Origin of the sequence: Paracoccus sp. 22332, from assembly GCF_052045125.1 — a bacterium.
Lineage (GTDB): Bacteria > Pseudomonadota > Alphaproteobacteria > Rhodobacterales > Rhodobacteraceae > Paracoccus > Paracoccus haematequi_A.
In genome coordinates this window covers 1-109134 of record NZ_JBQEOI010000003.1, presented here as the reverse complement: position 1 = coordinate 109134, position 109134 = coordinate 1, and the positions used below count along the sequence as shown (strand labels likewise).

Below are 109134 nucleotides of genomic sequence, written 5' to 3'. Positions count from 1 at the left end.
CTGGTCCGGGACGAGGGCATGGCCCTGCTGCTGATCACCCACGATCTGGCCGTGGTGGCGGGCATGGCCGACCGGGTGGCGGTGATGCAGGCGGGCCGGGTCGTCGAAAGCGGGCCGACCGGAACAGTGTTCCGTCGCCGCAGCCACCCCTATACCCGGCAGCTTTTCGCGGCATCCCGCCATGCGCCGGAACGCAGCCCCCGCCCCGCCGCCGTTCCGCTGGTGCAGGTGACGGGGGCGGTGCGCGACTATCGCCTGGGGGACGGCAGCCTGCGCGCCTTGGATCGCGTCGGACTGACCATCGGGCGCGGCGAAAGCCTCGGGCTGGTGGGAGAATCGGGGTGCGGGAAATCGACGCTGGCCCGCGCGATTCTGGGGTTGGAGCGGTTGCAGCAAGGGCGCATCACGCTGGAGGGCCGGGACATCGCCGCCGGACAGCGGATGCCGCGTGACCTGCGGGCACGGATGCAGGCGGTGTTCCAGGATCCCTTCGGCAGCTTCGATCCCCGCTGGCGGGTAGAGCGCCTGCTGGCCGAGCCGTTCCACCTGACCGGCCGCCCGCCCGACTGGCGCGACCGCGTGGCTGCCGCCCTGGCCGAGGTGGGGCTGGATCCCCAGGACGCCCGCAAGTTCATCCACGAATTCTCCGGCGGCCAGCGGCAGCGCCTTGCCATCGCCCGCGCCCTGATCATCCGCCCCGCCCTGATCGTCCTGGACGAGGCGGTCAGCGCCCTGGATGTCCGCGTCCGCGCGCAGGTTCTGGACCTTCTGGCCCAACTGCAACAGACGCACGGGCTGTCCTATCTGTTCATCAGCCACGACCTGTCCGTGGTGCGCGGTATCACCGACCGGATCCTGGTGATGGAGGCAGGCCGCATCGTCGAGGAAGGTCCGACACAGCGCGTCATCGACGCCCCCGGCCACGCCCGGACGCAGGCCCTGGTCGCGGCGATCCCGCGCATCCCGGCGGACTGGTCCTAGCTCAGATAGCCGCCGTCGGAATCGTCGCCCGATTCCTCGACCAGGCGGGCGAAGTCGGGCAGGTTGATGGCGCGCTTGCCCACCAGTTCGATCACCCCGTCGCGCTTCAGCGCGCTGATCTGGCGGCTGACGGTTTCCAGCGTCAGGCCCAGGTAATCGGCCATCGCCTCTCGGGTCAGGGGCAACTCGATCCGCATCCGTCCGCCGGGATCGCGCTTCTGCAAGGCAGCCTCGCGCCGGGCGATGATGGCGATGAAGGACGCGATCTTTTCCCGCGCCGTCTTGCGGCCCAGCAGCAGCATCCATTCGCGCGCCGCGTCCAGTTCGTCCAGCGTCATTTCCAGCAGTCGGTGCGCGACATGGGGCGTGGTGCGCATCATGTCCTCGAACGGCTTGCGGCGGAAGCAGCACAGCACGACCTTGGTCGCCGCCACCGCGTTATAGGCGGCGATTTCGCGCTTCGGGCGGCCCAGGAAATCGCTGGGCAGCAGCAGGCCCACCATCTGCGTGCGCCCGTCCTCCAGCGTCTGGGTCAGCGCCGCCACCCCGGTCACGACCGATCCGACGAATTCCATCCGATCACCCTCCCAGACGATCGGCTGACCGGGTTCGAAGCTGCGATAGAATTTCATGTCTTCCAGCAGCGCCAGCTCGTCCGTTTCGCAATGGGCGCAGACGGCGCGATAGCGGATCGGGCAGTCGCCACAGCGTTCGCCGCCATCGTGACTGGCGGATTTTTGGTTGATCTGGGTCAAGGCAATCTCGCGCGTTATCATCTAATTCTACCCATATGAGCAATGTTTCGCAACTGAAGCGGCTGGGCTTGTTCGATTCGCGCGTTCCGCGCTACACGAGCTATCCCCCCGCAACGCAATTCAAAAACGGCGTAAACGCCAATATGGTCGCGGGCTGGCTGGATTCCATCCCCGAGGGCGCGGCGATTTCGCTGTATCTTCATGTGCCGTTTTGCCGCAGGCTCTGCTGGTTCTGCGCCTGCCGCACGCAGGGCACCAAGACGCTGGATCCGGTCATCGCCTATGTGGACACGGTTCTGGCGGAACTGAGCCTTTTGCGCCGCCACCTGCCGCGCGGCGTGCGGCTGTCGCGGCTGCATTGGGGCGGGGGCACCCCCACCCTGCTGCCGCCCGACCAGATGCGGCGCGTGGCCGACGCGATCTTCGCCGTGGTGCCGATGGCCGAGGGGGCCGAATTCTCGGTCGAGATCGACCCGTCGGAAATCGACGCGCCCCGGATGGCGGCGCTGGCGGCGGCGGGGATGAACCGCGCCTCGATCGGGGTGCAGGATTTCGACCCCAAGATCCAGGACGCGATCGGCCGCCAGCAGTCGTTCGAACTGACCGGCGAGGCGGTGGACCTGATCCGCGGCCATGGCATCGCCAGCCTGAATGCCGACATCCTGTACGGCCTGCCGCACCAGGACCGGCACCGCATTTCCGAAACGGTGCAGAAGCTGCTGGCCTTGTCGCCCGACCGGGTGGCGCTGTACGGCTATGCCCATGTGCCCTGGATGTCCAAGCGCCAGGTGATGATCCCCGAGGACGCCTTGCCCGGCAACGAGGATCGGCTGTCGCTGTTCAACACCGCGCGCGACCTGTTCGTGGCGGATGGCTATGCCGAAATCGGCATCGACCATTTCGCGCGCCCCGGCGACGGGCTGGCCCTGGCGCAGAAGGCGGGCCAGTTGCGCCGCAACTTCCAGGGCTATACCGACGACCGGGCCGAGGTTCTGCTGGGCCTGGGCGCATCCTCGATTTCCCGCTTTCCGCAGGGTTACGCCCAGAACGCGCCCGCGACCGGCGCTTATACCGGCCATGTCCGCGAGGGGCGGCTGCCTTACACCAAGGGCCATACCTTCACCCCCGAGGACCATTGGCGCGGCCGCATGATCGAACAGGTGATGTGCGATTTCCGGGTCGACTCGGCCGAGATGACGACGCGTTTCGGCCTGACGCCCGCGCAGTTGCAGAAGATCTTCGACCCGGTGATCGCGCAATTCGGCGGCATGGTGGAAATCGGCCCCTGGGGCCTGCGCATCACGCCCGAGGGGCGCCCCCTGGCGCGCATGGTCGCCAATATGCTGGACGCCTATATGGCGGCCCCGACCAGCCATTCATCGGCGGTGTGACCACCGGGGGCGCGCCTAGGGGTGGTCATGCTCCGCGTGGTCAGCGCAGGCTTCGGGCGGCTCGATCTCGATCGTGGCGTGGGCGATGCCGTGGTCATGGGCCAGCATCTCTTTGGCCGCGCGGGTGATGGCAAAGTGATCGCCCCCGCCCACGACCAGATGCACCGAGGCCGCGCTGCGCTTTTCGTCGATCTGCCAAAGGTGCAGGTGATGGGCGTCGGCCACGCCCGGCATCCCGCGCAGGGCCGACAACACCGCGCCCGGATCACTGCCCGGCGGCGCGGCCAGCATCAGCATCCGAAAGACCGGGCCGATCTCGGTCCCGATATGCCACAGGATCACCACCGAGATCGCCAGCGTCAGGATCGGGTCGGCCAGGTTCCAGCCGAAGGCCCAGATCAGCGCCCCGCCCAGGATCACCGCAACCGAGACCGCGGCATCCGCGACATTGTGCAGGAAGGCCGCGCGGATATTGGCGCTGTCCTTCGAGGCGCGGTACACAAGCGCCGCCGTCGCCAGATCGACGATCAGCGCAAAACCCGCCAGCCCCATCACCAGCCCGCCCGCGACCTGCGGCGGATCGGCCAGGCGGCCCAGGGCCTCGATGGCCAGCCACAGCGACACCGCGATCAGCGCCAGATAGTTGACGAAGGCCGCGACAATTTCGGCCCGCCCCCAGCCAAAGGACCAGTCGGGCGTCGCCGCCCGTCGCGACAGCCGCCGCGCCCCGAAGGCCAGCACCAGGGCCAGGGCGTCGGACAGGTTGTGGATGCCGTCGGCGATCAGCGCGGTCGAATCGGCCGCATAGCCGCCCACGATCTGCGCGGCGGTCAGCGCCAGGTTGACGACGACCGCCCAGCCGATCGCCGCGTCGCCGCCATGATGGTGATGATGGCCGTGCCCATGAGCGTGAGAATGTGCCATCAATGCGCCTCGGCCCAGTTGGCGCCGACGCCCGCGTCGACGACCAGCGGCACCGACAGCCGCACGGCGGGTTCGGCGGCGCCCTCCATCACCGTGCGGGCGGCGGCGATCAGGTCGTCCACGGCATCCTCGCGCACCTCGAAGACCAGTTCGTCATGGACCTGCAACAGCATCCGCGCAGGCAGGCCGGCGATGGCGGCAGGCATTCGGACCATGGCGCGGCGGATGATGTCGGCCGCCGCCCCCTGGATCGGTGCGTTGATCGCCGCGCGCCGGGCGCCGCCCGCAGCCGGGCCGCTGGCGTTGATGCCGGGCGTGTTGATGCGCCGCCCGAACAGCGTGCGGACGCTGCCGTCGGATTTGGCATCCGCGACGGTGCGGTCCATATAGGCGCGGATTTCCGGGAATCGCTGGAAATAGGTGTCGATGAAGTCCTGCGCCTCGGCCCGCGGGATGCGGAGGTTGCGCGACAGGCCAAAGCTGGAGATGCCGTAGATCACCCCGAAATTGATCGCCTTGGCGCGGCGGCGGATCATCGGATCCATCCCTTCCACCGGGACGCCGAACATCTGGCTGGCGGTCATCGCGTGGATGTCGATGCCGTCGCGGAAGGCCTGTTTCAGCGCCGGGATGTCGGCGACATGGGCCAGGATGCGCAGCTCGATCTGGCTGTAATCCAGGCTGACCAGCCGGTGCCCTTCGGCGGCGATGAAGGCTTCGCGGATGCGGCGGCCTTCCTCGGTCCGCACCGGGATGTTTTGCAGGTTCGGATCGGTGGATGCCAGCCGCCCGGTCTGCGCGCCCGCGATGGAATAGCTGGTATGGACGCGCCCCGTTTCCGGGTTCACGAAGGTCGGCAGGGCGTCGGTATAGGTCGATTTCAGCTTGGCGATCTGCCGCCAGTCGAGGATCCGCGACGGCAGGTCATGGCCTTCGGCCGCCAGATCCTCGAGCACGTCGGCGCTTGTGGAAAAGGCGCCGGTCTTGCCGGTCTTGCCGCCCGCAAGGCCCATCTTGTCGAACAGGATTTCGCCCAACTGCTTGGGGCTGCCGACGTTGAACCGCTGGCCTGCAAGGGCGAAGATCTCATCCTCCAGACCCGCCATGGACTGCGCGAAGCTGCCCGACATGCGGCGCAGCACGTCGCTGTCGATGCGGATGCCCGCCATCTCCATCTCGGCCAGGACGGGGACGATGGGGCGTTCGGTCGTCTCGTAGACGGTGGTGACGCGCTCGACCGGCAGAAGCGGCGCGAAATGCCGGTAAAGGCGCAGCGTCACATCGGCATCCTCGGCCGCGTAGGGGGCTGCCTTGTCGATGGGCACCTGGGCGAAATTGATCTGCGCCTTGCCGGTGCCGATCAGATCCTTGATGGGAATGCATTTATGGGCCAGATACCGTTCGGCCAGTTCGTCCATGCCGTGGTTGTGCGTGCCCGCATTCAGCGCGTAGGACATCAGCATCGTATCGGCCAAGGGTGCCATGCGGATGCCGTGGCGGGCCAGGATCTTCCAATCGTATTTCAGGTTCTGGCCGATCTTCAGGATCGCGTCGTCTTCAAGGACGGGCTTCAGCGCCGCCAGCACCTGAGCCAGCGGCAGTTGCCCCGCCACCAGGGCGGACTGGCCGAACAGGTCGTCGCCCCCGCCTGCATCGCCGCCCGCGACATGACCCACGGGGATATAGCAGGCCACGCCCGGCGCCACGGCCAGGCAGATGCCCGCCAGATCGGCCTGCATCTCGTCCAGGCCGGTGGTTTCGGTGTCGATGGCGACATGGCCGGTGTCGCGGATCGACTGCACCCAGCGGTCCAGGGCGGCACGGTCGGTCACGGTCTCGTAGGCGGCGCGGTCGATGGGCGGCAGATCCGGCGCGGCGGGCGCGTCGCGCGGCGGCGCGGACACCACGGCAGGCGCCTCGGCCCCCAGGCGTTCGGCCACGCGGGCGATAAGGGTGCGGAACTCCATTTCCGACAGGAAGGTCAACAGGGCCGGGGCGTCGGGGGCGCGCACTTCCAGGCTTTCCAGGGTGAAGTCCAGCGGCGTGTTGCAATCCAGTTCGACCAGGCGCTTGGAAATGCGGATCTGGTCGGCATGGTCGATCAGGGTCTGGCGGCGCTTGGGCTGCTTGATCTCGCCTGCCCGCGCCAGCAGGGTTTCCAGGTCGCCGTATTCGGTGATCAGCTGCGCGGCGGTCTTGATGCCGATGCCGGGCGCGCCGGGCACATTGTCCACCGCATCGCCCGCAAGAGCCTGCACGTCCACCACGCGGTCGGGCCAGACGCCGAATTTCTCGAACACCTCGTCGCGGTCGATGGGTTTGCCCTTGATCGGATCCAGCATCTGCACGCCATCGCCGACAAGCTGCATCAGATCCTTGTCGCTGCTGACGATGGTCACGCGCCCGCCCGCGTCGCGCGCCTTGCAGGACAGCGCGGCGATGATGTCGTCGGCCTCGTATCCCTCGGTCTCGATGCAGGCGATGTTGAAGGCGCGGGTCGCGTCGCGGGTCAGCGGGAACTGCGGGCGCAGATCCTCGGGCGGTTCGGGGCGGTTGGCCTTGTAGGCGCTGTAAATCTGGTTGCGGAAGGTCTTGGCCGAATGGTCGAAGATCACCGCCGCATGGGTCGGCGCGTCGCTGCCGCGTTCGTCGGTGACGTATTTCCACAGCATGTTGCAGAACCCCGCGACCGCGCCGACCGGCAAGCCGTCGGATTTGCGCGTCAAGGGCGGCAGGGCGTGATAGGCCCGGAAGATGAAGGCCGATCCGTCGATCAGGTGCAGGTGGTGGCCCTTGCCGAATGTCGCACTGATGCTGTCCATGAAGCGGTCCTTTCCGAGTCTCGGGGACCGTTCTGGCAGAAAGCGGCGGGGGGCGCAAAGGGGGCGGTCAGGACCGGGGGCGCTTCGCCCCCCGCTGGGGCCTGCCGGCCCCTTCCCCGCAGAGGATATTTAGACAAAGGTGAAAGAGAAAGCGTGCCTAGTGATCGTCGTGGGCGTGGTCGCGGTCGATCACGAAGCGCTTGTCGCAATAGCCGCAATCGACGAAGCCCGTGATCGGCGAGATCGCCAGCCAGACGCGCGGATGGCCCAGCCCGGCCGCATCGTCGCCGTCGCAGGCGATCTTCCAGCTGGTGACGATCTGGGTTTCCGGCGCGGGCAGCTTCAACTCGGCCAGGCTGGTCTGTTCGGTGGACAGCGAGTTTTCCGGGATCACGTATTGCGTCATGGCTGGCCTTCTTGTGGCGGCGGGCGTCATCTGGTCTAACCCCTGATACCGCAGCGCCGCCTGCCTTCGCAAGCCTGCCAGGGATGCCATCATGCCGAACGCCATCGAGATCGCCGGGCTGCGCAAGACCTATGCCGCCCAGGGAACCGCCCCCGCCAAGGACGCGCTGAAGGGCATCGACCTTGCCATTCCGGCCGGCAGCATCTTCGGGCTGCTGGGACCGAACGGGGCGGGGAAATCGACGCTGATCAACATCCTGGCCGGGCTGGTCAACAAGACGGCGGGCAAGGTGACGATCTGGGGCTTCGACCAGGACGTGAACCCGCGCCAGTCGCGCGCGGCCATCGGGGTGATGCCGCAGGAACTGAACATGGATCCGTTCTTCACCCCCCGCGCCAGCCTCGAGGTTCAGGCGGGCCTCTATGGCGTGCCCAAGCGCGAACGCTGGACGGATGAACTGCTGGAGTTGGTGGGGCTGACCGATCAGGCCAATGCCTATGCCCGCAACCTGTCGGGCGGGATGCGGCGGCGGCTGCTGCTGGCCAAGGCCCTGGTGCATCGCCCGCAGATCCTGGTGCTGGACGAGCCGACGGCGGGCGTGGACATCACCCTGCGCGAAATGCTGTGGCAGAATGTCCGCGCGCTGAACCGGCAGGGCATGACCATCATCCTGACCACGCATTACCTGGAGGAAGCCGAGCAGATGTGCGACGAGATCGCCATCATCAACCACGGCGCCCTGGTGGTGCGGCAGGACACGCGCAGCCTGCTGTCGCGCGCCGATGGCAAGACGCTGGTCCTGGACACGGGCGGGCGCGTTCCGCTGCCGCCGCTGCCGGACGGCGCGCATCCCGAATGGCGTGGCGACGGGCGGCTGGCCATCGGCTATCCCCCGTCGCGAGTCCGCGCCGATCAGGTGCTGGACGCGCTGCGCGGCGCGGGCATCCCCATCCTGGATGTCGCGACCGAACAGCCCGACCTGGAGGACGTGTTCGTGGAGATGACGCGGCCCTAGCTAGGCCCTGCGGGCCAGCATCGGTCCCATGACCCGCCCGCCCAGAATGTGCAGGTGGTAATGGGGAACCTCTTGCACGCCATGCGGGCCGGCATTGGCGATGGCCCGGAAGCCGTCATGGCCGCCCGCCAGATCGACCCCTTCCGAGGTGCAGACCTGGGCACAGAGGCGGGTGAAGCTCAGGATCTCGGCGTCCGAGGCATTGGCCGCGAAATCGTCCAGGCTGACATAGGCGCCCTTGGGGATCACCAGAACATGCACCGGCGCCTGGGGATTGATGTCGCGGAAGGCCAGGGCGTGATCGTTTTCCGCAACCTTGTCGCAGGGAATCTCTCCGCGCAGGATGCGGGCGAAGATGTTGGTGTCGTCGTAAGCAAGGGCCATGGGGCGATCCTGTGGTCAGTCGTTGAACAAATGCGGCGTCCGCGCCAGATCATGCGCGACCTGGGGCGAAACATCCAGAAACCGCGCAAGGGCGTCCGCATTGGCGGCGTCCGGCGCCAAGGGCGACAGGACCGTCAGGCGCGCGGCGGCGAGATCGCGCAGGCGGTCGGCCTCGTCGGCAAGGTCGCTTTCCACGACGGGCAGAAGCTGGCGGATCTGGGCGTCGGGCGTGGCAGGACCGGCCAGCCCCATGCGGCGCATGTGACCGTGCAGGTAATCGGGGGAAAACGGCGTGTCGACGAACAGGATCCGCGTTTCCGCCCGGTCGGCCAGGAAATCGGCGATCAGCGCCAGCGCCGAAGGGTCCAGGCACAGGGCCAGCCTGGTCGAGCCGTAATCGTCCAGCAGCAGCCGGACCAGGGCGCGGCGATGGCGTTCCCGCTTCAGGACGGTCGAGGCGATGCCGCCCAGGTCCGGCAGGCCCGCGTCGCGTTCGTTGAAGATGTAATCCACCGCCGGAATGTCGGTCAGCGCCCGGATCGCCGCCGTCAGCCGCTTGGCGACGTGCCATTTCTTGGCCACGATCAGGCAGATCGCCTGGTTGCGCCCCGCCCCCCGGTCGTCCCAGAAGCGGGGCGCGAAACGCCGCCCCTCCCGGCCCCGTGCGGTCAGGAAGCGAAACAGGCGCGGCGCCTCGTTCGTGATGGAGAACTCCACCCCCCGCGCCTGCCACAGCGCCCCCAGCCGGGCGCGCAGATCCTGGGCATCAGAGCTGATCTTGCGGGCGAACAGGTAATCCTGGCGGATCAGCAGATCGTAATGGTCGTTGTAGAAGGTCACCGGCATCCCGTAATCGGTGAACATCAGGCAGGTGGGGGACCGGCGGCGGATATCCGTCTTGGGGACCAGATGGGCGACAAGGGTCTGGAAGAAGGTCTCGTCCGGGATCCAGGTGGTGCGGAAGAACGCGGTCAGGTCGCGCCGCGCGGCGATCAGCGCCAGCACCGATTCGACCGTCTGGCGGCGCAGGCACCACCATTGCGACCCGATCATCACCTGAAGGCCCTGCGGGATCGCGCGATCCAGCCGCAGCCATTTCTGCGCGGCCATGCTGGCATGGAACAGCCGCTTGCGGCGGCGTTCGTTGAACCAGTGGCGATAGACCAGCCGTTCGGCCTTGATGCCGGTCTTGATCCAGTCGCTGTCGAAGAAATCGAAGGCTTCGATGTAATCGCAATCGTCGCGATCCAGGAAGTCGCGCGCGTATTCCGCCGACTTGATGGGCATGCAGTCGCCCGACAGCATGTAGAAATGGGTGGCCTCGGGGAAGGACCGTTCGGCCTGTCGCAGGGCCGACAGGGTGGCCGCGACCAGCGACCACTCGCCCCAGCCGCAGCGGAACCGCCGGGGCGCGAAAACCACGTTGGGATGGCCCGCCAGAGCCGCGCGGATCAGGCGGTATTCGTCCGCCGGGGCGCGGCGGTCGTAATGGATCGCCACATAATCGCCCGAGGCCGTCAGCCGCCGCGCCTGGTCCACCACGCCCTGCGGATCCTTGTGCGTCAGAAGGATGAAGGCGATGCGGGCCATGGATACGAAAACTTAACGGATACTGCGGTAAACGGATCGGCGATGAAACTTGCGCGGGATCGTGTTTCTGTGTGTAAACGCCTTTCACATGTGCCGGCAAGCCGCGCTGCAATCGAAGGAACTGGGCCACGATGGGCTTTCCCGGCGTCTGGATGACCGAAAGCGAAAGCCTGATCTATCGGGTGGTGCCGAAATGCGCCTGCTCGACCATCGGGCAGATCATGTTCTATTCGGACCATGGCCGCTTTTACGACGGCGACATCCACGATTCGACCGAAGGGCTGCACAAATGGTCGCAGGACCACAGCAAGCCGGTGATCGAAACCGCGGTCGCGCGCCACGCTGCGGTGACCTTCACCTGCGTGCGCAACCCCTATGCGCGGATTCTGTCGTCCTTCTTCGACAAGATCGCGGGCATCCAGCGGAACGGGCGGCGCTATCGCGGCAATCTGGTGCCGCAACTGGCGCAGCGCTATGGAATCGACGTGGGCAGCCCGGAAAACGGCTTCGAGTTCGACCAGATCGCCAACTTCCGCCGCTTCCTGCTGTTCGCGCGCGACACGATCCTGTGGCGCCGCCCGATGGAGCCTGACATCCACTGGTCGTCGATGTCGGGCCATATCGGCACCTTCATCGCCAATGGCGGCCGCTATGACCGGATCCTGTTCACCGAGACCTTCGACGACGGCATGGCCAAGATTCTGGCGGGTGCCGAAACCCCGGTCCCGGTCGATCTGGCGGCCGTGCCCCGCTTCAACGAATCCGAAGGGCACGGGCCGAAGCGGGCGCACAAGGTCGGCGATTACTTCGACGACCTGTCACGCCACCTGATCTGGGAAATCTACAAGGACGACTTCCAGCTGTTCCGGTACGACTTCGACGATCCCGACAACCGGATGCCCCTGTCCGAAATCGACCTGGATCAGGTTCACGCCAGGCTGGGACAATAGCGCTCCATCACTCCAGATGGCTTTCCATGAACCACAGGTCCTTGTCCACGCTGCGCGAGGCGGCGGTGAAGATGTCGGCGGTGTCGGCATCGCCCGCCTCGTCCGTGGCATCGATGGCGGCGCGCAGCTTTTCGCCATGATCGCGATAGCGTTCGCACAGCGCCCTGATGTGGTCCTCGGCCTTGGTCAGGTCGGTCGGATATTCCTTGAGGGTGCTGCCCTGGGCGACCTTTTCGGCCGTCCCGACGGCCACGCCGTCCAGCTGCTGGACGCGTTCGGCGAAGATGTCGATATCGGCGCGCAGGTTGTTGTGGACGGTGTCGAACAGTTCGTGGACGGCGATGAAGTTGCGGCCCTTCACGTTCCAATGCGCCTGCTTGACGGCAAGCGCCAAGGCGATTGAATCCGCCAGACGCGCATTCAGTTCGGAAATCGAGGTCTTGCGGGCGTTGTCGGTCAGCCCCTTCAATGCAACGGCCATGATCGGCTCCTTTCCGGTGGTTCGCCCGGTCAACGGCTGCCTGTCAGGCCCGGTTCCGGGCGCATGGCGGCCATGAAGAAACGGCGCCCCTGCCTGCACAGGGACGCCGTCAGGAAATGCCGTTCGCAGCAGGACTGCGGATCAGACCGCACCCTTGATGAAGGTCACGGCGTCGCCGACCGTCTGAATGGTTTCGGCGGCGTCGTCCGGGATCTCGATCCCGAATTCTTCCTCGAACGCCATGACCAGTTCCACGGTGTCAAGGCTGTCGGCGCCCAGGTCGTCGATGAACGAGGCGGATTCGACCACCTTGTCTTCCTCGACGCCCAGATGCTCGACCACGATCTTCTTCACGCGATCAGCGATATCGCTCATGTCACATCCTCATTCTCGCGGGCATCCGCCCAGTTTTGCACGGACACGACGGCCCGGTTCAGCCCAGGGCGGTTCCCCTGCTGCCAAAGGCGGGGATATAGCACCCGTGAACCCTCTTGCAACCGCTTTCGCTTGAAAGGGTTGCGTCAGACCATCGCCATGCCGCCGTTCACATGCAACGTCGCCCCGGTGACATATCCCGCCTCGGGGCTGGCCAGATACAGGACCGCCGCCGCGATTTCCTGGGGCACGCCCATCCGGCCGGCGGGAATCTGGGACAGGATCTTGCCCTTCTGGTCGTCGGTCAGGCTGTCGGTCATGGCGGTGGCGATAAAGCCCGGCGCCACGCAGTTCACGGTGATCCCGCGCGAGGCGACCTCATAGGCCAGCGACTTCGACATGCCCACCAGACCGGCCTTGGCGGCGGCATAGTTGCCCTGCCCCGGATTGCCCGTGGCCCCCACGACCGAGGTGATGTTGACGATCCGCCCCCAGCGGGCCTTCATCATGCCCCGCAGCGCGGCGCGAGACAGCCGGAAGACGCTGGTCAGGTTCACGTCCAGGACCTGGCTCCATTCCTCGTCCGACATGCGCATGAACAGGTTGTCGCGCGTGATCCCGGCATTGTTGACCAGGATGTCGACCGACCCCATCGCCGCCGCGGCATCCCTGACCAGCCCGGCAGCGGCCTCGGCATCCGACAAGTTCGCGGGCACCACATGCGCCCGTTCGCCCAAGGCCGCCGCCAGATCCTGCAACGGCCCCTCGCGCGTGCCCGACAGCGCCACGGTCGCGCCCGCCGCGTGCAGCGCCTGCGCGATGGCCCCGCCGATGCCGCCCGATGCGCCCGTCACCAGGGCCGTCCTGCCTGTCAGATCGAACATGGCTGATCCTTCTTCTTTGTCCAAATACCCAAGCGACCTCAGCCCCTCAGCGCCACGATATCCGCCGGGGCACCGATATTGCGCACCGCCGCATCCCTGGCGATCCGCTTGATCATCCCCGACAGCGCCTTGCCCGCGCCGATCTCCCAGAACTCGGTCACGCCCGCGCCTGCCAGGTTGGCGATGGATTCGCGCCAGCGGACCGTGCCCGTCACCTGCTCCACCAGCAGCCGCCGGATCGCGCCAGGCTCGGTCACCGCCTCGGCACGGACATTCGCGATCAGCGGTACGGCGGGCGGGTGGATGTCGACCCCCGCCAACGCATCGGCCATCACCGCCGCCGCGGATTGCATCAGCACCGAATGGAACGGGGCCGAGACCGGCAGCATCAGCGCCCGCTTGGCACCCGCCGCCTTCATCGCCTCGGCCGCGCGTTCGACCGCCTCCTTGTGGCCCGAGATCACCACCTGTCCTGGGTCGTTGTCATTGGCGGCCTGCACCACCTCGTCGCCGGCCACCTCGCGCGCGATGTGATCGACGGTGGCGAAATCCAGCCCCAGGATCGCCGCCATCGCTCCCTGGCCGACCGGCACCGCCTCCTGCATGGCCTGCCCGCGCATCCGCAGCAGCCGCGCCGTATCCTCCAGCGTCAGCGACCCCGCCGCGCACAGCGCCGAGTATTCCCCCAGCGAATGCCCGGCCACGAAATTCGCATCCTGGATGGTGAACCCTTCGGCTTCCATCGCCCGAAACGCCGCCATCGAGGCCGCCATCAACGCCGGCTGCGCGTTCTGCGTCAGCGTCAGAGTGTCGATATCCCCGTTCCAGATCAGGTCCGAGAGCTTCTCCCCCAGCGCCTCGTCCACCCGGTCGAACACCTCGCGCGCGGCGGGATAGACTTCGGCCAGCTCACGCCCCATGCCGATGGTCTGTGCCCCCTGGCCTGGAAAGACGAACGCGCGCATGGGGGCCTCCTGTAGGGTATGGGTTCAGAAGGGGATAGCGCGGATGGGGGTGGGGGTGCAATGGTGGTAGCTTCAACCGTAGTTGCCCACTGACTCTCTTCTTACTTAACGGCGCAGTGCTTCAGCCCTATCGCAAGGACAACCATGACTATATTTCTCGATGGGATAGCAACCCGTTTCTATCGCGGCATTGGTCCAGAGGTACAGTATATATCTCCATTCTCAAAACTAAATTTTTTTATAGGGCCTAATAATTCAGGAAAGTCCATTATCTTAAATCTTCTTGCTAATCAAGTGGCGCAAACCTTAACTGGCAAAAAAGTTAACCCTCCAAGCGGACACGAGGAATATAAAGGTAAAGAAACTGGGCAGTTTCTTCTGGCTATCGGAAAAAATATGGAAAATGCCATTAAATTAGTAACCAATGGCCAAAAATTTATCGACCACAACAACACATATCGACATTTTGGCGACATCAACAATGATATCAGCAAAATATGCGGAAAAATTAGCCGCCAAAATCACCTATGGCTGAAAATAGGAGCACATAAAAGCGCAGAAATATTCCCTGCTTTAGATATTCAAAGTGCCAGTAACTGGCTCGACTCAAAAACATGGCAAACGATATGGAATCTCGCAACTCAGCATAAAGGCGGCAGCCTAGTCCAGCATTGGGTCCCTGAAACCATCAACTACATCGCCAACACCTCAGTTCCAACTGTTCCGAATATTCATCTTATACCAGCGAAACGAGTTTTTGGAGAAAAGGGGGAAGCTCTTAACAACCTAAGTGGCCGGGGATTGATAGACCATTTAGCCGCTCTGCAAAATCCATCTTGGAATAAGCAAGAGGATAGAGAAAAATTCGCAAAAATAAATATGTTCATCAAGAAAGTTACTGGAAAGGACGACGCCCAACTCGAAGTTCCCAATGATCGCGAGCACCTACTAGTCCATATAGACAACAAAGTTCTTCCACTTGCCGCACTTGGCACCGGTATCCACGAGGTTATAATCCTAGCAGCCTTTTGCACGATAAACGATAGAAGCATAATGTGCATAGAGGAACCCGAAATTCACCTTCATCCGTTACTTCAGAGGAAGCTAATAAGCTATCTTGTTAGTGAAACTAGCAGCCAGTATTTCATTTCAACTCATTCTTCATCCTTCATGGATACAGCTAACGCCACCATATTTCGGGTCACAAATGATGGCGAACAGACCAGAGTGCAGGCAGTTGTAACTAAAGACCATCAAAGATCTTTGCTTGATGATCTTGGCTATCACGCGTCAGATCTTTTACAAACTAATATGGTCATCTGGGTGGAAGGACCATCAGACAGAATTTACGTTAATCATTGGATCAATGCCATAGATGATCGATTGATAGAGGGTATCCATTACACAATCATGTTCTACGGCGGGGCTTTGATTCGCCATCTAACCGCATCGGATGATGCCCTTAAGGATTTTATAAGCTTGAGAAGCTTAAACAGGAATATGGCGGTTATTTTGGATAGTGACAAAGCAGATGAACACTCTCCTTTGAAGCCCCATGCTCAAAGATTATCGGAAGAAATTTGCAGTAGCAATGGTATGGTGTGGGTGACTGCAGGCAGAGAGATAGAAAATTATGTGGATGGAGCCAAGCTACAAGACGCTCTCAAAAAATTGCACAGCAAGATCTACCGGTCACCGGCAAAAACTGGAATCTTTGATCATGCATTCTACTTTTATCGCGATAATCCCGAAAAAAAAGATAGCCGCCTTCTCTATAAGGATGCCGACAAAGTGGGAGCCGCCAATCTTATTTGCGAAGATGAGGCCAATGTGGAGAAGTTAGATCTTAGGGAGAGGCTCGTTGAGCTAACTCACATGATTTGCCAAGCGAATAGCTTGAATCCACGATAACAGGTCGGCTAAAGAAAAAGGGGCCACCCGGCCCCTCCCCTTCCTTCGCCTAAGCCTCTCAGCCCCTCACCCGACCAATTCCAACCCCGAGAAGAAGAACGCGATCTCCTCCTTCGCCGTCTCGGGCGCGTCCGAACCGTGGACCGAGTTCTCGCCCACGGACAGCGCGAATTCCTTGCGGATCGTGCCTTCGTCGGCCTGGGCGGGGTTGGTCGCGCCCATCACTTCGCGGTTTTTCGCAATCGCACCCTCGCCTTCCAGAACCTGCACGACGACGGGTTCGGATGCCATGAATTCCACCAGCTCGCCATAGAAGGGGCGGTCCTTGTGGACTTCGTAGAACTTGCCCGCCTGCTCGGCCGACAGCTTGATGCGCTTTTGCGCGACGATGCGCAGGCCCGCATCCTCGAACTTGGCGTTGATCTTGCCGGTCAGGTTGCGGCGGGTGGCGTCGGGCTTGATGATGGAAAGCGTGCGTTCGATGGCCATGGGGCGTCCCTTTGCTGTGGCAGGCGGGCCAGCCCCGCCCGATGCTGAAATCCGCGCCCGGTTATCAGGGATGGCATCCGCGGGCAAGGCGGGGGCATGATGGGCGCGAACCACGGAAAGGCGCGCGCATGACCGACATCCCCCTGTCCCCCCGGCCCCGGCTGCGGCCCGGTCCCATCGCGGCCGTCTTTGCCACGGTGCTGCTGCTGGCGGCGGCCTGGCAATGGTCGACCGTGCTGCTGCTGGGCTTCGCCGCGATCCTGATCGCCATCGCCCTGCGCGGCGGCGCGTCGGCGCTGAACCGGCTGATCGGCATCGGCTTCAAGCCGGGGGTGCTGCTGACCGCCGTGGCGGCGGCGCTGGCGGTGGCGGGGGTGGTGGCCTGGGCGGGGCCTGCCATCTCGGAGCAGTTCCGCCAACTGATCGGCAGCCTGCCCTCCGCCTGGGACCAGATCAGCGGCTGGCTGTCGGACAGTTCGGTCGGACAGTTCCTGGAGAGACGGATGGAAAACGCCTCGCAATCGGGCGGGGGGTCGCCGACGGGCAGCCTGCCCACGCTGTTCAGCTATGTCACCGGAACGCTGAACACGGTCATGGGCAGCGTCGCCAACGGGGTGCTGATGCTGACGGTGGCGATCTTCCTGGCGCTGGATGCGCCGATGTATCGCGGCGGCGCGCTGCGGCTGGTGCCGCTGTCCTATCGGGCGCGGGCGCGGGCCATCGCGGATGAACTGGGCCGCGCCCTGGGCCGCTGGATGGGCGGGCAGGCGCTGGACATGGCGGCGGTGGCGCTGGCCACGGGGCTGGGGCTGTGGCTGCTGGGGGTGCCGCTGGCCCTGGTGCTGGGGCTGATCGCGGGGCTGACCAACATCATCCCGGTGGTCGGTCCGTTCCTGTCGGGGATCCCGGCGGTGCTGTTCGCGCTGACCCAGGGCTTCGACATGGCGATCTATGTGGCGCTTCTGTTCGTCGTCGTCCAGCAGGTCGAGGGGAACCTGCTGATGCCCCTGATCCAGCGCTTTGCCGCCGACCTGCCGCCCGCGCTGACGGTGCTTGCGATTCTGGCCTTCGGCAGCCTGTTCGGCTTCGCGGGCATCGTCCTGGCGACGCCCCTGCTGCTGGTGGCGATCATCCTGATCAAGCGCATCTATATCGAGGACGTGCTGGGCGACCGGCAGGAGGACTGAACTTTTCATAGCCCGTTTACGAAGATGCGCTATAAGGCGGTCGTCGCTGATCCGGGGCTGCATCATGACGCCATTCCGCAAGGGCCGCTACCTGGTGCGCCTGGCCGCTTCGCCCGACGACCTGCGCGCGGCGCAGCGGCTGCGGTGGCTGTGCTTCATCGCCCGCAGCGCCGAGGGCGAGGACGGCGCGCAGCTGGAATCCGACGCCCTGGACGCGGATTGCAGCCACATCCTGATTACCGAGGCGGCGACCGGCCGGCTTGTCTGCTGCCTTCGCTTCCTGCCCCTGGCGGGCGGGCACGAGATCGGGCGCAGCTATTCCGCGCAGTTCTACGATCTGGCCGCGCTGGAATCCTTTGACGCGCCCATGATCGAGGTCGGGCGGTTCTGCATCCACCCGTCGGTCCGCGATCCCGACATCGTCCGCCTGGCCTGGGCGGCGCTGACGCGGATCGTCGACGATGGCGGCGCGCAGATGCTGTTCGGCTGTTCCAGCTTCGTCGGGACCGAGCCTGCGGATCACGCCGACGCCTTCGCCATGCTTCAGGCGCGCCACCTGGCCCCGCGCCGCTGGTGGCCGCGCATCAAGGCCCCCCATGTCTTCCGCCTGACCCGCGCCTTGCTGCCCGGCCAGCCCGATCCCCGGCGCGCCATGGCCGCCATGCCGCCGCTGCTGCGCAGCTATCTGGCGCTCGGCGGCTGGGTCAGCGACCACGCGGTCGTGGATTCCGCCCTGCGCACCATGCATGTCTTCACCGGGGTCGAGATCGGGGCGATCCCGCCCGCCCGGCGCCGGTTGCTGCGAACGGCGGCACTTTGATCCCCAAACTGCCCGTCTTTTCGGCGATCCGCCCGCGTCATGGGCAAAACGATCCCTGAAGCGGAATTGCCGGGCCTGACCCGACCGGGCCGCGATTGACCTTTCCGGCGGCGGGCCGCCCCTTCGGATCATGTTCGACGCAACCGCCCCCATGCCGGTCCTTCAGCGCAGCGCAGGCTCCGCGCATGTGGTCATGGGGCCGCGCGGGCTGGTCGATCTGGCGCAATCGGGATCGGCCAAGGCGATGCTGCCCCGCATCACGCAGGGCCTGCCGCAGATCGTGTTCCTGAACACCTCGGGCGGGCTGGCCTCCGGGGACCGCCTGTCCTTCGCAGCGACGCTGCGCGCGGGCACCCGCGCCCTGGCGACGACGCAGACGGCCGAGCGGGCCTATCGCGCCGAAGGCGATCCGGCACAGGCGCGGGTCGGCCTGGCGGTCGGCGAAAACGGCTGGCTGGACTGGCTGCCGCAAGAGACCATCCTGTTCGACGGCGCCCGGCTGCAGCGCGAGACGGTCGTGGATCTGGCCCCCGGCGCGGGCTGCCTGCTGCTGGAGACGGTCGTGCTGGGACGGCTGGCGATGGGCGAACATCCCCGCCGCCTGCACCTGCGCGACCGCCGCATAGTGCGGCAGGCGGGCCGGATCGTCCACCACGACGCGATGGCGCTTGACGATGCGGCGCTGCCCCGGCTGGACGGCCCGGCGCTGCTGGGCGGGGCGCGCGCCCTGGCGACGCTGGCGATGATCGCCCCGCAGGCGCCCGACCTGCTGGCCCCGGCCCGCGCCGCCTTGGACGAACCCAGCGTCACCGGCGCCGCCAGCGCCCCGCCGGGGCGGCTGGTGATCCGGCTCTTGGCGCGGGACAACTGGCCGCTGCGACGCCAGATCCACCGGCTGCTGACCGTCCTTCGCCCCGATCCCCTTCCCCGTGTCTGGCAGGTCTGACGATGAACCTTACCCCGCGAGAGCGCGAAAAGCTGCTGGTCTCGGTCGCCGCGATGGTCGCGCGCAACCGGCTGGCCCGCGGCGTCAAGCTGAACCATCCCGAGGCCATCGCCCTGATCACCGATTTCGTGGTCGAGGGCGCGCGCGACGGCCGCAGCGTCGCCGACCTGATGCAGGCGGGCGCGCATGTTATCACCGCCGACCAATGCCTGTCCGGCGTCCCCGCCATGATCGAATCGGTGCAGGTCGAGGCCACCTTTCCCGATGGCACCAAGCTTGTCACCGTCCACCACCCGATCCGCCACGAGGCCCCCGCATGAAACGACTTGCCCTTGCCGCCCTTCTTCTGCCGCAGGCCGCCCTGGCCCATCCCGGCCATCACGACGACGGCCAGTTCCTGTCGGGCCTGACCCATCCGATCGGCGGCGCCGACCATCTGCTGGCGATGGTGGCCCTTGGCCTGCTGGCCGCGCAGATCGGCGGCCGCGCGCTCTGGGCGCTGCCCTTGGCCTTCGTCGGCAGCATGATCGCGGGCGGGCTGGCCGGTTACGCCGGACTGGCCTTTCCGGGGGTCGAGCCGATGATCCTTGCTTCCGTCATCATCCTGGGCGCGCTTGTCGCGATGGCCGCGCGCCTGCCGCTGGCGGTGCTGCTTCCGGGCGTGGGGGTCTTCGGCTTCGCCCATGGCTGGGCGCATGGCGCCGAAGGCCCGGCGCAGGGCCTGGCCCTTTATGCGGTCGGCTTCGCGGTGGCGACGATGGCGCTGCACCTGGCGGGGATCGCGCTCGGCAAGGCCGCGCAGAACGGCGCGCTGCTGCGCGGCCTGGGCGGCGGCACTGCGGCGGCGGGTCTTGTGCTGGCGATGGTGGGCTGAATGATCCCCGGAGAGATCCTTCCCGTCCCAGGCGAGATCACCCTGAACGAAGGCCGAGATCCGGTCACGATGATGGTCGCCAATACCGGCGACCGCCCAATCCAGGTCGGCAGCCATTATCATTTCGCCGAAACCAACCCGGCCCTGCGCTTCGACCGCGCGGCGGCGCGCGGGATGCGCCTGTCGATCCCCGCAGGCACCGCCGTCCGCTTCGAGCCGGGCCAGTCGCGCGAGATCCGGCTGATCCCCTTCGCGGGCAACCGGGTCGTGCAAGGCTTCCGCAAAGACGTGATGGGCGCGCTATGACCCGGCTGTCCCGTGCCGATTACGCCGCGCTATATGGTCCCACGACCGGCGACCGTATCCGCCTGGCCGATACCGAATTGCTGATCGAGGTCGAGCGCGACCTGACCATTCCCGGCGAGGAGGTGAAGTTCGGCGGCGGCAAGGTCGTGCGCGACGGCATGGGCCAGTCCCAGGTAACGCGCGCGGATGGCGCGATGGATACGGTCATCACCGGCGTCGTGGTGTTCGACCACCAAGGCATCACCAAGGCGGATGTGGGCCTGCGCGACGGGCGCATCGCGGGGGTGGGCAAGGCGGGCAATCCCGACACCCAGCCGGGCGTGACCCTTGTCATCGGTCCCGGCACCGAGATCATCGCGGGCGAAGGGCGGATCCTCACCCCCGGCGGCTTCGACTGCCATATCCACTACATCTGCCCGCAGCAGGTGGACCACGCGCTGCATTCCGGCGTCACCACCTTGTTGGGCGGCGGCACCGGCCCCGCGCATGGCACGCTGGCCACCACCTGCACCCCCGGTCCCTGGCACATCGCCCGGATGATGGAGGCCTGCGCCGACCTGCCCGTCAATATCGGCATCGCGGGCAAGGGCAACGCCTCGGTCGCGGCCCCGCTGGAGGAACAGATCCGCGCGGGCGCCTGCGCGCTGAAGCTGCACGAGGATTGGGGCACCACCCCCGCCGCCATCGATTGCTGCCTGACCGTGGCCGACGCGATGGATGTGCAGGTGATGATCCACACCGACACGCTGAACGAATCGGGCTTTGTCGAGGATACGATGGCCGCCATCGCGGGCCGCACCATCCACGCCTATCATACCGAGGGCGCGGGCGGCGGGCACGCCCCCGACATCATCCGCATGGTCGGCATGGCGAACGTGCTGCCCTCATCGACCAACCCGACGCGCCCCTATACCGGCAACACCATCGAGGAACATCTCGACATGCTGATGGTGTGCCACCACCTCGACCGCCGCGTCCCCGAGGACGTGGCCTTCGCCGAATCCCGCATCCGCCGCGAAACCATCGCGGCCGAGGACATCCTGCACGATCTGGGCGCGTTTTCGGTGATCTCGTCCGACAGCCAGGCGATGGGCCGGATCGGAGAGGTCATCATCCGCACCTGGCAGACCGCCGACAAGATGCGCCGCCAGCGCGGCCGCCTGCCCGAAGAGCAGGGCCAGAACGACAATCTGCGCGCCCGGCGATACATCGCGAAATACACGATCAACCCGGCCATCGCCCATGGCGTCAGCGCCCATATCGGCAGCATCGCCCCCGGCAAGCGCGCCGATCTGGTCCTGTGGTCGCCCGCCTTCTTCGGCGTCAAGCCCGAGATGGTCCTGGTCGGCGGCCAGATCAGCGTGGCGCAGATGGGCGATCCCAACGGCTCCATTCCCGTCCAGCCGATCTTCAGCCGCCCGATGTGGGGCCATACCGGCCGTGCCTCGGCGCTGTTCGTCTCGAAGGCCGGGCTGGAAAACGGGGCGGGGGACGGCCTGCACAAGACCCTGATCGCCGTCGAGAACACGCGGGCCATCGGCAAGGCCGACATGGAACTGAATCGCGCCATGCCCGCGATCGAGGTCGATCCCGAAACCTACGAGGTCCGCGCCGATGGTGTTTTGTTAACTTGCGAGCCAGCGACGGAACTGCCGATGGCCCAACGCTATTTCCTCTTCTAAGAGGGAGGACCAAGTCATGATCACCGCCACCAGCATCATCCGCAACGCCCCCGCGCCGTTCGACGGCGAGGTCTCGCTGGATTACGAAGGCCGCCTGCTGCGGCGCCGCAAGCTGGCCAGCAGCGCCGGCGATTTCCTGGTGGACCTGCCGGAAACCACCAGCCTTGAAGACGGCGACGCGTTCGAACTGTCGGACGGTCGCCAGATCGTGGTCCGCGCCAAGCCCGAACCCGTGATGGTGATTCGCGGCCATCTGGCGCGGCTTGCCTGGCATATCGGCAACCGCCACACCCCCTGCCGGATCGAGGCCGACCGCCTGATCATCCGCCAGGACCATGTGCTGGAGGCGATGCTGCGCAAGCTGGGTGCGGATATCTGCCACAAGGAACTGCCCTTCCGACCGGAAGGCGGCGCCTATGGCCACGGCCGGACCTTCGGCCACGATCACGGGCCAGACCACGGGCACGACCATGACCACGGGCACGGCCACGCCAGCCCCGCGCCCACGCTTGTCGCCAAGAATGACCTGCCCGACAATCACGCCGCCTGAAATCGCGCGGCTGCGGCTGGCGCAATACCTGTCGCCCGCCTTTCCGGTCGGCGGCTTCGCCTGGTCGCAGGGCCTTGAATACGCGATGGACGCGGGCCTCGTCACCCGCGCCGCGCTGCCTCAATGGCTGGCCGACTGGCTGGATCGCGGCGCGGGCTGGACTGACGCGGTGCTGGTGGCCCTGTCCCTGCGCGCCGTCGATCACGCGGCGCTTGACGATCTGGCCCGCGCGGCTTGCCTGACCAGCCAGCGTCTGGCGGAAACGGTGGAACAGGGCACAGCCTTTGCCGCCAATGTCACCGCCCTGACGGGCCGGCCGCAGCCCGCCGCCACGCTGCCGATAGCCTTCGGCCGCGCCTGCGCCGACATGGCCCTGCCGCACCCGGAAATCATCGCGGCCTTCCTGCAAGCCCAGGCCGCCGCCCTGATCAGCGCCGCCGTTCGCTTCCTGCCGCTTGGCCCGGTCGAAGGGCAGCGGATGCTGGCCGCGCTGCAATCCGCTATTCTTGCCGCCGCTGTCCGCGCCGCCAGCGCGACCCAGGACGACCTTGCCAGCAGCGCCGGGGGCGCGGATATCGCCGCCATGCGCCACGAAACCATGCCCGTCAGGATATTCCGATCATGAGCAACCACGGTCCCCTTCGCGTCGGCATCGGCGGCCCTGTCGGCGCGGGCAAGACCACGCTGACCGAACAGCTGGCCCGCGCCCTGGCCCCCCGCCTGTCGATGGCGGTCGTCACCAACGACGTCTATACCCGCGAGGATGCCGAGGCGCTGATGCGCGCCCAGGTCCTGCCCGCCGAGCGCATCCGGGGGGTCGAGACCGGCGGCTGCCCCCATACCGCCATCCGCGAGGACGCCAGCATCAACCTGGCCGCCATCGCCGACCTGAACGAGGCCTTTCCCGACCTGGATCTGGTGCTGATCGAATCGGGCGGCGACAACCTGGCCGCGACCTTTTCGCCGGAACTGGCGGATCTGACGATCTATGTGATCGACACGGCGGCGGGCCAGGACATTCCCCGCAAGCGCGGGCCGGGCCTCGCGCGGTCCGACCTGCTGGTGGTGAACAAGACCGACCTCGCCCCGCATGTCGGCGTGGACGCGGCGCTGCTGGAAAGCGATGCGCGGACCGCGCGCGGTGCCCGCCCGGTGGTCATGGCGCAACTGCGCCACGGCGGGGGCTTGGACCAGATCGTCGATTTCCTGGTCGATCAGGGCGGTTTGCAGCCCCGCCCGGCCTGACTCTGCCCGCGCGGAAGGCAGGTGCCCGGTATCCTGCCCGCGCCGCAGCCACTTTCCGCATCCCCTGCCCCCAACCTGCCCAAAACCTGTTCAGCCCGCCGAAAACCCGGCTTGCTGCACCTGCGAAGGCCCTCTGCCTTCACCGAACAACAGGGACACAGGGCCGAACGGCCGGGGAAGGTGATGATGAAGAAACTCTCGACGCTGCTGGCGCTGACCACCGCCATGGCATTGGCAACGGGCGTGATGGCGCAGGAAGGCGAACCGATCAAGATCGGGGTGCTGCATTCGCTGTCGGGCACCATGGCGATTTCGGAAACCACGCTGAAGGACACGGTCCTGATGATGGTCGAACAGCAGAATGCCAAGGGCGGGCTGCTGGGCCGTCCCATCGAGGCCGTCGTGGTGGACCCGGCCTCCGACTGGCCGCTGTTCGCGGAAAAGGCCCGCGAACTGCTGACCGTCAGCGACGTGGACGCGATCTTCGGCTGCTGGACCTCGGTCAGCCGCAAATCCGTCCTGCCGGTGATCGAGGAACTGAACGGGCTGCTGTTCTATCCGGTGCAGTATGAGGGCGAGGAATCGTCCAAGAACGTGATCTATACCGGCGCCGCGCCGAACCAGCAGGCGATCCCGGCGGTCGATTACATGGCCGAGGAACTGGGCGTCGAGAAATGGGCGCTGCTGGGCACCGACTATGTTTACCCGCGCACCACGAACAACATCCTGGACGCCTATCTGAAAGGCAAGGGCGTGGCGGAAGGCGACATCTTCGTCAACTATACCCCCTTCGGCCATTCGGACTGGTCCAAGATCGTGGCCGACGTGGTGGCGCTTGGCGCGGACGGCAAGAAGGTGGGCGTGGTGTCCACCATCAACGGCGACGCCAATGTCGGCTTCTACAAGGAACTGGCGGCGGCAGGCGTCAGCGCCGACGACATCCCTGTCATGGCCTTTTCGGTGGGCGAGGAGGAACTGGCGGGTCTGGATACGACCAACCTGGTCGGGCATCTGGCCGCCTGGAACTATTTCCAGAGCGCCGAGTCCGACGCCAACACCGCCTTCATCGAGGAATGGAAGACGTTCATCGGCGACGACAAGCGCGTGACCAACGACCCGATGGAGGCCACGATGATCGGCTTCAACGCCTGGGTCGCCGCCGTCGAAAAGGCCGGGACCACCGATGTGGATCCTGTTCTGGACGCCATCGTGGGCGTCGAGGTTCCGAACCTGACCGGCGGCACCGCCACGGTCCTGCCGAACCACCACCTGACCAAGCCGGTCCTGATCGGAGAGATCCGCGAGGACGGACAGTTCGACATCGTCAGCCAGACCGAGCCGGTGCCGGGCGACGCCTGGACCGACTTCCTGCCGGAATCGGCCAAGCTGGACGCCGATTGGCCGGGCAAGGACTGCGGCATGTTCAACACAGAAACCAACAGCTGCGTGCAGGTCCAGTCGAACTATTGACCCTTTCGGGGGCGGTCCGCCGCCCCCTTTTTTTCCGGGAACGCGCCCATGATCCGCCCGCTGATCGCCCTTGTCCTGACCTTGTGCCTGGCGATGCCTGCAAGCGCGAACCCCGCGCTGGAAGCAGTTATTGCCGACAACCTGGATCAGATCGAGAAACCCTCGCGCAAGACGGTGGAACCCCTGGTTGCCGAAATCGCCGCCACCGGACCCGAGGGGCTGGCGCTGCTGTCCGCCTGGGCTGGCCGCGCGCTTGGCGTGACGGATGACGGGCGGCTGCTGATCGTGGACGGCGACAGCGCCCGCGATGCCGTCACCGGCGCGGCGGTGCCCGACGCCGATCCGAAGATGCTGCGCCCCAATTCCGGCGTCCGCGGCGTCATCGAATCCGCCCTTGTCGCGGGCGAGATTTCCAGCCCCGACCCCGCCCGCCGCGCGGCCGCCCTGGCCTCCATCGCCCGCGACGGCACCGCCGAGCATCTGGCCGCCCTGCGCGCAGCCCCCGCCGAATCCGACCCGGCCCTTGCGGCGCAGCGCGAACGGGCGACGAACCTGCTGGCGATCCGCTTCGATCCCGATCCCGCCGCCCGCGTCGCGGCCATCGACAGCATGGCGGGCGATGTGGGCCTCGATTTCCGCGCGGCGCTGAACCCGCTGCTTGCGGTGACGCGCGTCGCCTCGGCCAGCGAACCCCAGGCCAATATCGCCCGCGAACTGACCATCGGCGGCGACTTTCCAAGGGAAGCGGCGATTGCCCTGCTGACCGCGAACGGCACGCTGCAACCGCGCCTGACCCCCGCCGATCACCGAAACGCCTTGGCCGCGAACATCGTGAACGGCACGGTCGGCGGCATCCCGGTCGCCGACCTTTCCGACCCCGCCGCCCGCGACCGCGCCTATGAGGCGCTGGAGGCTGCGGGCGCCGTTCCGCCGGCCGCCACCGATGCCGAGGCCGAGGCCGCGCTTGCCGCCAACCGCTTCTTCGAGGTCTATGCCGAAGCCGACGCCGCCGTGACCGACGCCGCCCGCGCCGCCGAACGGCGCGCGCAGGTGCGGCTGGCGGCGATGACCGGCATCGACTTGGGGCTGGACGCGCTGTCGCTGGCCTCGATCTATTTCCTGGCGGCAATCGGGCTGGCGATCACCTTCGGCGTGATGCGCATCATCAACATGGCGCATGGCGAATTCATCATGATGGGCGCCTATACCGGCTATGTCACCCAGACCCTGATCGCCGACCGCACGCTGTCGCTGGTCGTGGCGCTTCCCGCCGCCTTCGCCGTGACCTTCGGGGCCGGGGTGGCGCTTTATCGCCTTGTCATCCGGCATCTGGCGAATCGCCCGCTGGAAACGCTGCTGGCCACTTTCGGCGTGTCCATCGCGCTGCAACAGCTTGCCAAAAACATCTTCGGCACCCAGGCCCGGCCGCTGACCGCCCCCGCCTGGCTGGAGGGTTCGATCACGATCAACGACGTGATCTCGATTTCGTCGATCCGGGTGGCGATCTTTGTTCTGGCCCTGCTGTTCCTGGGCCTGTTCCTGTTCATCATGAAGCGCACCCGCCTGGGGCTGGAGGTCCGCGCCGTCACCCAGAACCCCGGCATGTCGGCCAGCATGGGCATCAACCCCGACCGCATCGCCATGATGACATTCGGCTTGGGGTCCGGCATCGCGGGCATCGCGGGCGTGGCCATCGGGCTGTTCGCGCAGGTCACGTCGGAACTGGGCCAGCAGTATATCGTGCAAAGCTTCATGACCGTGGTCGTGGGCGGGGTCGGCAATATCTGGGGCACGCTGGCGGGGGCCGCGCTGATCGGCGGGCTGTCCAAGGTGATCGAGTTCTTCAATCCCTCGAACACGCTGGCGGCGCAGACCTTCATGATCCTGTTCATCGTGATCTTCATCCAGTTCCGTCCGCGCGGCATCATCCCGCAGCGCGGCCGCGCAGCCGAGGCGTGACATGACCCGCAAACCCTTCATCCTGCGCAACCCCTCGATCCTGGTCGTGCTGGCGGTGCTGGCCCTGTTCACGGTCGCGGTCACGGCCCTCAGCGCGGCCTACGGCACCGGCGCGATTCCCACATCCATGGTCAAGGTGCTGGGCAAGACGCTGTGCCTGGCGCTTGCCGCCGTGGCCATGGATCTGGTCTGGGGATACCTGGGGATCCTGTCGCTGGGGCAGATGGCGTTCTTCGCGCTTGGCGGCTATCTGATCGGGCAATGGCTGATGTATGCGCGCACCGAAGCCATCGTCGCCGCCAGCATGGCGGGCAACCCGATCCCGCCCACGCCCGCCGAGTTGCAGGAGGGCGTCGCCAACCAGATCTTCGGCGTGGTCGGATCGTCAGACCTGCCGCTGGTCTGGTCCTTCGCCCATTCGCTGCCCCTGCAACTGCTGCTGGTCGTGGCGGTGCCGGGGCTGCTGGCCCTGGTCTTCGGATGGCTGGCCTTCCGCAGCCGCGTGAACGGCGTCTATCTGTCGATCCTGACCCAGGCGATGACCCTGGCCCTGGCGCTGTGGCTGTTCCAGAACGACAGCGGCTTTCGCGGCAATAACGGTCTGTCGGGCTTGCAGAACATTCCCGGCCTGGACGGGATCGATCAGGCCACCCTGTCGGTCTGGTTCCTCTGGGCCTCGGCCGCCGCACTCGGGCTGGCCTATGTGCTGGCCGCCTGGGTGGTCAGCGGCAAGTTCGGCAGCGTGATCCGCGCCATCCGCGACGACGAGACCCGCGTCCGCTTCCTGGGCTACCCGGTCGAGGGCTTCAAGCTGGCGGTCTTCACCCTGGCCGCGATGCTGACCGCCGTCGCCGGGGCGCTGTACTACCCGCAGGCGGGGATCATCAACCCGGCGGAACTGATGCCCATCGCCTCGATCTATCTGGCGGTCTGGGTCGCCATCGGCGGGCGCGGGCGGCTGTATGGCGCGATCATCGGCGCGGTGGTCGTGTCGCTGCTGTCAAGCTGGTTCACCGGCGGGCGGGCGCCCGCGATCCACCTGCCCGGCTATACCGTCAACTGGGTCGACTGGTGGCAGGTGGCGCTTGGCCTGGGTTTCGTGCTGGTCACGCTGTTCGCGCCCAAGGGCATCGCGGGCCTCTTCGACCGCCTGTCCCCGCCGCGCCGCGTCCCCGCCCCCGAACCGCAGGCCAAGGAGGCCCAGGCATGAGCGCGCTGCTTGAGGTGGACAGCATTTCCGTCAGCTTCGACGGCTTCCGGGCCATCAACAACCTGTCCTTCAACATCGGCGATGCGGAACTGCGCGCGGTGATCGGCCCCAACGGCGCGGGCAAGACCACCTTCATGGACATCGTGACCGGCAAGACCCGCCCCGACGCGGGCGACGTGACCTTCGGGACGCCGCCGAAATCCCTGCTGCGCATGAACGAGGCACAGATCGCCCGCGAGGGCATCGGCCGCAAGTTCCAGCGCCCCACCGTCTTCGAGGATCAGACCGTCGCCGACAACCTGACCATGGCGCTGAAGGCCAAGCGAAGCCCCTTCGCGGTGCTGGGCTGGCGGCCCTCGGCAGAGTCGCAGGCCCGCGTGGCCGAACTGGCCTCGGAAGTGGGCCTTGCCCCGCAGATCGCGCGCAAGGCCGGGGAATTGTCGCACGGCCAGAAGCAATGGCTGGAGATCGGGATGCTGCTGGCCCAGGAACCCCGCCTGCTGCTGGTCGACGAACCCGCCGCCGGGATGACGCTGGCGGAACGCGAGCAGACCACGGCGCTGCTGGTCCGGCTGGCGCAGTCCCGCGCGGTGGTGGTGGTGGAACACGACATGGATTTCGTGCGCCGTTTGAACTGCAAGGTGACGGTGCTGCACCAGGGGTCGGTGCTGGCCGAGGGGTCGCTGGACCATGTGACCCGCAATCCCGACGTGATCGAAGTCTATCTGGGGCGCTGAGAAATGCTGGAAGCCACGAACCTGACCCTGCATTACGGCGGAAGCCAGATCCTGCACGGCATCGACATCACCGCCCGCGCCGGCAGCGTGACCTGCGTGATGGGCAACAACGGCGTGGGCAAGACCTCGCTGATAGCGCTGCTGGCCGGGCGGCATCCCCGGTCGGGCGGGACGATCCGGCTGGACGGGCGCGAACTGGGCCGGGTGAGCGCGCAGCAGATGGCCCGGCTTGGCGTGGGCTATGTCCCGCAGGGCCGGGCGATCTTTCCGATGCTGAGCGTGCGCGAGAACATGGAAACCGGCTTCGCCTGCCTGCCCCGCGCCGACCGCCGCATCCCCGACGAGATCTTCGACAGCTTCCCCGTGCTAGCGGAAATGGCGCAGCGGCGCGGCGGCGACCTGTCCGGCGGCCAGCAGCAGCAGCTTGCCATCGCCCGCGCGCTGATTACGAAACCCCGCATCCTGCTGCTGGACGAACCGACCGAGGGGATCCAGCCCAACATCATCGCCCAGATCGGCCGCGTCATCGCCGCGCTGCGCGACCGGGGCGACATGGCCATCGTGCTGGTCGAACAGTATTTCGACTTCGCCTGGGATCTGGGCGACGATTTCCTGGTTCTGGAACGCGGCCGCGCCGTCATGCAGGGCGCCAAGGCCAGCCTGCGCCGCGCCGACCTGCACGCCCGGCTGGCCGGTCACGCGGCGGCATAGCCTTACAACGGTCGCATCGCCCGTCTATAGCCTGCCGAAACAAGATTTTTTCGGAGACGACGATGGAACGCCTGATCGAACGCAGCCTGTTTGCAAGCCGCTGGATGATGGCGCCCATGTATCTGGGCCTGGCGGGCGCCCTGGCGATCCTGGTCTGGGTCTTCCTGGTCGAGTTGTGGAAGTTCCTGCTGATCGTCCCGGTGATGACGGTCAACGACGCCATCCTGGGGGTGCTGGCGCTGATCGACCTCAGCCTGGCGGCGAACCTGCTGATGATCGTGATCTTTTCGGGATACGAGAACTTCGTCAGCCGGATGGATCTGGACCAGGAACGCGACCGCCCTGAATGGCAGGGAGAGGTGGATTTTTCCGGGCTGAAGCTGAAGCTGATCGCCTCGATCGTGGCGATCTCGGGGATCCACCTGCTCAAGGTGTTCATGGATGTGGCGAAATACACCCCGGATCATATCCGTTGGATGGTGGTGATCCACATGGTCTTCGTCGTGTCGGGCGTGTTGCTGGCGGCGATGGACTGGATCGCCAGCAACGCCAAGGGGCGCAAGAAGAAACCCTATCCTGCCGACTGACGGGACGCGGGCCGGGATCGGCCCGCGCCCCATGTCACGCCATCCGCGACCGCAGCAGGTCGATGACGACGAACCCCGCCAGGCTGACGCCCAGCACCGGCAGCGCCCAGCCAAGGCCGACGGCCAGGGCCAGCCACAGCGCGCGTTGCGCAGCGGGCAGGCGGCGCCAGGTGTCGGACAAAGGCTCGCCGGCCGCCGGACGGCGGGTCCACCACATCCGGTAACCGTAAACGATCATCACCATCAGCCCCGCCGCCACCAGGGCCATCAGGATCTGGTTGGGCACCCCGAACAGGATTCCCATATGCGCGTCGATGCCCCAGCGGATCAGCTTGGGGATCAGCGTGAAGGTCGCGAAATCGGCGCGGCTGGTGATCTGCATGGTGTCGGGATGGATCGCGACGGTATCGACCTGGGTGGGCCAGCTTCGGTCGTATTCGCGCACCACCCAGGCCTGTTCGGGCTTGGGAAGGCGGATCTCCATCATCGGGGAATCGATGCCGCCCGCGTGGGCGGCAGAGGCCACGGCATCAAGCTGGTCCAGCCGATCCTCTCGCGCGGCGGGGTCGTGGTGCATATGGGCGCCGTGATCGCCGTGTTCGGACGCAGCGACCACCGGACCGGCCAGGGCCGCACTGGCCGAGGGCGTGTTCCAGCCAAGCTGATCCTGCAGCGCCTGGAACCGCGCGCCGCCCTGCTGCGACCAGGTCAGTCCTGTGGCCGAAATGAACAGCAGCACGACCGACAGCGTGACGCCGATGGTCCCGTGCAGCCAGCGGCGTCGCTGCGGGGCGGGCATCGCGGACAGCGCGCGGCGCTTGCGCGGTCCGGTCGCCCACAGCGCGATGCCGCCCAGCACCGCCACCCACAGCCAGGAGGCCGCAAGCTCGCTGTAATAGCGCCCGGCATTGCCCATCAGCATGTTGCGGTGCAGATAATCCAGCGTGATGCGGAACGGCAGGATGCCGCTGGTGCCATAGGTGGTCAGGTCACCCCGGATCTCCAGCGTGGCGGGATCGACGAACAGCGTGCGGTTTTCCGATTCGCCAAGCGCCGGGTCGGAAAACATGATCCGCGTCGTCATGCCCGGTGCGGGCGCGGGGCGAACGGCCGAGACCGCAAGATCGGCGCCCAGCGCATCGCGCGCGGCCAGGGCCTGATCGGCCAGGCTGCGGGCCGGGCCGGTGCTGTCGGTATACAGCGCACCGCGATACAGCACCGATTCGATCTGCGGCGTCAGCACATACAGAAGCCCGGTCAGGGCCGCGACGAAGATGAAGGGGCCGACGAACAGCCCGATATAGAAGTGCATCCGCAGCAGGAACGGACGCAGCGAGGTGCGGGCGGCATCGGCCCGCCCGGGAATGGTGATCTGTGGCATTGGCTCGATCTGAAAGACGGTGGCTTTTGCCGCCTGCGGAGCGGCGCGGCTTTGATTCAGATCAGTTGCGGGGGGCCGCGCTTCGGAACGGCGGGATCGCGCGCATGTCCGGCCGCCCGGCGGATCTGCGGCAGGACGATGCGGGCCAGGATGCGCTGTTCGGCGTCGCGCAGATCGGCGGCGGCGGGCGGCAGGCCCGGCGTCCCCCCCAGGGTGCACAGCGGGCAGTGCGCCTTGTGCGCGCCGGTCGTGCCATGGTCGGCGCACAGGTCGTCCATCGACAGTCCGGCCATCGCCCAGGCTTCCAGCCGCAGCTCCATCTCGGACGGGACGGGACGCGCGTCCAGGCCCGCCGCGAGGACGGCAAGCATCAGGCCGATGGCGGCCAGTCTGGCGAGGCTGGGTTGCAGGCGGCGGCGCATGGCGACAGCGATGCCAGAACCACCGGGCGGCGCGCAAGCCGCATTTTGCCGCAGCAGCCTATCGCTTGCGTTCCCAGCGGCCCGATTCCTCGGACCAGTATTCGGCGGCGACGCCCGCGCCGGTCAGCGCACGCCATTGGTCGCGGGCGCGCGCGGTGGCCGCCGTGTCGCCGCCGTCGAAGATGATGCAGGCGCGTTCAAGCCCCGCGATCTCGGTCGGCGCGACCTCGGCCCCGTCCAGCGCCATCAGGCAGGCGGGACCGTTCGCCGCCGCCTGCCCTGCCCCCATCTGTCCCGCCAGCGTCAGCAGCACGGGCTGGCGCGCGTCATGCGGCCCGCCCGCCAATCCGTGCGGCAGGAAGCCGTCGCCCTGCCACAGGTGCAGATCCAACCGCTCCATCCGCGCGGGATCGGTGCCGCGCAGTTCCACATGCCAGCCTGCCGCCAGCGACTTGCCGATCAGGACCGGCAAAAGGCTTTCGGCGGGCGAGCGGGTCAGGTGATAGAACAGCGCGTTGCCCACCGGGGCTATTTCGCCTCGTATCGGTCGCGGATCAGGCGATCCAGCGTCATCACGCCCCAGCCGGTCGCCCCCTTGGGGGCCAGGTCGGTGGCTGCGGGCGGCAGGGCCACGCCCGCGATGTCGATATGCGCCCAAGGAGTGTTCTTGCGGATGAAGCGTTGCAGGAACTGCGCCGCCGTGATCGACCCCGCCGCGCGGCCGCCGGTGTTCTTCATGTCCGCCAGCCGCGACTTGATCAGCTTGTCATAGGGCTGGCCCAGCGGCAGGCGCCAGGCGCCCTCGCCTTCCGCTTTCGCGGCGGCCAGGATGTGATCGGCCAGCGCGTCGTCATTGGCGAAGACGCCTGCATTGTCGTGGCCAAGCGCGATGATGACCGCCCCGGTCAGGGTCGCCAGATCGATCACGGCGGACGGATTTAAGCGCGTCTGCGCGTACCACAGCACGTCGGCCAGAACCAGGCGCCCCTCGGCATCGGTGTTGATGACCTCGATCGTGTCGCCCTTCATGGAACGTACGATGTCGCCGGGACGCTGCGCCTTGCCGTCGGGCATGTTTTCCACCAGCCCCACCAGCCCGACCACATTGGCCTTAGCCCGGCGCAGCGCCAGCGTGCGCATCACGCCCGCCACGACGCCCGCGCCGCCCATGTCCATGGTCATCTCCTCCATCCCTGCCGCGGGCTTGATGGAAATGCCGCCGGTGTCGAAGACCACGCCCTTGCCCACCAGGGCCAGGGGCGCCTGATCGCCGCCGCCGTTCCAGCGCATCACCACGACCTTCGAAGGGCTTTCCGACCCCTGCCCCACGGCCAGCAGCGCGCGCATCCCCAGTTCGGCAAGCTGGTCCTCCTCCAACACCTCGACCGTCAGGCCGATCTCCTCCATGGCCTTCAGGCGGTCGGCGAAATCGGTGGTGGTCAGGACGTTGGCGGGTTCGTTGACCAGATCGCGGGTGAAGAACACGCCCTCGGCCACGGCTGCGGCGTCCTGGGCGGATTTCGCCAGGGCTTCGGGATCGGCGGCCATGAAGGTGACGCGGGCCTTTTCGCTGACAGGCTCGTCCGGGGTTTCGGGCGCGCTGTCGGCCTGGGCATCGGCCAGCACGGCATTGTCGGCCCCGCGCGTGATGCTTTGCGGGATCGGGTCGGCGCCTGCCTCGCCGTCGCCCTCGACCGGCTTGGTCTGATAGACGGAAAAGTCGTATCCGCGCAGCGCGATGCCCAGGGCCACCTCGTTCGCCAGCGGGTGCGCGCCCGCCAAGACCAGCGTATGGGCGCGGCCCAGCTTGGCGCCGATGGCCGCGCCCGCCTTGCGCGCCTGGGCTATGGTCGCGTCGTCGGGCAGCGCCACCAGGGTCAGCGCATCGGCCTGCATTCCCGCCGGGAAGGCCAGTTCCAGCGCCGCGCCGGGCTTCAGCGCGCGGCCCGCCTTCGATTCCATCGCCCGCCGCGCCGCCGCAAGCGCCGCGTCCGGCAGGCCCGGCGGCAGGTCGGCGCCCGGCGTGACGAGGATCGCCACGCGGCCCTGGTGCCCGGCCAGCCGGTCGGCGGCGGTTTCGGTGAAGGTGATTTCGACGGGGTGGGTCATGGCGTCCTCATCATTCTGCGGATGAAAGCCTAGACGCCCCGCGCACCCTTTTCCAGAGCCGCCCGTGACGCTAAGCAAGACGTGACCGCCGCCCGCCATGCCCCAAGGACAAACGCCGCGACATGCCCCGGATCGACCGCTATATCCTTGGCCAATTGCTGACCCTGTTCGGGTTCTTCGCCCTGGTGCTGGTGTCGGTCTATTGGATCAACCGGGCCGTCAGCCTGTTCGACGACCTTCTGGGCAACGGGCAGACCGCGCTTGTGGTGCTGGAATTCACGGCGCTGACGCTGCCGCTGGTGATCTCGGTCGTGCTGCCGGTCGCGGCCTTCGCGGCGACGGCCTATGGCACCAACCGCATGTCCGGGGAATCGGAGCTGGTGGCGATGCAGGCGGCGGGGCTGTCGCCCTGGCGGCTGGCGCGGCCGGTGCTGGTCTTCGGCGTCTTCGTGGGACTGATGGTGGCGGTGCTGGTCCACGGCCTTGTGCCGATGGCCCGCGCCCGGCTGGCCGACCGGCAGGCCGAGCTGGCCCAGGACGTGACCGAACAGTTCCTGCGCCCCGGCAGCTTCCAGTATCCGGCCGACGGCATCACCCTGTTCATCCGCGCCATCGCCGCCGACGGCCGCCTGCTGGATCTGTTCATCGAGGATGCGCGCGATCCCGCCAACCAGATGATCTACACCTCCGAGGAAGCCTTGGTCGTGCGCGCCGAAACCGGGCCGGTGCTGATCCTGCTGCGCGGCATGTCGCAGAACCTGCGCCAGTCGGGCGACCGGCAGTCGCTGGCGGTCACGCGATTCCAGGAATTCAGCTATGACATCGGCGCCCTGCTGACCGGCGGCGGCCGGAAGGGCCGCGACCTGCGCGATTACGGCACCCTGCGGCTGCTGAACCCCGATGCCGGGCTGCTGGCCGCGACCGGCGCCTCGGCCCCCGACGCCCGGCGCGAGGCGCACGAGCGGATCGCCCAGCCGCTGCTGTCGCCCATCGCGGCGATGATCGGCTTCGCCACGCTGCTGGTCGGCGGCTATTCGCGCTTTGGCGTCTGGCGGCAGATCCTATGGGCGGTCCTGGCGCTGATCGTGGTGCAGTTCCTGACCAATGCCGCGGCCGACCAGGCGGGGCGCGACCCGACGCTGTGGCCGCTGCTTTATCTGCCGGCGGCGGTGGGGGCGGTGATGTGCTGCGGGCTGCTGTGGCTGGCCGGCAGGCCGCGCCGCCTGAAGGACCGGGGGGCTGCGGCATGATCCTGGCCCGCTATGTCGCGCGCCGCTTCCTGCGGTCCTTCGTCACGATCGCCGGGGTGTTCCTGCTGATCCTGCTGCTGATCGACATGATCGAGATGATCCGCCGCTTTTCGGACCGCGACATCGGCCTGGCGGGCGCCTTGGGGCTGGCGGGGCTGAACGTCGCCTCCAGCTTCTATTCGATCCTGCCGCTGCTGACGGTGCTGGCGGGGATCGCGCTGTTTCTGAACCTGGCGCGCACGTCGGAGATGGTGGCGATCCGCGCGTCGGGGCGGTCGGCGCTGAAGGTCGTGACCGCGCCCGCCGTCGCGGCCGTCCTGGTCGGCGCGCTGACGGTGGCCTTCCTGAATCCGCTGGTGGCGGTGACGGGCGCCCGCTATGACGAGGCCGTGGCCCGGATCGAAAGCGACAGCCGCCAGACCGTCTCGGTCGGCGACAGCGCCGTCTGGCTGCGCCAGGCCGTGATCGAGGATTCCCAGGAATCGGGCCAGATCGTGATCCGCGCGCGCCGCGCCAGCCCCGACGCGACGACGCTTTACGACGCGACCTTCATGGTCTTCGACGAAGCCCGGGGTCCGGTCCGCCGGATCGAGGCGCGCGAGGCCCGGCTGGTGCCCGGCCATTGGGAATTGTCCGACATCCGCGACTATCCCCTGTCCGAACCCAATCCCCAGGCCGCCGCCACATCGGCCCCCCGGCTGGATCTGGCGTCGGACCTGACCGCGCAGCGCATCCGCGAAGGCTTCGGCCGCCCCGAGGCGGTGCCGGTCTGGCAGTTGCCGGGCTTCATCGCGGGCCTGGAACGGGCGGGCTTTTCGGCGGCGCGCCACAGGGTCTGGTTGCAGATGGAACTGGCCCGGCCCTTCCTGATGGGCGCCATGGTGCTGATCGCCGCCGCCTTCACCATGCAGCATGTCCGGGGCCGCAACACCGGCGGCGCGGTGCTGATGGCCTTCGGCGCGGGGATCGGGCTGTTCTTCCTGCGCAATCTGGCGCAGGTTCTGGGCGATAACGGGCAGGTGCCGCCCTGGCTTGCAGGATGGACGCCGCCGCTGGTCGGCGGGCTGCTGGCCATGGCGCTGATCCTGGCCCGAGAAGATGGATGACACCCGCCATGCGCAATAGCTTCGCCGCCCTGTTGATGCTGCTGCCGGGCATGGCGCTTGGCCAGACGATGCTGACCGGCGATCCGGGTCTGGGCGCGGGCAGCCTTGGCGGGCCGGGCCCCTTCCGCTGGAACGACGAGGCCGCGCTGGCCCCGACCGCCGCGCCCCTGGGCAACAGCATCCTGGGCGACCGCACCCCCGGCGCCGCATCCTTGCAGGCCGTAGCCCCCGATGCCGACGTGACCCTGCCCGCCCGCCCGATGGACGGCCCCGCCGATGACGCGGCCACGGTGCTGGCCGACAGCATGGTCCTGCAAGGCGACCGGACGCTGATCGCGGCGGGGGGCGTCGTGGTCTGGTATCAGGGCGCCCGGCTGGTGGCGTCGCGCATCGTCGTGGACGGGCCGTCCGGCAGCCTGACCATCGAAGGGCCGATCCACCTGTCCCGCCCCGGCGCGGCGGACCCCGATGCCGAGGCCGTGCTGATCGCCGACAGCGGCCAGCTTGACCGCGAATTGCAGGACGGCATCATCCGCGGCGCCCGGCTGGTGCTGGCCCGCGAATTGCAGCTGGCCGCGACCGAACTGACGCGGACCGGCAACGGTCGCACCACCACCCTGCGCCAGGTCGTCGCCTCAAGCTGCCAGATCTGCGCCAGCGAACCCACCCCCCTGTGGGAGATCCGCGCCCGGACGATCACCCATGACGCCGAAACCCGGCTGCTGACCTTCGACCATCCGCAATTCCGCGCCTTCGGCGTGCCGCTGGCCGCCGCGCCCTTCGCCGTGACCGCGCCCGATCCGACGGTGGAACGGCGCAGCGGCGTCCTGCGGCCGGAATTCCGCACCACCTCGGGTCTGGGGTTCGGGATCAAGCTGCCCTATTTCGTCACCATGGGCGACCATGCCGACGTGACGATCACGCCCTATCTCTCGGCCAGCCGGACGCGGACGCTGGAACTGCGGTACCGTCAGGCCTGGTCGAATGCCGTGACCGAATGGAACGGCGCCATCAGCCGCGACGACATCCAGCCCGGCGAAACGCGCGGCTATCTGTTCGGCAACGCGCTGATCGACCTGCCGCGCGGCTATCGCCTGGGGGTGCAGGTGCAGACCGCATCGGACCGGGGCTATCTGCTGGACTATGACATCACCGAGGCCGACCGGCTGTGGAGCGGCTTTACCCTGGACCGCGTGACCCGCGACAAGCTGTTCTTCGGGCGGGTCGGCAATTACCACTCGCTGCGCGACGACGAAGACAACAGCACCTCGCCCGCGCAGGTGGCCGACGTGATCTGGCAGCGCCGCTTCACCCCCGGCTATGTCGGCGGGCAGGCGCTTCTGGAATGGTCGGTCCATGCGCATCGCCGCCCTTCGGATCAGGACCGGGAGGGGCGCGACATGGCCCGCGCCTCGGTCGGGCTGGACTGGCGCCGCAGCGAGATCCTGCCTGGCGGCGTGGTCGGCGCCGCACTGGCCGGGATCGACGCCGACATCTATCGCATCGCCCAGGACAGCGATTATGACGACCTGGTGGCCCGCGTCGATCCGATGCTGGGCGTCGAATTGCGCTGGCCCCTTATCGGCGGCGGCGGTGGCGCGACCCATCTGGTCGAGCCGGTGGCGCAGATCCTGTATTCCCCGTCCGGCACCGACGACGACATCCCGAACGAGGACAGCCGCCTGATCGAATTCGACGAAGGCAACCTGTTCTCCGACAACCGCTTTCCCGGCTGGGACGCCCGCGAAGGGGGGCTGCGCGCCAATCTGGGCGTGACCTGGACGCGGATCGACCCGACCGGCTGGTCGCTGGCCCTGACCGGCGGCCGCGTCCTGCGCGCCGATCCCGAACGGGCCTTTCCGCCCGGATCGGCCCTGTCGTCCACCCGATCCGACTGGCTGGTCGCGGCGCAGTACGACAGCGGCACTGGACTTGCCCTGGCGAACCGGGCGCTGTTCGACGACGGCCTGGATCTGTCGCGCAACGAATTGCGGCTGGGCTGGCTGCGGCCCGACCTGCAACTGTCGGCGGGCCATCTGTGGCTGGACGGCGACGCGCAGGAACCGGAACGGCCCGAGATCAGCGAGCTGGTCGCCAATATCGGCTGGCAGATCCGCGACGGCTGGTGGGGCAATGCCGAAACCCGCTATGATTTCGACGCTGACAAGGCGCAACGGGCGTCGCTGGATCTGACTTATCGCAACGAATGCCTGACGGTCGAGATGGGCGTCTCGCGCCGGTTCACCAGTTCGGACAGCGTGCGCCCGGAAACCAGCCTGGGCCTGTCGGTCCGGCTGGGCGGGTTCGGAATGCAGGAAGACTTGCCAGGCACGGTGGCGCGCCGGTCCTGCTTGCGCTAATCTCGCGCCAAGAAACGAACCTATGGGGCAGCAGATGCGGCATTTCCTTTCCGGCCTCGCCTTGGCGGCGACCCTCGCGGCATCGACGCCGGTCCTGGCGCAGGGCCTGTTCGAGCCGGTGGTCTACATCAACAATGCCGCCATCACCCGCTACGAGGTGCAGCAGCGCCAGAAGTTCATGCAGATCCTGGGCGCGCCGGGCACCACGGAACAGGAGGCCCAGCAGGCGCTGATCGACGACCGGCTGCGCAATCATGCCGCCCGCCAGCTTGGCATCGTCCCGACCGAGCAGGGCCTGCAAAACGGACTGGAGGAATTCGCCAGCCGCGCGGGCCTGTCGGCCGCCGAATTCACCGCCGCCCTGGAAAACGCCGGCGTCGAGCCGCAGGCCTATCGCGATTTCGTCAGCGCGGGCCTGGTCTGGCGGTCGGTGATCCGCGAACGCGTGGTGCCGCGCATCAAGGTCTCGGACGCCGAGGTCGATCAGGAATTGCGCCGCCAGGTCGAAACGCCGATCCTGTCGCGGGTGCTGATTTCCGAACTGATCATTCCCGCCCCGCCGGGCCAGGAACAGCAGGCGCTGAACCTGGGGCGCCAGATCGCCGGGGCGAATCTGTCCTCGGACCAGTTCGAGGATGCGGCGCGGCAATATTCCGCCGCCGAATCGGCGCAGTCGGGCGGGCGGCTGGCCTGGGTCAACATTGACAACCTGCCCCCCAGCCTGCGTCCGATCATCACCGCGCTGCAACCGGGCCAGACGACCCAGCCGCTGACGGTCGAGGGCGCGGTGGTGCTGTTCCACCTGCGCGACAGCCAGGGCACGCTGCGCCCCGGCGCGACCGACCAGGTGATCGACTATGCGACCCTGCGGCTGCCCAGCGCCGCGGATGCGGCGACGCTGGGCGCGCGCACACGGTCCTGCGACGACCTCTACATCCAGGCGGGCACGCAGGCGGGGCAGGTGCAGCGCCAGACCGTACCGCAGGGCGCGATCCCCACGCTGGTCGCGCAACGCCTGGCGACCCTGGACCGCGACGAAACCGGCGTGGTCGATTACGGCAACGCCGCCGATCTGGTGATGCTGTGTTCGCGCCAGCCCGCCCTGGTCGCCGACATGGCCGAGGTTCCCACCACCGCCCTGCCCGAAGACGGGGTCGAGGCCGCGGTGCCCAATGCCGACGCCCTGCCGACCCGCGAGGCCGTGCGCGACGAGATCTTCAACCGCAGGGCCAATGCCGCAGCCGAGGCCTATCTGGCCGAGCTGCGCGCCGACGCCATCATCCGCCGCCCGTGACCGGCGCCATGGCTGCGGGCCGCATCATCCTGACCTGCGGCGAACCGGCAGGCGTGGGGCCAGAACTGGCACCCTTGGCGCTGGCCTCCGGCATAGACTTCGCCTGGATGGGCGATCCGCGCCACCTGCCGCCCGGCACAGCCTTCACCGAAATCGCCGCCCCCGGCGATCCGGTGCCCGCAGGCCATCTGCCGGTCATGCGCCACGACTTCGCCGCCCCCGCCACGCCCGGCCGCCCCGATCCCGCCAATGCGGCGGGGGTGATCGAGGTCATCGCCCGCGCCGTCGGCCTGGCGATGCAGGGCCGGGCGGCGGCGATCTGCACCCTGCCGATCAACAAGCAGGCGCTGAAGGAAGGCGCGGCCTTCGCCTTTCCCGGCCATACCGAATACCTGGCCCATCTGGCCGGGGACGTGCCGGTGGCGATGATGCTGGCCTCGACCACAGTGACCCCGCCCTGCCGTGTGGTCCCCGCGACCATCCACATCCCCTTGCAGGACGTGCCCACCGCGCTGACCGATGCCGCGCTTGAGGACGCGATCCGCATCACCCATGCCGCGCTGATCCGCGATTTCGGCATTCCGGCCCCCCGCATCGCCGTGGCGGGCCTGAACCCCCATGCGGGCGAAGGCGGCACAATGGGCCGCCAGGAAAGCGAACGCATCGCCCCCCTGCTGAACCGGCTGCGCGGCGAAGGCATGGACCTGGCCGGCCCCCTGCCCGCCGACACGATGTTCCACACCCCGGCTCGCGCGCGATACGACGCGGCAGTCTGCGCCTATCACGACCAGGCGCTGATTCCGATCAAGACGCTGGATTTCGACGGCGGTGTGAACGTGACGCTGGGCCTGCCCTTCATCCGCACCTCGCCCGACCACGGCACGGCCTTCGACATCGCGGGCAAGGGTCTCGCCAATCCCGCCTCGACCATCGCCGCCCTGCGCATGGCCCGCGACATGGCGGCGGCGCGCCCGTGATGCTTCTTCTTTGCCCAAATACCCATTCGACCGCGCCACGATGAGCACCATCGACAACCTGCCCCCCCTGCGCGAGGTGATCGCGCGCCATGACCTGCGCGCCAAGAAGCAGTTGGGCCAGAATTTCCTTCTGGATCTGAACCTGACCGCCAAGATCGCCCGGCAGGCGGGCGACATGACGCAGTGCGACGTGCTGGAGATCGGTCCCGGCCCCGGCGGGTTGACGCGCGGCCTGCTGGCCGAAGGCGCGCGCCATGTGCTGGCCATCGAAAAGGACGCCCGCGCCCTGCCCGCCTTGCAGGAGATCGCCGACCGCTATCCCGGCCGCCTGACGGTGATCCATGGCGACGCCTTGCAGATCGACCCGCTGGCGCATCTGACCCCGCCGATCCGCATCGCCGCGAACCTGCCCTATAATGTCGGGACGGAACTGCTGATCCGCTGGCTGACGCCCCCCGACTGGCCGCCCTTCTGGCAGTCGCTGACGCTGATGTTCCAGAAGGAAGTGGCCGAGCGGATCGTCGCCGCCCCCGGCGGCAAGGCCTATGGCCGCTTGGCGCTGCTGGCGCAATGGCGGGCCGATGCGCGGATCGTCATGACTCTGCCGCCCGAGGCTTTCGTGCCCGCGCCCAAGGTGCATTCCGCGGTGGTCCAGATGACCGCCCTGCCCGCGCCGCGCTATCCCGCCGACCCAGGCGTCTTGTCGCAGGTCACGGCGGCGGCCTTCAACCAGCGGCGCAAGATGCTGCGCGCCTCGCTGCGGGGGCTGCATCCGCAGATCGAATCATTGCTGGATCTGGCGGGGATCCCCCCCACCGCACGGGCCGAGGAGATCGACCTGGAACGGTTCTGCGCCCTGGCCCGCGCCGTCCAAGAGGCGCGGCAGGCGCATTGAACAAGGCCGCTGGCTGACAGCCCACGGCCTTGTTCCGTCATTCCTCGCCGACTGCGGGCGTTTCCTGGGCCTTCGCTTCGCCGTCCGGGGCCTTGCGGCGGCGGGGGCGGGGCGTGGCCGTCTGGGCCGCCGGTTTCTCGGCGCGCGGCGCGCGCGGGGCGCGGCTGCGGGCGGGCTTGGGGGCTGCGGCCTCGGGCGTTTCGACCGGACCGGCGGTTTCGTCCGACGAGGTGGCGACGGCATCCGGCAGCCCTTCGGACGGGGCGTCCATCACGGGTTCGGGATGCGGCGGGGTGGGAAGCTCCTCTTGAACCTCGGCCACGGGTTCAGGCCGGGGCTGTTCGCGAAGCCCCTCACGGGCGCCCCCGTCGCGATTGCCCCCATCACGATGACCCGTGTCGCGATTGCCGCCATCGCGGTTGGCATGGTCGCGATGGCCGTTGTCGCGCCGGTTATGGTCGCGCCCGTTGCCATTGTCGCGGGCATTGCCGTCGCGCGCGTTGTCGTCGCGGGGCTGAGGACCGCTATTGCCGTTCGGCTGGGCCTCGCGTCCCTCATCTCCGTCCTGCCGGGGCTGGTGGAACTGCTGGCGCTCGGCCATTTCCTTCTGCGCCTCGCCCAGCATTCGGGTGTAATGCTCGGCATGTTGCAGGAACGACTGCTCGGCCACGCGGTCGCCGGACAGTTGCGCGTCGCGGGCCAGGGCCAGGTATTTCTCGATGATCTGCTGGGGCGTCCCGCGCACCTTGCCCTCGGGGCCAGAGCTGTCGAAGACGCGGTTGACGATGTTGCCCAGCGTACGCTGGCGGTTCGACTTGTTGCGCGAACGGGATTTCGATGATCTCATCAGTCTGTCTGTTTGTGGTTCCAGTAGTGATCTGGGTTTCCAGGAATCTGGACGGCTTCGGGGGCGGCAACGGCGGCGCAAGAAGGGCGCTTCGCCGTTCAGCCCGCGCCTTGCGCCCGAAGGGACGCTGAGCGGGCGTCCATCAGGGAATCGGCTTTTTCAGGCTGACCCGTGCGTTGGCATCGCTGCCCCCGGCACAAGGGCGACTAATCATGCCCGCCCCGGCCTGACAAGCAAAATCGTCTTTCGGGCCGGGGATTCCCGGCATTCAGGCCGAAAACCGCGCGATAACGACCCGATCCCGCCCGTCCAGATCGCGGATTACCCGCGTTTCCGCGCCCTGCGCCGCAAAAAGCGCCGAGACCGCAGCCGCCTGCGTCGGCCCGATCTCGACCAGGACATGGCCGCCTTGCGACAAATGACCGCAGGCTCCCGCCGCGATGGCGCGATAGGCGGTCAGCCCGTCCGCGCCGTCGGTCAGCGCGCCATGAGGTTCCCAGTCGCGCACATCGGGGGACAGGCCCGCCATTTCGGAAAGCGCGATATAGGGCGGGTTCGACACGATCAGATCGAAGCGGCCCGTGACACCGTCATACCAATCGGCCCGCTGAAAGCGCGCCGTCACCCCGATCATCTGGGCATTGCCGCGCGCCACGTCAAGCGCGGCCTCGGATATGTCGGTCCCCATCCCCCGCGCGCCCGCCCGCGCCGCCAGAAGCGAGATCAGGATCGCCCCCGTCCCCGTTCCCAGATCCAGAACGCTGGTCCAGGGCAGGTCCAGCGCCGCCGCTACCAGCATCTCGGTTTCCGGGCGCGGGTCCAGCGTGTCGCGGGTGACGCGGAAACGATGCGCGTAAAAGTCGCGAAAGCCCGTGATCTGCGCGACCGGCTGGCGCGCGGCGCGGGCGGCGATCCCGGCGTCCAGCAGGGCCAGTTCATCGGCGGTCAGGTCGCGGTCGAGGGTCCGCAGCCGCCCCGGCTCGACTCCCAGCACGGCGGCCAGGATCCGGTCGCCATCCCGCGCCGCGCCCTCGATTCCCGCCGCGCGCAGCCGGACGGCGGCCTCGGCCCGCGCCTGGGGCAGCCTCATTCCTGCGCCGCCAGCCGCGCGCCCTGGTCATGGGCGGTCAGCGCGTCGATGATCTCGGTCAGGTCGCCTGCCATGATCCGGTCCAGGGCGTAAAGCGTCAGGTTGATCCGGTGATCCGTCATCCGCCCCTGCGGAAAGTTATAGGTGCGGATTCGTTCGCTGCGATCGCCGGACCCGACCTGAGACTTGCGGTCGGCGGCGCGCTCGGCATCGCTGCGGGCGCGCTCCATGTCATAAAGCCGGGCGCGCAGGACGGCCATCGCATTGGCGCGGTTCTGGTGCTGCGACTTCTCGGAACTGGTGACGACGATCCCGGTCGGCAGATGGGTGATCCGCACAGCCGAATCGGTCGTGTTCACATGCTGGCCCCCGGCACCGCTGGCCCGCATCGTGTCGATGCGGATGTCGGAGGCCGGGATGTCGATATCGACCTCCTCGGCCTCGGGCAGCACGGCCACGGTCGCGGCACTGGTATGGATGCGCCCGCCCGATTCGGTTTCCGGCACCCGCTGAACGCGGTGAACGCCGGATTCGTATTTCAGCCGGGCAAAGACCCCCTCGCCCTCGATCCGGGCGACGGCTTCCTTGACGCCGCCCAGCTCGGTCTCGGTCAGATCCAGCAACTGGAAGGTCCAGCCCTGCGCCTCGGCATGGCGGCGATACATGGCCAGCAGATCGCCCGCGAACAGCGCCGCCTCGTCCCCGCCCGTGCCGGGCCGGATCTCCAGGATCGCGGGGCGGGCATCGGCGGCATCCCTGGGCAGCAGCGCGATGCGCAACCGCTGCTCCAGCGCGGGCAGGGCCTCGCGCAGCCGGGCCAGCTCATCCTCGGCCAGTTCGCGCATCTCGGGGTCGGCCAGCATCGCCTGGGCCTCGGCCAGGCCGTCGCGGGCGGCGCGCCATTCGCCGATCTCCTCGACCACCGGCTTGAGGTCCGCATATTCCCGGCTGATCCGCGCGATCTGGTCTGGCGCCGCGCCCGCATTCAACTGCGCTTCGAGAAACTCGAACCGCTGGACGATCTGGACAAGGCGATCCTCGGGCAACATGGCGGGGGCTTACCTTCGCGCCGCGGCACCGGCAAGCCTGCTTTGGACGGCAAATATCCTCGGGGGGTCCGGGGGGCGAAGCGCCCCCGGCCGTCGCGGGACGCAATCAGCGCCGGGTCCAGCCATACAGCGCGATCAGTTCCATGGCGACATGCGCCCCCGCCACCGCCGTCGCCCCGGTCGTGTCATAGGGGGGCGAGACCTCGACCACGTCGCCGCCGATCAGATCCACACCGGCGAGCCCGCGCAACAGCGCCGCCGCCTGCCAGCTTGCCAGCCCGCCCCAGACCGGCGTGCCGGTTCCAGGCGCGAAGGCCGGATCCAGCGCGTCGATGTCGAAGGTGACATAGACCGGCCGGTCGCCGATCACCTGCCGGATCCGGGCCAGCGTGGCCTCCACCCCGTCGCGATGCACCCCCGGCGCATCCAGGATGGTCACGCCCAGCGTGTCGAGGTTCTCGGTGCGGATGCCGACGCTGACGCTGGCGGTCGGGTCCACCACCCCCTCGCGGATCGCCTTGTAGAGGAACGTCCCGTGGTCGATCCGGTCGGGATCGTCGTCCACCCAGGTGTCGGAATGGGCGTCGAACTGGATCAGCGCCACCGGCCCGCGCCGCGCCGCCACCGCGCGCAGGATCGGCAGGGTGATGGAATGATCGCCCCCCAGCGTCACCGGCGCCGCGCCGCCATCCATGATGGCGCCGACATGCGCCTCGATCCGAGCGGGAACCTCGCGGGTCTTGGCGTAATCGAAGGCCACGTCGCCGTAATCGACCACGTTCAGCAGCGACAAGGGATCATAGCCCCAGCCATAGGGCGGGTCATAGGGTTGCAGCGCCGAGGCCTCGCGGATCGCGCGCGGGCCGAAGCGGGTGCCGGGCCGGTGCGTCACCGCCTGGTCGAAGGGAATCCCCGTCACGGCCAGATCGACGCCTGCCAGATCCTTGCTGTAACGCCGCCGCAGGAAGCTGGTCGCGCCGCCAAAGGCGTTCTCGAAGGACAGCCCGCGCGGGTCGGTTCGCGTAAAGGCCTGATCGACCTGCGTTCCTGCGTCCTCCAATGCCATTGCCGGTCCTTTCCCCGCCCGTCGCCGCGATCGTGACGCAACGGCGCGCCGACCTCAAGCGTCGGATCTTGATCTGCATCAGGGCGGCGGCCCGGCGATTGGTCCATCATGCGCAAGGACGCGCGACGAATACGACAAGAGAGACAGCCATGAAGACATCCCTTCTTGCCATCGCCGCAACCGCCGCCCTTGCGGCGCCCGCGCTTGCCCAGACGGAACTGCCCCCCGATGCCGACCTGCGCAGCGCCGCGCTGGAATGGTTCGAACCGATCCCCGACACGCCGCAAATCCCCGCCGGCAACGTCCTGACGCCCGAGCGGGTGGATCTGGGCGCCATGCTGTTCTTCGACCCGCGCATGTCGCGGTCAGGGGTGTTTTCCTGCCAGTCCTGCCACAACGTGGGCCTGGGCGGGGTGGACGGGCTGACCACCTCGATCGGGCATGGCTGGCAGCAGGGGCCGCGCAACTCTCCCACGATGCTGAACGCCATCTTCAACATCGCCCAGTTCTGGGACGGCCGCGCGCCCGACCTGGCCGCCCAGGCCAAGGGTCCGGTCCAGGCCGGGGTCGAGATGAACAATACCCCCGAAAACCTGATCGGCACGCTGAAGTCCATGCCGGGCTATGTCGATGCCTTCAAGGCGGCCTTCCCGGATGACCAGAACCCGGTCAGCTTCGACAATTTCGCCCGCGCCATCGAGGCGTTCGAGGCGACCCTGATCACCCCCGACAGCGCCTTCGACCGCTTCCTCAAGGGCGACGACGCCGCCATGACCGACCAGGAGAAACGCGGCCTGGCCGCCTTCATGGACACCGGCTGCACCGCCTGCCACGCGGGCCGCAACGTCGGCGGGCAGGATTACTATCCCTTCGGCGTGATCGAGCGGCCGGGCGGATCGGTCCTGCCGGAAGGCGACCGCGGCCGCTTCGCCGTCACCCAGACGGCGGACGACGAATACGTCTTCCGCGCCGCGCCGCTGCGCAACGTGGCCCTGACCGCGCCGTATTTCCATTCGGGCGCCGTCTGGGATCTGCGCGAGGCGGTCAGCATCATGTCCTCGTCCCAGCTTGGCACCGAACTGGCCGAACCCCAGGTGGACGAGATCGTGGCCTTCCTGGGCAGCCTGACCGGCAAGCAGCCGCAGATCGTCCACCCGATCCTGCCGGTCCGCAACGCGGAAACCCCGCAGCCGCAGCCGATGGTGCAGTAAATCCCGCAGCCCATGGCGAGGGCCTCGGCCTTCGCCATGGGCTGGTTTTTGCCCGCCACGCGATGCGCCGGACAAATGCCGGTTTGCCGAACGACGCTTTGAGCCCATGGCGGACCTTCAGCTTAAGCATTCAGTGACATGGGTTTGTCGCCACCAGGGGGTAGGCCGAAGAGGTGCCTTATCCAGTTGAGGAATGCTCCATACGGGCGGCCCAGCACGAGCATCATCACCGCTGCGCCAAGCACACCCCGCAGCAGTCCATCCCCGGTTGCACCACTGAAAGCGATAATCGCAGCGTAGATGGGCACCTGAAAGCTCATTAGTGCCAAGCTGTCCCAAAAGACCTGCGAAAAGCGATTTTCGCTGGCGTGCCCCATCATCCAATCGCGCCACATACCGTATGGGCGTCCTACTGGGACCATCAGAACGCCTCCGATCAGGCGTGCTTGCAGAACCTGCTCCCAAGTCATCCCCGCAATAAATCGCTCGTTGATGATGCCGGTTGTGGTGAAGAACAGGATCAAAGCCAGCGTATCAGCGACATACGCCCGTGTGCTTCCTGACCGCCTTGTCGTATCTGCCAATCGTTATCTTCCCGTGATTGTTTCAGATCATCGAGACATAGCGCACCAAGGTCCGCTTCGTCCCGCATAACAGCCAGTACGCGCCCCCGAATCGCCTTGCATCCTGCGCCTTCGCCGCTATAAGACCCCATCCTTCCGACCGGACATCATCACCGGCGCAGCCTCTCGTGACGGGTGCGGAAGGGGTCGCCCGTCGATGAAATGCGCCTGAAACGAAAGGGATGCCATGCCTCTGTACGAGCATGTGCTGATCGCCCGCCAGGACCTGTCGAACACGCAGGCCGAAGGGCTGATCGAACATTTCTCGACCGTGCTGGCCGATAACGGCGGCAAGGTGGTCGAAAACGAATACTGGGGTGTCCGCACCCTCGCCTACAAGATCAACAAGAACCGCAAGGGCCATTACGCCTTCCTGCGTTCGGACGCGCCCTCGGCCGCCGTGCAGGAAATGGAACGCCTGGCCCGCCTGCATGACGACGTGATGCGCGTCATGACCGTGCGCGTGGACAAGCACGAGGAAGGCCCCTCGGTCCAGATGCAGAAGCGCGAGGAACGCGGCGAGCGTGGGGATCGTGGCGACCGCGGTGATCGCGGCGACCGCCCGCGCGGCGACCGTGACCGTGGCGCCGACCGTGGTGATCGCGGCGACCGCCGCGAGCGGACTGAAAGGATCTGATCATGGCGAACAAACCGTTCTTCCGCCGCCGCAAGGTTTGCCCCTTCTCGGGCGAAAACGCCCCGGCCATCGACTACAAGGACACGCGCCTGCTTCAGCGTTACATTTCCGAACGCGGCAAGATCGTGCCCTCGCGCATCACCGCCGTCTCGGCCAAGAAGCAGCGTGAACTGGCCCGCGCCATCAAGCGCGCCCGGTTCCTGGCCCTGCTGCCCTATGTCGTGAAGTAAGGGGACAAGGACATGCAAGTCATCCTGCTGGAACGCGTGGCGAAACTTGGCCAGATGGGCGAAGTCGTCAACGTGAAAGAGGGCTTTGCCCGCAACTTCCTGCTGCCCCAGGGCAAGGCGCTGCGCGCATCCGAGGCCAACATCAAGTCCTTCGAGAACCGCAAGGTCCAACTGGAAGCGCAGAACGCCGAAACCAAGGCCGAAGCGCAGAAGATCGCCGACAAGCTGGACGGCCAGACCTTCGTGATCATCCGGTCGGCCTCGGACGCCGGGGCGCTGTACGGGTCCGTGACCACCCGCGACGCCGCCGACGCCGCGACCGAGGCCGGCTTCACGCTGGACCGCAAGCAGGTGGTTCTGAACCATCCGATCAAGGAACTGGGCCTGCACAACGTCAACGTCGTGCTGCACCCCGAGGTCGACGCGACCATCGTGCTGAACGTCGCCCGTTCGCCCGAGGAAGCCGAACTGCAAGCGCAGGGCAAGTCGATCCAGGATCTGGCCGCCGAAGCCGATGCCGCCGCCGAATTCGAGATCGCCGAACTGTTCGACGACATCGGCGCCGCGAACGACGACAGCGACGACCGGAACTGATCCTTCCGCACACGCAAAGTTCAGGCCGCAGCGGGAAACCGATGCGGCCTTTTTTTCGTTCCGGGGCAAATTGTTTCCTGCCCGAACCGGACATATCATGGACCTGATGATTGGAAGCCGTCCCTGGACGGAGCTTGCGCATTACGCCGAAGGACAGACCATGGCCGATCCCCTTTCCCAGCTTCTTGCCGGCCGAGACTGGCTGATGGCTGACGGGGCGACGGGGACGAACCTGTTCAACATGGGCCTGGCGTCGAATGTCGCGCCGGAATTGTGGAACACCGACCGCCCCGACCTGGTGCGGCGTCTCTATCAGGACGCGGTGGATGCGGGGGCCGACCTGTTCCTGACCAACACCTTCGGCGGCAACGCCAGCCGCCTGCGCCTGCAAGGCGCGGGCCATCGCGTGCGGGAGCTGAATCTGGCCGGCGCCGCCATGGCGCGCGAGGTCGCCGATGCCGCCGGGCGCAAGGTTGTGGTCGCCGGCAATATCGGCCCCACCGGAGAGATCATGGCCCCCATCGGCAGCCTGTCCCAAGCCCGCGCGGTCGAGATGTTCCACGAACAGGCCGAGGCGCTGAAGGACGGCGGCGCCGACGTGCTGTGGGTGGAAACCATCAGTTCCGAGCAGGAGTTCCGCGCCGCCGCCGAGGCCGCGCGGTTGGCCGACATGCCCTGGTGCGGGATGATGAGCTTTGACACCGCCGGGCGCACGATCATGGGCGTCACCTCGGCGCAGCTGTCGGCCCTGGTGGAACGGCTGCCGAACCCGCCCATCGCCTATGGCGCGAATTGCGGCGTGGGCGCGGCGGATCTGCTGCGGACGGTGCGTGATTTCGTCGCATCGGGAAACGAACGGCCGATCATCGCCAAGGGGAATGCCGGGATCCCGCATCTTGAGGACGGGCATCTGCATTACGACGGCACGCCCGCGATCATGGCCGATTACGCCTGCCTGGCCCGCGATATGGGCGTACGGATCATCGGCGGCTGCTGCGGCACCACGCCCGACCATCTGCGCGCCATGCGCGAGGCGTTGGAGACCCGAGCCCCCGGCCCCCGCCCCTCGCTGGAGGAGATCGCGTCCCGGCTGGGCGGTTTCAGCGCGGTCGGCGATTACTGAAGGCCGCATGTGACGGCTGACAGTCGCCGCCGGGCGCGTTAGACCAGCCGTCATGGCAAGACGAAATCGCATGTCCCGACCCTTCGCGGCGGCCAGGGTTCTGGTCAGCCACCGGCGTTCGCAGGGCAGCGATTTCGTGCTGGCGGTGTTCCTGGCGGGGATCGCAGGGGCTTCCAACGCGGGCGGGTTCTTCGCCCTGGGGCAGTATACGTCGCACATGACCGGCTATCTGTCGCAGATCGCCGACAACCTGGTGATCGGCAACCTGCTGGTCACGGCGACCGCGCTGCTGGCCATCGGCGCCTTCACCACCGGCGCGGCCTTCAGCACCTTTCTGGTGAACTGGGCGCGGCACCGGATGGGGCGGCGGCAATTCGCGCTGCCCTTGGCGGTTCAGGGGGCCTGTCTGGCCTGCTTCGCCTTCGGCGGCATCTTCACCACGCTGCCCGGCCGCATGTTCGCCCTGGCCTGCCTGTGCTTCATCATGGGCATGCAGAACGCCACCATCACCAAGATTTCCGGCGCGCGCATCAGGACCACCCATGCCACCGGCATGATCACCGATGTGGGCATCGAATGCGGCCGCGCCCTGTATCGGCTGGTCCAGCCGCGCCGCGCCGTGCGCCCCGACGGGGCGAAACTGCGCATCCTGCTGTCTCTGATCGGAACCTATGTGGTGGGCGGCATCGTTGGTGCCTTGGGCTATGCGGTCGTCGGCTTCTATTTCTCGCTGCCGCTGGCGGGGCTGCTGCTGGCCCTGGCCCTGCCGACCTTCGGCGCGGCAGGCGGACGCATGGTCCCCCGGCCGGGCCATCGATAAGGAAGGATCCATCATCAGGACGCGCGAACCATGACCGAAGACCGAGACAGCCGGACGGCCATCGTCCGGGGATTGATGAATCTCTGCCCGAATTGCGGCAAGGGCAGGCTGCTGCGCGGATATCTGGGCGTGCCCGCAGAATGCGAGGTCTGCCACGCGCCCCTTGGCCGCTATCCCGCCGCCGACGGCCCCGCCTTTTTCGCGATGACGATCATGCTTCTGCTGCTGATCCCGCTGATCGGCTTCACCTGGGTGCTGCTGCGCCCCTCGCCGGTGATGCTGCTGGCGATCACCGGCGTCATCACCACGGTCCTGACGCTGATCCTGCTGCGCCTCGTGAAGGGGGCCTTCATAGGATACCTGTGGGCCAAGAACGAACAGGACCGGGGCGCTTAAACCGGAGGCGCCTAGAACAGCGACAACTGGTCCCCCGCCTTGGGCGGCGGGCCGAAGCGGCTGCAATCCAGCGGCGCCGATTCGCCATGATAGCCCAACCGTTTGCGCGCCAGGCGGAAGCGTTGCAGGGCAAGCTGCGCCTCGGCCCCCTGGCCCCGGAAGCGGTGGCCGAAGCGCGGGTCGTTGTCGCGCCCGCCGCGCATCGCCTGCACGCGGTTCATGACATGGGCAGCCATGCCGGGGCGATGGCGGTCCAGCCAGTCGCGAAACAGCGGCGCGACCTCCAAGGGCAGGCGCAGGGGGATCATGCTGGCGGTGGTGGCGCCCGCCTGCCGCGCCGCCGTCAGAATCGCCTCGATCTCGGGCTCGGTCAGGACCGGGATCACGGGGGCGACCATCACCCGCACCGGCACCCCTGCGGCCGCAAGTTCACGGATCATCCGCAGCCGCGTGGCGGGGGCGGGGGCGCGCGGCTCCATGGCGCGGGCCAGGGACGGGTCCAGGGTCGTGATGCTGACGCCCACCGCCGCCATCCGCTTGGCCGCCAGTTCCGCCCACAGCGCGACATCGCGCAGGACCGTCTGCCCCCGCGTGACCAGCGTGGCCGGATGATTCCAGTCCGACAGCACCCGCAGGATCCCCGGCATGATCGCCAGCTTCGATTCCACCGGCTGGTAGGGATCGGTATTCGTGCCCAATGCGATGGGCGCCGGGCGATAGGATGGCCGCGCCAGTTCGCGCGCCAGCAGGGAAGCCGCCTCGGGCTTGGCCGTGATCCGCGTCTCGAAATCCAGACCCGGCGACAGACCCAGCCAGGCATGGGTCGGTCGCGCATAGCAATAGATGCAGCCATGCTCGCAACCGCGATAGGGATTGATCGAGCGGTCGAAGGAAATATCGGGCGAGGTGTTGCGCGTGATGATGCTGCGCGGGCGTTCGGCGACGACCTCGGTCCGCAACAGGCGCTCGTCCTCGGGGATGTCCCAGCCGTCGGATTCGCGCATCCGCGCATGGGGTTCGAACCGCCCGTCGGGGCGGGTATCGGCGCCTCTGGCCCTGAGGCGTTCGTCGGGATTGCGGGGCGGCAGCATTCCGCCAGACTAGAACAATACAGGAACAACCGCCAGCGTTTTTGGCGGTTGATGTTCGCTCCGGCCGCGCCCATCCTGCGCCCGAACGCATGTCAGGAGGCGTCATGTCCGACGATTACATCCCGCCCAAGGTCTGGGCGCCGAAGGCCCCGAACGGCGGCCAGTTCGCCAGCATCAACCGGCCCATGGCAGGCCCGACCCATGACAAGGATCTGCCGGTCGGCAAGCATCCCTTGCAGCTTTACTCGCTGGCCACGCCCAATGGGCAGAAGGTGACGATCCTGCTGGAGGAATTGCTGGAGGCGGGCTTCGATGCCGAATACGACGCCTGGCTGATCCGCATCAACGAAGGCGACCAGTTCGGCAGCGGCTTCGTCGCGGTGAACCCGAACTCCAAGATCCCCGCGCTGATGGACCATTCGGCGACGCCGCCGCGCCGGGTCTTCGAATCGGGATCCATCCTGGTCTATCTGGCGGAAAAATTCGGCGCCTTCCTGCCCCGCGATCCCGCGGCGCGGACCGAGGCGATGAACTGGCTGTTCTGGCAGATGGGATCGGCCCCTTTCCTGGGCGGCGGCTTCGGGCATTTCTATGTCTATGCCCCGGTCAAGATCGAATACGCCATCGACCGCTATACGATGGAAGCCAAGCGCCAGCTCGATGTGCTGAACCGCCATCTGGCCGACAACCGCTTCATGGCCGGTGAGGAATACTCCATCGCCGACATGGCGATCTGGCCCTGGTACGGGCAGGTCGTGGCAGGCAAGATCTATGGCGATGCGGCGACCTTCCTGGACGCCGGAACCTATGGCAATGTCCGCCGCTGGCATGACGAGATCGCCGCCCGTCCCGCCGTGCGGCGCGGAATCATGGTCAACAAGACCTCGGGCGATCCGGCGCAGCAACTGTGGGAACGCCACGATGCCAGCGACTTCCAGAACCGGACGCAGGACAAGATCGGAACGGAATGAAAAAGGGGGGCTTTGCCCCCCGTCCTTCGGACTCCCCCCAGGATATTTGCGCACAGAAGATAAAGGCCACTGCCATCTTCTGTGGCAAAATATCCTCGGGGGTCCGGGGGCAGACAGCCCCCGGCTTTGGCCTGATAGATCAGTTCCGCGCGCGGTCGACCATCTTGCCCTTGGAGATCCAGGGCATCATCTCGCGCAGCTTGGCGCCCACCTTCTCGATCTGGTGTTCGTCGTTGATGCGGCGGGTCGCCTTGAACGAGGGCTGGCCGACGGCGTTTTCCTGCATGAAGTCGCGCACGAACTTGCCGGTCTGGATGTCGCGCAGCACCGCCTTCATCCGCGCCTTGGTCTCGTCATAGGGCAGGATGCGCGGGCCGCTGACATATTCGCCGTATTCGGCGGTGTTGCTGATCGAGTAGTTCATGTTGGCGATGCCGCCTTCATAGATCAGGTCGACGATCAGTTTCACCTCGTGCAGGCATTCGAAATAGGCCATCTCGGGTTCGTAGCCCGCCTCGACCAGCGTCTCGAAGCCCATGCGGATCAGCTCGACCAGGCCGCCGCACAGCACCGCCTGTTCGCCGAACAGGTCGGTTTCGCATTCTTCGCGGAAGTTGGTCTCGATGATGCCCGAACGCCCGCCGCCGATGGCCGAGCAATAGGACAGCGCCAGATCCAGCGCCTTGCCGGTGGCGTCGTTGTGGACCGCGACCAGGCAGGGCACACCGCCGCCCTTGACGTATTCGCCGCGGACGGTGTGGCCCGGACCCTTGGGCGCCATCATGATGACATCGACGCCCGGCTTCGGCTCGATCAGGCCGAAATGCACGTTCAGGCCATGCGCGAAGGCGATCGCCGCGCCTTCGCGCAGGTTGTCATGGACGTATTTCTTGTAGGTCTCGGCCTGCAATTCATCCGGCATGGTGAACATGATCAGGTCGGTCCAGGCGGCAGCCTCGGCGATGCCCATGACCTTCAGGCCCTCGCCTTCGGCCTTCTTCGCGGACGGGCTGCCCTCGCGCAGGGCGACGACGACGTTCTTGGCGCCCGAATCGCGCAGGTTCAGCGCATGGGCATGGCCTTGCGACCCATAGCCCAGGATCGCGACCTTCTTGTCCTTGATCAGGTTCACGTCGCAATCGCGGTCATAGTAAACGCGCATGGAATGGTTCCTTTCCTCTCCGATGGCGGCTGTTCTAGCGTCGGCGCCGCACGAAATAGCATCTATTTTTCTCACTATCAGGGTCATGGCTACGATAGACATTCCCTGAAATGCGGCATACTGAAAAAATCATGCCGGACAGAACCGATCATCGCATCCTGCGCCACTTGATGGCCGACCCTCAGGCCCCGAATGCCGTCCTGGCCCAACGCGCCGGCGTGGCGCCCGCCAGCCTGTGGCGGCGCTTGGAAAAGTTGCGGGAAACGGGCGTCATCGCTGCCATCCAGAACCGCATCGACTGGCGCAAGCTGGGATACGAGGTCCAGGTCAGCCTGCGCTTCACGCTGGACAAGACCAGCCCCCGCGCCTTCGACGAATTCATGGCCGCCGCGCGCGAGGTGCCCGAGGTGACGGAAATCCAGACCTTTCTGGGCAGCGTGGATCTGCGGCTGTCGGTGATCGCGCGGGACATGGCGCATTGGCAGCAGATCTATCGCGACCGGATCCTGACCCTGCCGCATGTCGCCGACAGCGACGCGCTGATGCTGGTCTCGACCATCAAGGACAGCGGGGAACTGGCGTTGTGAGCGGCCTTGACGCCACCGACCTGGCGATCCTGCGGATCCTGTCCAATGACGCCACCCGAAGCGCGGCCGAGATCGGGCGCGCGGTCGGCCTCGGCCAGCCCGCCGCCTGGCGCCGCATCAAGCGGCTGACCGAAAGCGGCATCCTGGCCGGGCGGCGGGTGATCGTGGACAATGCCGCCTTGGGCTTTGGCGTCACGGTCTTTCTGGGCATCCGCCTTGCCGCCAAGGGCCGCACCAGCCTGGAGGATTTCGAACGCGCCGTGACCGCCATCCCCGAGGTGCAGACCGTCCAGCACGTGCTGGGCCAGTTCGACTATCGCCTGCGCATCACGGCGCGCGACATTTCCGACTTCGAACGCATCCTGCGCCGCCGGATCATGACCCTGCCCGGCGTGGGCCAGGTCGAGGCGAACGTGATGCTGTCCGAGGAACGCAGGCCGGGGCCGCTGGGCGCATCGTGATTGCGTTTCGTCTGGCCCTGCCGGGCTGGTCGCGCTAGAGATTCACCATGCAGAAGATCACGCTTCCCGAACGGCCCCATTGGCGCGACACCGCGAAAGAGGTGGGCTTCACCTTCGCCGACATGCATGGCGAACCTTATTGGGACGAAAGTTCGGCCTATCGCTTCTCGCTGCGCGAGATCGAGGAGGATATCGAGGATCCCTCGACCGACCTGCACGCCATGTGCCGCGACGCCGTGGCCGAGATCGTCGTCAGCGAACGGATGATGGACCGGCTGGGCATTCCGCCCGAACACCGCGACCTGATCGCCGACAGTTGGCGGCGCAACGAGCCCGAAATCTATGGCCGCCTGGATCTGGCCTATGACGGCACCGGCCCGGCTAAGCTTCTGGAATACAACGCCGACACGCCAACCTCGCTTTACGAAAGCGCGTCCTTTCAGTGGCAGTGGCTGGAGGATCAGTTGGCGGCGGGTGTGGTGCCGCGCGGGGCCGACCAGTTCAACGGCATCCACGAGGCGCTTGTCGAACGCTTCCGCGCGCTGTTCGACCCCAATACCGACATCCATTTCACGGCAGCGGCGGGCAACCCCGAGGATTACGCCACCGTCGAGGCGATGGCCTGGGCCGCGCGCGAAGCCGGGATGGGCGCGCAATACAGCGACCTGGACAAGCTGGGCGTCACCAGGGACGGTCAGTTCGTCGACGATCAGGACCGGGTGATCGGCACCCTGTTCAAGCTGTACCCGTGGGAGGATCTGCTGCGCGACGATTACGCGCGGCACATCGCCGGGTCGGGCTGCCTGTTCCTGGAACCGGCCTGGAAGGCGCTTGTGTCGAACAAGGGCATCCTGCCGGTCTTGTGGCAGATGTTCGAAGGCCATCCGAACCTGCTGCCCGCCTTTTTCGCGGATGACATTGCCGATGCGCTTGTCGCCGGGGGCCGGGCGGTGCCGGACGTGGCCCCGGCCTTCGACAAGGTGGCCGACCAGTTCCGGCGCGCCCATGTGGTCAAGCCGATCTTCTCGCGCGAGGGCGCGGGGGTCAGCATCGTCGAAGGGGGCGCGGTCACAGACGCCTCGCCTGCGGGCGATTACGACGCCCATCCGCGCATCGTCCAGGCCTATGCGCCGCTGCCCGACTTCGACGGCTTCCGGCCCATCCTCGGCGCCTGGATCGTCGGCGATCAATGCGTCGGCATGGGCATCCGCGAGGACAAATCCCGCATCACGCAGGATCTGTCGCGCTTCAAGCCGCATTTCATCGCGGACTAAAGGGGGAAAGCCATGAGGAAACGTTCCAGAACCGTCGCGCTGACCATCCTGGGCGCCGCCAGCTTTGCCATCGCGGGCTGCCGCGAGGAACAGGTCGAGGCGCAGGCCTTTCCCGACCTGAACGCCTGCCTTGCCGCCGCCGACCAGGGCGGGCTGTTCACCCCCGACGAGTGCCGCCAGTCCTTTGCCGAGGCCGAACAGCTTCACGTCGAATCCGCCCCCCGCTATGACAGCCTTGAGGTTTGCGAGGAACAGCACGGCGTCGGCAATTGCGGCTCCGAGGCGCAGCAGACCGGCGGCGGCGCAGGCAGCATCTTCATGCCGCTGCTGGCGGGATACCTGATCGGGTCGATGCTGGGCGGCGGCGGGCTGTCGCGGTCCCAGCCGATGTACCGCACGCCCCAAGGCGGCTATACCAACGCCGCGCGGACCAGCACGTTTTCCAGCAATACGGGCCGGGCGGCGCTGAACAGCAGCCAGTTCGCCCGCCCTGCCGCGACGGCGGGCCAGCCGCCCATGTCGCGCGCCACCGCCGCGTCGCGCGGCGGGTTCGGATCGACCGGCGGCAGCCGGGGCTTCGGCGGCTGAGGCGGAACCTTTCGGGGGCCGGGGCGTCTTGCCTTGCCCCTTTTTCGCAGGAGTTTCCCCATGCCCCGTCTTGCCCCGCTTGCCGCGACCCTGCTGATGGCGGCGACGCCGCTTGCCGCGCAGGACATCGTGGTCTCGTCCAAGATCGACACCGAGGGCGGGCTTCTGGGCAACATGATCCTGCTGGCGCTGAAGGATGCGGGCCTGCCGGTGCAGGACCGGCTGCAACTGGGCGGCACGCCGATCATGCGCGACGCCATCGTTGCGGGCCAGATCGACATCTATCCCGAATACACCGCCAACGGCGCGTTCTTCTTCAACGAGGCCGACAGCGATGTCTGGAAGGATGCCGCCCAGGGCTATGCCCGCGTGGCGGAACTGGACAAGACCCAGAACGATATCGTCTGGCTGGATCCCGCGCCCGCCAACAACACCTGGGCCATCGCCTTGCGCCAGGATGTGGCCGAACCGAACGGCCTGGCCACCATGTCGCAGATGGGCGAATGGATCGCGGGCGGCGGCGCGGTCAAGCTGGCGGCGTCCAGCGAATTCGTGACCTCGCCCGCCGCGTTGCCCGCTTTCCAGCAGACCTATGGGTTCACCCTGACGCCCGACCAGCTGGTCCAGCTTGCGGGCGGCGACACGGCGGCGACCATCGCGGCGGCGGCGCAGCAGACTTCGGGCGTGAATGCGGCCATGGTCTATGGCACCGACGGCGCCATCGCCGAGGCGGGGCTGGTGGTGATGCAGGACGACAAGGCCGTCCAGCCGGTCTATCAGCCCGCCCCCATCGTCCGCGCCCCGGTGCTGGAGGCACATCCCGAAATCTCTGCGGTCCTGAAGCCGATTTTCGCATCCCTGACCCTGGAAACGCTGCAAACCCTGAACGGCCGCATCCAGATCGGTGGCGAACCGGCGGCGGCTGTGGCCGAGGATTACCTGACCCAGGCGGGCTTCCTGGACTGATCCATGCGGCTGTCGCCCCCGGCCGTGCTGTTCGCCCTGATCGGAGGCGCGGGGCTGGCCCTGCCGCTGGTCCAGTTCAAGGCGAACCGGATCGTGCCGGGCGAAGGGATCGGGCTGGCCGACCTGCCCCAGGGCTGGGGGGCGGCCGTCCTGTCGGGCGCGATCCTGGCCGCAGCCTGCTGGGCGCGGTGGTCCGCAGCGATAAGGATGGCGGCGGCGGTTTCGGGACTGGTCGCGGTCACCCTGTCGCTGGGCGTCGGGGCAAGCCAGTTGACGCCCGAGGGCAACAGCCTGACGCGGGTTTCGCCGTCCTCGGGCTTCTGGCTGCTGCTGCTGGCCTTCGGGTTGATGCTGGCCGATGCGGTGAACCGGCTGCGCCCGTCCCTGTCGTTGCGGTGGCTGCTGCTGGCGGGGGCGATGGTGCTGGCGGCGGGGATGCTGACCTCGGGGCTGCTGGACGGGGTGTCGGTGATGCGCGAATATGCCAGCCGCCGCGACCTGTTCCTGCGCGAGGCGCAGGCCCATCTGGCCCTCGCCTTCGGATCGCTGGGCCTGGCGCTGCTGGCGGGCGTTCCGGCGGGCATCGCGATCTTTCAGGCGCCGCGTTGGCGCGGGCCGGTGCTGGGGGTGCTGAATATCCTGCAAACCATCCCGTCGCTGGCGCTGTTCGGCATCATGATCCCGGTCCTGGGCTGGGTCGCGGCGACCCTGCCCGGCGCGGCCTGGGCCGGAGTATCGGGCATCGGCACCTTTCCCGCGCTTGTGGCGCTGTTCCTGTATTCGCTGCTGCCGGTCGTGTCGAACACGCTGTCCGGGCTGTCGGGCGTGCCCGCAGCGGTCCGCGATGCCGCCTTGGGCCTGGGCATGACGCGGATGCAGGTGCTGGCGCAGGTTCTGGTGCCGCTGGCCCTGCCGGTGCTGCTGGCGGCGGTGCGGATCGTGCTGGTCCAGAACATCGGCCTGGCGGTGATCGCCGGGCTGATCGGCGGCGGCGGCTTCGGCACCTTCGTCTTTCAGGGGCTGAACCAGACGGCCATGGATCTGGTCCTGCTGGGCGCGCTGCCCACCATCGCCCTGGCGCTTGTCGCCGGGATTGCGCTTGACCTGCTGGTCCAGGGCGCGCGCAAGGGGGCCGCATGATCCAGATCCGCAACCTGACGCGTCTCTATGATGGCGTGGCGGTGGTCAAGGATGTCAGCCTGACGGTGGAAACCGGGCAGTTGGCGGTGCTGGTCGGCACCTCGGGGTCGGGCAAGACGACGCTGCTGCGGATGATCAACCGGCTGGTGGCGCCGTCGGCGGGACAGGTGCTGATCGACGGGGTGGATACCGCCACGCTGGCCCCGCACCTGCTGCGCCGCCGGATCGGCTATGCCATCCAGGGCCACGGGCTGTTCCCGCATCGCACGGTCGCCCAGAACATCGCCACCGTGCCCCGCCTGCTGGGCTGGCCGCGTGCCCAGACTGCCGCCCGCGTGGACGAACTGCTGGACCTGTTCCAGCTGGACCCGGCGCTGTTCCGGGACCGGATGCCCCATCAGCTGTCCGGCGGACAGGCCCAGCGGGTGGGTGTGGCCCGCGCGCTTGCCGCCAAACCCGACCTGCTGCTGATGGACGAGCCGTTCGGCGCGCTGGATCCGCTGATCCGGGCCAAGGCCCAGGACGACCTGCGCCTGATCCAGCGCAGGCTGGGCACCACGCTGATCCTTGTCACCCATGACATGCGCGAGGCCGTGGATCTGGCCGACCGCATCGCGGTCATGGACGGCGGCCGGCTGCTGCAATACGACCGGCCCGAACGGATCCTGACCGACCCGGCCACGCCCTTCGTGGCCGACCTGATCGGCCCCTCGGACCGGGCGCTGCGGCTTCTGTCGCTGGTGCGGGTGGCCGAGATCGCCGCGCCGGGCCACGCCAGCGGCCCGCCCATCCCGCCCGAATCCAGCCTGCGCGACGCCCTGGCCGAATGCTTGTGGAGCGGTCGGGACGCCCTGCCCGTCCGGGGCGGCGGGGTCGTGACGCTGGACGCCCTGCGCGCGCGGGCCGGGCGGCGATGACCGGGCGAATCCTGCCGGTTCTGGCGGGGCTGGCGCTGCTGGCCTTCCTGACTGCGCCCACGGCCTTCGCGCCGCTGTTCCGGCCCTTCACCCGCAACGACGCGCCCGCGATCTATACCCAGACCAGCCTGCTGTCGCTGACCCTGTCGCATCTGGCCATCGTCGCCCTGGCCGTCGCGGCCTCGACGCTGGTGGGCGTGACACTGGCGATCCTTGTGACCCGCCCGGCGGGGCGAGAGTTCCTGCCCCTGGCGCGCACGGTGACGGCGGTCGGCCAGACCTTTCCGCCGGTCGCGGTGCTGGCCCTGGCGGTGCCGGTTCTGGGCTTCGGCAGCGGGCCGACGCTGGTGGCGCTGTTCCTTTATGGCCTGCTGCCGGTGTTCGAGAACGCCTTGGCCGGGCTGACCGGCCAGCCCCCGCCCGTGGCCGAGGCCGCGCGGGCCATGGGCCTGACACCGACCCAGCGGCTGTGGCAGATCGACCTGCCGCTGGCGCTGCCCTTGCTGCTGGCGGGGATGCGGCTGACGGCGGTGATTTCGCTGGGAACGGCGACCATCGGATCGACGGTGGCCGCGCGCACCCTGGGCGAGGTGATCATCGCCGGGCTGCTGTCTTCGAACACCGCCTTCGTGCTGCAAGGCGGGCTGGTGGTCGGCATCCTGGCGGTTCTGATCCACCACGGCTTCCAGGCGGCCGAACGTCGGGTCCGGGGGCGGATGGGGCTGGCCTGACCCGCGCGCGCCGTCAGATCGCCACCGGCAGAACGTGCCAGATGTCGTTCATGTAGCCCCGGATGGTGCGGTCCGACGAAAAGAACCCCGCCCGCGCGATGTTCAGGCAGGCCATCCGGTCCCAGGCCGCGCTGTCGCGATAGGCGGCGTCGATCCGGCGCTGCGTGGCGAAATAATCGTCGAAATCGCTGGCGACCAGGAAGGGATCGTCGTTCCAGGTCCGGTCCAGCAGCGTGTAATAGGATTCCGCCCGCCCGAACCGGCCTTCCGAAATCAGGTGCAGCGCGTCCCTCAGGTCCCGGCTTTTCTCGATCGCGCGGCGGGCATGGCCGGGGCTTGCGGCCTCGGCCGCGGCCTGGTCGGCCTTCAGCCCGAACAGGAAGAAGTTCTCGGGCCCCACCAGATCGCGGATCTCCACGTTCGCCCCGTCCAGCGTGCCGATGGTCAGTGCGCCGTTCAGGGTGAACTTCATGTTGCCCGTCCCCGAGGCCTCTTTCCCCGCTGTGCTGATCTGTTCCGACAGGTCTGCCGCCGGGATCAGATCCTCGGCCATGGACACGTTGTAGTTCGGCGGATAGGCGATTTGCAGGTATCGCGCGGTGACCGGATCGTTGTTGATGGTCGCGGCCACGTCGTTGATCAGGTGGATCACCGATTTCGCCAGCCAGTATCCGGGCGCCGCCTTACCGCCGAAGATCTTGACGCGCGGGGTCCAGTCGCCGTTCGGATCGTCGTGGATGCGCTGCCACAGGGCGATGGCCTCCAGGATGTTCAACAACTGGCGCTTGTATTCGTGGATGCGCTTGACCTGGATGTCGAAGATCGCCTCTGGGTCGGCCTTGACGCCCAGATCGGCCAGCAGGCCGTTCGACAGCCAGACCTTGTTGGCGCGCTTGACTTGGCCAAGCGCCTTGCGAAAGCCCGCGTCCCCGGCATGGGGTTCAAGGCCGCGCAGCTGGTCCAGATCGGTGGTCCAGCCTTCGCCGATGGTGTCGTCCAGAAGCCGCGCCAAGCCCGGATTGGACATGCGCATCCAGCGGCGCGGGGTGACGCCGTTCGTCTGGTTCACGATCCGGTCGGGATGCAGCCGGTGCAGGTCGGCGAATACCGTGTCCTTGACCAATTCGGTATGCAGCGCGGACACGCCGTTCACCTTGCCGGCCATGATGAAGGCCAGTTCGCCCATCCGCACCTGGTCGTGCTGGACGATGCCCACCTGCGGCGGGCGGGCTGTCGTCTTGCGGTGGTCGTCGTCGATCATCTGGATGATCTGCATGTGGCGCGGCAGCACGCCGCCCATCAGCCAGGTGGACCAGCGTTCCAGCGCCTCGGGCATGAGGGTGTGGTTGGTATAGTTCAGCGTGCCCCGCGCCAGGTCGCGGGCCTGGTCGAAGGGCAGCCCGTGGTCGTCCATCAGCAGCCGCATCAGTTCCGGCCCGGCGATGGCGGGATGGGTGTCGTTCAGCTGCATCGCCACCTTGTCGGGCAGCAGCCGCAGGTCGCCGTGTTCCTGCATGAAGCGGCGCAGGATGTCCTGCAAGGATGCCGAGGTCAGGAAATATTCCTGCTTCAGCCGCAGTTCCTTGCCCGATTCGGTGGTGTCGTCGGGATAAAGGACGCGCGACAGGGTGCGGGCCAAGGCCTCGGGTTCGGCCGCCGCCGTGTGGTCGCCCGCGTTGAAGCGGTGCAGATCCAGCAGCGTGGTCGGATGCGCGCCCCACAGCCGCAGCGTGTTGGCCCAGTTGCCGCCCCAGCCGATCACCGGCGTGTCATAGGCCCGCGCGATCACGCTTTCGCCCGGACGCCAGACGGCGCGGCCATCGACGGTTTCGACATGGCCCTTGAAGCCCACGGTATAGCTGTAATCGACCTTGACGAATTCCCAGGGGTGGGGCTGGTTCAGCCAGTCCTCGGGTGTCTCGACCTGCTGGCCGCCTTCGAAACGCTGCCGGAACAACCCGTGTTCGTAACGGATGCCATAGCCGAAGGCCGGGCATTGCAAGGATGACAGCGATTCCATGAAGCAGGCCGCCAGCCGTCCCAGCCCGCCATTGCCCAGTGCCGCGTCGGGTTCGTTGTCCAGGATCTGCTGCTGGTCCAGGCCCAACATCCGCAGCGCCTCGGCCATCGGCTTTTCCAGCCGCAGGTTGATGATCGCGTCGCCCAGCATTCGCCCGATCAGGAATTCCATCGACAGATAGCAGACCCGCTTGGCCCCCTGGTCCCGCGCGGCGCGGAAGGCATCGACCCAGGTGCCCGCCATCAGGTCGCGCACGGTATAGCTGACGGCCATCCGCCAGTCGAAGGGCGTTGCGAATTCCGCCCCGCGCCCCTGGCTGTGGGTCAGGTGATGAAGGATCTGGTCGTGCAGGGCCTGGGCCGAGGGGACATTCTGCAAATCAAGCCTCGTAGCGGGGGGAATCGGGGGCTGCCGTCGAACGGCCAGATTACCGCCCAAGGGTTGATTTTTGTTGCCAGCTTTGCGGGCCGATGGAAAGGGCCGCGCCGGATTTATGACGCGGCGATGCCGGTCCTGCCTGCGATCCGGTCAGTCGCCGCCCAGATCGCACAGCACGAAGGCCGCCACGCTTTCCGCCTCGATCCGTTCGACCGGGCCTGCGGGGGCGTCGGGCTGGCGGTCGCGCGCGCTGTCCAGACGCCTGCGCCAATGTCCGCCCTGGGTGGGATCGGGCAGGCGCACCGGCGTTTCGGAGCCGTTGTTGAACACGACGAAGATCGCGCCCGGCAGCGCCGCATAGGCCGGGGTGCCCGATGCCATGCGCATCTCGGCCGCCAGCAGGCGCAGGCCGGGATCTGCCCAATCCTCGGGCGTCATGGGGGCGCCGTCGGCGCGGCGCCAGAACAGGTCGGGCAGCCCGTCCTGTTCTCGGGGCTGGCTGTGCAGAAAGCGGCGCTGGCGCAGGATCGGATGCGCCTTGCGAAAGGCGATCGCCTGGCGGCAGAACTCCAGGAAATCCGGATCCGCGCCCTGCCAGTCCACCCAGCCCAAGGGGTTGTCCTGGCAATAGGCGTTGTTGTTGCCCCCCTGGGAATTGCCCAGCTCGTCCCCGGCCAGGATCATCGGCGTGCCCTGGCTCAGCATCAGCGTGGCGAACAGGGCGCGGCGGCGGCGGTCGCGGCGCGCGCGGATGGCCGGATCGCCCGACGGGCCTTCCACGCCCATGTTGTCGGACAGGTTGTGGTCGTGGCCGTCGCGGTTGCCTTCGCGATTCGCCTGATTGTGCTTGTGGTTGTAGCTGACGGTATCCATCAGCGTAAAACCGTCATGGGCGGCGATGAAGTTCACCCCAGAGGTGGCCGCCCGGCCGTCATGGTCGAAACGCGCCGCCGATCCGGCGATGCGCTTGGCCAGCTTGCCGACCATGCCCGGATCGCCGCGCCAGAAGCCGCGCACCTGGTCGCGATAGCGGTCGTTCCATTCGCAGAACGGCGCCGGATAGTTGCCCAGTTGATAGCCGTCCGGCCCCAGGTCCCAGGGTTCCGCGATCAGCTTGACGCGGTTCAGGACCGGATCCTGCCGGATCGCCCGGAACAGCGGCGCGTCGCGGTCGAACACCCCGCGCGTGCGGCCCAACACCGAACACAGGTCGAAGCGGAAGCCGTCGACATGCATCGCCTCGACCCAGTAACGCAAGCTGTCCATCACCAGCCGCAGCGCGAAGGGATTGTCGAGGTTCAGGACATTGCCCGTCCCCGCGTCGTTGACGTAAAAGCGCCGGTCCTCGGCCAGCCGGTAATAGGCGGCGTTGTCGAGGCCGCGAAAGCTCAGCGTCGGGCCAAGTTCGTTTCCCTCGGCGGTGTGGTTGTAGACCACGTCCAGGATCACCTCGATCCCGGCCTGGTGGAAGCGGGCGATCATCTGCTGGAATTCGGCGATGTCGCCGTCGCGCATATAACGCGGCTCGGGCGCGAAGAAGCCATAGGACATATAGCCCCAGTAATTCGTCAGCCCCCGGTCCGTCAGAAAGCGGTCGTCGGCGAAGGCATGGACCGGCAGCAATTCCACCGTCGTGACGCCCAGCCGGTTCAGGTGGTCCAGGATCGGATCCGAGGCCATCGCCAGATAGCTGCCGGGCCGGTCCACGCCCGGATGCAGCATGGTCAGGCCCTTCACATGCGCCTCGTAAATGACGGTTTCGGTCAGCGGGCGGCGAGGGGGGCGGTCGTCGCCCCAACTGAAGGCGGGGTCCACGACCACGCAGCGCGGCATGTGGGCGGCGCTGTCGCGGCGGTCGAAGGACAAGTCGGCATCCGCGTGCCCGGCCCGGTATCCGAACAAAGCGTCATGGGGGCGCGGACTGCCGGTCAGGCGCTTCGCATAGGGGTCGATCAGCAGCTTGTTGGGATTGAAGCGATGGCCGTCCCTGGGGCGATAGGGTCCGAGCACGCGGTATCCGTATCGCTGGCCCGGCGCCAGGCCGGCGATATATCCGTGCCAGACATGGCCCTCGCGCTCGGGCAGGGGGATGCGGGTTTCCCGGTCCTGGTCGTCGAACAGGCACAGGTCCACCCGGTCCGCATGCTGCGAGAAGATGGCGAAATTGACGCCCGCCCCGTCGAAGCAGGCGCCAAGCGGGAAAGGATGTCCCGCCGTGATCGGATCAGTCATCGTTGCGTCGCAAGCCCTGCATAAAGCGCGGCATAGGCCCGTGCCGACTGATCCCAGCCGACCGGATGCGCCATCGCGTTCGCCACCAGCCGGGACCACGTTTCGGCGTCCTTGTAAAGCAGGCACAGCCTGGCCAGCGCGCCGCGCAGCGCATCCGCCGTCACCGGAGAGAACTGGATCCCCGTGGCCACCCCCCGCGCCAGTGCGGCGGGCGAGGCGTTGATGACGGTATCGGCCAGCCCCCCCGTCAGGCCCACGACCGGCACCGTGCCATAGCGCAGCCCGTACATCTGCGTCAGCCCGCAGGGTTCGAACCGCGAGGGCACCAGGATCGCGTCGGCTCCGGCGATCAGCCGATGCGACAACGCCTCGTCATAGCCGATGCGGACGGCGACATGGGGATTGTGTTCGGCCAGCGCGCGAAAGGCGTATTCCAGCCCCGGATCGCCCGATCCCAACAGCGCCAGCTGCCCGCCATGGTCCAACAGCGCGGGCAGGGCCTCGGGCACCAGGTCCAGGCCCTTCTGATGGGTCATCCGCGACACGATCACGCAAAGCGGTCCATCCGCATCGGGCAGGCCCATCTCGGCCCGCAGGGCGGCCTTGTTCGCGGCCTTGCCCGCCAGGCTGTCATAGGGCTGGATCGCGGGATCCGTGGCGGGATTCCAGGCGTCGGTGTCGATGCCGTTCAGGATCCCCGTCAGCGCCTCGCGCCGGTATCGCATCACCCCGTCCAGGCCCATGCCGTATTCGGGGTTCATCAGCTCCTCGGCATAGGTCGGCGACACGGTGGTCAGCGCCTCGGCCCCCATCAGCCCTGCCTTCAGCGCGGAAATGCCGCCATAGAATTCATAGCCGTCGACCGTGAAGCGACCCGGATCCAGGCGCAGCGAATGCATCCGCCCGGCATCGGTGCTGCCGGTGAAGGCGATATTGTGGATGGTCAGCACCGTGGCCGGGCCGCCGCCCATCTGGCGCAGGTATTCGGTGACGAAGCCCGCCTGCCAGTCATGGCCGTGCAGCACCTGCGGATGCCAGCCGCCCGCGCCATGCACCCCAAGATGCGCCCCCACCCAGGACAAAGCGGCAAAACGTTCCGGATTGTCCGGCCAGTCGCGGCCGTCCGGGCCAAGGTAAGGGTTTCCCGGCCGGGCGAACAGATGGGGTGCGTCGATCATCAGCAGATCCAGCCCCGCCGCCTGCCCCGCCATCACGCGGGCCGGCGCGCCGAACAGGTCGTCGAAATGCGCCACCTCGGCCCCGTCCTGCAAGGCGGCCGTCACCGCCGGATAGCCCGGCAGCAGGGTGCGCATCTGGACCCCCTGTGCGCGCAGGGCGGCGGGCAGCGCGCCCGCCACATCGGCCAGCCCGCCGGTCTTGACCAGCGGCGCGCATTCGGACGCGATCGACAGAACCCGCATCACAGGCCCTCCTTCACAGACTGGCCGCCCGGCGGTCCAGCATGTCCTGGGTGATCAGGGTGATGCCGCCGTCGCTGACGCGGAACCAGCGGGCGTCCTCGGCGGGAACCTCGCCCACCACCAGACCCTCGGGGATGACGACGCCCCGGTCGATCACCGCGCGGGTCAGCCGGGCGCGCCGCTGCACCGTCACATAGGGCAGCGCCACCACATGATCCAGTTGCGCATAGCTGTTGGTATGGACCTGCGTGAACAGCAGCGAATTGCGGATCTCGGTCCCCGAGATGATGCAGCCCCCCGAGACCATCGACGACACGGCGATGCCGCGCCGGTCCTTTTCGTCATGGATGAACTTGGCGGGCGGCACGCTTTCGGAATAGGTCCAGATCGGCCATTCGCGGTCCCACAGGTTCAGTTCCGGCGTGAAATCGGTCAGGTCGATATTGGCCTGCCAGAAGGCGTCCACCGTGCCCACGTCCTTCCAGTATGCGGGCGCGCCCGGATCGCGCACGCAAGAGGTATCGAAGCGGTGCGCCATCGCCTTGCCGTTCCTGACGATGGCGGGAATCAGGTCGTGGCCGAAATCATGGCTGGAATTCGGATCCTCGGCATCCTTTTGCAGCAGGTCGCGCAGGAACGGCCAGTTGAACACATAGATCCCCATCGACGCCAGGGCGCTGTCGGGATCGTCGGGCATCCCCGGCGGATCGGCGGGCTTTTCCAGGAACGAGGTGATGCGCCCCGCATCGTCCACCGCCATCACGCCGAAGGCCGTGGCCTCCATCCGGGGAACGGTCAGGCAGCCGATGGTCACGTCCGCGCCGCTTTCGCAATGTTCGCGCAGCATGATCTCGTAATCCATCTTGTAGATATGGTCCCCCGCCAGGATGATGATGTAGTCGACATCATAGCTGTCCACGATGTCGATGTTCTGGGCCACCGCGTCGGCGGTGCCGCGATACCACATGGATTCGTCGTATCGCTGGCTGGCGGGCAGGATGTCCATGAATTCGTTGCGTTCCGCGCGAAAGAAGTTCCAGCCGCGCTGCACATGCCGGATCAGGCTGTGGGCCTTGTACTGGGTGGCGATGGCGATCTTGCGGATGCCGGAATTCATGGCGTTCGACAGCGCGAAGTCGATGATGCGGGTCTTGCCGCCGAAATAGACGGCGGGCTTGACGCGGCGGTCGGTCAGTTCCCGCAACCGGCTGCCCCGTCCCCCGGCCAGCACGAAGGCCATCGCGCGGCGGGTCAATCGTTTCTCGGCCATTCAAACATCCTCCCCATGTTCGTCCTTGCCCGCGACGAAGATCACCACCGACAGGGGCGGCAGCATCACCGCCATGGACGCGGGCTGCCCGTCCTGCGGCGCTTCGGTGGCCGTCACTCCTCCAAGATTGCCCTTGCCGCTGCCGCCATAGATCGCCGCGTCGGTGTTGATCGCCTCGCGCCAGGGTCCGGGCTGCGGGACGCCGATGCGGAAATCGGCGCGCGGCACGGGCGTGAAGTTGCAGGCGACCACAACCGGCGGATCGCCGGGATCGCCGCGCCGGATCCAGACATAGGTCGATTGCGCCGCATCCGTCGCGACCCACTGGAAACCGTCGGGATCGGCATCCTTGCGGTAAAGCGCGGGCGTGTCGCGATAAAGCCGGTTCAGGTCGCGCACCAGGGCCTGCACGCCCTGATGCCGGGCTTCGGCGGCGGCGGGCCAGTTCAGTTCGCCGTTATGGTTCCACTCCTCGGGCTGGGCGAACTCGCAGCCCATGAACAGCAGCTTCTTGCCCGGATGGCCCCACATGAAGCCGTAATAGGCCCGCAGATTCGCGAACTGCTGCCATTCGTCGCCCGGCATCTTGCGCAGCATGGATCCCTTGCCGTGGACCACCTCGTCATGGCTGATCGGCAGGATGAAGTTTTCCGAAAACGCATACATCAGCCCGAAGGTCATCAGGTCGTGGTGATAGCGCCGATGGACGGGATCGCGGCTCATATAGCGCAGCGTGTCGTTCATCCAGCCCATGTTCCACTTGAACCCGAAGCCCAGGCCCCCCGCGTCCACGGGGGCCGAAACCTTGGGGAATGACGTGCTTTCCTCGGCCACGGTCATGATGCCGGGCGATTCCGCATAGGCCGCGACGTTCATGGCCTTCAGGAAATCGATGGCCTCCAGGTTCTCGCGCCCGCCATGCTTGTTGGGGATCCATTGACCCTCGCGCCGGGAATAGTCGCGATACAGCATCGATGCCACCGCATCCACGCGCAGTCCGTCGATATGGTATTCCTCCAGCCAATACAGCGCGTTGGCGATCAGGTAATTGCGGACCTCGGTCCGGCCATAGTTGTAGATCAGGGTGTTCCAGTCCTGGTGGAACCCTTCGCGCGGATCGGCATGTTCGTAAAGCGCGGTCCCGTCGAAACGGGCCAGCCCATGCGCATCGGTCGGGAAATGGCCGGGCACCCAGTCCAGCAGCACGCCCAGGCCCGCCTCATGCGCGGATTCGACCAGGTCGCGGAATTCGTGCGGCGGGCCGAAGCGGATGGTGGGCGCATAAAGCCCGACCGGCTGGTATCCCCAGGATCCGTCGAAGGGAAATTCGCTGACCGGCAGCAGTTCCAGATGCGTGAAGCCCATGTCGCGGGCATAGGCCACCAGATCGCGCGCCAGTTCCTTGTAGGACAGGGGCCGCCCGCCCTGATCCAGGCGGCGGCGCCAGGATCCCAGATGCACCTCATAGATGCTGATCGGCGCCCGGCGGTCCTGCGCCTGGACCCGCCCCTCCATCCAGGCCGCGTCCTTCCAGCCATAGCCGGAAATATCGCGCACGACGCTGGCCTTTTCCGGCGGATGCTGGCTGCCGAAGCCCACCGGGTCGGCCTTCATCAGCAACCCGCCATCGGCGCCCAGGATCTCGTATTTGTACAGCGCGCCTTCCGCCACGCCGGGCAGGAAAATCTCCCACACGCCGCTGCCGCCGACCCGGCGCATGGGATGGCGCCGCCCGTCCCAGGCGTTGAACGGTCCCACCACCGACACGCGCCGCGCATTCGGCGCCCAGACCGCGAAATGCGTTCCCGCGACGCCTTCATGGGTGATGACATGCGCGCCAAGCGCCTGCCACAGGCGCCGATGCGTCCCCTCGCCCAGCAGGTGCAGGTCGATGTCCCCCAGCACGGGGGCGAAGCGGTAAGGATCTTCGAAAACCCATTCCACCCCGCCTGCCGACCGCGCCTTCAGCCGATAGGCCCCGCCCACCCGGCCCCGGAACAGGTCGCCCGACACCCGCTCCAGCGGGATCTCGCCCGCTTCGGTCATGGCGGACAGGGCGGCGATGTCGGGATGAAGGACGGTCAGCCAGCCGTCATGCGGTCCCAGGATGTCGAACGGCCGGTCGCAGCGCCCGCCGGACAGGGCGGCGATGTCGTCGTTCGTCAGGCGCAAGCGTTCCGGCGTCTGTCCCATGCACCCACCTTAACCGGCCCATCACTCGGGGCAATCCGTCTCATAACGCGGAAACCGCCTTTCCGGTGCCACCGTCATCGTGTTCTATCGGCCCAAGACCGAACGGACAGGAGACCCTTATGACCGAATGGTGGCGCGACGCGGTGATCTATCAGATCTATCCCCGCAGCTTTCAGGACAGCGACGGGAACGGCATCGGCGACCTGCCCGGCATCACCCGGCGGCTGGATCACGTCGCCTCGCTGGGGGTGGACGCGATCTGGCTGTCGCCGATCTTCACCAGCCCGATGAAGGACATGGGCTACGATGTCAGCGACTACTGCGACATCGACCCGCTGTTCGGCACGCTGGCCGATTTCGACGCGCTTGTGGCCCGCGCGCATGAGCTGGGGCTGAAGGTCATCATCGACCAGGTGATCAGCCATTCCAGCGACCGCCACCCCTGGTTCGCGGAAAGCCGCCGGTCGCGCGACAACGACAAGTCCGACTGGTATGTCTGGGCCGACCCGAACCCCGACGGCACGCCGCCCAACAACTGGCCCTCGGTCTTCGGCGGCCCTGCCTGGGAATGGGAGCCACGGCGGAGACAATACTACCTGCACAACTTCCTGATCGAACAGCCCGACCTGAACCTGTGGAACCGCGACGTGCAGGACGCGCTTCTGGACACGATGCGCTTCTGGCTGGAACGCGGCGTGGACGGGTTCCGGCTGGATACGGTGAACTATTACTTCCACGACGCCCGGCTGCGCGACAACCCGCCCAATCCCGACCATGCCGGGCCGGACACCTATAACCTGCAACGCCACATCTATTCCAAGAACCGCCCGGAAAACATTCCCTTCCTGAAGCGGATGCGCAAGTTGACCGACGAATACGACGCCCGCATGATGGTGGGCGAGGTGGGCGACGGCGGCGACACCTCGATCCGCATCATGGCCGAATACACGGCGGGCAGCGACCGGCTGCACATGTGCTACAGCTTCGAGATGCTCAGCCCGCAATTCTCCGCCCGGCATTTCCGCCACACGATCGAGGGCGTCCATAACGGCGCGCCTGACAGCCATGCCTGCTGGTCCTTTTCCAACCACGACGTGTTCCGCCACGTCACCCGCTGGCTGCCCCATGCCGAATCGCCCGAAGCCATCGCCCGGCAGGCGGCGGCGATGCTGCTGTCCTTCCCCGGCACCATCTGTCTCTATCAGGGCGAGGAACTGGGCCAGACGGAAACCGACCTTTCCTATGACGAACTGACCGACCCCCCGGCCCTGCGCTTCTGGCCCGAGGTCAGGGGCCGCGACGGCTGCCGCACGCCGATGGTCTGGGACGACAGCGCCCATGCCGGGTTTTCCGACGCCCGGCCCTGGCTGCCGGTCAAGGAACCCCAGGCCGCGCGCCATGTGGCGGGCCAGCAGGCCGACAATGACAGCGTGCTGTCGGCCTATCGCGCGACCATCGCCTTTCGCAAGGCCCAGCCGCCGCTGCGGGTGGGCGAGACGTCGTTCCTGGACCTGCCCGAACCGCTGCTGGCCTTCCATCGCGGCGACGGCGGGCAGGCGCTGACCTGCGTGTTCAACCTGTCCAAGACCCCGGCGACGCTGACGCTGTCGGACAAGGCGGACCTGACCGGCCCCTCGCACGCCACCCTGTCGGGCCGGGTGCTGAGCCTGCCGCCCAACGGCTTTGCCTGGCTTGACCGCGCGGTCGGCCTGCTGGCCTGACCTCAGCCTGGATCGCGGCGCAGGAACAACTCATAGGCCAGATAAAGACCGGCGGCGCCCGACAGAAGCGCCCAGAAGGGGTTGCCGGTCCAGATCTCGACCCCCGCCCAGGCCAGCGGCACGAAGACACACAGGATCCGCACCCAGAGGGATCGGAAAAACGGCGCGTTCGGATCGACCAGCATCTCAACGGCTCCTGCTTTGGACTTCAAATATCCCACGGGGGTCCGGGGGTGTGAAACCCCCGGCCTTTCACAACCCCTCCAGCCAGGGCGGCGCCCCGGCAAAGGCATCCGCCACATGGTCGACAAAGGCGCGGGTCTTGCGCGGCATCGGCCGGACCGGCGGCCAGACCACGCTGATCGGCAGGGGCCGCTGCGGCAGGCCGGGCAGCAGCCGCACCAGACGCCCGTCGCGCAGCGCGTCGTGGACGATGAACATCGGCAGCAGCGCAAGCCCCAGCCCGCCCACCGCCATGTCGCGGATCGCATCGCCGTTGTTCGCGGTGATCCGCCCCAGCGGCGGCGGCGCGAGGCCGTCGAAGGGCCAGATGTCGCCCAGCCGGGCGTTCAGATACCCGATCGCGCGGTGCCGAGCCAGTTCGGCGGGCGCGCGGATCGGGCCATGCACGCCCAGATAATCGGGACTGGCCACCAGGACGCGCGGATCCTCGCAGACGCGGCGGGCCATCAGGCTGCTGTCCTTCAACTCGCCGATGCGCAGACCCGCGTCGAAACCCGCCCGGCCCAGATCGGCCAGCTGGTCGTCGTAATCCAGCACGATCTCCAGCCCCGGATGGGCGCGGGCGAAACCGGCGATCACCGGGCCAAGATGGCGGATGCCAAAGCTCATCGGCGCGGCGATGGCCAGCCGTCCGCGCAGATCGGCCTGGGCGCCCACGCTTTCGGTGGCTGCGATCAGTTCGGCCAGCGCCGGGCGCAGCCGCTCGGCCAGGGTCAGGGCGGTGTCGGTGGGCGCGATGCGGCCCGCGTTGCGGACGAACAGGGCCACGCCCAGGGCGGCCTCGAAATCGCTGATGCGCTTGCTGACCACGGATTTCGACAGATCGGCCCGTGCGGCGGCGGCCGAGATGCTGCCCGCGTCCAGCACGGACAGGAAGGTCTGGATGTCGCTGATCGACCAGTTCATCCCGCAACCATAGCCGCCGCCCGCCCGTTCGCAAGAAGCGAACGCCGCTTTGCGCAGGGGGCGGCTGTTCCGAACGGGACCACCGCGCCATATTGGCGTCGACCAAGGACAAGGAACCGCATCATGCAACTGACCGGCATCCATCACCTGACCGCCATCACCGCCGACGCGCCCGGCAACAACCGCTTCTATACCGAAACGCTGGGCCTGCGCCGGGTGAAGAAGACCGTGAACCAGGACGACACCTCGGCCTATCACCTGTTCTTCGCGGATGGCGCGGGCACGCCCGGCACCGACATCACCTTCTTCGACTGGCCCGCCGCCCGCGAACGGCGCGGCACCCATTCGATCAGCCGGACCGGGCTGCGGGTGGCGGAAGCCAGCCTGGAGTTCTGGGCCGCGCGCCTGGCCGACCTGGGCGTGTCGACCGGCAGGGTGGCCGCGCTGGACGGCCGCGCCAGCCTGGATGTCGAGGATCCCGAAGGCCAGCGCCTGCGCCTGGTCGCCGCCCCCGATCCGGCGGGCCAGCCCTGGGACCGAAGCCCGGTTCCGGCAGAACACCAGATCCGGGGCCTGGGGCCGGTCACCATCTCGGTCCCCGACCTGGCTCCGACCGAGGCCGTGCTGACCCAGGCGATGAACATGCGGAAGGTCCGCGACTATCCCAGCCCGGACGGCGAAGGCCAGGTCCATGTCTTCCAGATGGGCGACGGCGGGGCGGCGGCGGAACTGCATGTCGCGGTCCAGCCCGGCCTGCCCGTGGCCCGGCAGGGCGCGGGCGGCGTCCATCACGTCGCCTTCCGGGTTCCCGACCCAGCGGCGCTGACCGAATGGACCGCCCGGCTGCGCGGGTTGCGGGTGCCCAATTCCGGCGAGGTCGAGCGGTATTACTTCCGCTCGCTCTATTTCCGCGAACCGGGCGGCAACCTGTTCGAACTGGCGACCGACGGTCCCGGCTTCGACGTGGACGAACCGCGCGAGACGATGGGCCAGGGCCTGTCGCTGCCTCCCTTCCTCGAGGGTCGCCGAGCGGCCATCGAAGCCGGGCTGAAACCGCTGGACTGACCCCGGCGCCGGGGGCACCCTGCCCCCGGCATCGTCACAGGAGATCCCATCATGACCACCATCCTCGGCCTGTCGGGCAGCCTGCGCCGCGCCTCGCTCAACAGCGGGCTGCTGCGGGCCGCGCGCGACGGGGCGCCCGAAGGCGTCACCATCCGCATCGGCGACATTTCCGGCGTGCCGCTGTATGACGGCGATCTTGAAGCCGCCAACGGCACGCCCCCGGCGGTCGCCGAATTGAACCGCCAGCTTGCGCAGGCCGACGGGCTGCTGCTGGTGACGCCCGAATACAACAACGGCATCCCCGGCGTGTTCAAGAACGTCATCGACTGGATGTCGCGCGGCGACGGCCTGGCGCTGTTCGCGAACAAGCCTGTCGCGGTCATCGGCGCCTCGCCCGGCGGGTTCGGGACCACGCTGGCGCAGGCGCACTGGCTGCCGGTGCTGCGGACCCTGCGGACCCGGCCCTGGTGGGACGGGCGGCTGATGGTGTCGCGCGCGGGCGGGCTGTTCGACGCGGACGGCACCCTGACCGACGACAAGACCCGGCAAATGCTGGCCGATTTCATCGCGGGCTTCGCAGCCAGCCTGAAGACAGGACAGGAAACATCATGACCCCTGCCATCGACCACGTTGCCCTGACGGTGCGCGACCTGCCCGCCATGACGGCTTTCTATCGCGACACCCTTGGCCTGGCGCCGCTGGGCGGCGACGGCGAAACCGCGCGGCTGGGCGCGGGCGGGCGAACGCTGCTGGAACTGCGCGGCGACACCGCCGCCCGGCCCCGCGACCCGCGCCAGGCGGGGCTGTTCCATACCGCCTTCCTGCTGCCCGACCGCGCCGACCTGGCCCGCTGGCTGCGCCACGCCGCCGAAAGCCGCGTCCGCCTGACCGGCGCCAGCGATCACGGCGTCAGCGAGGCGATCTATCTGGACGACCCGGAAGGCAACGGGATCGAGATCTACTGGGACCGCCCGGCGTCGGAATGGCATCGCGACGGCGACCGGATCCAGATGGTCACGCTGCGGCTGGATCTGGACGGGCTGCTGACCCTTGCCGACCGGCCCTGGTCCGGCGCGCCCGACGGCAGCAGCGTCGGCCATGTCCATTTGCAGGTGGGCGACCTGGACCGGGCCGAGGATTTCTTCGCGGGCGATCTGGCGCTGACGCGGACCTTCGACGGGCCGGGTGGGGCCTGGTACGGCTGGAACGGCTATCACCACCACCTGGCCGGGAACGTCTGGAACAGCCGGGGCGCAGGTCCGCGCGACCGGGGCATGACCGGGCTGGCCGAGGTTGCGATCAAGGATCCCGCCCGCGCGGGGCAGGCCATCGCCGATCCGTGGGGAACGCGGTTCCGTTTTGTGTAGGGTGGGGTTTCACCCCACCACGCCCCGGCGAACGGTGGGGTGGAACCCCACCCTACGCCTGTTCCCCCGGCGCGGTGGCGAAGGCATCGGCCCAGTCCGGGTTCCTGGCATAGCGCGCCGCCACATAGGAACACAGCGGCACGATCCGAAAGCCCGTCTTCCGGGCGTCGGCGACCATCGCCTCGACCAGGGCGCCCGCCGCGCCGGTGCCGCGCAGCGCCTCGGGCGCGCCGGTGTGATCGGCGCTGATCCGATCCTGGCCGCGATGGGTGAAGGTCAGTTCGGCCTCGGCGTCGATGCCCGCCACGCGCGCGACATAGCGGCCGTGCCGGGCATCGATGTCTTCTCTGGAAACCGTGATCTCAGCCATCCCGCGCCCCTTTCATCCAATCCGCAGACTCTGCCAGATCGTCGGGCGACAGCTCATGCCCGCCGGCGACAACCCGCGCGTCCAGCGTCGCGCCCTGCGCCGCCAGCCAGTCGTTCAGGCGCGGCGCGTGCGGGCCGTATGGATCGCGCGCCCCGGTCAGGGTCAGCACCGACACGCCGGTCAGGTCGGCCTGCGGCAGATCCTCCAGCACCGCCATCGGCCGCATCAGGATCGCGCGGCGGATCAGGCCGGGATGAAGGCCCATCACGGCGGCGGCGAAATTCGCGCCGTTGCTGTACCCCATCACCGTGATCCGCGCCGGATCCAGGTCATAGGCCGACAGCGCGCCCTGCCAGAAGGCCGCGAAAGCCTCGGCCTCGGCGCGGATGTCGTCCTGGTCGAAGCTGGTCATCGAGGTGCGGCGGAAGAAGCGCGCCACGCCTTCCTCGGCCGAACGGCCACGCACGCCCAGCAGCGTCGCATGGGGGGCGATGCGATGGGCCAGCGGCATCAGGTCGGCCTCGGACCCGCCGGTGCCGTGCAGCAGCACCATGGCCGATCCGTCGGGGGCGTCGGGCTGGCGCAGCCGGTGAACGAAGGGAAGCTCTCTCATCCTTGTCCTTTCCTCGCCCGGCCGGGCGAATTGAGGCAGTCGCAGGGGCAAATCCTCGGTCCCGGCGAAATGCGGCGGGATCATCAGGATCCGCCCCAGGCCGTCCGCATCCTCGTCCACCGCCATGCCCGGTCCGTCGGTCGCAAGCTCGATCAGCGTATCGCCCGGTTCGCGGACGTAAAGCGACACGAAATACTTGCGGTCGTGAACCGTCACATCGCCCGCGTCGCGGGCCTTCAAGGCATCGTGATGGCGCTGCAATGCCGCCGCATCGGGCACCCGCAGCGCCACATGGTCGACGACCCCTGTTCCCGGAATGCCCGGCACGAAGCCCGAGGCGTCGCGGATGTCGATGGCGTCGCTGTCCGACAGCAGCCGCCTCAGCCCGCCCTCGGCCCCGCCGTCGCGATAGCCGAAGGGGCGCAGGAAAGCGGCGGTCCGGTCCGGCACCTCGGACCAGATCGTCACGGCGCGCAGGGCGGCGGGCGCCGCGGGCCAGCCGGTATCGGGCAGGTCGATGCCCACCAGCTTGACGATGATGCCGTCGGGATCCTTCAGCCGCAGCACGGATTCGCCGAATTCGCGGACCGGGCCTTCGATGCGCAGGCCCCGCTGCATGGCGCGGGTCAGCCAGTCGCCGATCCGGGCGCGCGGGATCGCCAGCGCGATTTCCGCCACCCGCCCATGGCCGGTGCGGCCCGGCGCGCCGTCCTGCCAGACCAGGAAGCTGACCAGGCTGCCGGGCGCCCCGGCGGGATCGCCATAGAACAGGTGCAGCTGCTCGGCATCCTCGAACCCCGCCGTCTGCTTGACCAGCGACAGGCCCAGAAAGCCCATCCAGAAATCGACATTCGCCTGAACGTCGCGGGTGATCGCCGTCACATGATGCAGTCCGCTGGTCATCGCCCTTCCCCCAGCTTGGAAAACTTTCGCCCCAAGATGCGGTTCCGCGCGCATCCGCGCCACCGTCCTGCGCACCAACCCGGCGTTCGGTCCCCGCGAACGCCTGCGGGCTTGGCACCCTGCGGCAACCGGACCTATCCTGGGGCGACAGGAGGAACGACATGAGCTGGAACCCCGCCCTGGCCCCAGGCTGTCCCGACCAGATCGGCGCAGACGCCATCGAGACGCTGATCATCCCCCGCGCCCGCGACCTGGGCGGGTTCGAGGTGCGCCGCGCCCTGCCCGCACCGAGGCGCCAGATGGTCGGCCCCTTCATCTTCTTCGACCAGATGGGCCCGGCCGAGTTCCTGACCAATCAGGGCATCGACGTTCGTCCCCATCCGCATATCGGGCTGGGAACCGTGACCTATCTGTATCGCGGCAGCTTCCAGCATCGCGACAGCACCGGGGCGGACCAGGTCATCACGCCCGGCGCGCTGAACTGGATGGTGGCAGGCAAGGGCGTCACCCATTCCGAGCGCAGCCCCGAAGCGGCGCGCCGCGGCCCCAGCAGCCTGTTCGGCATCCAGACCTGGATCGCCCTGCCCGAGACGCACGAGGACATGGCCCCCTCGTTCGAGCATCACGGCCGCGACGCGCTGCCGGTGATCCGCGACGCGGGCATCGACGCCCGGCTGATCCTGGGCCGCGCCTATGGCGAAACCGCGCCCGCGACGATCTATTCCGACACCTTCTATCTGGACGTGACGCTGGATCCGCGCGCGCGCTTTCCGCTGCCCGGCGATCACGAGGATCGCGGCCTCTACGTCACCCAGGGCAGCGTCCGCATCGCCGGGCAGGATTTCGAGTCCGGGCAGATGATGGTGTTCCGCCCCGGCGACGCGATCACCGTGCAGGCGGGCGACCGGGGCGCGCGGCTGATGGCCCTGGGCGGGGCGACGCTGAACGGGCCGCGCCACATCTGGTGGAACTTCGTGGCATCGTCCCGCGACCGCATTGACGAGGCGAAACGCCAATGGCGGGCCGGGCGTTGGGGCACGGGTCTGTTCGACCTGCCGCCCACCGACCGGGCCGAACATATTCCGCTGCCGGAAAGGAACTGACATGACGACCGAACCCGCCACTGCCGCCGACGTGCTGGATTTCTGGTTCTCGGACCGGATGGAGCCGAACTGGTTCGCCAAATCCGACGATATCGACGCGGCCATCCGCGACCGCTTCGCCGCCACCTACCAGGCCGCCCATCGGCGAGAGCTGGACGACTGGGCCGCCACGCCCGAAGGCGCGCTGGCCCTGGTGATCGTGCTGGACCAGTTTCCCCGCAACATCTTTCGGGGCAGCGGCCGGGCCTTCGAATCGAACGATTTGGCCCTGGACCATGCCCGCGCCGCCGTCGATGCGGGCTTCGACCAGCAGGTGGACGCCAAGCGGCGGCAGTTCTTCTATCTGCCCTTCATGCACAGCGAGGATCTGCCCGATCAGACCCGTTCGGTCGAATTGTACGAGGCCCTGGGCGATCCGGGAAGCCTGGACTTCGCCATCCAGCACCGCGACATCATCCAGCAATTCGGCCGCTTCCCGCACAGGAACGCCGCCCTGGACCGGCCGAACACCCCGGACGAGGATGAATTCCTGAAAACCCATCACGGCTTCTGACGGCTGGACGCCGGGTTCGGGCCGGATTATCTATAATCCATGACCCAGGAACCCCTTGCCCATCGCATCAGCCGCGAACTGGCCGCCCGCATCGTCTCTGGCCGGATCGCCCCCGGCGAACGGCTGCGCCAGGATCACGTCGCCGCCGAATTCGGCGCCAGCCATGTCCCGGTGCGCGAGGCGTTCCGGGAATTGGAAAGCCAGGGCCTTGCCGTCAGCGAACCCCGGCGCGGCTTTCGTGTCGCGGGCTTTTCACTGGCCGAGGTGCGCGAGGTCGCCGAGATGCGCGCCGCCCTGGAGGTGCTGGCCCTGCGCCATGCCGCGCCGCACCTGACCCGCGCCATCCTGGACCAGGCCGATGAGGCCACGCGGGCGGGCGATCATGCAGGCGACGTGGAAACCTGGGAACAGGCGAACTGGCAGTTCCACCGGCTGATCCTGGATCCCTGCGGGATGCCGCGCCTGCTGAAATCCATCGCCGATCTGCATACCGCAAGCGCGCGTTTCCTGTTTTCCGGCTGGCGCGCCGAATGGGAAGCGCCGACCGACCGCGACCACCGCGCCATCCTGCACGCCCTCCGATCCGGCGACGTGGACCGGGCGGCATCCGTGCTGGCGCGGCATATCCAGTTCAGCGGTCAAAGACCGCGTTCAGCGCGCCGGTGAAACCTTTCTCTTGATCCGATAGATAATTCATGGAGTATCTGGTCACGACGAATCCATGATTATCTATAATTCAACAAGAGGGACATCCATGACCACATCATCCGCCTTCAGCCCCGTGGACCTGCAATCCCGGTCGCTGCCCGTCCGCCTGCTGGCCGTCGCCTTCGGCACGGTGCTGCTGGCCGTTTCCTCGCGGATCGAGGTGCCGATGGTGCCGGTGCCGATCACCATGCAGACCTTCGCCGTGGCGATGGTCGGCGCGCTGTATGGCTGGCGGCTGGGCGCGCTGACGGTGCTGGCCTGGCTGGGCCAGGCGGCGGCTGGCCTGCCCGTGCTGGCGGGGGGCGCCGCGGGGCTTGCGCCTTTCGCGGGGCCGACCGGCGGCTATCTGGCCGCCTTCCCGGTAATGGCGGCGCTGATCGGCTGGCTGGCGGAACGCGGCTGGAACGGCAGCCGCGCCGGGCTGGCCTTCCTGTCGATGCTGGCCGGGAACCTGCTGTGCCTGGTCCTTGGCGCGGCCTGGCTGTCGCGCGGCATCGGCTGGGACGCGGCCATCACCCATGGCGTGCTGCCCTTCCTGCTGGGAGCGGCGCTGAAATCCGCCGTGGGCGCGCTGGCGCTGCGGCAACTGGGCCGTCCGCGCCGCGCATGACGATCCGCCTGCGCGCGCATCACCTGCTGTGCCTGCTGACTTATGCGGGCAAGGGCTACAGCCCCGCCTTCACGGCGGGGTTCACCGCCATAGCCGCCCGCATCGCGGCGGGCGAGGCGGTGGTGATGACCGAAGGCCCCGACGATGTCTGCGCGCCGATGCTGGACGACCCGGCCTGCCATTGCCGGGGCGACAGCGTGGTGCGGTGCGATGCGCAGGCCGCGCGCGACGTGGCGGCCCTGCTGGGGCGTCCGGTCGCGCCCGGACAGCGGCTGGTGCTGGACCGCGCCGTCCTTGACCGGATGCGGCGCGCCTTTGCCCAGGGCGGCATCCGCAGCGCCTGCGCGGGCTGCGACTGGGCGGATCTGTGCCGCGACATCGCCGCGGACGGCTTTGCCGCGACGGTGCTGCCCGCGTCTCAGCCCGACAGGCTGCGGGCCTGATCGCGCAGCACGAATTTCTGGATCTTGCCCGTCGAGGTCTTGGGCAGCGGTCCGAACACCACCGTCTTGGGCGCCTTGAAATGGGCCATGTGATCGCGGCAGAAGGCGATGATCTCGGCCTCGGATGCCTGTTTGCCCGGCCGCAGGTCGACGAAGGCGCAGGGCGTTTCGCCCCATTTCGCGTCGGGCCGGGCGACCACGGCGGCTTCGTTCACCGAAGGATGACGATACAGCACGTCCTCGATCTCGACCGAGGAGATGTTCTCGCCGCCCGAGATGATGATGTCCTTGCTGCGATCCTTGATTTCCACATAGCCGTCGGGATGCATCACCCCCAGGTCGCCGGTCGCGAACCAGCCGCCCCGGAATGCCTGGGCCGTGGCCTCGGGGTTCTTGAGGTATCCGCGCATGACGTTGTTGCCGCGCATGAAGATTTCGCCGATCGTCTGGCCGTCATGGGGAACCGGCGCCAGCGTGTCGGGATCGGCCACCATCAGCCCGGCAAGGGCCGCGTTGCGCACCCCCTGGCGCGCCTTCAGCCGCGCGCGGCGGTCGGGGGGCAGATCGTTCCATTCCGGCTTCCAGACGCAGACGACCGACGGGCCGTAAACCTCGGTCAGGCCATAGACATGCGTCACCTCGACGCCCATGTCCTCCATCGCCTGGATGACGGCGGCGGGGGGCGACGCGCCTGCGGTCATCACCTTGACCGGATGGTCGAAGCGTTTCAGATGCGCGTTCTGCGCCAGCATGTTCAGCACGATGGGCGCACCGCAGAAATGGGTGACGCCCTCGTCCGCGATCAGGTCGAAGATCGGCTCTGCCCGCACCGCGCGCAGGCAGACCGACACCCCGGCATTCGCCGCCATCGCCCAGGGGAAGCACCAGCCGTTGCAGTGAAACATCGGCAGCGTCCACAGATAGACCGAATGCGCGGGCATCCCCCAGTCCTGCAACTGCGAAATCGCGTTCAGCGCCGCGCCCCGGTGGTGATAGACGACGCCCTTGGGATTGCCGGTGGTCCCCGACGTATAGTTCAGCGCGATGGCGTCCCATTCGTCCCTGGGCGGCTGCCAGTCATAGGCGGGATCCCCCTCGGCCAGCAGCGCCTCGTAATCCAGTGCGCCGATCGGATCGCCATGCGGAACGGCCGGATCCAGGATGTCCACCACCAGCCCGATGTCGCAGCCTTGCAGGGCCTCGGCCGCAAGGAGGGCGAATTCGCTGTCCACCAGCAGGGCCTTGGCCTCTCCGTGTCGCAGGATGAAGCGGACGGCCTCGGCGTCCAGGCGGGTATTGATGGCGTTCAGCACCGCGCCCAGCATCGGCACGCCGAAATGCGCCTCGTAGAGTTCGGGAATGTTGGGGGCGATCACCGCGACCGTATCGCCGCGCCCGATGCCGCGCGCGGCCAGGGCGCTTGCCAGGCGGACGGCCCGGTCATGAACCTGCGCCCAGGTCCGCCGCACCGGGCCATGGACCAGGGCCAGCCGGTCGGGATGGATCGCGGCGGTGCGCGCCAGGAAATCCAGCGGCGTCAGCTGCGCGAAATTGGCCGCGCAGGCGTCCAGCCCCCGGTCATAGATGGTGTCGCTCATGTCCCCCCTCCCTCTTTTCTCGATCCTATCCGGCGCGGCCGATGGCCTGGATGGCGGTGAAGCCTTCGAATCGGGGCGCGCCTTCGTGCAGCCTCTTCGTGTCGCCCGCGCGGGCATGGGCGTCGCGGAACTGCTGGCTGCGGGTCCAGCCCCGGAAATGTTCCTCGCTTTCCCATACGGTATGCGAGGCATAAAGGCGCCGCCCGTCTTCCTCGGGGCCTTTCAGCATGTGGAATTCGACGAATCCGGGAAGCTCGTTCAGCTTGCTGTCGCGCGACAGCCACAGGGCCTCGAACGCCTCGGCATTCTCGACCGGCACGGTAAAGCGGTTCATGGCGATGAACATCGTTTGTCCTTTCCAAAGGGTTCCGGCTGGCGATCCCGCGGGCTTCGGTGCCTTGGATAAGCCCTTGTTCGACCGCTGTCACGCGGTTGTAAGGGGGGCGATCCAAGACGGCCTTGACGGGACGCGACGGGCGCGGAACAGTCCGCCGCGAACCAGCAAAGGTCCGGCCCATGTCCGATTTCGTCATCCCGCCCGCCGCCATCCCGTCCGTTCCCGTGTCGGGCGACAGCCGCCGCTTTCCGGTGCGGCGAATTTTCTGCGTGGGCCGCAACTATGCCGACCATGCACGGGAAATGGGCCACGACCCCGACCGGGAACCGCCGTTCTTCTTCGGAAAGCCCGCCGACGCGTTGCTGACCGATGGCGGCGATCTGCCCTATCCGCCGCAGACCGGCGACCTGCATTTCGAGGCGGAACTGGTCGTCGCCCTGGGCGGCGGCGGGACCGACATCGCGCCCGGCGATGCGCAGGGGCTGATCTGGGGTTATGCGGCGGGCAACGACTTTACCCGGCGCGACCTTCAGGCGGTGGCGAAGAAAGCCGGACGGCCCTGGGATCTGGCCAAGGCCTTCGATCTGTCGGCGGCCTGCGGGACGCTGCATCCGGCGGCACAGACCGGCCCGCTGGATCGGGGCCGCATCGCGCTGACGGTCGATGGCGACCTGCGGCAGGACGGCGACCTGTCGCAGATGATCTGGCCGGTCGCCGACGTGATCGCGCATCTGTCGCAATCGGTGCGGCTGGCGGCGGGGGATCTGATCTTCACCGGCACCCCGGCGGGGGTCGGCGCGGTCGCGCGCGGCCAGGTGGTGAAGGTCGAGATCGAGGGGCTGACGCCGCTGGTCACACGGGTGGTTTAAAACTGCACGCACTCGGCCCGTCTTGCTGGGCGGCGGGGCGGGACGGGGAAACGCCCCACGTTTTCCCCGCCGTTCGCGCGACCTTGCCATTAAAGACGGTGCCACCCCACGGCCACGGAAGGCAGGCGCCCGGCCCGACGGTTCAGAGGGATGGGCCGTCGCGTGGCGAGGGCGATGGCCTTCGCCGTTCCAGCCCAGCCTAGCGCGATCCTGCCCCCGTGGCGATCTGCAAGACCGCCCATTCCTTCGCGGCGGCGTTCCTTGCCTGGGCCGCAGCCAGCCGGGCCGCCGCGCGGGATCGGTCGGCCTCCAGCAGATCGACCAGGGCCAGGGCTCCTTCCTCGAAGTTCTGGCGGGCCAGGGTATAGGCGCGGTCATAGGACGCCGCCGCCCCGTCCAGCGTCGCGGCCCGTTGCCGGTACCGGCGCAGGTTCGATTGCGCGGTCTGCACATCCTCGACCGCCGCCGCGATGGCTGATTTCCAGGCGATCTCGGCCTGGCGCGCCTCGGACAGGCGGCGCGACCGGGCGGCCTGCAAGGTGCCCTGGTTCAGGACCGGCAGCGACAGGCCGGGACCGAAGCCCCATGCGGTCGCGCCGCCCCGGTCCGAAACCGTCCCGGTCAGCGAGACGGCGGGCAGCAGATCGGCCGTCGCCACCCCCACCGCCGCAAGCGCCGCCGCGTAATCGGCCTGCGACGCGCGGATGTCGGGGCGCGACCGCAGCAGGTCGGCGGGAACGCCCGTGCCCGGCCCCGGCGGGGTGCGCAACGGTGCCGACCCGCGCCGCATCTGCGCCATCAGCGGGGCAGACTGAAGGTTCAGCAGCGTCGACAGCCGATAGACCTGGGCGGTGAACTGCGCCTCGTAATTCGGCAGGTCGGCGCGGGCGGTCTGCAACAGCGCCTCGGTCTGGGCCAGGTCGTATTCGGTGGCGATGCCCACGGACAGGCTGTTGCGCGTCACCTCCAGCGTGCCCTCGCGGGTGCTGATCGTGTCCCGTGTCAGCGCCAGCGCCTGCTGATAATACCGCGCATCGGCATAGGCGGCGATCACCTCGGCCAGCCAGGCCAGGCGGACGGTCTCGGCCTGGGCCTGGGCCGATCGCAGGCTGGCCGCAGCCCCTTCGCGGGCGCGGCGAGCGCCCCCGAACAGGTCGAAGACCAGGCTGGCCGACAGGTTTGCGGTATTGGCCGTGGCTGCGGCGATGCCGTCGCCGCCCGCCCGTTCGCGGCCCGCCGTGGTCGTGCCGCCGATCTGGCTGGCCAGGACGCCGGTCCCCGCCAGATCCGCCTGGGCGGCGCGGATGCGTTCGTTGGCGGCCATGATTTCGAAGCTCTGGCCCAGACCCTGCCCGATCAGCCGGTTCAGATTGGCGTCGTTGTATCCCGACCAGAAGGCCGTCTGGGCCGGGGTCGCCGCGCCCTCGCCTTCCTGGAACCCGGCAGGAACGGCAGGGGTGGGCAAGGCGTCCGGGTCCGGGCCGACCGCCGCGCAGGCGCCAAGCGCCAGAACCGATCCCAGCAGCGCGCGGCGGCGCATCGTCGTCGTCATGCGGGCTTCCCCTTTCTTCTTCTTGCAAGCTCGACCGCCTTCAGCACGGCCACATAGAAGACCGGCACCAGGAAGATCCCGATCACGGCCGAGGACGCCATGCCGCCCAGAACCCCGATCCCGATCGAGTTCTGCGCCCCCGCCCCCGCGCCCGAGGCGATGGCCAGCGGCAGCACCCCCAGCATGAAGGCGAAGGTGGTCATCAGGATCGGGCGCAGGCGCATCTTCGACGCCTCGATGGCGGCCTCCATCAGCGGACGGCCCTGGGCCACCAGCGATTGCGCGAATTCCACGATCAGGATGGCGTTCCGCGCGGCAAGGCCGATGGTCGTCAGCAGCCCCACCTTGAAGTAGACATCGTTGGTCTGGTCGAAGAACAGCGCCGCAGCCAAGGCGCCCAGGATGCCCACCGGCACGGTCAGCATCACCGCCAGCGGAACCGTCCAGCTTTCGTACAGGGCAGCCAGCGCCAGGAACACCACCAGCCCCGACAGCGCGAACAGCAGCGGCGCCTGGTTGCCCGACAGCCGTTCCTGATAAGACAGGCCCGTCCAGGCGGTGCCATAGCCGCCGGGCATGTCGGCCACCATCTCCTCCATCGCGGTCATGGCGGCGCCGGACGACAGGCCCTGCGCCGCGGCGCCCGACAGTTCCAGCGCGCGGGTGCCGCCGTAACGGGCCAGGGCCTGCGGTTCCTGGTCCCAGACGCGGGTGGTGAAGGCGCCGAAATTCACCATGTCGCCAGCCGCGTTGCGGGCGAACCAGCGGTCGATATCCTCGGGCTGGGACCGGGCATAGGCCTCGCCCTGGACGATCACCGGGCGCAGTTCGGTGCCCAGTGCGAAATCGTTCACGTCGCGCCCCGAGAAGATCACCGACAGCATCGCATTCACCTCGGAGATCGACAGGCCGAAGGCGGCGGCCTTCTGCTGGTCGATGTCCAGCCGCAAGGATGTCTGGAACGGCGCCTCGTTGCCGCGCAGGTTGGTGACGCGGCCGTCGGCCTGGGCGGTGGCGACCAGCTGGTCGGCGGCCGAGGTCAGCGCCTCTTGCCCGCGACCCGCCTGATCGACCAGATACATCGAAAAGCCCGAGGACGCGCCCATGCCGGGAATCGCCGGCGGTTGCAGGAAATAGGCCTGGCCCGCGCGGTTGTTCATGAAGAAATAGCCGTTGGCCCGCGTCACCAGCGAGGCCACGTCAAGGCCGGGGCGATCCTCGTATTCGCGCAGCTTGGCGAACAGCATGGCGTTGTTCTGGCCTGCGCCGCCGAAGCTGAAGCCCAGGACCGAGAAGGTCGATTCGACCGTATCGGCTTCCTGGACGCGCAGATAGTCCTCGACCCGCTCGACCAGGGCCAGGGTCTGCGCGGTGGTCGATCCGTCGGGCGTCTCGATCATCACCATCATCACGCCCTGATCCTCGTCCGGCAGGAACGATCCGGGCAGGCGTTCATACAGCACAAGGGCGCCCGCGCCGATGGCGACCAGCACCAGCAGCATCCTGAACGGGCGGCGCACCAGCCGGGCCACGGCGCCGCCATAGCCGTTCGTCGCCCGGTCCAGGTTGCGGTTGAACCAGCGGGCCGGCGCGATGCCGTCGCCATGCTTGCGCGGCTTCAGCAGGCTGGCGCACATGGCGGGCGTCAGGATCACCGCGACGCCCAGCGACAGCACCATGGCGGTGATGATCGTCAGCGAGAACTGGCGATAGATCACCCCCGTCGCGCCCGACATGAAGGCCATCGGCAGGAACACCGCCGACAGCACCATGACGATGCCGACCAGGGCCGAGGTGATCTCCTCCATGCTCTTCTGGGTGGCCTCGACAGGGCCGAGGCCCTCTTCCTCCATAACCCTTTCGACGTTTTCGACGACCACGATGGCGTCGTCGACCAGCAGGCCGATGGCCAGCACCAGCGCGAACATGGTCAGCGTGTTGATCGAAAAGCCCGCCGCCGCCAGCACCCCGAAGGTGCCCAGCAGCACCACCGGGATGGCGATCACCGGGATGATCGTGGCGCGCCAGCTTTGCAGGAAGGCCAGGATCACCAGGAAGACCAGCACCACGGCCTCGGCCAGGGTCTTGTAGACCTGGTGGATGGATTTTTCGACGAAGGGCGCGGTGTCATAGGGATAGACGACCTGCACGCCCGCGGGCAGCGACGGCGCGATGCCGTCGATCACCGCGCGCACCGCATGGGCCGTGTCCACGGCATTGGCGCCGGTCGCCAGGTTGACGCCGAAGCCCGCCGCCGGGTTGCCGTTGTATCGCGCCGCCCCGCCATAGGATTCCTGGCCGATCTCGATCCGGGCCACGTCGCCCAGAAAGACCGTCGATCCGTCGGGATCCACGCGCAGCAGGATCCGCTCGAATTCCTGGACCGAGCTGAACTGCGACTGCGCCGACAGGGTCAAGGTCAGCCGCTGGCCTTCCGCCGACGGCTCGGCGCCCAGGTCGCCCACGGTCACGTTGGTGTTCTGTTCCGACACGGCGGCGGTCACATCGGCGGGCGTGACCTGGTATTGCGCCATCTTCATCGGATCCAGCCAGATGCGCATCGCATAGCCCGACCCGAAGGTGTTGATGGACCCGACGCCGGGGGTCCGCTTGACCGGATCCTCGATCATCTGCGCCACCAGATCGCCCAGTTCCACGGACGAGAAGCTGCCGTCCGTGCTGGTCAGCGCGCCCACCAGCAGGATCGACGAGGTCGACCGCGACACGTTCACGCCCTGGCTCTGCACGATGTCGGGCAGCTGGCTGGTGACCAGTTGCAGCTTGTTCTGGACCTGGACCTGCGCGATGTCGGGATCGACCGTATCGTCGAAGGTCAGCGATACCGAGGCCGATCCCGGCGTCGAATTCGAGGTCATGTAGATCAGCCCGTCGATCCCGGTCATCCCGTCCTCGATCACGGTGGTGACGGAGTTTTCCACGATCTCGGCCGAGGCGCCGGTATAGGTGGCGCTGATCCGCACGGTGGTGGGGGCGATCTGGGGATATTGCTCGATCGCCAGGGTTTGCAGGCCCAGCGCGCCGACCAGCATGGTCACGAAGGCCAGAACCCAGGCGAAGACGGGACGATGAATGAAAAAGCGTGCCATGGGTTACTCTGCCGGGGCCGGGGCGGGTTGGGTGGCGGCGGCATCGGATGCCGCTTCGCGGACCACGCCGTTGTCGTCCAGGGTGACGGGCACGGTCGTGACGGTCGCGCCTTCGGTCAGCGCGGCCAGGTTGTCGACCGCCAGCAGGTCGCCGGATTCCAGCCCGTCCGTCACGATCCAGTGGTTCCGATAGCTGCCGTCGTCGGTCAGGTTCACCTGCGCGGCCTTGCCGTCGCGGATCACCCAGGCCGTCAGCTGGCCGGTCCTGTCGCGGGTCGCGGCGTTCTGCGTCACCAGGAAGGCCTGGGTCGTGCCCATCTCGATCTGGCCGCGCAGGAACATGCCGGGCAGGATCAGGCGGCGCGGGTTGTCGAAGCGGAACCGCGTATCCACCGACCCGGTCGAGGTCGAGACGGTGACGCCCGGCGCCACCAGCGTCCCCGTCGCCTCATAGGTCTCGCCGGTTTCCAGCGTCAGCGTCGCTTGCAGCGTTTCGTTCAGCCGCAGCCGGCCCGCGCTGATGTCCTCGCGCAGGGACAGCAGCCGGGCCGAGGGCTCGTACATGTCCACGTCGATCGGATCCAGGCTGGTGACGGTGGCCAGCGCATCGGCCTGCCCCGCCATGACCAGATCGCCGACCGAGACGGCCGCGACGCTGGCCACGCCGTCGATGGGGCTAGTGACGGTGGTCCAGTCCAGTTCCGCCTGCGCCAGCGTCAGCGCGGCCTCGGCCGATTGCAGCGCGGCCTGGGCCTGTTCCAGCGTGGCGCGCGATTCGTCGACCTGCGCCTGGGTCGTCCCCGATCCCAGCAGCCGCTCGGTCCGCCCGAACGAGGTTTCCGCCTGCGTCAGCGCGGCGCGGGCGGAGCTGACCTGCGCCTCGGCGCTGGAGAGATTGGCCTGATAGGTCGCCGGGTCGATCTGGAACATCGGCGCGCCCCGTTCCAGGGCCGCCCCCGGCTCATACAGGATTTCCGTCACCAGCCCGCCGACGCGGGGACGGATCGCGGCCTGGGACTGGGCCACGGCGCGACCCGGCAGGGTCACGATGCGCGGCACCTCTTGGGGCTGCACCGTCACCACGCCGACGGCGGGAGGCGGCATTTGGTCCTGCTGCGCAAGCGCCGGCAGCGACGAAAACCAGACGGCGATCAGGGCCACGCAGGCCAGCGGGCGGAAAAGGGGCATCGGAATCGTTCCTTCGGACAGGCGGAGGGGCTTTGCCGCCTTGTTGCACATCAATGCACAGTGTGCAATATTTGCCTGATGTGAATGGGTGGGGGAAATGCGCCATGACCGTGAAATCGTCGCTTCGTGATCGAAGGCGGTTGCAGACCTCGCGCGAGATCCAGCGGGCGGCGCTGACGCTGGCGCTGCGCCACGGCCATGACAGCGTGACCACCGAGGCCATCGCGGCCGAAGCGGGGATCAGCCAGCGGACGTTCTTCAACTATTACCTGAACAAGGATGCCGCGATCATCGGCAACGCGCCCAGCTTCGACGACGATACCGTGGCCCGGTTCCGCGAATCGTCGGGACCGCTGCTGGCGGATCTGTTGCAGGCGCTGCGGCGGCTGCTGTCGAACAGCGACCTTGACCGCTCCACCTCGCAGTTGATCGACCGGCTGCTGGTCAGGTCGCCCGATCTGCTGCCGATCTTTTACGGATCGCTGAAACGCCTGCGCGACCAGATCGCCGATCTGGCCGTCATGCGCCTGGGCGAGGATGCTCGCGCCGACGCCGAACTGCTGGCCGAGGCGATTTCCCACGCCCTAGCCGACACGTTCCGCATCTGGGCCAATGACGACGGCATGTCGGCCGACAGCATCGCCGACATTGCTGCCGCCAAATTGCAGGTCTTGCGCGGTTTACTGACGCCCGGCGTTCAGCCCATCCCCGCCGCCAGCACCGTCAGGCCGGACACGCAGGCAATGACCAGCACTGCGGCGGCCCCGATCCGGCCGTGAACCGCGGCCGGAGCGTCCTGGCCGATGCGGCGCAGGTGCAGCTCGGTCTGGATGTCGAACATGAAGGGCACCCCGAAGTCGATGATCGGGCAGGGTTCGGCGCGGCGGTCAAAACTGCGGGCGGGCATCATGCACCTGCCACCGGCGCCCGGCGCGGGGCCGTCGACTGGCCCAGCAGCCTGCGCAGCATCGATGGCCGGGCAGTCCGGTCCAGCAGCCGGTCGCGGATCACCTTGCCCCCCGGCCACGGCCCAAAGCCCGAGGCGACGTTGATATGCCCCGCATGGCCCAGGTCGATCAGGTCCGCGCCCAGGTCGTCGGCCAGATCCTGGCAGCGGCCGAAGGACATCCAGGGATCGTTGCGGCTGGCCACCACGACCGCAGGCACGCCCAGCGCCCGTTCGGGCAAAGGCCCGAAGCGGCGGATGCGCTTGCAATCCTCGGATCCCGCCAGCGGGTCGGCAGGCGCGACCAGGACAGCGCCGCGCACCCGCAGCCCCGCCCAGCGGCCCAGCATCTGCGCGATCAGCACCGATCCCAGCGAATGGCCGACCAGGATGCTGCCCGGATGGCGCAGGATCATTTCGGCCAGCGTCGCCTCCCACGCCTCGCGCACAGGGCGGCGGGGGTCGGGCAAATCGACGATCACCGCGCTTGGATCGGTGCGCGCCCACCAGTCCTGCCAATGCGGCGCTGGCGATCCGTCGAGACCGGGAACGATCAGAGTCTTGGACATGGCGCGATTCCTTTCATCCGTCCCGATAAGACTACAATCGTTGTCGTGATTTTGTTCCCAAAGATCCCGGTCCAAAGAGAACGGGGATCTCTAACGGTCGCGGGTGTTGATCGGATAGGCGGTGGTATGGCGCAGCCGTTCCATCGCGAAATGCGAGGTCAGGTTCTTGATCGGCACGGCGTCGGTCAGCCGGCGATAGAAGTCGTCATAGGCGGCCATGTCGGACACCGCGACATGCAGCAGATAGTCCATTTCCCCGGCCATGCGATAGGCTTCCATGATCTCGGGGAACTTCCTGACGGCGGCCAGGAAGGCGTCGCGCCAGGCCGCGCCGTGGTCCGCCGCCTCGATCCCCACGAAGACGGTCAGGCCCAGGCCCAGCTTCGCCGGATCGGCCAGGGCCACGCGCGCGGTCAGGACTCCCGTCGCCTCCAGCTTCTGGATCCGCTTCCAGCAGGGGGTTTGCGACAGGCCCACCTGATCGGCGATCTGCGCGATCGGCTGGGTGGCGTCCTGCATCAGGGCGGCGACGATCTTGCGGTCGATCAGGTCCAAATTGGCCATCTGGTCTTTCCTCGGGGTCGGCATCGGCCACAGACTGCCATAAAAACAGCAAATGTCCACCGTTATTGTCGTATATTTGGAATTGCCTTGACCTGCGGCAAATGTCGACCTTGAAGCGGGTATTTTATCGCCATAGGGTGGGCCATGATCACGCAGAAGATGAAATACGCCCTCAAGGCGATGCTGGTCCTGGGGGACGAGGCCGCCCAGCCCCACCCCGAGGCGCTGACCATCGAGAAGATCGCCCGCCGGTCCGACACGCCGAAGCGGTTCCTGGAACAGATCCTGCTGGAGATCAGGAATGCGGGCATGGTCAGCTCGATCCGCGGCCGGTCGGGCGGCTATCTGCTGATCAAGCGGCCCAGCGACATTTCCATTTCCGAACTGCTGCGCCTGATCGACGGTCCCATCGCACCGCTGCCCTGCCTGTCGCGGCGCGCCTATCAACGCTGCGAGGATTGCCGGGACGAGGCGTCCTGCCGCATCCGCAAGGTCTTCGCCGAGATTTTCTGGTCCTATCTGATCCTGATCGAATCGCTGACGCTGGAGGACATGCTGCGGTCCGAACAGGTGGCGGAACAGGTGATCGGGGCCTAGAACGGCGCCGCCTGGCTGAAGCTGACCTGCACACCGCTGTCGGGATGGCGCAGGCGCAGGCTTTCGGCGTGCAGCATCAGGCGCGGATGATCGGCCGCAGCGCCCGTCGCATACAGCGGGTCGCCCAGGATCGGATGGCCGGTTTCGGTCATGTGAACCCGCAATTGATGGCTGCGCCCCGTCAGCGGGAACAGCCGCACGCGGGTTTCGTCATCCGTCGCGCGGATCACCCGCCATTCGGTCAGCGCCGGGCGCCCCGCTTCGCGGTCGACCTTCTGGCGCGGGCGGTTCGGCCAGTCGACGATCAGCGGCAGATCCACGGTGCCGGTTTTGGGTTCCAGCCGCCCGGCCAAGCGCGCGACATAGGCCTTCTTGACCTTCCGGTCCTCGAACTGTTTGGACAGCACCCGCTGCGCGTGCGGCGTCAGGCCGAAGACCATCACGCCCGAGGTATCCTGGTCCAGCCGATGCACCAGCAGCACCGTCGGGAAGGCGCCGCGCAGGCGGTTGATCAGGCAGTCGTCCTTGCCCTCGCCCCGGCCCGGCACCGACAGCAGGCCGGCGGGCTTGCCCACCACAAGGATCTCGTGATCGGCATGGATCACCTGCGGCGCGTCCGGCGGCGGAGCATAGACGAAATCTGTCACTTCGCGACCAGCCGGATCGCCAGGCCCGCGAACATCACGGCGGCGATCCTGTTGATCAGGCCCAGCCGCCGCCCGATCACATGGCCCGCATAGCCCGCCACGATGCCGTAACCCATCGTCACCAGCGTGCCGGTAAAGGCGAAGATCAGCCCCAGGCCCAGGATCTGCTGCCAGACCGGACCCCAGGCGGGGTTGGTGAACTGCGGCAGGAAGGCCAGCAGGAACAGCACCGGCTTGGGGTTCAGCGCGTTCGACAGAAAGCCGCGCCGGATGATGGCCCAGGGCCTGACGCTGCCGCGCGCCGAGGGATCGACCGGCCCCGCCCGCCAGCTTTTCCAGGCCAGCCATAACAGATAGGTCGCGCCCGCGTATTTGATCGCGCGCAGCGCCTCGGGGTGGGCGGCGACCACCGCGCCCAGGCCCACGGTCGCCAGCGTCACATGCATCAGCACGCCCAGGCCCACGCCGAATCCCGCCAGGGCGCCCGCGCGCGGCCCGCCCTGAATGCCGCAGGCGCTGGCGAAGAACACGTCCTGGCCCGGCGCGACGTTCAGCAGCAGCCCGCCCGCGACGAAGGCGGTCAGCTGGGCCAGCGGAATGGCGGCGATCGTGTCCCAGATCATCCCTGCGCTTCCTGCGGCAAGCCGTCGGCGATGTCATAGTAATCGCCCTTGTCGGCCACATAGATATGGCCCGCCAGCCGCAGCCCGGAGGGGCTGTCCACGGCGCCCGCCGCGATCTCGGGGTTGGCCGCGCCGATCGGCCGCCAGAACAGGCTGCTGCCGCATTCGGGGCAGAAGCCGCGCTCGGCCTGGTCCGAGGACCGATACCAGCGCACCGGCCCGTCCACGGTCACGCCCCGCGCCGAGGCCGCGGCCCAGACATGGCCCGACCAGCGGCGGCACTGGCCGCAATGGCAGGCGCGCAGCGGATCATCGGTCCAGCGTCCCGCAAAGGTGACCGCGCCGCACAGGCAGCGCCCGGTGAAATCAGACATGGGCGAAAACCTCGTGAAGGATCGCGGCCAGCCGGTCGGCATCCGCTTCGGTGAAGGCATCGGGACGGTCGCTGTCGATGTCCAGAACGCCGATCAGCCGCCCGCCCTTGCCCCGGACCGGCAGGACGATTTCCGACCGGGTGGAACTGGCGCAGGCGATATGGCCGGGAAAGGCGTCCACATCCGGGACAAGCTGGACCTGTCCGGTGCGCGCCGCAGCCCCGCAGACCCCGCGTGAAAACGGGATGACCAGGCAGCCATGGCCACCCTGATAGGGGCCGATCTTCAACAGCTCGGGCGCCACGACGCGATAGAAGCCGGTCCAGTCGAAGCGGTCGTCGGCATGGTGGATCTCGCAGGCCAGGGTCGCCATCAGCGCGACCTCGTCGGTCTCGCCTTCGGTCAGGGCGCGGATGCGGGCGGCAAGGGCGTCGTAATCGGTCATGCCCCTTTCTACGCCGGGCGACGCCGCGCGAAAAGCCGCGATCTTGGCATTTACGCGGCCCCGCCGCTGGGCCAATCATGAGCGGCATGAACCGCCTGACCCTGACGCAACGCATCTTCCTGGTGATCCTGGCCGTGCAGGCGGCGCTGTTCGCCGCCCTGGCCGTGGCCAGCCTTGAGGGCGCGCGCCGCGACATCGCCACCGAGACCCGGCTGGCGGTCGAAACCGCGCGCGCCCTGGTGCTGGCGACCATCGGGACCATGCAGGGGGCGGTCCCCCCGGATCGGATCATGCAGCTTCTGCCGGAACGGCTGGTGGTGCCGCGCCATGTCACGCTGGGGACCGTCGACATCCTGGACGGGGTGGTGCGCCGGGCCCGCGCCCCGGTGCCGGCGCAGGCCCCGGCGCCGCCCTGGTTCGCGGCCCTGGTCGCCCCCGACCTGCTGGAAACCCGCCTTCCCGTGGTGCTGGAGGGGCGACCGCGCGGCTATGTCTTCATCGCGACCGATCCGGGGGCGGAAATCGCCCTGGCCTGGCGCGACCTGTCGGCCTTCCTGGGGCTGGCGGCCTTGGCGGCGGTGGTCCAGGGGCTGCTGATCCTGTGGGCCACGCGCCAGGCTCTGCGGCCCGTCGCGGCCATCGCCAGCCGGTTGGGCGACCTGCGCCGGGGCGATCTGTCGGCGCGCGTCGGGCCGGTGGCGCAGCGCGACCTGGCCCCCATCGCCGCAGGGGTGGACGACCTGGCGCAGGCGCTTGGGCAGGCTCAGGCCGACCGCGCCCGGCTGCAACGCCGCGTCGTCACCCGCGGGGACGAGGAACGCAAGGCCCTGGCCCGCGACCTGCATGACGAGATGGGCCCCTGCCTGTTCGGCCTGCGGGTCGAGGCCGACGCCCTGCGCGAGGCCGCCCCGACCCCCGCGATCCAGGCCCTTGCCCAGGCCATCGCCGACATCGCCGAGGAAATCGCCCGCGTGAACCGCGCCCTTCTGGGCGACCTGCGCCCCGCCGCCATCGGGCAGCTGCCGCTGGCGGCGGTGCTGGGCGATTATCTGGCCGACCTGGAACGGCGCTTCCCGGATCTGGACATCGACCTGGATCTGGCCCCCGGCCTGCCGGAACCGGACGAGGCGGCCGCCCTGACGCTGTTCCGCATCGTTCAGGAGGGCACCACCAACGCCCTGCGCCATGCCGGGGCGTCGCGCGTAACGGTGCGCCTGTGGGCCGATCCGGCGCATTGGCGGGTGGTGCTGTCCGATGACGGGCGGGGCATGGCGCCGGACGCGCGCGAAGGCACCGGCTTGACCGGGATGCGTGAACGCATCACCCTGCTGGGCGGCGATTTGTCCTTGTCCTCGGGGGCGGAGGGGACCACCATCAGCGCCAGCCTGCCCTTGCAACAGCCGGAATGAAGGCTCCACCGCAGATGAAGTCCGCGCTTGTCATCGACGATCATCCGATCACCCATCTGGGCGCCAACCGCCTGCTGCGCGAACTGGGATATGACCGCATCGGCCAGGCCATGTCGGGCGAGGAAGCGCTGTCGCAACTGGCGGGCGGCGACGCGCCGGATCTGATCGTGCTGGACATCAGCCTGCCGGGCACGGGCGGGCTGGATCTGGTGGCGCCGCTGCGCGATGCCGCGCCCGATGCGCCGATCCTGATCTTTTCCATGAACGACCAGACCGGCTTTGCCGCCCGCGCCTTGCAGGCGGGCGCGCAGGGGTTTCTGTCGAAGAACGCGCCCCCCGCCGATTTCCGCGAGGCGGTGCGGATGCTGGAAGCGGGCGAATTCTATCTGTCGCCCCGCCACGCCATGGCGCTGGCGACGCTGCGGGCCGGGGCCTCGGCCGATCCGCTGGGGGCGCTGTCGGATCGGGAACGGCAGGTGCTGGCACTGATCGGCCGGGGCCTCAGCCTGCAAGCCATCGCGGATCACCTGGAGGTCAGCTACAAGACGGCGGCCAACACGTCTTCGGCGCTGAAGAAGAAGCTGGGCGTGGACGGCATCAACGGGCTGATGAAATTCGCCCTGGACAGCGGGGTATGACAACGATGCTGGGATGGTTCAGCCTGGACGACGACGCGCCGGCGGGCGAGGCCGACCGGATCCTGGCGCGCCTGTCCGCCGGTCTGGCGGATGCGGGCCTGCGGCTGGCGGGCGCCATCCAGGTCAATACCGACCTAGGCGCCGACTGCGCTTGCGACATGGACGTTCTGGTTCTGGGCGAGGAAGACATGCCGATCCGCATTTCCCAGTCGCTCGGCAGCGGATCGACCGGCTGCCGCCTGGATGCCGGCGCGCTGGAAATGGCGGCGGCGCGGGTCTCGGCCCGGCTGGCGGGGGCGGAACTGCTGATCCTGCCCAAGTTCGGCCGGCAAGAGGCCATCGGCCGGGGCTTTCGCAGCGTGATCGCCCAGGCGGTGGGCCAGGACGTGCCGGTCCTGCTGCATGTGCCCCCCGAACAACGCGCCGATTTCGAGCGTTTCTGCGAGGGGCTGGGACAGCGCGTTCCGCCGGGCCAACTGGCCGAATGGTGCCTGGTCCAGGTGACGGGTGTCCAGTGACGGGCATCGCGTGACCGATCTGCCGCTGATCGACGCGCGCGGGCTGCTGTGCCCGCTGCCGGTCCTGCGGTTGCGCAAGCTGCTGCCCGACCATCCGCCGGGCACGCGCGTGCGGCTGTGGGCAACCGACGCCATGGCGGCGATCGACGTGCCGCATTTCTGCGAGACGGCCGGACACCGGCTGGTCGAACAGCGCGAGATCGGCGGCGGGGTGCGGGAATTCATCGTCGAAAGGGGGCTTTCCGCCCCCTCGGCCGCAAGAGCGGCCTTCACCCCCGAGGATATTTGAGCAAAGAAGAAAGCCATGCTGGCCGTATTCCTGAAGACCCTGCCCTTTTTCGGGATGATCGGCCTGGGCTGGCTGGCCGCGCGGACGCGGTTCTTTCCCCAGGAGGGGGCGGCCTGGCTGACGAAGTTCGTCTTTTACTTCGCCCTGTCGGCGATGCTGTTCCGCTTTGCCGCGCGCCTGGATCTGGCGGCGCTGTTCGATCGGTCCTTCGTGCTGGCCTATCTGGCGGGATCCTTGGGACTTTGGCTGGTCGGCATGGCCGTGGCCCGAGGCCGGGGCCTGTCCCTGCCCGAGGCCGCGATGGAGGCGCAGTGCTGCATGATCGGCAATACCGGGTTTCTGGGTGTGCCGATGCTGGTCGTGCTGCTGGGCGAACGCGCCGTCGGGCCGGTGCTGATGGTCCTGACCATCGACATGCTGGTGTTTTCCACGCTGATCACCCTGATCATCCATGCGGGCCGCAGCGGCGGGCTGCGCCTTGCCACGGCGGCTCCGATCCTGCGCGGCATCGTCGCCAATCCGATGGTCCTGTCGATGCTGGCGGGGCTGACCTGGGCGCAGATGCGCCTGCCCCTGCCCGGCCCTTTCGACGAGTTCCTGGTGATGCTGGGCGCCGCCGCCACCCCCGGCGCGCTGTTCGCCATCGGCGCCAGCCTGGCGGGGCGGCGCATCGGACGGCTTGCGGCCTCGGCCTGGCTGACGGTCGCCAAGCTGATCCTGCATCCCCTGGCCGTGGGCCTGGCCGCCTGGGCCTTTCACGTCGAACCCTTCGCCGCAGGCGTCATGGTCGCCGCCGCCGCCCTGCCGGTCGCGGGCAACGTCTATATCCTGGCACAATATTTCGGCGTGGCGCAGCAGCGCGTGTCGGCGGCGATCCTGATGTCCACCGCAGGCAGCATCGTCACGGTCCCGCTGATCATCCTATTAATCGGGCAGGGATAGGGGCAAAGAGACCGTGGCCGCCCACGTCTGAGCCCCAGGCCCGATCAAGATATTGATCGACGTTCATCCCTCTGATTCCGTCCATGCTTGTCATGGAGGGACGGAGAATGGTGTCAGGACTTGGGCGAGAGCATCGAGAAGGACATGATCGCAAGCGTGGATCGGTCGAGGTCGACGCCTGGCGGGCGAAGAGATGGGTCCGCCGATAGAGCGGCCGGTGATCGGCACGCTTGCTGACCAGCACATGGGCGACCGTCGCCTCGGTCGGCATGCCGTCCGGGATCAGCCGCGCAAGGGGGGAACAGAGTGTGCGGCTGCTGCCTGCCCCTGTCCAACCACACCGGTTCATCCCTGCGCATGCGGGGAACAGTCTTTCTGGAAGGCTTTGTGCTGTAACGATCTTCACGCTGCCAACGATGCCACCGGCTTTCTTGGTCCTGGGCAGAACACCAGCTATTCGCACGGATAGCAGGACACCAGCTTCATACAGTCGCAATCGACCGGCATCCGGCAGTTGCGCCCGCGGGACGGTCGCTGCCGCCTGCTGCATTGGACGCAAGCGAGAAATAGAACAGCGTCTTGGTGACGGCTGACGTTCCAGCCAGCCCGGCCTCGGGCATATGGGGGCCGCAGCCTTGCGTGCAACGGCAAGATAGTCCCTTGACGACAGCCCGCCCGCGCCGGAAACTAGTCGGGATTCGAACCCACCCGATCGCCACGGTAGTCAGCCCTGCCCGTCACCAGGACAACAGCGTCGCGTCGATTTCATCCGGGCCCGCCAGAGAGGCATCCGGTCACAGTTCGGACAACGCCCCGGTCGCTGCGCGAATGTCCGTGGTGGCTTCGTCCCCGGCGTCGTCGCGCACTGCCGCGCATCAACCGTTCGGCAACCGCCGCCACATCCCGCATGGGATAAAGTGCAGGATGTTCCCTCACGGGCGCTTTTCTCCGGCCATCTCAGCAGATCAGAACACATGCCAACCCATTCCCGGAAAGAACGTGTTTTCGTTTCGGCTTCGATGATTCCGTTTTCCCAACCCAAGGAACGGGCCCAACCTGTCCCCGATCCTGCCTTGTCCAGGGGGCGGGACGGTGCCCGCCCCGCCGGTCTTCAGAACTGCTTGCCGATGGCCCGGTCGACCGAGAACCGGCCGCCGCCATGGGCCACGAAATACAGCGTGATCGCCAGCCACAGCAGCGATTTTTCCGCGCCGCCGAAGCCCTCGGCCTGGACGACCCAGTGGAAATAGGTGGTGACGCACAGCACGATCGAGGTGGCGAAGGCCGCCGGGCGTGTCAGCAGGCCCAGGGTCAGCAGCAGCCCGCCGAAAAATTCGGTCGCGGCCAGCAGCGGGGCCCAGAACCAGCCCGGATGGAAGCCCAGCCCCTCGACCATGCCTACGGCGCCCATCGGCGCGTTGATCTTGGGCCAGCCGTGGACCATGAAGGCGATCCCCGCGATCAGGCGCATGTAGAGCACGGTCAGCGGCGACAGCGCGGCATAAAGCCCTTGCAGTTTCGGGATGATGAAGCGGGTGTCGGTGGTGGTGTCGTAATCGGTCATTGTCGATCTCCTGCGGCTTGCGGCCGCCATGCGGCGCAAGGATAACGGCGTCAGCCCCGAAGGGCAGGATTGAAGCGGTCAGGAAGATCAGGCCCGCGGCGGGCGCCAGGGGCTTGTCCAGCGGGCATCGGCCAGCACCGCCGCGCCGAACTCGGCGGCGACCCGCGACCCCGGCCGCGCCGGTTCCGCGCCATCGCCGCCGCCGGGCGCCAGACAGACGAAGCAGAGGCCCGGTTTCTTGACCGTCTCGGCCTGGCTGCCGGGCAGGCCCGCCGCATAGCACATGCCGTCGGCGCGGATCTGGGCACTGCACGAAGGTCGCGCGATATCCGCGCTTGCCACGGCGACGGACATCGCCAGAAGCGAGACCATCAGCATCAATGTGGCAAGAACTTTCATCCAACAGGGCCGGATCGTTGCGGATGGTCCCGCTATGCCGCAGCGCGGCTTCGGCGATCAAGCCTTTTCCGCCTTCGTCGTTCACAGTGGTGAAACCTGCGGCTAGCATGATCGGCGCAAGGACATCCCGCACGGAAAGGAAAGCCATGTCGGAACTGATCGTGATCGCCTTCGACGATGAAGCCACCGGATTCGAGCTGCGCGCCGAACTGGTGAAGATGCAGCGCGACTATCTGATCGAGATGGAGGACGCGGTCGTCGTCACCCGCCCGGCCGAGGACGACATCCAGTTGCACCAGGCGGTGAACCTGACCGCCGCCGGCGCGCTTGGCGGCGGCTTCTGGGGGACGCTGGTGGGGCTGGTGTTCCTGAACCCGCTGATCGGGGCGGCGGTCGGCGCGGCCTCGGGCGCGCTGGCCGGGCGGCTGACCGATATCGGCATCAACGACGACTTCATGCGCGACACGGCCCGCGCCCTGCCGCCGGGCGGATCGGCCGTCTTCGTGCTGCTGCGCAAGATGACCGCCGACAAGGTGCTGGACCGGCTGCAATCCTTCCAGCGCCGGGGCCGGGTCTTGCAGACATCCCTGTCCCGGCAGGACGAGGACCGGCTGCGCGACGCGCTGTCGGGCGATGCCGCCCCCGTGCCCCCGGCGGCGCCCCCCGCCACGGGCGCTTGACGCAGGGCCGGACTGCGTGGGACATGGCACGCCATGGTCCTGCGCATCCTGTTCAGCCCCCCCGCCGAGGAACCGGCCTCGACGCTGCGCCGGGTGCGCTGGCGCCCGCTGCGGCGCCTGCTGATCTGGGCGCGCTGGCTGGTCCTGCGGTTCCTGGCGCTGATGCTGGCCCTGGTGATGTTCTATGCGCTGGTCAATCCGCCGACCACCTGGACGGTCGTGGCCGAGGCGACGGCGCCCCGGTCCTGGACCGACATCGACGACATCGCCCCGGTCATGCGCCGGTCGGTCGTCGCCGCCGAGGACGCGAATTTCTGCCTGCACTGGGGCTTCGACATGGTGGAAATCCGCCGCGTCGTGGCCTCGGGGTCGTCGCGGGGCGCATCGACGCTGACCCAGCAGACCGCCAAGAACGTGTTCCTGTGGCAGGGTCGCAGCTGGACGCGCAAGGTTCTGGAAACCGCCTTCACCCCGATGATCGAGGCCTTCTGGTCCAAGCGCCGCATCCTCGAAGTCTATCTGAACGTCGCCGAATTCGGCCCCGGCATCTTCGGGATCGGCGCCGCCGCGCGCGAATATTTCGGCACCACGCCCGACAAGCTGACGCCGGTGCAGGCCGCGCGTCTTGCCGCCGTCCTGCCCGCGCCCAAGACGCGCAGCCCCGCGCGGGCCTCGGCCCGGTCCCGCGCCATCGCGGACGGCGCGGCGACGATCGCGCGCGACGGGCGCGCCGATTGCCTGTAAGGGCCGCGCCTTCCGGTTGAAACGGGGCGGGCGCAGGCTTATCAAGGCCCGATTGCACGGCAAGGAATCTTGAAGCAGGCGATGAATACCAACACCCAGACCACCCGGCTTTACCATTCGGCCCTGTCGCCCTTCTGCCGCAAGGTGCGGCTGGTGCTGGCCGAAAAGAAGATCGAGGTCGAACTGGTCGAGGAGCGTTACTGGGAAAGCCCGCCCGACCTGAAGCGCCGCAACCCGGCCGGAAAACTGCCGGTGCTGCGCCATCGCGGCAACATGCTGGCCGAAAGCCAGGCGATCATCGAATACCTGGACGAGGCCATCCCCTCGCCCGCGCTGATGCCTTCGACCCCGCTGGAGCGGCACGAGGTGCGCAGGCTCTGCGCCTGGTTCGACGACAAGTTCAACGACGAGGTGACGGTCCCGATCCTGACCGAACGGGTCTGGAAGAAGATCACCCGCCAGGGCTATCCCGACAGCCGCGTGGTCAAGGACGGGCTGCGCGCGATCAAGGAGCATATCGACTATCTGACGACGCTGCTGGAAACCCGCCGCTGGCTGGCGGGCAACAGCCTGTCGCTGGCCGATTTCACCGCGGCCGCGCATTTTTCCTGCCTGGATTACATCTCGGACGTGGATTGGGACCGCTCCGAGGTGCTGCGCGACTGGTATGCCACCATCAAGTCGCGCCCGGCCTTCCGGTCGATCCTGGCCGACCAGGTGCCGGGCATCCACCCGGCCCCCCATTATGCCGAGCTTGATTTCGGATAAGGCCGGGGGGCCAGCCCCCCGGACCCCCCGGGATATTTGGGCGAAGATGAAACAGCGCCTTGGCGCCGAAGCCGAGGCGGTCGGGTTTTCCCGGATGCGGGTCACGACGCCGGATGCGGTACCCCAGGTGGCCCAGCGGTTGCAGCAGTTCCTCGACGCCGGGCGGCACGGGCAGATGGGCTGGATGGCCGAACGCACGCATTGGCGCGGCGATCCGGCGGCGCTGTGGCCCGAGGCGAAATCGGTGATCGTCCTGGCCGAGCTTTACACGCCGGACCACGATCCGCTGGCCGTTCTCGACCGGCCCGACCGGGCGGCGATCAGCGTCTATGCGCAGGGCAAGGATTATCACGACCTGGTCAAGAAGCGGCTGAAGCGGCTGGGCCGCTGGCTGCTGGAGCAGGCGCCGGGCGAAGAGATCAAGGTCTTCGTCGATACCGCGCCGGTCATGGAAAAGCCGCTGGCGCAGGCGGCGGGGCTGGGCTGGCAGGGCAAGCACACCAACCTGCTGTCGCGCGATCTGGGAAGCTGGTTCTTCCTGGGGTCGATCTTCACCACCGTCCCCCTGCCCGCCGACGCGCCCGAGGTCTCGCATTGCGGATCCTGCCGCGCCTGCCTGGATGCCTGCCCGACCGGCGCCTTTCCGGCGCCCTATCAGCTGGATGCGCGGCGCTGCATCTCGTACCTGACCATCGAACACAAGGGCCCGGTCGATCCCGAGCTGCGCCCGCTGCTGGGCAATCGCATCTATGGCTGCGACGACTGCCTGGCGGTCTGTCCCTGGAACAAGTTCGCCCAGGCCGGGTCCGAGATGCGCTATCGCGGCATCGTCGCCGCGCCGCCCCTGGCAGAGCTGGCGGTACTGGACGACGCGGGCTTTCGCGAGCGGTTTTCCGGCAGCCCGATCAAGCGCATCGGGCGCGACCGCTTTGTGCGCAACGTGCTGTATGCGATAGGCAATTCGGGCGATCCGGGGCTGGCACCCGTGGCGCGCGGGCTGGCGGGGGACACCGATCCCGCCGTGGCCGAGGCCGCCCGCTGGGCCGCCGGGCGGCTGGCGCAATCCTGACGGGTCACAGCAGGAAGTCGCCTCGGTCCAGGTCCGGATGGCCCAGCAGCCGCAGCAGGAAATCCGCGCGCCCGTCGCCGTTCAGGTCGGCCATCACCCGCGTCTCGGACCCGACATGCTGCCAGCGGACCTGGCGGGCTGCGGTGAACTGGGCATCGTCGACATAGCCCAGGCCGATGGCGCGCAGATCCAGCCTGTCGCTGCCGGGCCTGAAATCCTGGATGATGTCGGGGGCGGCGGCCATGCTGTCCCGCCAGGACAGGAAGCGGAACACGTCCGCGCCCGATCCGCCCGCCAGCACGTCGGCGCCGCCCGCCCCGATCAGCGTGTCGTTGCCCAGCCCGCCCGACAGGGTGTCGCGCAGATCGCCGCCGTTCATCACGTCGTTGCCCGCATCGCCCCACAGCCGGTCCGATCCCGCCCCACCCCAGATGGCATCGTTCCCGGCCCCCCCGGCCAGGGCATCGTCGCCGACATCGCCCCACAGCGAATCGTTGCCGTCATCGCCCCAGATGCTGTCATTGCCCGCCTGTCCCTGCATCCGGTCGTTGCCCGCGCCGCCCCGCATCGCGTCACTGCCCGACCCTCCCGCCAGGACATCGTTCCCGGCATCGCCATACAGCGTGTCGTGACCGGCGCCTGCGGTCAGCCGGTCGTCGCCCGCGCCGCCCCACAAGAAGTTGTTGCCCGACAGGTCGGTCAGCATGTCATTGCCCGCCTCGCCCCACAGGGTGTCGTTGCCGCTGCCGCCCAGCAGCGTGTCCCGGCCGGTGCCCGCCGTCAGCCGGTCATTGCCCGATCCGCCGTCCAGCCGGTTGTTGCCCAGCAGATCCAGCATGATGTCGTGGCCGCCTTCGCCCAGCAGGCGGTCGTTGCCCGCGTCGCCCCACAGGCGGTCGTCGCCGTCGCCGCCCAGCAGGTCGTCGTTGTCGGCCCCGCCATACAGCCAGTCCTGCCCCGCGCCGCCGCGCAGAGTGTCGTTGCCCGCGTCCCCCAGCAGACGATTGCTGCCCAGCAGGTCGGACAGCGAATCGTTGCCGTCCTGGCCATACAGCGTGTCGTTGCCCAGGTTGCCGTTCAGCCGGTCGTCCCCCGTCCCCCCGTAAAGGGTGTCGTTGCCGGTCCCGCCGTCCAGGATGTCATTCCCCGCCTCTCCGAACAGCTGGTCGTTGTCGGCGTCGCCCCACAGAAGGTCGTCGCCCGCCCCCGCCCGCAGCACGTCGCTGCCGGTGCCGCCGCGCAGGCTGTCGCGGCCCAGGCCCGCGATCAGCAGGTCATTCCCGTCCTCGCCGAGAAGATGGTTGCTGCCGGTCAGATCCTCCAGCCGGTCGTTGCCTGCCCCGCCCTGCAACAGGTCGTCGCCGTCGCCGCCATTCAGGAAATCGGCCCCCAGCCCCGCGATCAGCGTGTCGTTTCCCGCCCCGCCCAGCAGGTGGTTGCTGCCCGACAGATCCTCCAGCCGGTCGTTGCCATCCTCGCCCGACAGGGTGTCGTCGCCTGCCTCTCCGAACAGGCGATCGTCGCCCGCCCCGCCATAGAGGCGGTCGTTGCCCGCGCCGCCGTGCAGGGTGTCGTCATCCAGCCCGCCATACAGCAGGTCGTCGCCGCCGTCGCCCAGCAGGCTGTCGTCGCCTTCGTCGCCGAACAGCGTGTCACGGCCCGACTCGCCCAGCAACTGATCCGCGCCGCTGCCGCCGCGCAGCAGGTCGTCGCCGTCCTGGCCCTGCACCGTGTCGTCGCCTGCCCCGGCCGAGACGACATCGTCGCCCGCCCCCGCCCGGATCGCGTCGTCCCCGCCCCCGCCCAGCAGGGTATCGGCGGCGTCGCTGCCAAAGACCCAGCCGCCGACCGTCGCGGGCGGGGTCTCGATCTCCAGCGGGTCAAGCGCGGGCAGACCGTAATGGGCGACGGGGAACATGGCATTGCCGAAATCCGCGGGCGCCAGGGGTTGGCCGTCGCGGGTGCGGACTTCCAGGATGGAATTGCCATAGACGATCCGCATTCCCCAGGATTGCGGCGCGAAATTCAGCTGCCAGACGCTGCGGATCATACCCAGCATGGACAGATCCAAGCGGTCGCTGCCCACCTCGTAATCGGTGATGGTCACGCGCCCGTCGAAGCGGGTCAGGGCAAAGACATCCGCGCCGTCGCCGCCGGTCAGGGTGATGTCGGCCTTGGCCGTCACCAGGATATCGTCGCCGGCGCCGCCGTGCAGATGGGTCGTGGCAAGGGTCGCCACCAGCAGGTCGTCGCGCGCCGTTCCCACGGCCATGCCCGCGTCGGCAAAGCCGGTGGTGCCCAGGGCGCCCGGATCGACGACAAGCTGCGTCACCCCGGTTTCCCCGTTGGACGTGACCAGCAGCACGATCCGGCCGTCCATCACCACAGCTTCGATCGCGCCGACCCGGCCCAGGGTCATGTCGTTGGTGTCGACGATGGTTTGCAGGTGCAGCAGCCTGCCGTCGGGCAGCAGGGTGAAGATGCTGACGCCGCCATCCGCGCCGCCCGCGATCACATAGCCGCGCCCGTCCACCTCGGCCGTGGCGAGGGCCGTCACCGACTGGAACCGTGTCGTCAATTCGTCCAGGATGTGATCCGTCGGGGTCAGGGCGCCGGTCCGGTCCAGCCGGAACACCGACAGCGAGGACGACGACGCCCCCGCCGCCACCAGAAAGCTGTTCCCGCCGAATTGCAGCGCCGCGATGTCCGAGGGGATGTAATAGCCCAACCCCTCGGCCGCGAAATGCACCGCCCCGCCGTCCAGCGTCCCGTCGCCGCCGATCGCATGGGTCGAGATGAAGTTGCCCAGTCCCGAAATCGCCACCAGCAGGCGCTGACCGTCGACGGTAACGGGGATGATCTTGTCCAGCGACGCCTCGGTCACGCCGGGCGGGGTCGGCAAGGTGACGGACGAGACCGGGGCGAGGCTGCCGTCGGCATTGATCCGGTTCACCTCGATCGCCAGCTTGCCTTCGCGGGCGGAAAACAGGAACCGGCTGTGGTCGCCCTGAAACTGGCCGCTGGCGGACAGGCGCGCGCCGATCCCCTCGGCCGGGAACAACTGGCCCAGATCGCCCAGGCGGCCCGCGCCGTCGAAGGCCAGCCCCGCGGCGCCCGCGCCGGACATGCCCCCGACCAGCAGGCTGCCCCCGGCGTCGCCATTCAGGACCGTCAGGGCGGGCCTGGCGTAATAGGTGAAGGTCAGCGGAAAGGCGGCATCCGACGCGCGTTGCAGCGGCGCAAGCGGATCGCCGATGCGATAGCTGCTGACCCCGCCGGTGGCATTCAAGGCAAACAGCATCCAGTCCGCGCCGATCCGGGCCACGGCCAGATCGACGACGTTAGACAACCAGCCATGCTGCGTGGTCCCATAGGTGACCACGTGACGATAAGAGATCATCTTGTCCGTTGGATGCGCGTTTCAGCAGCAAGCCCCCTTCTGGGGCGGTGTCTAACAGAACCCTAATCCGCGCCGCCGGAACAGTCTCTTTTCCCTGGAATTTAAGGAAACCTTTAGCAGGCCACTGAAATAGTCGGCTCTCGACGCGGTTTGCAGAACATGCTTCAGCACCGTCGGGAAGACGGCGGGCGTGATCATGCGCGGGACGGACGAGATGAGCGGGTCGCTGTTCAGCTATGTTGATCTTGAGGACCGCATCCCTGCGCGACACCCGTTGCGCAAGATCCGACAGGTCGTAAACGATGCGCTGGCCAGCCTCGATGAGGATTTCGACCGTCTCTATGTTGATTTCGGCCGCCCCTAGATCCTGAACCGCACCGGTTTTTCCGGCGGCTGATTACGGTTAGTTACGCGGCCAGGGATCAGTTTCCAGAGCTGCGTAGAAGTTTGCCTCTGCTTCCGAAGGCGGGATGTTCCCGATTGGCTCGAGAAGACGGCGGTTGTTGAACCATTCCACCCATTCGAGCGTCGCGTACTCCACGGCTTCTAAGCTGCGCCATGGGCCGCGGCGGTGGATGACCTCCGCCTTGAACATATGAAGGGGAGCGTGGCCCCAGTGGGGCCGCGTAAGCCCCGTAATGGTTGATCGTCTCGGCCAAGGCGTTGTCGTAACTGTCGCCGACGCTGCCCACCAAGGGTTCAATCCCGGCTTCTGCCAAACGTTCAGTGGAACGAATAGACAGGTATTGCGAGCCCCTGTCGCTGTGGTGAACCAGCCCCATGCCCTTTCCGGGGCGGCGATTATGTACCGCCTGTTCCAGGGCATCGAGAACGAACCCCGTATGCGCCGAGTTGCTGACGCGCCAGCCAACGATCTTGCGGGCATAGGCGTCGATGACGAAAGCGACATAGGTGAAATCCGACACCCACAGCATATTCGGTGCCGGAACACGGAACTGGCGGTTACCTTGTCCAGCGGACACGGCGCCTTCTTGTCCGGGATCGTCGTCCGATGCGGCTTGCCCCTGATAATACCTTGAATACCCATATCATTCATCAATCTTGCGACTGTGCAGCGGGCGACATCGAAGCCCTCACGACCAAGCTGCCGCCAGACTTTCCGAACCCCATAGACCCGCCAGTTCTCTTCGAAGACCCGAAGGATCTCGGGGCGCAGGCCGCGTATGACCGAGGAGCTGAACGA

110 protein-coding genes and 3 pseudogenes (1 of these 113 only partly in view) are annotated in these 109134 nt (G+C 67.7%); 65 read left to right on the top strand and 48 right to left on the bottom strand.

Translation table 11 applies throughout. The features are described 5' to 3' along the window. Nucleotides 1–981: the 3' portion of an ABC transporter ATP-binding protein gene (locus ACTJI6_RS04495; RefSeq protein WP_440798219.1), read on the top strand. Its footprint begins 573 nt before the window's first position; the window shows 981 of its 1554 coding nt (coding positions 574–1554); the start codon falls outside the window, past its left edge; its stop codon occupies nucleotides 979–981. Here ACTJI6_RS04495 and fnrL read toward each other — a convergent pair. Next, nucleotides 978–1736 carry a transcriptional regulator FnrL gene (gene fnrL, locus ACTJI6_RS04490; protein ID WP_440798218.1) on the bottom strand — a complete coding sequence of 253 codons (759 nt, stop codon included), beginning with the start codon at nucleotides 1734–1736 and terminating at the stop codon, nucleotides 978–980. The genes ACTJI6_RS04495 and fnrL overlap by 4 nt on opposite strands. Nucleotides 1737–1771: 35 nt before the next feature. Here fnrL and hemN point away from each other — a divergent pair, with 35 nt between their 5' ends. Next, nucleotides 1772–3127 (top strand): oxygen-independent coproporphyrinogen III oxidase, encoded by a 1356-nt coding sequence (gene hemN / locus ACTJI6_RS04485; RefSeq protein ID WP_440798215.1) that lies wholly within the window; start codon nucleotides 1772–1774, stop codon nucleotides 3125–3127. A 15-nt stretch (nucleotides 3128–3142) separates the two neighbouring features. Here hemN and ACTJI6_RS04480 read toward each other — a convergent pair whose 3' ends face one another. The 3 genes from ACTJI6_RS04480 to ACTJI6_RS04470 all read right to left on the bottom strand — a co-directional run bounded on the left by ACTJI6_RS04480 (nucleotide 3143) and on the right by ACTJI6_RS04470 (nucleotide 7219). Beyond that, a complete protein-coding gene (locus tag ACTJI6_RS04480) occupies nucleotides 3143–4051 on the bottom strand; it encodes a cation diffusion facilitator family transporter (RefSeq protein WP_440798213.1) in 909 nt (302 codons plus the stop codon). Then, nucleotides 4051–6873: a DNA polymerase I gene (gene polA / locus ACTJI6_RS04475; RefSeq protein ID WP_440798211.1), complete on the bottom strand. Its 2823-nt coding sequence runs from the start codon at nucleotides 6871–6873 to the stop codon at nucleotides 4051–4053. Before polA ends, ACTJI6_RS04480 begins: the two co-directional genes overlap by 1 nt. Before the next feature lie 157 nt (nucleotides 6874–7030). After that, nucleotides 7031–7219 carry a zinc-finger domain-containing protein gene (locus ACTJI6_RS04470; RefSeq protein WP_126153123.1) on the bottom strand — a complete coding sequence of 63 codons (189 nt, stop codon included), beginning with the start codon at nucleotides 7217–7219 and terminating at the stop codon, nucleotides 7031–7033. 151 nt (nucleotides 7220–7370) lie between these two features. Between ACTJI6_RS04470 and ACTJI6_RS04465 the strand changes: the two genes are divergently transcribed. After that, on the top strand, nucleotides 7371–8294 hold the full coding sequence (locus ACTJI6_RS04465) for an ABC transporter ATP-binding protein (RefSeq protein WP_440798209.1): 924 nt from the start codon (nucleotides 7371–7373) through the stop codon (nucleotides 8292–8294). On the opposite strand, the gene ACTJI6_RS04460 is transcribed toward ACTJI6_RS04465, so the two are convergent. Together ACTJI6_RS04460 and ACTJI6_RS04455 are read right to left on the bottom strand one after the other, a co-directional pair. Continuing rightward, the gene (locus ACTJI6_RS04460; protein ID WP_440798207.1) at nucleotides 8295–8678 is read right to left on the bottom strand and encodes a histidine triad nucleotide-binding protein; all 384 of its coding nucleotides are present in this window, start codon (nucleotides 8676–8678) and stop codon (nucleotides 8295–8297) included. 15 nt (nucleotides 8679–8693) lie between these two features. Continuing rightward, nucleotides 8694–10268 (bottom strand): DUF5928 domain-containing protein, encoded by a 1575-nt coding sequence (locus ACTJI6_RS04455; protein WP_440798205.1) that lies wholly within the window; start codon nucleotides 10266–10268, stop codon nucleotides 8694–8696. 131 nt (nucleotides 10269–10399) lie between these two features. Between ACTJI6_RS04455 and ACTJI6_RS04450 the strand changes: the two genes are divergently transcribed. Next, on the top strand, nucleotides 10400–11218 hold the full coding sequence (locus ACTJI6_RS04450; protein WP_440798203.1) for a sulfotransferase family protein: 819 nt from the start codon (nucleotides 10400–10402) through the stop codon (nucleotides 11216–11218). 7 nt (nucleotides 11219–11225) lie between these two features. Here the strand turns inward: ACTJI6_RS04450 and dps are convergent, their stop codons facing one another. The 4 genes from dps to fabD form a co-directional block, all read right to left on the bottom strand. Continuing rightward, complete coding sequence (gene dps / locus ACTJI6_RS04445; protein ID WP_440798201.1) at nucleotides 11226–11699, bottom strand: DNA starvation/stationary phase protection protein Dps; 474 nt, start codon at nucleotides 11697–11699, stop codon at nucleotides 11226–11228. Between the two features lie 141 nt (nucleotides 11700–11840). Beyond that, complete coding sequence (locus ACTJI6_RS04440; protein WP_089387089.1) at nucleotides 11841–12074, bottom strand: acyl carrier protein; 234 nt, start codon at nucleotides 12072–12074, stop codon at nucleotides 11841–11843. A 146-nt stretch (nucleotides 12075–12220) separates the two neighbouring features. Beyond that, on the bottom strand, nucleotides 12221–12958 hold the full coding sequence (gene fabG, locus ACTJI6_RS04435; RefSeq protein ID WP_440798200.1) for a 3-oxoacyl-ACP reductase FabG: 738 nt from the start codon (nucleotides 12956–12958) through the stop codon (nucleotides 12221–12223). 38 nt (nucleotides 12959–12996) lie between these two features. Further along, nucleotides 12997–13923 (bottom strand): ACP S-malonyltransferase, encoded by a 927-nt coding sequence (gene fabD / locus ACTJI6_RS04430; protein ID WP_440798198.1) that lies wholly within the window; start codon nucleotides 13921–13923, stop codon nucleotides 12997–12999. Between the two features lie 144 nt (nucleotides 13924–14067). On the opposite strand from fabD, the gene ACTJI6_RS04425 reads away from it, so the two are divergent. Further along, entirely contained in the window at nucleotides 14068–15834 is a 1767-nt protein-coding gene (locus ACTJI6_RS04425; protein ID WP_440798196.1) for an AAA family ATPase, read from the top strand. A gap of 66 nt (nucleotides 15835–15900) precedes the next feature. Here ACTJI6_RS04425 and ndk read toward each other — a convergent pair whose 3' ends face one another. After that, nucleotides 15901–16323 (bottom strand): nucleoside-diphosphate kinase, encoded by a 423-nt coding sequence (gene ndk, locus ACTJI6_RS04420; RefSeq protein WP_207467039.1) that lies wholly within the window; start codon nucleotides 16321–16323, stop codon nucleotides 15901–15903. A 128-nt stretch (nucleotides 16324–16451) separates the two neighbouring features. Between ndk and ACTJI6_RS04415 the strand changes: the two genes are divergently transcribed. The 16 genes from ACTJI6_RS04415 to ACTJI6_RS04340 all read left to right on the top strand — a co-directional run bounded on the left by ACTJI6_RS04415 (nucleotide 16452) and on the right by ACTJI6_RS04340 (nucleotide 30607). After that, nucleotides 16452–17510: an AI-2E family transporter gene (locus tag ACTJI6_RS04415; RefSeq protein WP_440798193.1), complete on the top strand. Its 1059-nt coding sequence runs from the start codon at nucleotides 16452–16454 to the stop codon at nucleotides 17508–17510. A gap of 64 nt (nucleotides 17511–17574) precedes the next feature. After that, nucleotides 17575–18330 (top strand): GNAT family N-acetyltransferase, encoded by a 756-nt coding sequence (locus tag ACTJI6_RS04410; RefSeq protein WP_440798191.1) that lies wholly within the window; start codon nucleotides 17575–17577, stop codon nucleotides 18328–18330. Nucleotides 18331–18460: 130 nt separating this feature from the next. Beyond that, nucleotides 18461–19276, top strand: coding sequence for an urease accessory protein UreD (locus ACTJI6_RS04405; RefSeq protein WP_440798189.1), 816 nt, complete (start codon nucleotides 18461–18463; stop codon nucleotides 19274–19276). A gap of 2 nt (nucleotides 19277–19278) precedes the next feature. Beyond that, nucleotides 19279–19596: an urease subunit gamma gene (locus ACTJI6_RS04400; protein WP_440798187.1), complete on the top strand. Its 318-nt coding sequence runs from the start codon at nucleotides 19279–19281 to the stop codon at nucleotides 19594–19596. Then, nucleotides 19593–20150 (top strand): HupE/UreJ family protein, encoded by a 558-nt coding sequence (locus tag ACTJI6_RS04395; protein ID WP_440798185.1) that lies wholly within the window; start codon nucleotides 19593–19595, stop codon nucleotides 20148–20150. Before ACTJI6_RS04400 ends, ACTJI6_RS04395 begins: the two co-directional genes overlap by 4 nt. Further along, a complete protein-coding gene (locus ACTJI6_RS04390; RefSeq protein ID WP_440798183.1) occupies nucleotides 20151–20456 on the top strand; it encodes an urease subunit beta in 306 nt (101 codons plus the stop codon). Further along, entirely contained in the window at nucleotides 20453–22138 is a 1686-nt protein-coding gene (gene ureC, locus ACTJI6_RS04385; RefSeq protein WP_440798181.1) for an urease subunit alpha, read from the top strand. Before ACTJI6_RS04390 ends, ureC begins: the two co-directional genes overlap by 4 nt. A 16-nt stretch (nucleotides 22139–22154) precedes the next feature. Further along, nucleotides 22155–22688 carry an urease accessory protein UreE gene (locus ACTJI6_RS04380; protein WP_440798180.1) on the top strand — a complete coding sequence of 178 codons (534 nt, stop codon included), beginning with the start codon at nucleotides 22155–22157 and terminating at the stop codon, nucleotides 22686–22688. After that, entirely contained in the window at nucleotides 22660–23313 is a 654-nt protein-coding gene (locus ACTJI6_RS04375; RefSeq protein WP_440798178.1) for an urease accessory protein UreF, read from the top strand. The genes ACTJI6_RS04380 and ACTJI6_RS04375 overlap by 29 nt, the downstream gene beginning before the upstream one ends. Continuing rightward, nucleotides 23310–23933 (top strand): urease accessory protein UreG, encoded by a 624-nt coding sequence (ureG, locus tag ACTJI6_RS04370; RefSeq protein ID WP_440798176.1) that lies wholly within the window; start codon nucleotides 23310–23312, stop codon nucleotides 23931–23933. Before ACTJI6_RS04375 ends, ureG begins: the two co-directional genes overlap by 4 nt. Before the next feature lie 186 nt (nucleotides 23934–24119). After that, on the top strand, nucleotides 24120–25403 hold the full coding sequence (urtA, locus tag ACTJI6_RS04365; protein WP_440798174.1) for an urea ABC transporter substrate-binding protein: 1284 nt from the start codon (nucleotides 24120–24122) through the stop codon (nucleotides 25401–25403). Between the two features lie 51 nt (nucleotides 25404–25454). Continuing rightward, the gene (gene urtB / locus ACTJI6_RS04360) at nucleotides 25455–27362 is read left to right on the top strand and encodes an urea ABC transporter permease subunit UrtB (RefSeq protein WP_440798637.1); all 1908 of its coding nucleotides are present in this window, start codon (nucleotides 25455–25457) and stop codon (nucleotides 27360–27362) included. A gap of 1 nt (nucleotide 27363) precedes the next feature. Continuing rightward, on the top strand, nucleotides 27364–28572 hold the full coding sequence (gene urtC, locus ACTJI6_RS04355) for an urea ABC transporter permease subunit UrtC (RefSeq protein WP_440798172.1): 1209 nt from the start codon (nucleotides 27364–27366) through the stop codon (nucleotides 28570–28572). Continuing rightward, complete coding sequence (gene urtD, locus ACTJI6_RS04350; protein ID WP_440798170.1) at nucleotides 28569–29309, top strand: urea ABC transporter ATP-binding protein UrtD; 741 nt, start codon at nucleotides 28569–28571, stop codon at nucleotides 29307–29309. The genes urtC and urtD overlap by 4 nt, the downstream gene beginning before the upstream one ends. Before the next feature lie 3 nt (nucleotides 29310–29312). After that, a complete protein-coding gene (urtE, locus tag ACTJI6_RS04345) occupies nucleotides 29313–30020 on the top strand; it encodes an urea ABC transporter ATP-binding subunit UrtE (protein ID WP_440798168.1) in 708 nt (235 codons plus the stop codon). 62 nt (nucleotides 30021–30082) lie between these two features. Next, on the top strand, nucleotides 30083–30607 hold the full coding sequence (locus tag ACTJI6_RS04340) for a TIGR00645 family protein (protein ID WP_440798166.1): 525 nt from the start codon (nucleotides 30083–30085) through the stop codon (nucleotides 30605–30607). A 34-nt stretch (nucleotides 30608–30641) separates the two neighbouring features. On the opposite strand, the gene ACTJI6_RS04335 is transcribed toward ACTJI6_RS04340, so the two are convergent. The 4 genes from ACTJI6_RS04335 to ACTJI6_RS04320 are packed head-to-tail and all read right to left on the bottom strand — an operon-like array spanning nucleotide 30642 to nucleotide 34519. Beyond that, nucleotides 30642–31988 (bottom strand): PepSY-associated TM helix domain-containing protein, encoded by a 1347-nt coding sequence (locus ACTJI6_RS04335; RefSeq protein WP_440798164.1) that lies wholly within the window; start codon nucleotides 31986–31988, stop codon nucleotides 30642–30644. Between the two features lie 56 nt (nucleotides 31989–32044). Next, nucleotides 32045–32410 carry a hypothetical protein gene (locus tag ACTJI6_RS04330; RefSeq protein WP_440798162.1) on the bottom strand — a complete coding sequence of 122 codons (366 nt, stop codon included), beginning with the start codon at nucleotides 32408–32410 and terminating at the stop codon, nucleotides 32045–32047. Nucleotides 32411–32468: 58 nt separating this feature from the next. Continuing rightward, a complete protein-coding gene (locus ACTJI6_RS04325; RefSeq protein ID WP_440798160.1) occupies nucleotides 32469–32933 on the bottom strand; it encodes a DNA polymerase III subunit chi in 465 nt (154 codons plus the stop codon). Between the two features lie 5 nt (nucleotides 32934–32938). Beyond that, nucleotides 32939–34519 carry a leucyl aminopeptidase gene (locus ACTJI6_RS04320; RefSeq protein WP_440798158.1) on the bottom strand — a complete coding sequence of 527 codons (1581 nt, stop codon included), beginning with the start codon at nucleotides 34517–34519 and terminating at the stop codon, nucleotides 32939–32941. A 122-nt stretch (nucleotides 34520–34641) separates the two neighbouring features. Between ACTJI6_RS04320 and lptF the strand changes: the two genes are divergently transcribed. From lptF to rsmA, 6 genes are read left to right on the top strand one after another with little or no spacing between them, the layout of a single operon-like run. Beyond that, the gene (gene lptF / locus ACTJI6_RS04315; RefSeq protein WP_440798156.1) at nucleotides 34642–35769 is read left to right on the top strand and encodes an LPS export ABC transporter permease LptF; all 1128 of its coding nucleotides are present in this window, start codon (nucleotides 34642–34644) and stop codon (nucleotides 35767–35769) included. Continuing rightward, a complete protein-coding gene (lptG, locus tag ACTJI6_RS04310; RefSeq protein WP_440798154.1) occupies nucleotides 35766–36875 on the top strand; it encodes an LPS export ABC transporter permease LptG in 1110 nt (369 codons plus the stop codon). Before lptF ends, lptG begins: the two co-directional genes overlap by 4 nt. Before the next feature lie 8 nt (nucleotides 36876–36883). Next, complete coding sequence (locus ACTJI6_RS04305; protein ID WP_440798152.1) at nucleotides 36884–39235, top strand: LPS-assembly protein LptD; 2352 nt, start codon at nucleotides 36884–36886, stop codon at nucleotides 39233–39235. A gap of 34 nt (nucleotides 39236–39269) precedes the next feature. Then, on the top strand, nucleotides 39270–40529 hold the full coding sequence (locus ACTJI6_RS04300; protein ID WP_440798150.1) for a peptidylprolyl isomerase: 1260 nt from the start codon (nucleotides 39270–39272) through the stop codon (nucleotides 40527–40529). Between the two features lie 8 nt (nucleotides 40530–40537). Continuing rightward, a complete protein-coding gene (pdxA, locus tag ACTJI6_RS04295; protein WP_440798148.1) occupies nucleotides 40538–41506 on the top strand; it encodes a 4-hydroxythreonine-4-phosphate dehydrogenase PdxA in 969 nt (322 codons plus the stop codon). A gap of 40 nt (nucleotides 41507–41546) precedes the next feature. Then, on the top strand, nucleotides 41547–42401 hold the full coding sequence (gene rsmA, locus ACTJI6_RS04290; RefSeq protein WP_440798146.1) for a 16S rRNA (adenine(1518)-N(6)/adenine(1519)-N(6))-dimethyltransferase RsmA: 855 nt from the start codon (nucleotides 41547–41549) through the stop codon (nucleotides 42399–42401). A gap of 37 nt (nucleotides 42402–42438) precedes the next feature. Here rsmA and ACTJI6_RS04285 read toward each other — a convergent pair whose 3' ends face one another. From ACTJI6_RS04285 to speB, 4 genes are all read right to left on the bottom strand, one after another. Then, nucleotides 42439–43248, bottom strand: a complete 810-nt coding sequence (locus ACTJI6_RS04285) for a DUF4167 domain-containing protein (RefSeq protein WP_440798144.1) — start codon at nucleotides 43246–43248, stop codon at nucleotides 42439–42441. Between the two features lie 268 nt (nucleotides 43249–43516). After that, the gene (gene prmC, locus ACTJI6_RS04280) at nucleotides 43517–44338 is read right to left on the bottom strand and encodes a peptide chain release factor N(5)-glutamine methyltransferase (RefSeq protein WP_440798142.1); all 822 of its coding nucleotides are present in this window, start codon (nucleotides 44336–44338) and stop codon (nucleotides 43517–43519) included. Further along, complete coding sequence (gene prfA / locus ACTJI6_RS04275; RefSeq protein WP_440798140.1) at nucleotides 44335–45387, bottom strand: peptide chain release factor 1; 1053 nt, start codon at nucleotides 45385–45387, stop codon at nucleotides 44335–44337. Before prfA ends, prmC begins: the two co-directional genes overlap by 4 nt. A 106-nt stretch (nucleotides 45388–45493) precedes the next feature. Then, nucleotides 45494–46453, bottom strand: a complete 960-nt coding sequence (speB, locus tag ACTJI6_RS04270) for an agmatinase (RefSeq protein WP_440798138.1) — start codon at nucleotides 46451–46453, stop codon at nucleotides 45494–45496. Nucleotides 46454–46602: 149 nt separating this feature from the next. Here speB and ACTJI6_RS04265 point away from each other — a divergent pair, with 149 nt between their 5' ends. Continuing rightward, nucleotides 46603–47664 (top strand): cytochrome-c peroxidase, encoded by a 1062-nt coding sequence (locus tag ACTJI6_RS04265; RefSeq protein ID WP_440798136.1) that lies wholly within the window; start codon nucleotides 46603–46605, stop codon nucleotides 47662–47664. A gap of 122 nt (nucleotides 47665–47786) precedes the next feature. Here ACTJI6_RS04265 and alaE read toward each other — a convergent pair whose 3' ends face one another. After that, a complete protein-coding gene (gene alaE, locus ACTJI6_RS04260) occupies nucleotides 47787–48248 on the bottom strand; it encodes an L-alanine exporter AlaE (RefSeq protein ID WP_440798134.1) in 462 nt (153 codons plus the stop codon). A gap of 226 nt (nucleotides 48249–48474) precedes the next feature. Between alaE and rpsF the strand changes: the two genes are divergently transcribed. The 6 genes from rpsF to ACTJI6_RS04230 all read left to right on the top strand — a co-directional run bounded on the left by rpsF (nucleotide 48475) and on the right by ACTJI6_RS04230 (nucleotide 52087). Continuing rightward, nucleotides 48475–48924, top strand: a complete 450-nt coding sequence (gene rpsF / locus ACTJI6_RS04255) for a 30S ribosomal protein S6 (protein WP_440798132.1) — start codon at nucleotides 48475–48477, stop codon at nucleotides 48922–48924. 2 nt (nucleotides 48925–48926) lie between these two features. Further along, nucleotides 48927–49154: a 30S ribosomal protein S18 gene (gene rpsR / locus ACTJI6_RS04250; protein ID WP_103173059.1), complete on the top strand. Its 228-nt coding sequence runs from the start codon at nucleotides 48927–48929 to the stop codon at nucleotides 49152–49154. Nucleotides 49155–49166: 12 nt separating this feature from the next. Further along, entirely contained in the window at nucleotides 49167–49748 is a 582-nt protein-coding gene (gene rplI / locus ACTJI6_RS04245; RefSeq protein WP_126152597.1) for a 50S ribosomal protein L9, read from the top strand. Between the two features lie 160 nt (nucleotides 49749–49908). After that, nucleotides 49909–50871, top strand: a complete 963-nt coding sequence (gene bmt / locus ACTJI6_RS04240) for a betaine--homocysteine S-methyltransferase (RefSeq protein WP_440798130.1) — start codon at nucleotides 49909–49911, stop codon at nucleotides 50869–50871. A 70-nt stretch (nucleotides 50872–50941) separates the two neighbouring features. Next, nucleotides 50942–51691, top strand: a complete 750-nt coding sequence (locus tag ACTJI6_RS04235; RefSeq protein WP_164555086.1) for a YoaK family protein — start codon at nucleotides 50942–50944, stop codon at nucleotides 51689–51691. Nucleotides 51692–51721: 30 nt separating this feature from the next. Beyond that, on the top strand, nucleotides 51722–52087 hold the full coding sequence (locus ACTJI6_RS04230; protein ID WP_126152600.1) for a DUF983 domain-containing protein: 366 nt from the start codon (nucleotides 51722–51724) through the stop codon (nucleotides 52085–52087). Nucleotides 52088–52098: 11 nt separating this feature from the next. Here the strand turns inward: ACTJI6_RS04230 and ACTJI6_RS04225 are convergent, their stop codons facing one another. After that, entirely contained in the window at nucleotides 52099–53178 is a 1080-nt protein-coding gene (locus ACTJI6_RS04225; RefSeq protein ID WP_440798127.1) for a PA0069 family radical SAM protein, read from the bottom strand. A 104-nt stretch (nucleotides 53179–53282) separates the two neighbouring features. Here ACTJI6_RS04225 and yghU point away from each other — a divergent pair, with 104 nt between their 5' ends. Continuing rightward, nucleotides 53283–54149 (top strand): glutathione-dependent disulfide-bond oxidoreductase, encoded by an 867-nt coding sequence (gene yghU, locus ACTJI6_RS04220; protein WP_440798125.1) that lies wholly within the window; start codon nucleotides 53283–53285, stop codon nucleotides 54147–54149. Between the two features lie 139 nt (nucleotides 54150–54288). On the opposite strand, the gene ilvC is transcribed toward yghU, so the two are convergent. After that, nucleotides 54289–55311, bottom strand: a complete 1023-nt coding sequence (ilvC, locus tag ACTJI6_RS04215; protein WP_440798123.1) for a ketol-acid reductoisomerase — start codon at nucleotides 55309–55311, stop codon at nucleotides 54289–54291. Nucleotides 55312–55442: 131 nt separating this feature from the next. On the opposite strand from ilvC, the gene ACTJI6_RS04210 reads away from it, so the two are divergent. From ACTJI6_RS04210 to ACTJI6_RS04175, 8 genes are read left to right on the top strand one after another with little or no spacing between them, the layout of a single operon-like run. Then, complete coding sequence (locus tag ACTJI6_RS04210) at nucleotides 55443–55898, top strand: Lrp/AsnC family transcriptional regulator (protein WP_440798121.1); 456 nt, start codon at nucleotides 55443–55445, stop codon at nucleotides 55896–55898. After that, nucleotides 55895–56359, top strand: coding sequence for an Lrp/AsnC family transcriptional regulator (locus ACTJI6_RS04205; RefSeq protein ID WP_440798119.1), 465 nt, complete (start codon nucleotides 55895–55897; stop codon nucleotides 56357–56359). The genes ACTJI6_RS04210 and ACTJI6_RS04205 overlap by 4 nt, the downstream gene beginning before the upstream one ends. A gap of 47 nt (nucleotides 56360–56406) precedes the next feature. Continuing rightward, nucleotides 56407–57633: a glutathionylspermidine synthase family protein gene (locus ACTJI6_RS04200; protein ID WP_440798117.1), complete on the top strand. Its 1227-nt coding sequence runs from the start codon at nucleotides 56407–56409 to the stop codon at nucleotides 57631–57633. A gap of 12 nt (nucleotides 57634–57645) precedes the next feature. Further along, on the top strand, nucleotides 57646–58221 hold the full coding sequence (locus ACTJI6_RS04195) for a DUF1190 domain-containing protein (protein WP_126152607.1): 576 nt from the start codon (nucleotides 57646–57648) through the stop codon (nucleotides 58219–58221). 60 nt (nucleotides 58222–58281) lie between these two features. Continuing rightward, nucleotides 58282–59187, top strand: coding sequence for a glycine betaine ABC transporter substrate-binding protein OsmF (gene osmF / locus ACTJI6_RS04190; protein ID WP_440798115.1), 906 nt, complete (start codon nucleotides 58282–58284; stop codon nucleotides 59185–59187). Nucleotides 59188–59190: 3 nt separating this feature from the next. Further along, the gene (locus tag ACTJI6_RS04185) at nucleotides 59191–60327 is read left to right on the top strand and encodes an ABC transporter permease (protein ID WP_440798113.1); all 1137 of its coding nucleotides are present in this window, start codon (nucleotides 59191–59193) and stop codon (nucleotides 60325–60327) included. Further along, the gene (locus tag ACTJI6_RS04180; protein WP_440798111.1) at nucleotides 60324–61244 is read left to right on the top strand and encodes an ABC transporter ATP-binding protein; all 921 of its coding nucleotides are present in this window, start codon (nucleotides 60324–60326) and stop codon (nucleotides 61242–61244) included. The genes ACTJI6_RS04185 and ACTJI6_RS04180 overlap by 4 nt, the downstream gene beginning before the upstream one ends. Continuing rightward, entirely contained in the window at nucleotides 61241–61975 is a 735-nt protein-coding gene (locus tag ACTJI6_RS04175) for an ABC transporter permease (RefSeq protein ID WP_440798109.1), read from the top strand. The genes ACTJI6_RS04180 and ACTJI6_RS04175 overlap by 4 nt, the downstream gene beginning before the upstream one ends. A 13-nt stretch (nucleotides 61976–61988) precedes the next feature. Here ACTJI6_RS04175 and ACTJI6_RS04170 read toward each other — a convergent pair whose 3' ends face one another. The 5 genes from ACTJI6_RS04170 to glgB all read right to left on the bottom strand — a co-directional run bounded on the left by ACTJI6_RS04170 (nucleotide 61989) and on the right by glgB (nucleotide 71489). Next, nucleotides 61989–64373, bottom strand: a complete 2385-nt coding sequence (locus ACTJI6_RS04170; RefSeq protein ID WP_440798107.1) for a glycogen/starch/alpha-glucan phosphorylase — start codon at nucleotides 64371–64373, stop codon at nucleotides 61989–61991. 150 nt (nucleotides 64374–64523) lie between these two features. Then, entirely contained in the window at nucleotides 64524–66605 is a 2082-nt protein-coding gene (gene glgX / locus ACTJI6_RS04165) for a glycogen debranching protein GlgX (protein WP_440798105.1), read from the bottom strand. After that, on the bottom strand, nucleotides 66602–68026 hold the full coding sequence (glgA, locus tag ACTJI6_RS04160; protein WP_440798103.1) for a glycogen synthase GlgA: 1425 nt from the start codon (nucleotides 68024–68026) through the stop codon (nucleotides 66602–66604). Before glgA ends, glgX begins: the two co-directional genes overlap by 4 nt. 13 nt (nucleotides 68027–68039) lie before the next feature. After that, a complete protein-coding gene (gene glgC, locus ACTJI6_RS04155; RefSeq protein ID WP_440798101.1) occupies nucleotides 68040–69296 on the bottom strand; it encodes a glucose-1-phosphate adenylyltransferase in 1257 nt (418 codons plus the stop codon). Further along, nucleotides 69297–71489 carry a 1,4-alpha-glucan branching protein GlgB gene (glgB, locus tag ACTJI6_RS04150; RefSeq protein WP_440798099.1) on the bottom strand — a complete coding sequence of 731 codons (2193 nt, stop codon included), beginning with the start codon at nucleotides 71487–71489 and terminating at the stop codon, nucleotides 69297–69299. 119 nt (nucleotides 71490–71608) lie between these two features. Here glgB and ACTJI6_RS04145 point away from each other — a divergent pair, with 119 nt between their 5' ends. Then, nucleotides 71609–73210 (top strand): alpha-glucosidase family protein, encoded by a 1602-nt coding sequence (locus ACTJI6_RS04145; protein ID WP_440798097.1) that lies wholly within the window; start codon nucleotides 71609–71611, stop codon nucleotides 73208–73210. A 2-nt stretch (nucleotides 73211–73212) separates the two neighbouring features. Here ACTJI6_RS04145 and ACTJI6_RS04140 read toward each other — a convergent pair whose 3' ends face one another. Together ACTJI6_RS04140 and ACTJI6_RS04135 are read right to left on the bottom strand one after the other, a co-directional pair. Beyond that, nucleotides 73213–73395, bottom strand: coding sequence for a hypothetical protein (locus tag ACTJI6_RS04140; RefSeq protein WP_126152617.1), 183 nt, complete (start codon nucleotides 73393–73395; stop codon nucleotides 73213–73215). Nucleotides 73396–73462: 67 nt separating this feature from the next. Next, a complete protein-coding gene (locus ACTJI6_RS04135) occupies nucleotides 73463–74359 on the bottom strand; it encodes a LysR family transcriptional regulator (protein ID WP_440798094.1) in 897 nt (298 codons plus the stop codon). Between the two features lie 123 nt (nucleotides 74360–74482). On the opposite strand from ACTJI6_RS04135, the gene ACTJI6_RS04130 reads away from it, so the two are divergent. The 3 genes from ACTJI6_RS04130 to ACTJI6_RS04120 are packed head-to-tail and all read left to right on the top strand — an operon-like array spanning nucleotide 74483 to nucleotide 76791. Then, a complete protein-coding gene (locus ACTJI6_RS04130) occupies nucleotides 74483–75424 on the top strand; it encodes a ring-cleaving dioxygenase (protein ID WP_440798092.1) in 942 nt (313 codons plus the stop codon). A 51-nt stretch (nucleotides 75425–75475) separates the two neighbouring features. Further along, a complete protein-coding gene (locus ACTJI6_RS04125; protein ID WP_440798090.1) occupies nucleotides 75476–76036 on the top strand; it encodes an NADPH-dependent FMN reductase in 561 nt (186 codons plus the stop codon). Further along, nucleotides 76033–76791, top strand: a complete 759-nt coding sequence (locus tag ACTJI6_RS04120; protein WP_440798088.1) for a VOC family protein — start codon at nucleotides 76033–76035, stop codon at nucleotides 76789–76791. Before ACTJI6_RS04125 ends, ACTJI6_RS04120 begins: the two co-directional genes overlap by 4 nt. 52 nt (nucleotides 76792–76843) lie before the next feature. Here ACTJI6_RS04120 and ACTJI6_RS04115 read toward each other — a convergent pair whose 3' ends face one another. Next, nucleotides 76844–77161: a GNAT family N-acetyltransferase gene (locus ACTJI6_RS04115; RefSeq protein ID WP_440798086.1), complete on the bottom strand. Its 318-nt coding sequence runs from the start codon at nucleotides 77159–77161 to the stop codon at nucleotides 76844–76846. Next, nucleotides 77154–78677: a VOC family protein gene (locus ACTJI6_RS04110; RefSeq protein WP_440798084.1), complete on the bottom strand. Its 1524-nt coding sequence runs from the start codon at nucleotides 78675–78677 to the stop codon at nucleotides 77154–77156. The genes ACTJI6_RS04115 and ACTJI6_RS04110 overlap by 8 nt, the downstream gene beginning before the upstream one ends. Before the next feature lie 161 nt (nucleotides 78678–78838). Here ACTJI6_RS04110 and ACTJI6_RS04105 point away from each other — a divergent pair, with 161 nt between their 5' ends. The 5 genes from ACTJI6_RS04105 (at nucleotide 78839) to ACTJI6_RS04085 (ending at nucleotide 82094) form a co-directional block, all read left to right on the top strand. Continuing rightward, nucleotides 78839–79780: a pirin family protein gene (locus ACTJI6_RS04105; RefSeq protein WP_440798082.1), complete on the top strand. Its 942-nt coding sequence runs from the start codon at nucleotides 78839–78841 to the stop codon at nucleotides 79778–79780. Between the two features lies 1 nt (nucleotide 79781). Further along, complete coding sequence (locus ACTJI6_RS04100) at nucleotides 79782–80333, top strand: DUF924 family protein (protein WP_440798081.1); 552 nt, start codon at nucleotides 79782–79784, stop codon at nucleotides 80331–80333. Nucleotides 80334–80372: 39 nt separating this feature from the next. After that, the gene (locus ACTJI6_RS04095) at nucleotides 80373–80999 is read left to right on the top strand and encodes a GntR family transcriptional regulator (protein ID WP_440798079.1); all 627 of its coding nucleotides are present in this window, start codon (nucleotides 80373–80375) and stop codon (nucleotides 80997–80999) included. Between the two features lie 88 nt (nucleotides 81000–81087). Then, nucleotides 81088–81651 (top strand): biotin transporter BioY, encoded by a 564-nt coding sequence (locus ACTJI6_RS04090; RefSeq protein WP_440798077.1) that lies wholly within the window; start codon nucleotides 81088–81090, stop codon nucleotides 81649–81651. Then, nucleotides 81648–82094 (top strand): DUF1284 domain-containing protein, encoded by a 447-nt coding sequence (locus tag ACTJI6_RS04085; protein ID WP_440798075.1) that lies wholly within the window; start codon nucleotides 81648–81650, stop codon nucleotides 82092–82094. The genes ACTJI6_RS04090 and ACTJI6_RS04085 overlap by 4 nt, the downstream gene beginning before the upstream one ends. Here the strand turns inward: ACTJI6_RS04085 and ACTJI6_RS04080 are convergent. Further along, complete coding sequence (locus ACTJI6_RS04080) at nucleotides 82070–83692, bottom strand: acyl-CoA synthetase (RefSeq protein WP_440798073.1); 1623 nt, start codon at nucleotides 83690–83692, stop codon at nucleotides 82070–82072. The genes ACTJI6_RS04085 and ACTJI6_RS04080 overlap by 25 nt on opposite strands. Nucleotides 83693–83717: 25 nt before the next feature. After that, nucleotides 83718–84038 carry an antibiotic biosynthesis monooxygenase family protein gene (locus tag ACTJI6_RS04075; RefSeq protein WP_440798071.1) on the bottom strand — a complete coding sequence of 107 codons (321 nt, stop codon included), beginning with the start codon at nucleotides 84036–84038 and terminating at the stop codon, nucleotides 83718–83720. Between the two features lie 170 nt (nucleotides 84039–84208). Between ACTJI6_RS04075 and ACTJI6_RS04070 the strand changes: the two genes are divergently transcribed. Beyond that, nucleotides 84209–84898 carry a fumarylacetoacetate hydrolase family protein gene (locus ACTJI6_RS04070; RefSeq protein WP_440798069.1) on the top strand — a complete coding sequence of 230 codons (690 nt, stop codon included), beginning with the start codon at nucleotides 84209–84211 and terminating at the stop codon, nucleotides 84896–84898. A 199-nt stretch (nucleotides 84899–85097) separates the two neighbouring features. On the opposite strand, the gene ACTJI6_RS04065 is transcribed toward ACTJI6_RS04070, so the two are convergent. Genes ACTJI6_RS04065 through ACTJI6_RS04055 form a run of 3 tightly spaced genes read right to left on the bottom strand, consistent with a single transcriptional unit; the run spans nucleotide 85098 to nucleotide 90745 of the window. Further along, a complete protein-coding gene (locus ACTJI6_RS04065; protein ID WP_440798067.1) occupies nucleotides 85098–86450 on the bottom strand; it encodes an efflux transporter outer membrane subunit in 1353 nt (450 codons plus the stop codon). Further along, nucleotides 86447–89557 carry an efflux RND transporter permease subunit gene (locus ACTJI6_RS04060; protein WP_440798065.1) on the bottom strand — a complete coding sequence of 1037 codons (3111 nt, stop codon included), beginning with the start codon at nucleotides 89555–89557 and terminating at the stop codon, nucleotides 86447–86449. The genes ACTJI6_RS04065 and ACTJI6_RS04060 overlap by 4 nt, the downstream gene beginning before the upstream one ends. 3 nt (nucleotides 89558–89560) lie before the next feature. Further along, complete coding sequence (locus ACTJI6_RS04055; protein ID WP_440798063.1) at nucleotides 89561–90745, bottom strand: efflux RND transporter periplasmic adaptor subunit; 1185 nt, start codon at nucleotides 90743–90745, stop codon at nucleotides 89561–89563. Nucleotides 90746–90849: 104 nt separating this feature from the next. Here ACTJI6_RS04055 and ACTJI6_RS04050 point away from each other — a divergent pair, with 104 nt between their 5' ends. Then, the gene (locus ACTJI6_RS04050) at nucleotides 90850–91524 is read left to right on the top strand and encodes a TetR/AcrR family transcriptional regulator (protein ID WP_440798061.1); all 675 of its coding nucleotides are present in this window, start codon (nucleotides 90850–90852) and stop codon (nucleotides 91522–91524) included. Here the strand turns inward: ACTJI6_RS04050 and ACTJI6_RS04045 are convergent. From ACTJI6_RS04045 to ACTJI6_RS04035, 3 genes are all read right to left on the bottom strand, one after another. After that, entirely contained in the window at nucleotides 91443–91652 is a 210-nt protein-coding gene (locus ACTJI6_RS04045; protein ID WP_164555089.1) for a hypothetical protein, read from the bottom strand. The two genes, ACTJI6_RS04050 and ACTJI6_RS04045, sit on opposite strands and share 82 nt — an antisense overlap. After that, entirely contained in the window at nucleotides 91652–92260 is a 609-nt protein-coding gene (locus tag ACTJI6_RS04040) for an RBBP9/YdeN family alpha/beta hydrolase (RefSeq protein ID WP_440798059.1), read from the bottom strand. Before ACTJI6_RS04040 ends, ACTJI6_RS04045 begins: the two co-directional genes overlap by 1 nt. Before the next feature lie 90 nt (nucleotides 92261–92350). After that, nucleotides 92351–92824, bottom strand: a complete 474-nt coding sequence (locus ACTJI6_RS04035; RefSeq protein ID WP_440798057.1) for an Lrp/AsnC family transcriptional regulator — start codon at nucleotides 92822–92824, stop codon at nucleotides 92351–92353. Nucleotides 92825–92968: 144 nt separating this feature from the next. Between ACTJI6_RS04035 and ACTJI6_RS04030 the strand changes: the two genes are divergently transcribed. Further along, on the top strand, nucleotides 92969–93421 hold the full coding sequence (locus tag ACTJI6_RS04030; protein ID WP_126152637.1) for an RrF2 family transcriptional regulator: 453 nt from the start codon (nucleotides 92969–92971) through the stop codon (nucleotides 93419–93421). On the opposite strand, the gene ACTJI6_RS04025 is transcribed toward ACTJI6_RS04030, so the two are convergent. From ACTJI6_RS04025 to ACTJI6_RS04010, 4 genes are read right to left on the bottom strand one after another with little or no spacing between them, the layout of a single operon-like run. Then, complete coding sequence (locus tag ACTJI6_RS04025; RefSeq protein ID WP_440798054.1) at nucleotides 93418–94068, bottom strand: pseudouridine synthase; 651 nt, start codon at nucleotides 94066–94068, stop codon at nucleotides 93418–93420. The two genes, ACTJI6_RS04030 and ACTJI6_RS04025, sit on opposite strands and share 4 nt — an antisense overlap. After that, nucleotides 94065–94691 carry a LysE family translocator gene (locus tag ACTJI6_RS04020; protein ID WP_440798052.1) on the bottom strand — a complete coding sequence of 209 codons (627 nt, stop codon included), beginning with the start codon at nucleotides 94689–94691 and terminating at the stop codon, nucleotides 94065–94067. Before ACTJI6_RS04020 ends, ACTJI6_RS04025 begins: the two co-directional genes overlap by 4 nt. Further along, nucleotides 94688–95065, bottom strand: coding sequence for a GFA family protein (locus ACTJI6_RS04015; protein WP_440798050.1), 378 nt, complete (start codon nucleotides 95063–95065; stop codon nucleotides 94688–94690). Before ACTJI6_RS04015 ends, ACTJI6_RS04020 begins: the two co-directional genes overlap by 4 nt. Next, the gene (locus ACTJI6_RS04010; protein WP_440798048.1) at nucleotides 95058–95510 is read right to left on the bottom strand and encodes a GAF domain-containing protein; all 453 of its coding nucleotides are present in this window, start codon (nucleotides 95508–95510) and stop codon (nucleotides 95058–95060) included. The genes ACTJI6_RS04015 and ACTJI6_RS04010 overlap by 8 nt, the downstream gene beginning before the upstream one ends. A gap of 77 nt (nucleotides 95511–95587) precedes the next feature. Between ACTJI6_RS04010 and ACTJI6_RS04005 the strand changes: the two genes are divergently transcribed. The 5 genes from ACTJI6_RS04005 to ACTJI6_RS03985 are packed head-to-tail and all read left to right on the top strand — an operon-like array spanning nucleotide 95588 to nucleotide 99306. Next, nucleotides 95588–96919, top strand: a complete 1332-nt coding sequence (locus ACTJI6_RS04005) for an ATP-binding protein (RefSeq protein ID WP_440798046.1) — start codon at nucleotides 95588–95590, stop codon at nucleotides 96917–96919. A gap of 14 nt (nucleotides 96920–96933) precedes the next feature. Further along, the gene (locus tag ACTJI6_RS04000) at nucleotides 96934–97557 is read left to right on the top strand and encodes a response regulator (RefSeq protein WP_440798044.1); all 624 of its coding nucleotides are present in this window, start codon (nucleotides 96934–96936) and stop codon (nucleotides 97555–97557) included. Continuing rightward, complete coding sequence (locus ACTJI6_RS03995) at nucleotides 97554–98075, top strand: DUF2478 domain-containing protein (protein ID WP_440798042.1); 522 nt, start codon at nucleotides 97554–97556, stop codon at nucleotides 98073–98075. The genes ACTJI6_RS04000 and ACTJI6_RS03995 overlap by 4 nt, the downstream gene beginning before the upstream one ends. Before the next feature lie 10 nt (nucleotides 98076–98085). Then, nucleotides 98086–98364 (top strand): sulfurtransferase TusA family protein, encoded by a 279-nt coding sequence (locus ACTJI6_RS03990; RefSeq protein ID WP_126152644.1) that lies wholly within the window; start codon nucleotides 98086–98088, stop codon nucleotides 98362–98364. 15 nt (nucleotides 98365–98379) lie between these two features. Further along, nucleotides 98380–99306, top strand: coding sequence for an AEC family transporter (locus ACTJI6_RS03985; protein ID WP_440798039.1), 927 nt, complete (start codon nucleotides 98380–98382; stop codon nucleotides 99304–99306). A 149-nt stretch (nucleotides 99307–99455) separates the two neighbouring features. On the opposite strand, the pseudogene ACTJI6_RS03980 reads toward ACTJI6_RS03985, so the two are convergent. The 3 genes and pseudogenes from ACTJI6_RS03980 to ACTJI6_RS03970 all read right to left on the bottom strand — a co-directional run. Then, a pseudogene (locus ACTJI6_RS03980) lies at nucleotides 99456–99598 on the bottom strand (IS66 family transposase); the annotation flags it as partial. A gap of 819 nt (nucleotides 99599–100417) precedes the next feature. Continuing rightward, nucleotides 100418–100870, bottom strand: coding sequence for a DoxX family protein (locus ACTJI6_RS03975; RefSeq protein ID WP_126152646.1), 453 nt, complete (start codon nucleotides 100868–100870; stop codon nucleotides 100418–100420). 87 nt (nucleotides 100871–100957) lie between these two features. Then, entirely contained in the window at nucleotides 100958–101269 is a 312-nt protein-coding gene (locus tag ACTJI6_RS03970) for a hypothetical protein (protein WP_440798037.1), read from the bottom strand. A 146-nt stretch (nucleotides 101270–101415) separates the two neighbouring features. Between ACTJI6_RS03970 and ACTJI6_RS03965 the strand changes: the two genes are divergently transcribed. From ACTJI6_RS03965 to queG, 4 genes are all read left to right on the top strand, one after another. After that, a complete protein-coding gene (locus ACTJI6_RS03965) occupies nucleotides 101416–101949 on the top strand; it encodes a DUF1269 domain-containing protein (RefSeq protein WP_440798035.1) in 534 nt (177 codons plus the stop codon). 33 nt (nucleotides 101950–101982) lie between these two features. Further along, on the top strand, nucleotides 101983–102693 hold the full coding sequence (mtgA, locus tag ACTJI6_RS03960; protein WP_440798033.1) for a monofunctional biosynthetic peptidoglycan transglycosylase: 711 nt from the start codon (nucleotides 101983–101985) through the stop codon (nucleotides 102691–102693). 81 nt (nucleotides 102694–102774) lie between these two features. Then, the gene (fzlA, locus tag ACTJI6_RS03955; RefSeq protein WP_126152650.1) at nucleotides 102775–103461 is read left to right on the top strand and encodes an FtsZ-binding protein FzlA; all 687 of its coding nucleotides are present in this window, start codon (nucleotides 102775–102777) and stop codon (nucleotides 103459–103461) included. Between the two features lie 46 nt (nucleotides 103462–103507). Continuing rightward, entirely contained in the window at nucleotides 103508–104530 is a 1023-nt protein-coding gene (gene queG, locus ACTJI6_RS03950) for a tRNA epoxyqueuosine(34) reductase QueG (RefSeq protein ID WP_440798031.1), read from the top strand. A gap of 4 nt (nucleotides 104531–104534) precedes the next feature. On the opposite strand, the gene ACTJI6_RS03945 is transcribed toward queG, so the two are convergent. Continuing rightward, the gene (locus ACTJI6_RS03945) at nucleotides 104535–107930 is read right to left on the bottom strand and encodes a calcium-binding protein (RefSeq protein ID WP_440798029.1); all 3396 of its coding nucleotides are present in this window, start codon (nucleotides 107928–107930) and stop codon (nucleotides 104535–104537) included. A 196-nt stretch (nucleotides 107931–108126) separates the two neighbouring features. Between ACTJI6_RS03945 and ACTJI6_RS03940 the strand changes: the two are divergent. Further along, nucleotides 108127–108291: pseudogene (locus ACTJI6_RS03940) on the top strand (IS5/IS1182 family transposase); the annotation flags it as partial. Between the two features lie 42 nt (nucleotides 108292–108333). On the opposite strand, the pseudogene ACTJI6_RS03935 reads toward ACTJI6_RS03940, so the two are convergent. Next, a pseudogene (locus ACTJI6_RS03935) lies at nucleotides 108334–109134 on the bottom strand (IS3 family transposase); the annotation flags it as partial.

What these genes read in the sequence shown, in the direction of transcription:
- dps (WP_440798201.1), bottom strand. Translation starts at nt 11,699, where the DNA reads ATGGCCGTTGCATTGAAGGGGCTGACCGACAACGCCCGCAAGACCTCG.
- ACTJI6_RS04145 (WP_440798097.1), top strand. Translation starts at nt 71,609, where the DNA reads ATGACCGAATGGTGGCGCGACGCGGTGATCTATCAGATCTATCCCCGC.
- prmC (WP_440798142.1), bottom strand. Translation starts at nt 44,338, where the DNA reads ATGAGGCTGCCCCAGGCGCGGGCCGAGGCCGCCGTCCGGCTGCGCGCG.
- ACTJI6_RS04480 (WP_440798213.1), bottom strand. Translation starts at nt 4,051, where the DNA reads ATGGCACATTCTCACGCTCATGGGCACGGCCATCATCACCATCATGGC.
- ACTJI6_RS04390 (WP_440798183.1), top strand. Translation starts at nt 20,151, where the DNA reads ATGATCCCCGGAGAGATCCTTCCCGTCCCAGGCGAGATCACCCTGAAC.
- ACTJI6_RS04000 (WP_440798044.1), top strand. Translation starts at nt 96,934, where the DNA reads ATGAAGTCCGCGCTTGTCATCGACGATCATCCGATCACCCATCTGGGC.
- ACTJI6_RS04340 (WP_440798166.1), top strand. Translation starts at nt 30,083, where the DNA reads ATGGAACGCCTGATCGAACGCAGCCTGTTTGCAAGCCGCTGGATGATG.
- ACTJI6_RS04030 (WP_126152637.1), top strand. Translation starts at nt 92,969, where the DNA reads ATGATCACGCAGAAGATGAAATACGCCCTCAAGGCGATGCTGGTCCTG.
- rpsR (WP_103173059.1), top strand. Translation starts at nt 48,927, where the DNA reads ATGGCGAACAAACCGTTCTTCCGCCGCCGCAAGGTTTGCCCCTTCTCG.
- ACTJI6_RS04135 (WP_440798094.1), bottom strand. Translation starts at nt 74,359, where the DNA reads ATGAACTGGTCGATCAGCGACATCCAGACCTTCCTGTCCGTGCTGGAC.
- urtE (WP_440798168.1), top strand. Translation starts at nt 29,313, where the DNA reads ATGCTGGAAGCCACGAACCTGACCCTGCATTACGGCGGAAGCCAGATC.
- ACTJI6_RS04425 (WP_440798196.1), top strand. Translation starts at nt 14,068, where the DNA reads ATGACTATATTTCTCGATGGGATAGCAACCCGTTTCTATCGCGGCATT.
- ACTJI6_RS04020 (WP_440798052.1), bottom strand. Translation starts at nt 94,691, where the DNA reads ATGATCTGGGACACGATCGCCGCCATTCCGCTGGCCCAGCTGACCGCC.
- ACTJI6_RS04090 (WP_440798077.1), top strand. Translation starts at nt 81,088, where the DNA reads ATGACCACATCATCCGCCTTCAGCCCCGTGGACCTGCAATCCCGGTCG.
- ACTJI6_RS04100 (WP_440798081.1), top strand. Translation starts at nt 79,782, where the DNA reads ATGACGACCGAACCCGCCACTGCCGCCGACGTGCTGGATTTCTGGTTC.
- ACTJI6_RS04055 (WP_440798063.1), bottom strand. Translation starts at nt 90,745, where the DNA reads ATGCCCCTTTTCCGCCCGCTGGCCTGCGTGGCCCTGATCGCCGTCTGG.
- prfA (WP_440798140.1), bottom strand. Translation starts at nt 45,387, where the DNA reads ATGTTGCCCGAGGATCGCCTTGTCCAGATCGTCCAGCGGTTCGAGTTT.
- ACTJI6_RS04455 (WP_440798205.1), bottom strand. Translation starts at nt 10,268, where the DNA reads ATGGCCCGCATCGCCTTCATCCTTCTGACGCACAAGGATCCGCAGGGC.
- ilvC (WP_440798123.1), bottom strand. Translation starts at nt 55,311, where the DNA reads ATGCGCGTTTACTATGACCGCGATTGCGACGTGAACCTGATCAAGGAC.
- rplI (WP_126152597.1), top strand. Translation starts at nt 49,167, where the DNA reads ATGCAAGTCATCCTGCTGGAACGCGTGGCGAAACTTGGCCAGATGGGC.
- ACTJI6_RS04050 (WP_440798061.1), top strand. Translation starts at nt 90,850, where the DNA reads ATGACCGTGAAATCGTCGCTTCGTGATCGAAGGCGGTTGCAGACCTCG.
- ACTJI6_RS04095 (WP_440798079.1), top strand. Translation starts at nt 80,373, where the DNA reads ATGACCCAGGAACCCCTTGCCCATCGCATCAGCCGCGAACTGGCCGCC.
- ACTJI6_RS04060 (WP_440798065.1), bottom strand. Translation starts at nt 89,557, where the DNA reads ATGGCACGCTTTTTCATTCATCGTCCCGTCTTCGCCTGGGTTCTGGCC.
- bmt (WP_440798130.1), top strand. Translation starts at nt 49,909, where the DNA reads ATGGCCGATCCCCTTTCCCAGCTTCTTGCCGGCCGAGACTGGCTGATG.
- ACTJI6_RS04015 (WP_440798050.1), bottom strand. Translation starts at nt 95,065, where the DNA reads ATGTCTGATTTCACCGGGCGCTGCCTGTGCGGCGCGGTCACCTTTGCG.
- ACTJI6_RS04465 (WP_440798209.1), top strand. Translation starts at nt 7,371, where the DNA reads ATGCCGAACGCCATCGAGATCGCCGGGCTGCGCAAGACCTATGCCGCC.
- ACTJI6_RS04305 (WP_440798152.1), top strand. Translation starts at nt 36,884, where the DNA reads ATGCGCAATAGCTTCGCCGCCCTGTTGATGCTGCTGCCGGGCATGGCG.
- ACTJI6_RS04195 (WP_126152607.1), top strand. Translation starts at nt 57,646, where the DNA reads ATGAGGAAACGTTCCAGAACCGTCGCGCTGACCATCCTGGGCGCCGCC.
- ureG (WP_440798176.1), top strand. Translation starts at nt 23,310, where the DNA reads ATGAGCAACCACGGTCCCCTTCGCGTCGGCATCGGCGGCCCTGTCGGC.
- ACTJI6_RS04395 (WP_440798185.1), top strand. Translation starts at nt 19,593, where the DNA reads ATGAAACGACTTGCCCTTGCCGCCCTTCTTCTGCCGCAGGCCGCCCTG.
- ACTJI6_RS04035 (WP_440798057.1), bottom strand. Translation starts at nt 92,824, where the DNA reads ATGGCCAATTTGGACCTGATCGACCGCAAGATCGTCGCCGCCCTGATG.
- glgC (WP_440798101.1), bottom strand. Translation starts at nt 69,296, where the DNA reads ATGGCCGAGAAACGATTGACCCGCCGCGCGATGGCCTTCGTGCTGGCC.
- polA (WP_440798211.1), bottom strand. Translation starts at nt 6,873, where the DNA reads ATGGACAGCATCAGTGCGACATTCGGCAAGGGCCACCACCTGCACCTG.
- glgA (WP_440798103.1), bottom strand. Translation starts at nt 68,026, where the DNA reads ATGCGGGTTCTGTCGATCGCGTCCGAATGCGCGCCGCTGGTCAAGACC.
- ACTJI6_RS04180 (WP_440798111.1), top strand. Translation starts at nt 60,324, where the DNA reads ATGATCCAGATCCGCAACCTGACGCGTCTCTATGATGGCGTGGCGGTG.
- ACTJI6_RS04010 (WP_440798048.1), bottom strand. Translation starts at nt 95,510, where the DNA reads ATGACCGATTACGACGCCCTTGCCGCCCGCATCCGCGCCCTGACCGAA.
- ACTJI6_RS04130 (WP_440798092.1), top strand. Translation starts at nt 74,483, where the DNA reads ATGCAACTGACCGGCATCCATCACCTGACCGCCATCACCGCCGACGCG.
- ACTJI6_RS04140 (WP_126152617.1), bottom strand. Translation starts at nt 73,395, where the DNA reads ATGCTGGTCGATCCGAACGCGCCGTTTTTCCGATCCCTCTGGGTGCGG.
- ACTJI6_RS04120 (WP_440798088.1), top strand. Translation starts at nt 76,033, where the DNA reads ATGACCCCTGCCATCGACCACGTTGCCCTGACGGTGCGCGACCTGCCC.
- hemN (WP_440798215.1), top strand. Translation starts at nt 1,772, where the DNA reads ATGAGCAATGTTTCGCAACTGAAGCGGCTGGGCTTGTTCGATTCGCGC.
- ACTJI6_RS04300 (WP_440798150.1), top strand. Translation starts at nt 39,270, where the DNA reads ATGCGGCATTTCCTTTCCGGCCTCGCCTTGGCGGCGACCCTCGCGGCA.
- urtA (WP_440798174.1), top strand. Translation starts at nt 24,120, where the DNA reads ATGAAGAAACTCTCGACGCTGCTGGCGCTGACCACCGCCATGGCATTG.
- ACTJI6_RS04265 (WP_440798136.1), top strand. Translation starts at nt 46,603, where the DNA reads ATGAAGACATCCCTTCTTGCCATCGCCGCAACCGCCGCCCTTGCGGCG.
- ACTJI6_RS03975 (WP_126152646.1), bottom strand. Translation starts at nt 100,870, where the DNA reads ATGACCGATTACGACACCACCACCGACACCCGCTTCATCATCCCGAAA.
- ACTJI6_RS04200 (WP_440798117.1), top strand. Translation starts at nt 56,407, where the DNA reads ATGCAGAAGATCACGCTTCCCGAACGGCCCCATTGGCGCGACACCGCG.
- ACTJI6_RS04175 (WP_440798109.1), top strand. Translation starts at nt 61,241, where the DNA reads ATGACCGGGCGAATCCTGCCGGTTCTGGCGGGGCTGGCGCTGCTGGCC.
- speB (WP_440798138.1), bottom strand. Translation starts at nt 46,453, where the DNA reads ATGGCATTGGAGGACGCAGGAACGCAGGTCGATCAGGCCTTTACGCGA.
- ACTJI6_RS04320 (WP_440798158.1), bottom strand. Translation starts at nt 34,519, where the DNA reads ATGACCCACCCCGTCGAAATCACCTTCACCGAAACCGCCGCCGACCGG.
- ACTJI6_RS03945 (WP_440798029.1), bottom strand. Translation starts at nt 107,930, where the DNA reads ATGATCTCTTATCGTCACGTGGTCACCTATGGGACCACGCAGCATGGC.
- lptF (WP_440798156.1), top strand. Translation starts at nt 34,642, where the DNA reads ATGCCCCGGATCGACCGCTATATCCTTGGCCAATTGCTGACCCTGTTC.
- ACTJI6_RS04210 (WP_440798121.1), top strand. Translation starts at nt 55,443, where the DNA reads ATGCCGGACAGAACCGATCATCGCATCCTGCGCCACTTGATGGCCGAC.
- fabD (WP_440798198.1), bottom strand. Translation starts at nt 13,923, where the DNA reads ATGCGCGCGTTCGTCTTTCCAGGCCAGGGGGCACAGACCATCGGCATG.
- ACTJI6_RS04080 (WP_440798073.1), bottom strand. Translation starts at nt 83,692, where the DNA reads ATGAGCGACACCATCTATGACCGGGGGCTGGACGCCTGCGCGGCCAAT.
- ACTJI6_RS04410 (WP_440798191.1), top strand. Translation starts at nt 17,575, where the DNA reads ATGACGCCATTCCGCAAGGGCCGCTACCTGGTGCGCCTGGCCGCTTCG.
- ACTJI6_RS04045 (WP_164555089.1), bottom strand. Translation starts at nt 91,652, where the DNA reads ATGCCCGCCCGCAGTTTTGACCGCCGCGCCGAACCCTGCCCGATCATC.
- ACTJI6_RS03985 (WP_440798039.1), top strand. Translation starts at nt 98,380, where the DNA reads ATGCTGGCCGTATTCCTGAAGACCCTGCCCTTTTTCGGGATGATCGGC.
- urtC (WP_440798172.1), top strand. Translation starts at nt 27,364, where the DNA reads ATGACCCGCAAACCCTTCATCCTGCGCAACCCCTCGATCCTGGTCGTG.
- ACTJI6_RS04085 (WP_440798075.1), top strand. Translation starts at nt 81,648, where the DNA reads ATGACGATCCGCCTGCGCGCGCATCACCTGCTGTGCCTGCTGACTTAT.
- ACTJI6_RS04235 (WP_164555086.1), top strand. Translation starts at nt 50,942, where the DNA reads ATGTCCCGACCCTTCGCGGCGGCCAGGGTTCTGGTCAGCCACCGGCGT.
- ACTJI6_RS04330 (WP_440798162.1), bottom strand. Translation starts at nt 32,410, where the DNA reads ATGCGCCGCCGCCTGCAACCCAGCCTCGCCAGACTGGCCGCCATCGGC.
- yghU (WP_440798125.1), top strand. Translation starts at nt 53,283, where the DNA reads ATGTCCGACGATTACATCCCGCCCAAGGTCTGGGCGCCGAAGGCCCCG.
- ACTJI6_RS04040 (WP_440798059.1), bottom strand. Translation starts at nt 92,260, where the DNA reads ATGTCCAAGACTCTGATCGTTCCCGGTCTCGACGGATCGCCAGCGCCG.
- rpsF (WP_440798132.1), top strand. Translation starts at nt 48,475, where the DNA reads ATGCCTCTGTACGAGCATGTGCTGATCGCCCGCCAGGACCTGTCGAAC.
- ACTJI6_RS04335 (WP_440798164.1), bottom strand. Translation starts at nt 31,988, where the DNA reads ATGCCACAGATCACCATTCCCGGGCGGGCCGATGCCGCCCGCACCTCG.
- ACTJI6_RS04230 (WP_126152600.1), top strand. Translation starts at nt 51,722, where the DNA reads ATGACCGAAGACCGAGACAGCCGGACGGCCATCGTCCGGGGATTGATG.
- ndk (WP_207467039.1), bottom strand. Translation starts at nt 16,323, where the DNA reads ATGGCCATCGAACGCACGCTTTCCATCATCAAGCCCGACGCCACCCGC.
- ACTJI6_RS04125 (WP_440798090.1), top strand. Translation starts at nt 75,476, where the DNA reads ATGACCACCATCCTCGGCCTGTCGGGCAGCCTGCGCCGCGCCTCGCTC.
- glgB (WP_440798099.1), bottom strand. Translation starts at nt 71,489, where the DNA reads ATGGGACAGACGCCGGAACGCTTGCGCCTGACGAACGACGACATCGCC.
- lptG (WP_440798154.1), top strand. Translation starts at nt 35,766, where the DNA reads ATGATCCTGGCCCGCTATGTCGCGCGCCGCTTCCTGCGGTCCTTCGTC.
- ACTJI6_RS04070 (WP_440798069.1), top strand. Translation starts at nt 84,209, where the DNA reads ATGTCCGATTTCGTCATCCCGCCCGCCGCCATCCCGTCCGTTCCCGTG.
- ACTJI6_RS03995 (WP_440798042.1), top strand. Translation starts at nt 97,554, where the DNA reads ATGACAACGATGCTGGGATGGTTCAGCCTGGACGACGACGCGCCGGCG.
- rsmA (WP_440798146.1), top strand. Translation starts at nt 41,547, where the DNA reads ATGAGCACCATCGACAACCTGCCCCCCCTGCGCGAGGTGATCGCGCGC.
- ureC (WP_440798181.1), top strand. Translation starts at nt 20,453, where the DNA reads ATGACCCGGCTGTCCCGTGCCGATTACGCCGCGCTATATGGTCCCACG.
- urtD (WP_440798170.1), top strand. Translation starts at nt 28,569, where the DNA reads ATGAGCGCGCTGCTTGAGGTGGACAGCATTTCCGTCAGCTTCGACGGC.
- queG (WP_440798031.1), top strand. Translation starts at nt 103,508, where the DNA reads ATGAAACAGCGCCTTGGCGCCGAAGCCGAGGCGGTCGGGTTTTCCCGG.
- fabG (WP_440798200.1), bottom strand. Translation starts at nt 12,958, where the DNA reads ATGTTCGATCTGACAGGCAGGACGGCCCTGGTGACGGGCGCATCGGGC.
- ACTJI6_RS04065 (WP_440798067.1), bottom strand. Translation starts at nt 86,450, where the DNA reads ATGACGACGACGATGCGCCGCCGCGCGCTGCTGGGATCGGTTCTGGCG.
- ACTJI6_RS04105 (WP_440798082.1), top strand. Translation starts at nt 78,839, where the DNA reads ATGAGCTGGAACCCCGCCCTGGCCCCAGGCTGTCCCGACCAGATCGGC.
- ACTJI6_RS03970 (WP_440798037.1), bottom strand. Translation starts at nt 101,269, where the DNA reads ATGAAAGTTCTTGCCACATTGATGCTGATGGTCTCGCTTCTGGCGATG.
- ACTJI6_RS04075 (WP_440798071.1), bottom strand. Translation starts at nt 84,038, where the DNA reads ATGTTCATCGCCATGAACCGCTTTACCGTGCCGGTCGAGAATGCCGAG.
- ACTJI6_RS04460 (WP_440798207.1), bottom strand. Translation starts at nt 8,678, where the DNA reads ATGGCCCTTGCTTACGACGACACCAACATCTTCGCCCGCATCCTGCGC.
- ACTJI6_RS04400 (WP_440798187.1), top strand. Translation starts at nt 19,279, where the DNA reads ATGAACCTTACCCCGCGAGAGCGCGAAAAGCTGCTGGTCTCGGTCGCC.
- osmF (WP_440798115.1), top strand. Translation starts at nt 58,282, where the DNA reads ATGCCCCGTCTTGCCCCGCTTGCCGCGACCCTGCTGATGGCGGCGACG.
- ACTJI6_RS04110 (WP_440798084.1), bottom strand. Translation starts at nt 78,677, where the DNA reads ATGACCAGCGGACTGCATCATGTGACGGCGATCACCCGCGACGTTCAG.
- ACTJI6_RS04285 (WP_440798144.1), bottom strand. Translation starts at nt 43,248, where the DNA reads ATGAGATCATCGAAATCCCGTTCGCGCAACAAGTCGAACCGCCAGCGT.
- glgX (WP_440798105.1), bottom strand. Translation starts at nt 66,605, where the DNA reads ATGACTGATCCGATCACGGCGGGACATCCTTTCCCGCTTGGCGCCTGC.
- ACTJI6_RS04415 (WP_440798193.1), top strand. Translation starts at nt 16,452, where the DNA reads ATGACCGACATCCCCCTGTCCCCCCGGCCCCGGCTGCGGCCCGGTCCC.
- fzlA (WP_126152650.1), top strand. Translation starts at nt 102,775, where the DNA reads ATGAATACCAACACCCAGACCACCCGGCTTTACCATTCGGCCCTGTCG.
- ACTJI6_RS04450 (WP_440798203.1), top strand. Translation starts at nt 10,400, where the DNA reads ATGGGCTTTCCCGGCGTCTGGATGACCGAAAGCGAAAGCCTGATCTAT.
- mtgA (WP_440798033.1), top strand. Translation starts at nt 101,983, where the DNA reads ATGGTCCTGCGCATCCTGTTCAGCCCCCCCGCCGAGGAACCGGCCTCG.
- ACTJI6_RS04115 (WP_440798086.1), bottom strand. Translation starts at nt 77,161, where the DNA reads ATGGCTGAGATCACGGTTTCCAGAGAAGACATCGATGCCCGGCACGGC.
- ACTJI6_RS04375 (WP_440798178.1), top strand. Translation starts at nt 22,660, where the DNA reads ATGACCTGCCCGACAATCACGCCGCCTGAAATCGCGCGGCTGCGGCTG.
- ACTJI6_RS04005 (WP_440798046.1), top strand. Translation starts at nt 95,588, where the DNA reads ATGAGCGGCATGAACCGCCTGACCCTGACGCAACGCATCTTCCTGGTG.
- ACTJI6_RS04440 (WP_089387089.1), bottom strand. Translation starts at nt 12,074, where the DNA reads ATGAGCGATATCGCTGATCGCGTGAAGAAGATCGTGGTCGAGCATCTG.
- ACTJI6_RS04380 (WP_440798180.1), top strand. Translation starts at nt 22,155, where the DNA reads ATGATCACCGCCACCAGCATCATCCGCAACGCCCCCGCGCCGTTCGAC.
- ACTJI6_RS04185 (WP_440798113.1), top strand. Translation starts at nt 59,191, where the DNA reads ATGCGGCTGTCGCCCCCGGCCGTGCTGTTCGCCCTGATCGGAGGCGCG.
- pdxA (WP_440798148.1), top strand. Translation starts at nt 40,538, where the DNA reads ATGGCTGCGGGCCGCATCATCCTGACCTGCGGCGAACCGGCAGGCGTG.
- ACTJI6_RS04405 (WP_440798189.1), top strand. Translation starts at nt 18,461, where the DNA reads ATGTTCGACGCAACCGCCCCCATGCCGGTCCTTCAGCGCAGCGCAGGC.
- ACTJI6_RS03965 (WP_440798035.1), top strand. Translation starts at nt 101,416, where the DNA reads ATGTCGGAACTGATCGTGATCGCCTTCGACGATGAAGCCACCGGATTC.
- ACTJI6_RS04225 (WP_440798127.1), bottom strand. Translation starts at nt 53,178, where the DNA reads ATGCTGCCGCCCCGCAATCCCGACGAACGCCTCAGGGCCAGAGGCGCC.